General features: G+C 62.1%; 101 protein-coding genes, 1 tRNA gene and 5 pseudogenes (1 of these 107 only partly in view). 54 read left to right on the top strand and 53 right to left on the bottom strand.

Features of this window, described 5'->3' with window-relative positions; all coding sequences use genetic code 11:
• The 3 genes in view from A3AI_RS0131825 to A3AI_RS43760 are tightly spaced (at most 11 nt apart) and all read left to right on the top strand, a layout consistent with a single transcriptional unit that may run on beyond the window.
• On the top strand, positions 1-1,145 hold the 3' portion of the coding sequence (locus tag A3AI_RS0131825; RefSeq protein WP_024519453.1) for an MFS transporter. It extends 259 nt beyond the left edge of the window; 1,145 of the gene's 1,404 nt are visible here — the last part of the coding sequence; its start codon lies beyond the left edge, outside the window; its stop codon occupies positions 1,143-1,145.
• Between the two features lie 9 nt (positions 1,146-1,154).
• Entirely contained in the window at positions 1,155-2,348 is a 1,194-nt protein-coding gene (locus A3AI_RS0131820) for an acyl-CoA dehydrogenase family protein (protein ID WP_084801087.1), read from the top strand.
• A gap of 11 nt (positions 2,349-2,359) precedes the next feature.
• The gene (locus A3AI_RS43760; RefSeq protein ID WP_036050192.1) at positions 2,360-2,761 is read left to right on the top strand and encodes a VOC family protein; all 402 of its coding nucleotides are present in this window, start codon (positions 2,360-2,362) and stop codon (positions 2,759-2,761) included.
• 276 nt (positions 2,762-3,037) lie between these two features.
• Here A3AI_RS43760 and A3AI_RS0131810 read toward each other — a convergent pair whose 3' ends face one another.
• Positions 3,038-3,871, bottom strand: a complete 834-nt coding sequence (locus A3AI_RS0131810; RefSeq protein WP_024519451.1) for a Spy/CpxP family protein refolding chaperone — start codon at positions 3,869-3,871, stop codon at positions 3,038-3,040.
• Between the two features lie 434 nt (positions 3,872-4,305).
• On the opposite strand from A3AI_RS0131810, the gene A3AI_RS0131805 reads away from it, so the two are divergent.
• The 4 genes from A3AI_RS0131805 (at position 4,306) to A3AI_RS0131790 (ending at position 8,733) form a co-directional block, all read left to right on the top strand.
• Positions 4,306-5,646: an ABC transporter substrate-binding protein gene (locus tag A3AI_RS0131805; RefSeq protein WP_024519450.1), complete on the top strand. Its 1,341-nt coding sequence runs from the start codon at positions 4,306-4,308 to the stop codon at positions 5,644-5,646.
• 122 nt (positions 5,647-5,768) lie between these two features.
• Positions 5,769-6,707 carry a carbohydrate ABC transporter permease gene (locus tag A3AI_RS0131800; RefSeq protein ID WP_024519449.1) on the top strand — a complete coding sequence of 313 codons (939 nt, stop codon included), beginning with the start codon at positions 5,769-5,771 and terminating at the stop codon, positions 6,705-6,707.
• Complete coding sequence (locus tag A3AI_RS0131795) at positions 6,707-7,618, top strand: carbohydrate ABC transporter permease (protein ID WP_024519448.1); 912 nt, start codon at positions 6,707-6,709, stop codon at positions 7,616-7,618. Before A3AI_RS0131800 ends, A3AI_RS0131795 begins: the two co-directional genes overlap by 1 nt.
• A gap of 5 nt (positions 7,619-7,623) precedes the next feature.
• On the top strand, positions 7,624-8,733 hold the full coding sequence (locus A3AI_RS0131790; protein ID WP_024519447.1) for an ABC transporter ATP-binding protein: 1,110 nt from the start codon (positions 7,624-7,626) through the stop codon (positions 8,731-8,733).
• A 174-nt stretch (positions 8,734-8,907) separates the two neighbouring features.
• Here A3AI_RS0131790 and A3AI_RS43755 read toward each other — a convergent pair whose 3' ends face one another.
• Both A3AI_RS43755 and A3AI_RS0131780 read right to left on the bottom strand, forming a co-directional pair.
• Complete coding sequence (locus A3AI_RS43755; protein ID WP_084801092.1) at positions 8,908-9,384, bottom strand: Crp/Fnr family transcriptional regulator; 477 nt, start codon at positions 9,382-9,384, stop codon at positions 8,908-8,910.
• Positions 9,385-9,482: 98 nt separating this feature from the next.
• Positions 9,483-10,307 carry an ABC transporter substrate-binding protein gene (locus A3AI_RS0131780; protein WP_198030252.1) on the bottom strand — a complete coding sequence of 275 codons (825 nt, stop codon included), beginning with the start codon at positions 10,305-10,307 and terminating at the stop codon, positions 9,483-9,485.
• Positions 10,308-10,934: 627 nt separating this feature from the next.
• Between A3AI_RS0131780 and A3AI_RS0131775 the strand changes: the two genes are divergently transcribed.
• Together A3AI_RS0131775 and A3AI_RS0131770 are read left to right on the top strand one after the other, a co-directional pair.
• The gene (locus A3AI_RS0131775; RefSeq protein ID WP_024519444.1) at positions 10,935-11,570 is read left to right on the top strand and encodes a DUF1326 domain-containing protein; all 636 of its coding nucleotides are present in this window, start codon (positions 10,935-10,937) and stop codon (positions 11,568-11,570) included.
• Positions 11,571-11,576: 6 nt separating this feature from the next.
• Positions 11,577-12,398, top strand: a complete 822-nt coding sequence (locus A3AI_RS0131770) for a DUF2182 domain-containing protein (protein WP_024519443.1) — start codon at positions 11,577-11,579, stop codon at positions 12,396-12,398.
• A gap of 60 nt (positions 12,399-12,458) precedes the next feature.
• On the opposite strand, the gene A3AI_RS0131765 is transcribed toward A3AI_RS0131770, so the two are convergent.
• Entirely contained in the window at positions 12,459-13,445 is a 987-nt protein-coding gene (locus A3AI_RS0131765) for an ABC transporter substrate-binding protein (RefSeq protein WP_024519442.1), read from the bottom strand.
• A gap of 1,271 nt (positions 13,446-14,716) precedes the next feature.
• On the opposite strand from A3AI_RS0131765, the gene A3AI_RS0131760 reads away from it, so the two are divergent.
• The 12 genes and pseudogenes from A3AI_RS0131760 (at position 14,717) to A3AI_RS43750 (ending at position 25,143) form a co-directional block, all read left to right on the top strand.
• Positions 14,717-15,706: a hydroxyacid dehydrogenase gene (locus A3AI_RS0131760; RefSeq protein ID WP_024519441.1), complete on the top strand. Its 990-nt coding sequence runs from the start codon at positions 14,717-14,719 to the stop codon at positions 15,704-15,706.
• Between the two features lie 66 nt (positions 15,707-15,772).
• Positions 15,773-17,197 carry an amidase gene (locus tag A3AI_RS0131755; RefSeq protein WP_024519440.1) on the top strand — a complete coding sequence of 475 codons (1,425 nt, stop codon included), beginning with the start codon at positions 15,773-15,775 and terminating at the stop codon, positions 17,195-17,197.
• Positions 17,198-17,301: 104 nt separating this feature from the next.
• A complete protein-coding gene (locus A3AI_RS0131750; protein ID WP_024519439.1) occupies positions 17,302-17,697 on the top strand; it encodes a hypothetical protein in 396 nt (131 codons plus the stop codon).
• Positions 17,698-17,792: 95 nt separating this feature from the next.
• Entirely contained in the window at positions 17,793-18,572 is a 780-nt protein-coding gene (locus A3AI_RS0131745) for a transporter substrate-binding domain-containing protein (protein WP_024519438.1), read from the top strand.
• Between the two features lie 184 nt (positions 18,573-18,756).
• Positions 18,757-19,638: a DUF2147 domain-containing protein gene (locus A3AI_RS0131740; RefSeq protein WP_024519437.1), complete on the top strand. Its 882-nt coding sequence runs from the start codon at positions 18,757-18,759 to the stop codon at positions 19,636-19,638.
• A gap of 63 nt (positions 19,639-19,701) precedes the next feature.
• Complete coding sequence (locus tag A3AI_RS0131735; RefSeq protein ID WP_024519436.1) at positions 19,702-20,091, top strand: aminotransferase class I/II-fold pyridoxal phosphate-dependent enzyme; 390 nt, start codon at positions 19,702-19,704, stop codon at positions 20,089-20,091.
• Positions 20,088-21,761 carry a thiamine pyrophosphate-binding protein gene (locus tag A3AI_RS0131730; protein WP_024519435.1) on the top strand — a complete coding sequence of 558 codons (1,674 nt, stop codon included), beginning with the start codon at positions 20,088-20,090 and terminating at the stop codon, positions 21,759-21,761. The genes A3AI_RS0131735 and A3AI_RS0131730 overlap by 4 nt, the downstream gene beginning before the upstream one ends.
• 4 nt (positions 21,762-21,765) lie before the next feature.
• On the top strand, positions 21,766-23,034 hold the full coding sequence (locus tag A3AI_RS0131725; RefSeq protein ID WP_024519434.1) for an NAD(P)/FAD-dependent oxidoreductase: 1,269 nt from the start codon (positions 21,766-21,768) through the stop codon (positions 23,032-23,034).
• 44 nt (positions 23,035-23,078) lie between these two features.
• Positions 23,079-23,218 (top strand): annotated as a pseudogene (locus A3AI_RS49485) (aspartate/glutamate racemase family protein); the annotation flags it as partial.
• Entirely contained in the window at positions 23,214-23,378 is a 165-nt protein-coding gene (locus A3AI_RS48135; RefSeq protein WP_156928028.1) for a hypothetical protein, read from the top strand. The pseudogene A3AI_RS49485 and the gene A3AI_RS48135, both read left to right, overlap by 5 nt.
• 153 nt (positions 23,379-23,531) lie before the next feature.
• Positions 23,532-24,164 carry a DUF1326 domain-containing protein gene (locus tag A3AI_RS0131715; RefSeq protein ID WP_024519433.1) on the top strand — a complete coding sequence of 211 codons (633 nt, stop codon included), beginning with the start codon at positions 23,532-23,534 and terminating at the stop codon, positions 24,162-24,164.
• Between the two features lie 46 nt (positions 24,165-24,210).
• Positions 24,211-25,143: a DUF2182 domain-containing protein gene (locus A3AI_RS43750; RefSeq protein WP_084801086.1), complete on the top strand. Its 933-nt coding sequence runs from the start codon at positions 24,211-24,213 to the stop codon at positions 25,141-25,143.
• A 147-nt stretch (positions 25,144-25,290) separates the two neighbouring features.
• Here the strand turns inward: A3AI_RS43750 and A3AI_RS0131700 are convergent, their stop codons facing one another.
• Together A3AI_RS0131700 and A3AI_RS0131695 are read right to left on the bottom strand one after the other, a co-directional pair.
• Complete coding sequence (locus A3AI_RS0131700; protein WP_024519432.1) at positions 25,291-25,695, bottom strand: (R)-mandelonitrile lyase; 405 nt, start codon at positions 25,693-25,695, stop codon at positions 25,291-25,293.
• 122 nt (positions 25,696-25,817) lie between these two features.
• Positions 25,818-26,516 (bottom strand): ribonuclease activity regulator RraA, encoded by a 699-nt coding sequence (locus A3AI_RS0131695; protein WP_024519431.1) that lies wholly within the window; start codon positions 26,514-26,516, stop codon positions 25,818-25,820.
• 230 nt (positions 26,517-26,746) lie between these two features.
• Here A3AI_RS0131695 and pxpB point away from each other — a divergent pair, with 230 nt between their 5' ends.
• From pxpB to A3AI_RS0131680, 3 genes are read left to right on the top strand one after another with little or no spacing between them, the layout of a single operon-like run.
• The gene (gene pxpB / locus A3AI_RS0131690; protein ID WP_024519430.1) at positions 26,747-27,478 is read left to right on the top strand and encodes a 5-oxoprolinase subunit PxpB; all 732 of its coding nucleotides are present in this window, start codon (positions 26,747-26,749) and stop codon (positions 27,476-27,478) included.
• On the top strand, positions 27,475-28,506 hold the full coding sequence (locus tag A3AI_RS0131685; protein ID WP_024519429.1) for a 5-oxoprolinase subunit C family protein: 1,032 nt from the start codon (positions 27,475-27,477) through the stop codon (positions 28,504-28,506). Before pxpB ends, A3AI_RS0131685 begins: the two co-directional genes overlap by 4 nt.
• Positions 28,507-28,538: 32 nt before the next feature.
• The gene (locus tag A3AI_RS0131680; RefSeq protein ID WP_024519428.1) at positions 28,539-29,309 is read left to right on the top strand and encodes a LamB/YcsF family protein; all 771 of its coding nucleotides are present in this window, start codon (positions 28,539-28,541) and stop codon (positions 29,307-29,309) included.
• Positions 29,310-29,316: 7 nt separating this feature from the next.
• On the opposite strand, the gene A3AI_RS48125 is transcribed toward A3AI_RS0131680, so the two are convergent.
• The 6 genes from A3AI_RS48125 to A3AI_RS0131645 all read right to left on the bottom strand — a co-directional run bounded on the left by A3AI_RS48125 (position 29,317) and on the right by A3AI_RS0131645 (position 36,055).
• Positions 29,317-29,469 carry a hypothetical protein gene (locus A3AI_RS48125; RefSeq protein WP_198030250.1) on the bottom strand — a complete coding sequence of 51 codons (153 nt, stop codon included), beginning with the start codon at positions 29,467-29,469 and terminating at the stop codon, positions 29,317-29,319.
• Between the two features lie 195 nt (positions 29,470-29,664).
• Complete coding sequence (locus A3AI_RS0131670; protein ID WP_024519427.1) at positions 29,665-31,284, bottom strand: sulfite reductase subunit alpha; 1,620 nt, start codon at positions 31,282-31,284, stop codon at positions 29,665-29,667.
• Positions 31,281-33,074 carry a NirA family protein gene (locus A3AI_RS0131665; RefSeq protein ID WP_024519426.1) on the bottom strand — a complete coding sequence of 598 codons (1,794 nt, stop codon included), beginning with the start codon at positions 33,072-33,074 and terminating at the stop codon, positions 31,281-31,283. Before A3AI_RS0131665 ends, A3AI_RS0131670 begins: the two co-directional genes overlap by 4 nt.
• A 13-nt stretch (positions 33,075-33,087) precedes the next feature.
• Positions 33,088-33,921, bottom strand: a complete 834-nt coding sequence (locus A3AI_RS0131660) for a formate/nitrite transporter family protein (protein ID WP_024519425.1) — start codon at positions 33,919-33,921, stop codon at positions 33,088-33,090.
• 365 nt (positions 33,922-34,286) lie between these two features.
• Positions 34,287-35,447 (bottom strand): CmpA/NrtA family ABC transporter substrate-binding protein, encoded by a 1,161-nt coding sequence (locus A3AI_RS0131650; protein WP_024519424.1) that lies wholly within the window; start codon positions 35,445-35,447, stop codon positions 34,287-34,289.
• Positions 35,444-36,055 (bottom strand): ANTAR domain-containing response regulator, encoded by a 612-nt coding sequence (locus tag A3AI_RS0131645; protein WP_024519423.1) that lies wholly within the window; start codon positions 36,053-36,055, stop codon positions 35,444-35,446. The genes A3AI_RS0131650 and A3AI_RS0131645 overlap by 4 nt, the downstream gene beginning before the upstream one ends.
• 113 nt (positions 36,056-36,168) lie before the next feature.
• Between A3AI_RS0131645 and rimO the strand changes: the two genes are divergently transcribed.
• The 3 genes from rimO (at position 36,169) to A3AI_RS0131630 (ending at position 39,182) form a co-directional block, all read left to right on the top strand.
• Positions 36,169-37,494 carry a 30S ribosomal protein S12 methylthiotransferase RimO gene (rimO, locus tag A3AI_RS0131640; protein ID WP_024519422.1) on the top strand — a complete coding sequence of 442 codons (1,326 nt, stop codon included), beginning with the start codon at positions 36,169-36,171 and terminating at the stop codon, positions 37,492-37,494.
• A 24-nt stretch (positions 37,495-37,518) separates the two neighbouring features.
• Complete coding sequence (locus tag A3AI_RS0131635; protein ID WP_024519421.1) at positions 37,519-37,752, top strand: hypothetical protein; 234 nt, start codon at positions 37,519-37,521, stop codon at positions 37,750-37,752.
• Positions 37,753-37,985: 233 nt separating this feature from the next.
• Positions 37,986-39,182 (top strand): acetylornithine transaminase, encoded by a 1,197-nt coding sequence (locus A3AI_RS0131630; protein WP_024519420.1) that lies wholly within the window; start codon positions 37,986-37,988, stop codon positions 39,180-39,182.
• A 38-nt stretch (positions 39,183-39,220) separates the two neighbouring features.
• On the opposite strand, the gene A3AI_RS0131625 is transcribed toward A3AI_RS0131630, so the two are convergent.
• The 3 genes from A3AI_RS0131625 to pcsA form a co-directional block, all read right to left on the bottom strand.
• Positions 39,221-40,195, bottom strand: a complete 975-nt coding sequence (locus A3AI_RS0131625; protein WP_024519419.1) for a quinone oxidoreductase family protein — start codon at positions 40,193-40,195, stop codon at positions 39,221-39,223.
• Positions 40,196-40,279: 84 nt separating this feature from the next.
• On the bottom strand, positions 40,280-41,005 hold the full coding sequence (locus A3AI_RS0131620; protein WP_024519418.1) for a TerC family protein: 726 nt from the start codon (positions 41,003-41,005) through the stop codon (positions 40,280-40,282).
• Complete coding sequence (gene pcsA / locus A3AI_RS0131615; protein WP_024519417.1) at positions 41,002-41,739, bottom strand: phosphatidylcholine synthase; 738 nt, start codon at positions 41,737-41,739, stop codon at positions 41,002-41,004. Before pcsA ends, A3AI_RS0131620 begins: the two co-directional genes overlap by 4 nt.
• A gap of 153 nt (positions 41,740-41,892) precedes the next feature.
• Here pcsA and A3AI_RS0131610 point away from each other — a divergent pair, with 153 nt between their 5' ends.
• Positions 41,893-43,125, top strand: a complete 1,233-nt coding sequence (locus A3AI_RS0131610; RefSeq protein WP_024519416.1) for a UbiH/UbiF family hydroxylase — start codon at positions 41,893-41,895, stop codon at positions 43,123-43,125.
• Here A3AI_RS0131610 and A3AI_RS50340 read toward each other — a convergent pair.
• Together A3AI_RS50340 and A3AI_RS50335 are read right to left on the bottom strand one after the other, a co-directional pair.
• Positions 43,094-43,276 (bottom strand): hypothetical protein, encoded by a 183-nt coding sequence (locus A3AI_RS50340; RefSeq protein WP_036050186.1) that lies wholly within the window; start codon positions 43,274-43,276, stop codon positions 43,094-43,096. The genes A3AI_RS0131610 and A3AI_RS50340 overlap by 32 nt on opposite strands.
• Positions 43,277-43,278: 2 nt before the next feature.
• A pseudogene (locus A3AI_RS50335) lies at positions 43,279-43,526 on the bottom strand (AEC family transporter); the annotation flags it as partial.
• Between the two features lie 112 nt (positions 43,527-43,638).
• Here A3AI_RS50335 and hspQ point away from each other — a divergent pair.
• Complete coding sequence (gene hspQ / locus A3AI_RS0131600; RefSeq protein ID WP_024519415.1) at positions 43,639-43,971, top strand: heat shock protein HspQ; 333 nt, start codon at positions 43,639-43,641, stop codon at positions 43,969-43,971.
• A 115-nt stretch (positions 43,972-44,086) separates the two neighbouring features.
• Here the strand turns inward: hspQ and A3AI_RS0131595 are convergent, their stop codons facing one another.
• A complete protein-coding gene (locus A3AI_RS0131595) occupies positions 44,087-44,926 on the bottom strand; it encodes an invasion associated locus B family protein (protein ID WP_024519414.1) in 840 nt (279 codons plus the stop codon).
• Between the two features lie 304 nt (positions 44,927-45,230).
• Here A3AI_RS0131595 and A3AI_RS0131590 point away from each other — a divergent pair, with 304 nt between their 5' ends.
• The 3 genes from A3AI_RS0131590 (at position 45,231) to A3AI_RS0131580 (ending at position 49,958) form a co-directional block, all read left to right on the top strand.
• Positions 45,231-47,075, top strand: a complete 1,845-nt coding sequence (locus tag A3AI_RS0131590) for an extracellular solute-binding protein (RefSeq protein ID WP_051382552.1) — start codon at positions 45,231-45,233, stop codon at positions 47,073-47,075.
• A gap of 45 nt (positions 47,076-47,120) precedes the next feature.
• Positions 47,121-48,623 carry a class I adenylate-forming enzyme family protein gene (locus A3AI_RS0131585; RefSeq protein WP_024519412.1) on the top strand — a complete coding sequence of 501 codons (1,503 nt, stop codon included), beginning with the start codon at positions 47,121-47,123 and terminating at the stop codon, positions 48,621-48,623.
• Between the two features lie 111 nt (positions 48,624-48,734).
• Positions 48,735-49,958 (top strand): PleD family two-component system response regulator, encoded by a 1,224-nt coding sequence (locus A3AI_RS0131580; RefSeq protein ID WP_024519411.1) that lies wholly within the window; start codon positions 48,735-48,737, stop codon positions 49,956-49,958.
• Between the two features lie 283 nt (positions 49,959-50,241).
• Here A3AI_RS0131580 and A3AI_RS43735 read toward each other — a convergent pair whose 3' ends face one another.
• Positions 50,242-50,469 carry a hypothetical protein gene (locus A3AI_RS43735; protein WP_084801084.1) on the bottom strand — a complete coding sequence of 76 codons (228 nt, stop codon included), beginning with the start codon at positions 50,467-50,469 and terminating at the stop codon, positions 50,242-50,244.
• A 201-nt stretch (positions 50,470-50,670) separates the two neighbouring features.
• Between A3AI_RS43735 and A3AI_RS0131570 the strand changes: the two genes are divergently transcribed.
• Entirely contained in the window at positions 50,671-50,931 is a 261-nt protein-coding gene (locus A3AI_RS0131570; RefSeq protein WP_024519410.1) for a hypothetical protein, read from the top strand.
• 78 nt (positions 50,932-51,009) lie between these two features.
• On the opposite strand, the gene A3AI_RS0131565 is transcribed toward A3AI_RS0131570, so the two are convergent.
• Together A3AI_RS0131565 and A3AI_RS0131555 are read right to left on the bottom strand one after the other, a co-directional pair.
• A complete protein-coding gene (locus tag A3AI_RS0131565) occupies positions 51,010-51,801 on the bottom strand; it encodes an alpha/beta fold hydrolase (protein WP_024519409.1) in 792 nt (263 codons plus the stop codon).
• A 397-nt stretch (positions 51,802-52,198) separates the two neighbouring features.
• Positions 52,199-55,480, bottom strand: a complete 3,282-nt coding sequence (locus tag A3AI_RS0131555; RefSeq protein WP_024519408.1) for an efflux RND transporter permease subunit — start codon at positions 55,478-55,480, stop codon at positions 52,199-52,201.
• Positions 55,481-55,622: 142 nt separating this feature from the next.
• Between A3AI_RS0131555 and A3AI_RS46550 the strand changes: the two genes are divergently transcribed.
• Positions 55,623-56,207: an EF-hand domain-containing protein gene (locus A3AI_RS46550; protein ID WP_198030249.1), complete on the top strand. Its 585-nt coding sequence runs from the start codon at positions 55,623-55,625 to the stop codon at positions 56,205-56,207.
• 29 nt (positions 56,208-56,236) lie between these two features.
• On the opposite strand, the gene mfd is transcribed toward A3AI_RS46550, so the two are convergent.
• On the bottom strand, positions 56,237-59,752 hold the full coding sequence (gene mfd / locus A3AI_RS0131545; protein WP_024519406.1) for a transcription-repair coupling factor: 3,516 nt from the start codon (positions 59,750-59,752) through the stop codon (positions 56,237-56,239).
• Positions 59,749-60,039 carry an FAD assembly factor SdhE gene (locus A3AI_RS0131540; RefSeq protein WP_024519405.1) on the bottom strand — a complete coding sequence of 97 codons (291 nt, stop codon included), beginning with the start codon at positions 60,037-60,039 and terminating at the stop codon, positions 59,749-59,751. The genes mfd and A3AI_RS0131540 overlap by 4 nt, the downstream gene beginning before the upstream one ends.
• Positions 60,040-60,225: 186 nt before the next feature.
• On the opposite strand from A3AI_RS0131540, the gene recG reads away from it, so the two are divergent.
• A complete protein-coding gene (gene recG, locus A3AI_RS0131535) occupies positions 60,226-62,325 on the top strand; it encodes an ATP-dependent DNA helicase RecG (RefSeq protein ID WP_024519404.1) in 2,100 nt (699 codons plus the stop codon).
• A gap of 118 nt (positions 62,326-62,443) precedes the next feature.
• On the opposite strand, the gene A3AI_RS0131530 is transcribed toward recG, so the two are convergent.
• The 3 genes from A3AI_RS0131530 to glmU all read right to left on the bottom strand — a co-directional run bounded on the left by A3AI_RS0131530 (position 62,444) and on the right by glmU (position 66,767).
• Complete coding sequence (locus A3AI_RS0131530; protein WP_024519403.1) at positions 62,444-63,226, bottom strand: DUF502 domain-containing protein; 783 nt, start codon at positions 63,224-63,226, stop codon at positions 62,444-62,446.
• An 89-nt stretch (positions 63,227-63,315) separates the two neighbouring features.
• The gene (gene glmS / locus A3AI_RS0131525) at positions 63,316-65,142 is read right to left on the bottom strand and encodes a glutamine--fructose-6-phosphate transaminase (isomerizing) (protein WP_024519402.1); all 1,827 of its coding nucleotides are present in this window, start codon (positions 65,140-65,142) and stop codon (positions 63,316-63,318) included.
• Positions 65,143-65,411: 269 nt separating this feature from the next.
• The gene (gene glmU / locus A3AI_RS0131520; RefSeq protein ID WP_024519401.1) at positions 65,412-66,767 is read right to left on the bottom strand and encodes a bifunctional UDP-N-acetylglucosamine diphosphorylase/glucosamine-1-phosphate N-acetyltransferase GlmU; all 1,356 of its coding nucleotides are present in this window, start codon (positions 66,765-66,767) and stop codon (positions 65,412-65,414) included.
• Positions 66,768-66,902: 135 nt separating this feature from the next.
• Here glmU and A3AI_RS0131515 point away from each other — a divergent pair, with 135 nt between their 5' ends.
• Positions 66,903-68,381 carry a hypothetical protein gene (locus A3AI_RS0131515; RefSeq protein ID WP_024519400.1) on the top strand — a complete coding sequence of 493 codons (1,479 nt, stop codon included), beginning with the start codon at positions 66,903-66,905 and terminating at the stop codon, positions 68,379-68,381.
• A 127-nt stretch (positions 68,382-68,508) separates the two neighbouring features.
• Positions 68,509-68,889 carry a hypothetical protein gene (locus tag A3AI_RS0131510; protein WP_024519399.1) on the top strand — a complete coding sequence of 127 codons (381 nt, stop codon included), beginning with the start codon at positions 68,509-68,511 and terminating at the stop codon, positions 68,887-68,889.
• Here the strand turns inward: A3AI_RS0131510 and A3AI_RS0131505 are convergent.
• Positions 68,849-70,471, bottom strand: coding sequence for a glycoside hydrolase family 17 protein (locus A3AI_RS0131505; RefSeq protein ID WP_024519398.1), 1,623 nt, complete (start codon positions 70,469-70,471; stop codon positions 68,849-68,851). The two genes, A3AI_RS0131510 and A3AI_RS0131505, sit on opposite strands and share 41 nt — an antisense overlap.
• Positions 70,472-70,794: 323 nt before the next feature.
• Between A3AI_RS0131505 and A3AI_RS49480 the strand changes: the two genes are divergently transcribed.
• The 3 genes from A3AI_RS49480 to A3AI_RS0131490 all read left to right on the top strand — a co-directional run bounded on the left by A3AI_RS49480 (position 70,795) and on the right by A3AI_RS0131490 (position 74,671).
• Positions 70,795-71,376 carry a hypothetical protein gene (locus A3AI_RS49480; RefSeq protein WP_024519397.1) on the top strand — a complete coding sequence of 194 codons (582 nt, stop codon included), beginning with the start codon at positions 70,795-70,797 and terminating at the stop codon, positions 71,374-71,376.
• A 194-nt stretch (positions 71,377-71,570) separates the two neighbouring features.
• On the top strand, positions 71,571-74,375 hold the full coding sequence (locus A3AI_RS0131495; RefSeq protein ID WP_024519396.1) for a glycosyltransferase: 2,805 nt from the start codon (positions 71,571-71,573) through the stop codon (positions 74,373-74,375).
• A 220-nt stretch (positions 74,376-74,595) separates the two neighbouring features.
• Positions 74,596-74,671 (top strand) — tRNA-Lys (locus A3AI_RS0131490).
• 141 nt (positions 74,672-74,812) lie between these two features.
• Here A3AI_RS0131490 and A3AI_RS0131485 read toward each other — a convergent pair.
• The 3 genes from A3AI_RS0131485 to A3AI_RS0131475 are packed head-to-tail and all read right to left on the bottom strand — an operon-like array spanning position 74,813 to position 76,207.
• Positions 74,813-75,085, bottom strand: a complete 273-nt coding sequence (locus tag A3AI_RS0131485; RefSeq protein ID WP_024519395.1) for a hypothetical protein — start codon at positions 75,083-75,085, stop codon at positions 74,813-74,815.
• A 12-nt stretch (positions 75,086-75,097) separates the two neighbouring features.
• Entirely contained in the window at positions 75,098-75,664 is a 567-nt protein-coding gene (locus A3AI_RS0131480; protein ID WP_024519394.1) for a hypothetical protein, read from the bottom strand.
• 9 nt (positions 75,665-75,673) lie between these two features.
• Entirely contained in the window at positions 75,674-76,207 is a 534-nt protein-coding gene (locus A3AI_RS0131475; RefSeq protein WP_024519393.1) for a hypothetical protein, read from the bottom strand.
• Between the two features lie 169 nt (positions 76,208-76,376).
• On the opposite strand from A3AI_RS0131475, the gene A3AI_RS48115 reads away from it, so the two are divergent.
• Complete coding sequence (locus A3AI_RS48115; RefSeq protein WP_156928024.1) at positions 76,377-76,529, top strand: hypothetical protein; 153 nt, start codon at positions 76,377-76,379, stop codon at positions 76,527-76,529.
• 178 nt (positions 76,530-76,707) lie between these two features.
• On the opposite strand, the gene A3AI_RS48110 is transcribed toward A3AI_RS48115, so the two are convergent.
• The 17 genes and pseudogenes from A3AI_RS48110 to A3AI_RS0131380 all read right to left on the bottom strand — a co-directional run bounded on the left by A3AI_RS48110 (position 76,708) and on the right by A3AI_RS0131380 (position 89,925).
• On the bottom strand, positions 76,708-76,869 hold the full coding sequence (locus tag A3AI_RS48110; RefSeq protein ID WP_156928023.1) for a hypothetical protein: 162 nt from the start codon (positions 76,867-76,869) through the stop codon (positions 76,708-76,710).
• Between the two features lie 129 nt (positions 76,870-76,998).
• Entirely contained in the window at positions 76,999-77,697 is a 699-nt protein-coding gene (locus A3AI_RS0131455; protein WP_024519392.1) for a hypothetical protein, read from the bottom strand.
• Positions 77,698-77,812: 115 nt separating this feature from the next.
• The gene (locus A3AI_RS50040) at positions 77,813-77,947 is read right to left on the bottom strand and encodes a hypothetical protein (protein WP_283807294.1); all 135 of its coding nucleotides are present in this window, start codon (positions 77,945-77,947) and stop codon (positions 77,813-77,815) included.
• Positions 77,948-78,192: 245 nt separating this feature from the next.
• Positions 78,193-78,435 (bottom strand): hypothetical protein, encoded by a 243-nt coding sequence (locus tag A3AI_RS0131445; RefSeq protein ID WP_156928022.1) that lies wholly within the window; start codon positions 78,433-78,435, stop codon positions 78,193-78,195.
• 5 nt (positions 78,436-78,440) lie between these two features.
• A complete protein-coding gene (locus A3AI_RS0131440) occupies positions 78,441-79,115 on the bottom strand; it encodes a hypothetical protein (RefSeq protein WP_024519390.1) in 675 nt (224 codons plus the stop codon).
• Positions 79,116-79,118: 3 nt separating this feature from the next.
• Positions 79,119-80,750: a polysaccharide lyase family protein gene (locus A3AI_RS0131435; RefSeq protein ID WP_156928021.1), complete on the bottom strand. Its 1,632-nt coding sequence runs from the start codon at positions 80,748-80,750 to the stop codon at positions 79,119-79,121.
• Between the two features lie 9 nt (positions 80,751-80,759).
• The gene (locus A3AI_RS43725; RefSeq protein WP_036050183.1) at positions 80,760-81,011 is read right to left on the bottom strand and encodes a hypothetical protein; all 252 of its coding nucleotides are present in this window, start codon (positions 81,009-81,011) and stop codon (positions 80,760-80,762) included.
• Positions 81,011-81,712: a hypothetical protein gene (locus A3AI_RS0131425; RefSeq protein WP_024519387.1), complete on the bottom strand. Its 702-nt coding sequence runs from the start codon at positions 81,710-81,712 to the stop codon at positions 81,011-81,013. The genes A3AI_RS43725 and A3AI_RS0131425 overlap by 1 nt, the downstream gene beginning before the upstream one ends.
• 254 nt (positions 81,713-81,966) lie before the next feature.
• A pseudogene (locus A3AI_RS0131420) lies at positions 81,967-83,199 on the bottom strand (DNA-packaging protein); the annotation flags it as partial.
• Entirely contained in the window at positions 83,192-83,863 is a 672-nt protein-coding gene (locus A3AI_RS0131415; RefSeq protein WP_024519385.1) for a hypothetical protein, read from the bottom strand. The pseudogene A3AI_RS0131420 and the gene A3AI_RS0131415, both read right to left, overlap by 8 nt.
• 445 nt (positions 83,864-84,308) lie before the next feature.
• On the bottom strand, positions 84,309-85,079 hold the full coding sequence (locus A3AI_RS0131410) for a hypothetical protein (protein WP_245286994.1): 771 nt from the start codon (positions 85,077-85,079) through the stop codon (positions 84,309-84,311).
• 95 nt (positions 85,080-85,174) lie between these two features.
• Positions 85,175-86,320, bottom strand: a complete 1,146-nt coding sequence (locus A3AI_RS0131405) for an AAA family ATPase (protein WP_024519383.1) — start codon at positions 86,318-86,320, stop codon at positions 85,175-85,177.
• The gene (locus A3AI_RS0131400) at positions 86,317-87,090 is read right to left on the bottom strand and encodes a DUF7146 domain-containing protein (RefSeq protein WP_024519382.1); all 774 of its coding nucleotides are present in this window, start codon (positions 87,088-87,090) and stop codon (positions 86,317-86,319) included. The genes A3AI_RS0131405 and A3AI_RS0131400 overlap by 4 nt, the downstream gene beginning before the upstream one ends.
• A gap of 192 nt (positions 87,091-87,282) precedes the next feature.
• On the bottom strand, positions 87,283-87,666 hold the full coding sequence (locus tag A3AI_RS0131395) for a single-stranded DNA-binding protein (protein ID WP_024519381.1): 384 nt from the start codon (positions 87,664-87,666) through the stop codon (positions 87,283-87,285).
• 151 nt (positions 87,667-87,817) lie between these two features.
• A complete protein-coding gene (locus A3AI_RS0131390) occupies positions 87,818-88,048 on the bottom strand; it encodes a hypothetical protein (protein WP_024519380.1) in 231 nt (76 codons plus the stop codon).
• Positions 88,049-88,162: 114 nt separating this feature from the next.
• Positions 88,163-88,645, bottom strand: coding sequence for a hypothetical protein (locus tag A3AI_RS0131385; RefSeq protein ID WP_024519379.1), 483 nt, complete (start codon positions 88,643-88,645; stop codon positions 88,163-88,165).
• Complete coding sequence (locus tag A3AI_RS0131380; RefSeq protein WP_024519378.1) at positions 88,642-89,925, bottom strand: tyrosine-type recombinase/integrase; 1,284 nt, start codon at positions 89,923-89,925, stop codon at positions 88,642-88,644. Before A3AI_RS0131380 ends, A3AI_RS0131385 begins: the two co-directional genes overlap by 4 nt.
• Before the next feature lie 240 nt (positions 89,926-90,165).
• Here A3AI_RS0131380 and A3AI_RS48105 point away from each other — a divergent pair, with 240 nt between their 5' ends.
• On the top strand, positions 90,166-90,432 hold the full coding sequence (locus A3AI_RS48105) for a hypothetical protein (protein ID WP_156928020.1): 267 nt from the start codon (positions 90,166-90,168) through the stop codon (positions 90,430-90,432).
• A gap of 21 nt (positions 90,433-90,453) precedes the next feature.
• A pseudogene (locus tag A3AI_RS0131375) lies at positions 90,454-90,672 on the top strand (SOS response-associated peptidase); the annotation flags it as partial.
• A gap of 392 nt (positions 90,673-91,064) precedes the next feature.
• Here A3AI_RS0131375 and A3AI_RS0131370 read toward each other — a convergent pair.
• A complete protein-coding gene (locus tag A3AI_RS0131370; protein ID WP_024519376.1) occupies positions 91,065-94,583 on the bottom strand; it encodes a chemotaxis protein CheB in 3,519 nt (1,172 codons plus the stop codon).
• Positions 94,584-94,727: 144 nt separating this feature from the next.
• On the opposite strand from A3AI_RS0131370, the gene A3AI_RS0131365 reads away from it, so the two are divergent.
• The 7 genes from A3AI_RS0131365 to A3AI_RS0131315 all read left to right on the top strand — a co-directional run bounded on the left by A3AI_RS0131365 (position 94,728) and on the right by A3AI_RS0131315 (position 101,697).
• Entirely contained in the window at positions 94,728-95,732 is a 1,005-nt protein-coding gene (locus tag A3AI_RS0131365) for a chemotaxis protein CheB (protein ID WP_024519375.1), read from the top strand.
• Between the two features lie 66 nt (positions 95,733-95,798).
• Positions 95,799-96,605: a Crp/Fnr family transcriptional regulator gene (locus A3AI_RS0131360; protein WP_245286993.1), complete on the top strand. Its 807-nt coding sequence runs from the start codon at positions 95,799-95,801 to the stop codon at positions 96,603-96,605.
• 1 nt (position 96,606) lies between these two features.
• Positions 96,607-97,020: a DUF6894 family protein gene (locus A3AI_RS0131355; protein ID WP_024519373.1), complete on the top strand. Its 414-nt coding sequence runs from the start codon at positions 96,607-96,609 to the stop codon at positions 97,018-97,020.
• 268 nt (positions 97,021-97,288) lie between these two features.
• Entirely contained in the window at positions 97,289-97,570 is a 282-nt protein-coding gene (locus A3AI_RS0131350; RefSeq protein ID WP_156928019.1) for a hypothetical protein, read from the top strand.
• A gap of 333 nt (positions 97,571-97,903) precedes the next feature.
• Complete coding sequence (locus A3AI_RS0131340; protein ID WP_024519370.1) at positions 97,904-98,245, top strand: phasin family protein; 342 nt, start codon at positions 97,904-97,906, stop codon at positions 98,243-98,245.
• A gap of 1,206 nt (positions 98,246-99,451) precedes the next feature.
• On the top strand, positions 99,452-99,652 hold the full coding sequence (locus A3AI_RS0131330; RefSeq protein ID WP_024519369.1) for a hypothetical protein: 201 nt from the start codon (positions 99,452-99,454) through the stop codon (positions 99,650-99,652).
• A 1,682-nt stretch (positions 99,653-101,334) separates the two neighbouring features.
• Positions 101,335-101,697: an IS110 family transposase gene (locus A3AI_RS0131315; RefSeq protein ID WP_024519366.1), complete on the top strand. Its 363-nt coding sequence runs from the start codon at positions 101,335-101,337 to the stop codon at positions 101,695-101,697.
• Positions 101,698-101,926: 229 nt separating this feature from the next.
• Here A3AI_RS0131315 and A3AI_RS0131310 read toward each other — a convergent pair whose 3' ends face one another.
• The 3 genes from A3AI_RS0131310 to A3AI_RS0131300 form a co-directional block, all read right to left on the bottom strand.
• Positions 101,927-103,711, bottom strand: coding sequence for an adenylate/guanylate cyclase domain-containing protein (locus A3AI_RS0131310; RefSeq protein WP_024519365.1), 1,785 nt, complete (start codon positions 103,709-103,711; stop codon positions 101,927-101,929).
• 382 nt (positions 103,712-104,093) lie between these two features.
• Positions 104,094-104,558: a HEAT repeat domain-containing protein gene (locus tag A3AI_RS0131305; protein WP_024519364.1), complete on the bottom strand. Its 465-nt coding sequence runs from the start codon at positions 104,556-104,558 to the stop codon at positions 104,094-104,096.
• Positions 104,555-106,399: a glycoside hydrolase family 15 protein gene (locus A3AI_RS0131300; RefSeq protein WP_024519363.1), complete on the bottom strand. Its 1,845-nt coding sequence runs from the start codon at positions 106,397-106,399 to the stop codon at positions 104,555-104,557. The genes A3AI_RS0131305 and A3AI_RS0131300 overlap by 4 nt, the downstream gene beginning before the upstream one ends.
• 318 nt (positions 106,400-106,717) lie before the next feature.
• Between A3AI_RS0131300 and A3AI_RS0131295 the strand changes: the two genes are divergently transcribed.
• The 3 genes from A3AI_RS0131295 (at position 106,718) to A3AI_RS0131285 (ending at position 110,741) form a co-directional block, all read left to right on the top strand.
• Positions 106,718-107,851: an ABC transporter ATP-binding protein gene (locus tag A3AI_RS0131295; protein WP_024519362.1), complete on the top strand. Its 1,134-nt coding sequence runs from the start codon at positions 106,718-106,720 to the stop codon at positions 107,849-107,851.
• Between the two features lie 240 nt (positions 107,852-108,091).
• Positions 108,092-109,402 carry a solute carrier family 23 protein gene (locus A3AI_RS0131290; protein WP_024519361.1) on the top strand — a complete coding sequence of 437 codons (1,311 nt, stop codon included), beginning with the start codon at positions 108,092-108,094 and terminating at the stop codon, positions 109,400-109,402.
• A 49-nt stretch (positions 109,403-109,451) separates the two neighbouring features.
• Positions 109,452-110,741, top strand: coding sequence for an amidohydrolase family protein (locus A3AI_RS0131285; RefSeq protein ID WP_024519360.1), 1,290 nt, complete (start codon positions 109,452-109,454; stop codon positions 110,739-110,741).
• A 327-nt stretch (positions 110,742-111,068) separates the two neighbouring features.
• On the opposite strand, the gene A3AI_RS48100 is transcribed toward A3AI_RS0131285, so the two are convergent.
• Positions 111,069-111,230 (bottom strand): hypothetical protein, encoded by a 162-nt coding sequence (locus A3AI_RS48100; protein ID WP_156928018.1) that lies wholly within the window; start codon positions 111,228-111,230, stop codon positions 111,069-111,071.
• A gap of 328 nt (positions 111,231-111,558) precedes the next feature.
• Between A3AI_RS48100 and A3AI_RS0131275 the strand changes: the two genes are divergently transcribed.
• On the top strand, positions 111,559-112,470 hold the full coding sequence (locus A3AI_RS0131275) for a GAF domain-containing protein (RefSeq protein WP_024519358.1): 912 nt from the start codon (positions 111,559-111,561) through the stop codon (positions 112,468-112,470).
• A gap of 304 nt (positions 112,471-112,774) precedes the next feature.
• On the opposite strand, the pseudogene A3AI_RS43720 reads toward A3AI_RS0131275, so the two are convergent.
• A pseudogene (locus tag A3AI_RS43720) lies at positions 112,775-113,025 on the bottom strand (IS256 family transposase); the annotation flags it as partial.

Below are 113,025 nucleotides of genomic sequence, written 5' to 3'. Positions count from 1 at the left end.
GGACGGTCTTGAACTTCTCGATTGCGACGGGACTGCTCTATTTCACGCCGGATAATGGCTGGATCTATCTGGCCGTCATGCGCTTCTTCGTCGGCACCGGTGTCGGCGGGCTTTATTGTGTCGACCTGCCGCTGGTGCAGGAGTTCATGCCCTCGTCCAAGCGCGGATGGATTGGCGGGCTTGTTACCTGCGTAATTCCGCTCGGCGTCGGTATCGGCGCCGTGCTCGGGGCCTTCATCGGGACCGACCAATGGCGTCTGCTCTTTGCCATCGGCGTGCTGCCGGCACTGCTCGTGCTGCTGGTCCGCATGTGGGTTCCGGAAAGCCCGCGGTGGCTGTGCCGGCAGGGCCGCTATGAGGAGGCCCGCAAGTCGCTCGCCTGGGCGCTGCAGGTCGACCCCGCCTCGCTGCCGATGCCGACGGCCGCCGACGCCGGCCCCGTGGTCGTCGCGAACTGGCTCGACTTGTTCAAATATCCACGCAGCCTGATCGTTTCCTGGCTCGGCAATGCCGGGGCACAGACCGGGGTCTACGGCATTACCCTGTGGGCTCCGTCGCTGTTCGTGCTGCTGTTGAAGGTCAGCCCGCAGCAGGCCGCCAAGATGATGATCCTGCTCTCGGTGTTCGGCTTCATCGGGCGGGTGTCGTTCTCCTACTTCTCGGAGCTGATGGGACGGCGCAACGCCGGTGGGCTGCTCGGCTTCGGCGCCGGCTTCCTGACCATCCTGGCCGGGTATAATTACGATGCCAGCTTGTTTGGCGTCTCGGCATTCTGGCTGATCCTGGCCGTGGCATTCTTCTTTGCCGACGGCGGCTTTGCCATTGTCGGGCCCTATGCGGCCGAAGTCTGGCCGTCACACCTGCGTACCTCGGGCATGGGCTCGGCCTATGGCTTTGGCGGCATTGGCAAGATCATCGGCCCCGTCGGGCTCGCGCTGATCGTCGGCTCCAACAATTACCTGAAGCCCGACGTGCCGCTGCCTCAGATACCTCTGGCCTTCGTCTATCTCGGCTGCTGGTTCCTGATGGCGGGCGCCGTCTATTACTTCTTGGGGATCGAGACCAAGGGTAAGTCGATCGAGCAGATCGATCAGGAATTGAACGCCGCTGCTGATCTGGCCACGGCGCGGGTCCGGCAAGCCTGAGTTCTTTCAATGCCCGTTGCAATGACAACTGACCTTGCGGGCGATCGAGGCGTGATCGCCCGCGCCGAAGGCGTCCGGGATGCGGTCGCAGCCGCCTCCGACGAGATCGAGCGGGACCGGCGGCTGCCGCCGGCCCTGCTCGACCGGCTGCATGAGGCGGAGCTGTTCCGTCTGCTGTTGCCGCGCTCCTCCAATGGGATCGAGACCGATCCCATCACCTTTTTCCACGTGATGGAGACCATCGCCCAGGCCGACGCCTCGACGGCCTGGTGCCTGAGCCAGGCGGGCGGCTGCGCGATGTCGGCGGCCTATCTCGACCTGCCGGTGGCGCAAGCGATCTTCGGCAATGATCCGCGCGCAGTGCTGGCCTGGGGACCAGGGCCAAGGGCGAAGGCGATCGAGTGCGACGGTGGCTACCGCGTCACCGGCGTGTGGGCCTTTGCCTCCGGCGGCCGCCACGCCACCTGGCTGGGCGCACATTGCCCCATCTTCAAGGACGATGGCTCGCCGAGGTTGGACCCAACCGGTGTGCGGGAGGAGCGCACCATGCTGGTGCGCACCGAGGACGTCGAATGGACCGACATCTGGAACACGGTTGGGCTGCGCGGCACGGCCAGCGACCAGTTCGCGCTCGACGATTTCTTTGTCCGCACGGACCATTCCATCACCCGCGAGTTCGACCGCGAATGCCGCGAAAGCGGCCCGCTTTACCGGATGAGTAATCACACCTGCTACCAGATCGGCTTCGCCGGTGTCGCCTGTGGCATCGCTCGCGGCGCGCTCGACTGTTTCCTCGACATGGCGAAGGGCAAGGTGATTCGCGGCGGCAAGCGGCCGATCGGCGAAAATGCCGTGGTGCAATCGGGCCTCGCCCAAGCCGAGGTCAATCTGCGCGCCGCGCGTGCCTATGTGCTGCAGTCCATGGCCGAGATCTGGCAGGACCTGTGCGCCGGCGCCATGATCACGGTCGCGCAACGCATCATCGTGCGCATGGCAGCCACCAATGCCATCCTCAGGGCGCGCGAGGCGGTCGACTTCGCCTATCACACTGCCGGCGCGACCTCGATCTTCGACAATCATCCGCTGGAGCGGCGCTTCCGCGATATGCATACGGTGACCCAGCAACTGCAGGGGCGGATGAGTCATTTCGAAACCGTCGGTGCCTGGATGCTCGGCGCCGAGACCGACCTCACCTTTGTCTAAGGAGAAGAACAATGCCTCTTGGTACACTCCAGCACTTCACCATCGAGCCGCAGAACCTCGAGCGCAGCCGGGATTTTTATGTCGATGTGCTCGGACTAGAGATCGGCGATCGCCCGCCGCTCGATTTTCCAGGCTACTGGCTTTATTCGGGCGGCGTCGCCACCGTGCACCTGATGGGCACGCGCAAGCCGCGCGAGGGAATCGTTGTCCGCGGCACCGAGAAGACATTCGAGGACACCGGCCGCTTCGACCACATCGCCTTTGCCGCCACCGATGTGGAGAGCGTGCGGCAGCGATTGCAGTCGAAAGGTGTCAAATTCCGGGAGAGCATCGTGCCGCGGACCGGCGACACTCAGTTCTTCCTCTATGATCCCGATGGCGTCGGCGTGGAGCTGAACTTCCCGAAGTCTTGAGTGTTCTCCAAGGCCTGCAAAAGACAGCTTCGCGATATCCTTCGGCCAGCCTTGCGTTGGCCGAATTTATTTATCCACAGCGCATCCACCCAATCGTGACAAGGTCACGCGCCAGCCATCAGTCGGGCCTGAATCGGTCCGCATTTTTTCACCATTGCGTGAGGAATTGTGAACGCCGCGCCGCTGCGGCAGGATAGCCGGGTGCCGGGCCTTTAACCTACCCCAGGGCACGCGCGCCCGGCTATTCGCTGCGGCGCGCTCCCTGTTCCGACGGGTTCAATCCAGCCCGCGCTCGTGGCTCAGGCGGACCATTTCGTCGATGAAGAGCTGCTTCTGCTTGTCGTCGAGGCTTGCATAAAGCGGCTCGGCGGCGTCGGCGACATTGCGCTGGTCGGCGGCCCGATCGACCAGGAACTGCGCCTCATTGCGCATCTGCTCGATGACGTCGTCCGGCGGGTCGCGCTGGGCGCGGGCGATGCGCAGGTTGAGCCGCTCGGCGCCGTTGTGACCGAGATAGTGCATGGCGCTGGCGAACGAGCCCCAGTTCTTCTCCTGGTCGGGCGTCAGGTTGAGCTCCTTCTTGATTCGGTCGACATAGGAGTCGCTGTTGGAGACGATCTGCTCGGCGGTCAATTGCGGCGCGCCGTCCTGGGTCATCACCGCGACTGGCTTGCCGTCCGCCGCCGTTGGCGTCGCCGGCGCGGCGGGAGCCGCGGCCACTGGTATGCCCGGCGGTGCGGCGGGCGCCTTGGCTGTCTTGGTGGCCTTGGGCGATTTGGCGTTGCCCTGCTTCTCTTTTTCGCTGGCCTTGTCGCTAGCTTTATCCTTGTCGCTGGGCGCAGCCGCCTGCTGGTTGTTATTGTTTCCGGTGTTGCCGGTGAAGACGCCGGTCACCCCGGTAACCACCCCGACCACGCCGCCGATCGCTCCGCCCAGCACGCCGCCGACCGGACCCGCGGCCTTGTTGCCCTCGCGCGCCCCGTCCTGAACGCCCTTGACCAGGCCCTGTGCGTCAACCAGTCGCGGGGCGTTGACAAGGACGACGGCGGCGACCCCAAGTGCGATGCACAGCCTCAAGCGCGCACGCAGCTTTGACGTCGGACTGGTCATTGGTTTGGCTCCTTAAATCGATCCGGATGTGAGTTCGTTCTGGGTGATGCGCGGTCGGAATCCTTGGCCGGCGCTTCGATTCTAGCGTTTCCGCATCGCCTAAGTCCACTGCTCAAGGTGATTGCGTACCGATCGACAAGCTACTTGTTCGACACAAGAGGCTTGCTTGAAGGACGGCGCCTGACGGCTGTTATATGCGGCGCAATATGTAAGAGCGATACACCATCAGTGTCCCCGTTAGGATTCGACGCGAGCCTTATCGTACGCAACGTTAGTTCTAGGCTTGCTCACCACCTCATTTCTCGACAGATGCCGTCAATTCTGCTCTGATCGCCAGTAATGAAATCTCCGCGAAGCCTATTCGGGCCGCGAAGCAAAAATAAAAACGCGATTTCGCATTCGGATCCGATTGGCTCACCCGAGGGAGGAACGCTATGTCTGGGAAGAGGATCAGTCGCCGCCAATTCGTCGCCAGCAGCGCCATTGCTTCCGCCGCACTCGTCAGCGCGCCTTACGTGCGCTCCGCGCACGCGGCCGGCAAGGTCTCTATCGGCTTCTGGGACCACTGGGTTCCAGGCGCCAACAAGACTTCAACCGACCTCGTCAATGAATGGGCAGCCAAAGAGAAGGTCGAGGTTTCCATCGACTACATCACGAGCCAGGGCAACAAGAACCTGGTGACCATCGCAGCCGAGGCCCAGGCCAAGTCCGGCCATGACATCCTGTCAATGCCGACCTGGTGGCCGCATGCCAATTCCGAACTGGTCGAGCCCGTCAATGATGTGATGGAACCGCTGATCAAACAGAACGGGGCCGTCAATGGCACGGTCCAATATCTCGGCCAGCTCGACGGCAAGTGGCTCGGTGTTCCGACCTGCCTCGGCAGCCAGATCAAGGGCCCCTGCTCCCGCATCGACCTGATGAAGAAATATGCAAACATCGATGTACAGGAGATGTATCCGGCAGGCAGCCCGCCCAAGGCCGACAACTGGACCATGGAAACCTTCCTAAAAGCGGCGGAAGCCTGCCAGAAGGGCGGCTATCCCTTCGGTATCGGGCTCGGTGAAACCTCCGACTCCGTCGATACCGCCGGCGCCATCTTCCAGTCCTTCGGTGCCGAACTCGTCAATGCCAAGGGCGACCTGACCGTGAAGACCGACAATGTCCGGCAGGCGCTCGAATTCTACAAGAAGCTGATCCCGCTTCTGCCGCCTGATGTCGCGGCCTGGGACGACGCCTCGAACAACAAGTGGCTGATCGCCGGCAAGGGCGCCATGATCATGAACCCGCCGAGCGCCTGGGCCGTCGCCAAGCGCGACGCGCCGGAGATTGCGGCGCAGTGCTGGACCCACGGCTTCCCGTCGGGACCCAAGGGCCGCTTTGCGCCGTTCCTGCCCTACTTCCTGACCCTGTGGAGCTTCTCCAAGAACAAGGAAGCGGCAAAGAGCCTGCTCACGCATCTATCGCAGCCAGACTCGATCGAGCGGCTGGTCAATGCCAGCGGCGGCTATGATCTGCCCGCCTTCGAGAAGCTGACCACCTTGAAGGCCTGGGCCGAGGCAGAGCCGCCGAAAGGCACGCTCTTCCATTATCCCAACCCCTATAAGCACCAGACGCTGTCGATCGCGGCTTCACCCGCACCACCCAAGATCGCGCAGCAGATCTATGCCCAGGCCACGCTGACCAAGATGTGCCTGCGCTTTGCCCAGGGCGAAGCCATGGAGAAGACCCTCGCCTGGGCCGAGGGCGAGTGCGAAGGCTTCATGCGAAGCTAAAGCCAACGGCTTTCGCCGCGGCCGCCCGCCAAACGTGGTCGGCCCGGCGCAAGCCTTCCTCTCGAGCCGATCGTTCGGAACGTCGGCTCCGCGGTGAATGATCCTGCAGGGGAAGATGCATCATGGTCGATGTCGCATTTCAACAGAACCGCGTTCAGGGCGTTCGGCGTGCGGGCAAGCGCATCACCCTGCGCAATGCGCTCAAGCGGAAGTCGACGGCTGCGTTCCTGATGACGCTGCCGCTGATCCTGCTCATCGCGATCCTCGTGATATATCCGGCCTTCTACGCCATCCATCTGGCGACGCTGAACAAGGCGATGACCAAGTTCGTCGGCTTCGGCAATTTCCAGTTCCTGTTCAAGCGCGACACCTTCTGGATGGTGGTGGAGCAGTCCTGCATCTTCGCCATCACGGCGGTGATCTTCAAAGCGCTGATCGGCTTCATTGTCGCGCATTTCGCCCACAACATCCCCTCCAGGAAACAGCGCAAATGGCGCGGCATGCTGCTGGTGCCCTGGGTGATCCCGCCGGCCATGAGCACGCTGGCCTGGCTGTGGCTGTTCGATCCGTCCTACAGCGCCTTCAACTATACGCTCGGCGCTTTCGGCATCGGACCAATCTCATGGCTGGGTGAGGCCGGCTGGGCCCGCTTCTCCGTCATTCTGGTCAATGTCTGGTTCGGCGCGCCGTTCTTCATGATCATGTATCTCGCTGCGCTGAAATCGGTCCCCGACCAGCTCTACGAGGCCGCAGCCATCGACGGCGCCAACTGGTGGCAGCGCATCTGGTACGTGACGCTGCCGATGATGCGCAACATCATCGCCATCACCACGCTGTTCTCGCTGATCGTGACCTTCGCCAATTTCGACATCACGCGCATCCTGACCGCCGGCGGCCCGCTGGATCGCACGCATCTGTTCGCGACCTGGGCCTTCAAGATCGGCATCGAGGGCAGCGACATTCCGCTCGGCGCCAGCGTCTCGCTGTTCATGGCGCCGATCCTTGCGGTCGCCGCTTTCTTCATCCTGCGTGATGTCTCCAAACGCGGGAACGAAGCCTGATGAGCACACTCACGATCGACAAGTCCGGCCCCCGGCGCAAGGTCAAGTATGGCAGCATGAGCCGCGACCGGGTCTGGGCGCTGCGCTGGTCCTATTTCTTCCTCACGCTGTTTGCGATCTTCTCGCTGCTGCCGCCGATCTACATGCTGATCACCTCGCTCAAGAGCAGCGCGGAGATTTCAGCGGCGACCAATCCCTGGTGGGTCTACCATCCCACCTTGTCGAACTACATCGAGCTGCTGACGTCGAACCAGTTCCTGCGCTTCTTCTGGAATTCGGCGATCATCTCGGTCGTCGTGGTCGCCATCACCATGCTGATCAGCGTGCCGGCGGCGTTCGCGCTGGCGCGGATGAAGTTCTGGGGCTCGGCGACGCTCGCGACGGGCGTGTTCCTGACGTACCTCATTCCCGACAGCCTGCTGTTCATTCCGCTGTTCAAGATGTTCGCGCTGGTCGGCGACTGGACCGGCATCCAGCTCATCAACCGCTGGTATGTGCTCTTGTTCATCTATCCGACCCTGACCGTGCCGTTCGCCACCTGGATCATGATCGGCTATTTCGCCTCGATCCCGAAGGAGCTGGATGAAGCCGCCATCATCGATGGCGCGTCGTGGTTTCAGACACTGACCCGCGTCTTCATCCCGGTTGCGCTTCCGGGGTTGATCGCAGCCACCATCTTTGCCTTCACCGTCTCCTGGGCGCAATTCCTCTATCCGCTGGTGTTCACGACCTCGACCGACCAGCTCGTCATGCCGGTCGGCATCATCACGACGCTGATCAAGGGCGACGTCTTCAATTGGGGACAGATCATGACCGGCGCCTTGCTGGGCGCCGCGCCGCCTCTCATCATCTACGCCTTCCTGATGGACTACTACATTGCCGGCCTGACCGCCGGTGCGACGAAGGGTTGAAGCCGATGGCCGAAGTGAACTTGCGTAAGGTCGTGAAACGTTACGACGATGTCGAAGCCGTGCGCGGCATCGATCTCGACATTGCGGACCACGAGTTCATCGTGCTGGTCGGGCCATCGGGTTGCGGCAAGTCCACCACCTTGCGGATGATCGCAGGATTGGAGGACATCACCGACGGTGACATCTCGATCGGTGGCGACGTCGTCAACGACGTGCCGCCGAAAGACCGCGACATCGCCATGGTGTTCCAGAATTATGCGCTCTACCCGCATATGACGGTCGCGGAGAACATGTCGTTCGGTCTGCGGCTGAAGCATTACCCCAAGGCCGAGATCAAGTCGCGGGTGACCGAAGCGGCGCGGCTTCTCGACATCACCGATCTGATCGACCGCAAGCCGAAGCAACTCTCCGGCGGCCAGCGCCAGCGCGTCGCTATGGGCCGGGCCATCGTCCGCAATCCGAAGGTGTTCCTGTTCGACGAGCCGCTCTCCAATCTCGATGCCAAGCTCCGCGTGCAGATGCGGATCGAGATCAAGAAGGTGCACCAGAAGGTGCGCACGACGACGGTTTATGTGACGCACGACCAGGTCGAGGCGATGACGCTTGCCGATCGCGTGGTGGTCATGAACAAGGGCCGGATCGAGCAGATCGGCGCACCGAACGAGCTCTATCACAACCCGGCGACACGGTTCGTGGCCGGCTTCATCGGCTCGCCCGCGATGAATTTCCTGCCGTGCCGCCTCGAAGAGGCCGGCGACAAGCTCAACGTCCGCCTTACCGACCGCCTCGCCTTCCCCGTGCCGCCGCTGCGTGCCGCTCGCTACAAGAATATCCCACGCAACGAGCCGCTGGTGATGGGCATCCGGCCCGAGCACATCACCGAGGCACGGCCGCACGCCGAGCCGGGCGTCGAGCCGTTCGACGCGGTGCTCGATGTCACCGAGCCGATGGGCATGGAGACCCTGGTCTACTTCACGCTTGAAGGCGCGCAGCTTTGCGGGCGCGTCAATCCCAATGCCGCAGCACGCGTGGGTGCCGCGATGCGGTTGGCGGTGGACCTCAACAACGTGCACCTGCTAAACGAAACGAGCGGGGTCGTCCTGGGACGGCCGTAGCGATCTCTGATCGCGGTGCTAAAGCATGATCCGGAAAAGTGTTAGCGGTTTTTCCGAAAAGATCATGCTCAATCGAAGACCCAAAGCGCGATGACGATTCAACCAAATCTCATCGCGCTTCAGTTCAGCCGTCGCGTTCGTGTCTGACGAGTCGACCTTTCCACTGGAAAGGGATCAACCAAGTGTTTTGTTTGTCACCCTCAGCCGTTGTGCGAGGACCCTCATGACTTTGAGGGCAAAATAGGGGGTTTGGCTTACCAGAAAAAGAAACTGCTTTTCCGAGACAGGAACGAGTTCAACGTCGGTGATCGCCAAGGCGGTCGCGCTCCGTGGCTCATCGTCAATCAGCGCCATTTCACCAAAAATCGTGTCGGCCGTAAGGTCGGCCACAACTCTATTGCCGATTTGAATTCGCACGAAACCGCTCTTGATAACGAAAAGCTCGTCGGCATCCTCTCCTTCGCGGAAAATGACACCACCGGCTCTTACTCTGCGCGTCTCGATATCGTTGCCAGTCAAGATGCTAAAGCTTGCATTGGCCGCCATTGCCAACTCCCAAACCTCAAAGTGGTGAATGCTAGCAGCATTGTGAACGTTGCGGTATCCGGTTTGCGGCTCCTTTAGCCGCCCCTTGGCCCTATCTGTGCTCATGAACCGCTCGGGGTTCACGTCAGTTAGCCCCCAAGAGCAGCCCGAGAGCAGACATTCCGGGACCGTCGCTTGTGGGCCAAAAGGCAGCATGCACGGAACTATTCGATCACCTGATCTGCGCTCATCAGAATGTCCGGCGACAGCCGAATTCCAATCGCATCGGCGGTACGGCGGTTGATGACCAATTCGAATTTGGTCGGCTCCTCAATCGGTATCTCGCCCACCGATGTGCCGTTGAGCAGCTTGACCGCAAAGCGCGCGAGTTGGCGATAAATTGCGTCGATGTTAGGCCCGTAAGACATCAGGCCACCGGCATCCACATATTCGCGGGCGTCGAATACGGCGGGTAGCCCGAGCTTACGGCATTGCTCAGCGATCAGTTTAAGATTGGTCACGACCGTCGGATTGCGGAAAGTGATGATGCCGTCGAGATGGTTCGCGCCTGCCTCACTGAGGGCTGCAGCAAGATCGCCGGCTGAGCGGACATTCAAGGCGACAAGTTCAAGTCCTAGTTGCGTGGCTGCCGCCTCCTCGGTCTGCCAGGCACGCTTCGCACTCGGCCAATCGTCGCGCAACAGCACCCCGACGCGAAGCGCCGATGGCACGACCTGCTTGAGCAGAGACAACCGCTTCGGGGTCAATTCCTCGGCGAGACTGTAGACACCGGATATGTTGCCAGCCGGTCGGGCCAGCGACTTGGCCATGCCGTTCTCGACCGGATCGTCGTTAAGGCGTCCAATGATCGGCACCGTCCTGGTCACGCGCGCGGCCGCCACGACCGAGGGTTGACTGGTTGCCAAAATGAACCGGACATTGAGGCCGATAAGCTCCGCCGCGAGATCCGGCAATCGCGCCTCGTTGTCTTCGCCGTAGCGCTCGATCAAAAGGTAATCGCGCCCCTCGATCTGGCCGAGCGCACCCATCCCTTCGCGGAACGCTTTCAGTTGATCCGGGGTGTGGTGGGGGCCTTGAATCTTGAGCCAGCCAATCTTGACTGGCGAGCCGGCGCTCCAAGCTCCTGGCGCGGTGATGGGCCACGCGATCGCGCTTCCGATCCATACAAAAACGTCTCGGCGCCTCATACTCGAACCTCACGCTTGCGGATCGTTGATCGTAGCGATGAGGTGCAATTGTTGGAAGGTGTCGGAAGAATCACGGTCAATGTCGCAGTTGGGTCATGTGTGGACGACGCCCGCAAGAAGCGAACCGGACAGCGGCTCACGCACTATCAAGGGAGCTTCGACGCGAGCCCATTCCTGATGCTGCAGCGGCACGGTCGATTTCGGTGAACACCCCATTCTAATCGGCCTCGACTTGTCAAAGTAGTCGCGCAGCCTGCGAGCGTAAAGCCGAAGCGCAATCTGTCCAGCAGCCGGTCGATAGGAAAGGACGCCTGACATTTTATCGTCACTTTCGATGTCGTCTCAGAACCGCCAGTGAACGACACCGAGGTCGACCTGCTACATTCATTGGGAGCGGCCTTGGGCTATCGTCCCCGGTCTGATAGATTGAGAACTTTACTAAAACTCATTTTCTTCACGGAGACCGATATGGTGGATACCAACTGGACGATCCATGGTCGCGAATTCGTCAATTGCAATTGCTCGTACGGTTGTCCATGCCAGTTTGACGGCACGCCGACCTATGGCCATTGCCAGGCAGTGGCAGGCATGCAGATCGAGAAGGGTTACCACGGCTCGACGAATCTCGATGGTCTGAAGTTTGTTGGAATTTTCCGCTGGCCCGGCCCGATTCACGAAGGCAAGGGCGAAGCGGCCGTCGTCATCGACGAGCGAGCCACTGAAGCACAGCGCGACGCCATGCTTCGCATCCTCAGCGGACAGGACACCAAGCCAGGTGCCACGATCTTCAACGTCTTTGCTTCGACCTTCGAGAAGATGCATCCGCCGATCTTTGCGCCGATCGATTTTGAGTCCAACGTGGCGGCTCGGCGCGGCCGCGTGGTGGTGAAGGGCGTTACCGAAGGACGCGGCGAGCCGATCCTCAATCCAGTGACAAAAGCCGAGCACCGCGCGCGCATCGACATCGTAGACGGGTTCGAGTACACGCTTGCGGAGATCGGACGCGGTTGGACCAAGGTGTCAAACCCCATCCAGTTTGAGCTTGCCGATTCTTACGCGCAATTTGCGGAAATCCATCTGTGCCAGGACGGAATCGTGCGCTGAGATGTCATGAACGACGCGGCACTGGCGGCCGTCCTCAAACGTGATCGAGCCCTCGTGGCGGCATGTCTTGTGATCCTTATCCTGCTTGCCTGGGCATATATCGTCTGGCTTGCGGACGATATGGAAATGGGCGGCATGGATATGACGGGATTTCGGATGATCCCCGCGGGCAGCGGGCTAATGATGCCCGTGGACGCGCCCTGGCATGCCATCGAGTTCGCGTTTGTCTTCGCCATGTGGGCCGTCATGATGGTCGGCATGATGACGCCATCGGTCAGCCCGCTCGTTCTGCTCTATGTGCGAGTCGGCCGCCAGGCCGCGGCGCAGCAGCAACCTTTTGCGGCGAGCGCGTTCCTTGCGGGGGGATACCTGCTGGCATGGACCGCTTTCTCTTTGATCGCGACGCTCGGCCAGTGGGCGATCGAGCGGATGGGCTTACTCACGCCCTCAATGGCAAGTGCAAGCAGTACCTTTGGAGGGCTGATCTTGATCGCTGCGGGGCTGTATCAATGGACCCCCCTCAAGGATGTCTGCCTGAGAGAATGCCAGTTTCCGCTGCAATTCATTCAGCGGCATGGCGGCTTCCGCGCAGATGCGATCGGCTCGCTTGCGCTCGGCGCGCGCCACGGCGTTTATTGTGTGGGCTGTTGCTGGGTGTTAATGGCGCTATTGTTTGTCGGCGGTGTAATGAATGTTTTTTGGATTGCTCTCATCAGTATTTTTGTACTGGCAGAGAAAGTGGTCCTGGTTCGACGGCTCATCTCACGCTCCACCGGGACGCTGTTCTTGGCCGTCGGGGTTTGGCTGATCGCATCGTCCTTGCGTTAGCGTAGCAGCAATGAGACCGCACACAGCGTCCGCCTTGGGTCCAAAAGCTAACCTCACGCCCTATTCGATCACTTCATCGGCGCGCGCGAGCATCGATGTTGGGATATTCAGGCCGATCATCTTGGCGGCCTTGGTGTTCACTACGAGTTCATATTTGGTCGGCGTCTCGGTAGGAATCTCTTCCGGCCTCGTGCCTTTGAGTATCCTGTCAACGTAGCTGGCAGCACGTCGGAACTCGGCCTTTCGGTCCGAACCATAGGCAATCAACCCACCCGCGCGAGCGAAGGCAGCAGCGTAATAAACTGCGGGCAATCTAAATCGTTCGGCCAATGAAACGATTAGATCGCGATGCATCACGGACAGGCCACTTGAGGTCACAATGAGACCTCCGCCGCCCGAAGTCGCAAACGCCGATGTTTCGCGCTCAATAGCGGTTGCATCATGCATGTTCACAGGACGTATTTCCAACCCGGCGGACGTTGTAGCCGACTGAACCGCCTGGAATTGGCCTATTCCCGCTGTGGTCTGCGGATCGCGAAGCACTGCCACTCGCTTTAAGTGCGGTAACACTTCCTTCAGGAGGTCGACCCATTTGCCGCCTATGGTGTACTCGAAGCTGGCAACGCCGGTAGCATTGCCTCCAGGCCTGGCTAAGCTATCAATGAATCCGGCACCGACCGGGTCCGGTACAATTGTGAAAACGACGGGAATGTTGCGGGTTAATTGCAGTAGTGGCCCGGTGGCGGTTGCGCCCGCTGTTACAATGACCTCCGGCGCGAGGGCCGCTAACTCGGCGGCATTCTTCGCGATCCCATCGACGCTGCCACCCGACCACCGGATATCAAGCCGAAGATTGACTCCCTCGGTCCAACCGGCTTGCCGCATTCCGTCGATAAATGCCTTTATTAGCGTGGGATATTCCGCATCCTCTATTTTCGCGGGAAGCAGAATACCGACGCGTCTGATAGACGCGACCTGCTGCGCCACGCTTTTGAGCGGTAACAAGAGCGGGACACCGAGAAGCGCAAAGAAACGCCGTCGGTCCATCACTTCACCTTACCTTCATCAGACAATCCTGCGGCGCTCGACAATAGAACGGTACGTCAAGCGCCCACAATACACTTTTCGGCTCAAACCGAGGCTGTGCCGGCCGGCACTCTCAGAGCAGGCCGACCCTAAAAACGCTGACGGTTCACGGGTGCATCCGGATGAGGAGTGGTGATGGGCCTTGGGGCGGATGTCCGCTTGTCCAGGAGACGTTCGCTGCTCACGGCGGATATGTCGCATTTTTGCGGGAGCGCGCGCGATTATCGCATGCGCCACCCAAGGGAGCCCGACGAATGTCATAAAGTGCCGACCCAGTGATCTCCCGGGCGGGGTTTTTGATTGGCCTTCGCTCACGAGACGCGCTAACGGCTCGGGCCGAGCGCTCGGTCGTTTCAGACGACTATCGTCGCTCCGGGGCCCGGCCTCCTAGGCACGCCGGGCCTCGTTCTCATTTCACGCAAAGAAAGCCCAGCAGCGGCGGGCTGCTGGGCCTTCTAGCGCGGTCCCCCTTAAAGGGATTAAGCGAAGCCCTGAATACTCAACGCTACGCAATACCTGACAGAGCGACGCGGAAATTGGATGTAAGCGAGTGCAAAAAGATGGCCATGGGAAGGTGATTTCAGGGATACGTATTTCTACGGACGCGTCCGAATGTGAGCGCTATGCGAATTAAATTCCGCTCCCGCCGGTCAGACATGGCGCCTAGCTGAGGCGGCAGCCCGCTACGCGCGAAGCGGTTCACTTCGGCTAAATTCAAGTCTAACTGCTCCGGGCCGGGCTCCCATCGTGATCAACCTGCCGCTCGCCGTGCTAGGGCCTGCCGAAAGGCCAATGCAAGGTCGCCATAGTAAAAGGCGAGAATATCGTAGAACTCTCGCTGCGCTCCTTGTGCTCGGTCAGCACACTCTTTGCATTTGGCGGCTTTGTTCTCATAGCTCTCCGCCTTGCTTTGAAGATCAGTCAACGCCCCACCCCACTTACAACCATCGACCAACAAACCTCTGCCATGTGGCAGGGTTCGAAAAGATGGCGCCGGAAGGAGAATTTTAGGGCGGTTGAGCGACGCCGCTTCGGCACGCTCAGCGAGCCTCGGGTAGGCACCGCTGAGAAATGGTTAGCGCGGAGACCGGGAGCGGCGGCCAACGATCGCAGCCGCAGCAATAGCGTGAGGACAACGCATACCTCATCCTCCGTTGCCGTCCGCCCTTGGCCGCGCTAGCCTCGGGTATCGGGGCGGTACGGGAAGTACCCCCTCTCAACAAGGGCAGGAAATGGCAGCAAACAAAAAGAAAATCCTCGTCACGGAATCTCTATCAGCACCGGGACGAGCGCTCCTCAATGCGCGCGACGATATCGACCTCATCGAATTTCCCAACATGATCTCGGCCGAGGACTTCCAGGCCATGCTGCGCGCGCAGGCGCCGGTTCATGGCGTCGCGCTGGGTGCAACAAGGTTCGGCGAGGTCGAGTTGGAAGCCTCCGGCGACATGCGGGTCGTGACCCGCATTGGCGTCGGCTTCGACGCGGTCGACGTTCCCGCGCTGAGCCGCCGCAGGGTCCCGCTGATGGTCGCGGGCACGGCCAATTCGCCTTCGGTTGCCGAATGCGCGCTGTTCATGATGCTGACGCTCGCCAAGCGCGCAGCCGAGATGGACACCATGGTCAAGACCGGCACCTGGCCCGAGCGGCTCGGCAAACTGCCCTATGATCTCTTCGGCAAGACCTTGCTGATCGTGGGCTTCGGCCGCATCGGCACGCGCACCGCCAAGCGTTGCCAGGCGATGGACATGCAGGTCTTGGTCTACGATCCCTACAAACCCGCGGCTGACATCAAGGCGGCCGGCTGCGAGCCGGTCGGCGATCTCAACGCCGAGCTGCCGCGCGCCGATTTCGTCAGCGTCCATTGTCCGAAGACGCCGGAAACCGTCGGCCTGTTCGACGCCGCGCGGCTGAAGCTGATGAAGCCCGGATCCTACCTGATCAACACCGCGCGCGGCGGCATTGTCGACGAGAAGGCGCTTTACGACGTGCTGGCCTCAGGCAAGCTCGCTGGCGCGGGCCTTGACGTGTTCGCGCAGGAGCCACCGCAGGTCGACAATCCGCTGTTCAGCCTGCCCAATGTGATCACCGCCCCGCATGTCGCCGGCGTCACACGCGAAGCCGTCGACCGCATGAGCGAGCAGACCGCGCGCAATATCCTGAGTGCGCTGGACGGCGATCCGATCAGGCAGAACGTCATCAATCAGGATGTACTCGGCTGAACCCGTTGGCGGGCGCTTCGGACGAAGCGTCCGCCGATTTCATCTATTTGCTCAATGAGTTGAAGAATGGCTTTCAAGGAATACGGAAATTACGATGCGGTCGGTCTGGCCGCGCTCGTGCGCAAGAAGGATGTGACCGCACAGGAGCTTCTGGACGAGGCAATCGCCCGGACCGAGAAGGTCAACCCGGAGATCAACGCCGTCGTGGTCAAACACTACGACTATGCGAAACAGCAGATCGAGAAGGGATTGCCCGAGGGCCCGTTCACCGGCGTGCCGTTTCTTCTGAAGGATCTCGACCTGCTCGAGGGCACCCGGACGACATTCGGCGCGAGCCTCTACAAGAACGAGGTCGCCAATCATTCCGGCACGCTGGCGCAGCGCTTTCTCAACGCGGGGCTTGCGATCTTCGGCAAGAGCTCGAGCCCGGAGTTCGGCCTGATGCCGACCACGGAGCCACGACTGCATGGCCCAACCCGCAATCCCTGGAATCCGGCCCATTCCTCCGGCGGCTCGTCCGGCGGCGCGGCGGCAGCGGTCGCGGCGCGCATCCTCCCGGTTGCTCATGCCAGCGATGGCGGCGGCTCGATCCGTATCCCCGCCTCCGCCTGCGGCCTGTTCGGCCTGAAGCCGACGCGGGCACGCAATCCGCTCGGTCCCGATCGCGGCCAGGGCTGGGGCGGCTTCTCCTGCGGCCATGTCGTGAGCATCAGCGTGCGCGACAGTGCGGTGATGCTGGACGCGATTTCAGGACCCGAACTGACCAGCCCCTACCAGGCTCCGCCGCCTGCGCGGCCGTTCGCGGAAGAGGTCAAGCAAGCACCCGGGCGGCTGCGCATTGCCTTTACCGCGGCATCGCCCTTCGGCGAGGCGATTGATCCCGAGATCGCCGCCGCCGTGCGCGACGTTGCATCGCTCCTGGAAAAGCTCGGGCATCATGTCGAGGAACGCGCGCCCGTGCTCCCGACCGATCCTGCGGCGGTCATGACCACCATCGTCGGCGCCAATACCGCGCTGAATGTTCGGCTCGCGGAGCAGCGCTTCGGTCGCGAAATGACGGTCGAGGATTTCGAAATCCTGACCATCGCGATGGCCCACAATGCGAAACAGACAAGTGCGACGGATTATGTCGCGGCCGAGCTTGCGGCATTCCAGATCTCGCGCAGGCTGGCCGAGTTCATGGCCGCCTACGACGTCTTCCTGAGCCCGACGCTCTGTGCTCCGCCCCTGCGTCTCGGCGAGCTCAATTCGATGGCGTCGGACCTGTCCCATATTGGGCCAACGCTGCGGCGCTATATTCCGGGAACGGCAATGTTCAACATGTCCGGCCAGCCGGCGATGTCGGTGCCACTCGCCTGGAATAGCGCAGGCCTGCCGCTCGGCATGATGTTCACAGGCCGCTTTGGCGATGAGGCGACATTGTTGCAGCTCGCGGCCCAGCTCGAGCAGGAGCGGCCGTGGCGGGCGAAACTGCCGCGGATTTGCGCCTAAACTCGGCCTTATTCGGAATCAAGCTTCCGAAATCGGGACGCCGCCAAGGGAATTTCAAGCGAAGAATTGGGGCCGGACGTCCGCAATTTTTCGGAGGATGGACATTGACCCAAAGCGATCCGACCGACGAGGCGCTTGCGACCATCGCAAACATACTTGAGCAGCCGCAAGGCCACCTTGTCCACGAAGCGCCAACGACGGGCTCGCCGCCGATCGCGCCCGTCGAAGCCGATGGCTACACCAAGGTTGGCCCGGGCCCGATGGCAGCCATCCGCTTCAAATGGAGTGTCCGTCGCGACGAGCACGACGCCTATTTCGTCGATGAGACCATCGGCGAAAGCTCTGTTTCGATAACGGTCGGAGGGCCGATGAGCGCGGAAGCCGCGGTGAAGCTGGTCGACGAGCGCGAGAGCGATGCGCATCATCGCTTTGAGCAGATCCGCCGCGAAATGATTGGCCGCGGCTCGGCCACTGTCGCGCCGCACAGCGACGAGGAATAAGTCAAGCGGCGCATCTGCTACGAAGGACGCGTTTGCGAATGCCGGCGACTGCTCTATGCCGGTTGCAGTCACCGGCATTTTCGCTAGAGAGCCCGATGCTTCGTATCCTGACTTGCCTCGCCGCCGCCCTTCTCCTCACGGCAAACGCTGCGCAAGCGCAGCAGCAGACCTCCCGCCTCGACGAGATCATGAAACGCGGCGCGCTGCGCGTCGGCATGACCGGCGACTACGCCCCTTTCAGCCTGTTCGACGGCGCAACCAGCAAGTTCAAGGGCTTTGACGTCGATATGGCCGAAGCCTTGGGCAAGGCGCTCGGCGTCAAGGTCGAATTTGTCAAAACCGCCTGGCCGCAACTGACGAAAGATTTCGAGGCCGACAATTTCGACATCGCGATGGGTGGCGTCTCCATCACGCTCGACCGGCAGAAGAAAGGCTTGTTCTCAACGCCGATCATGCGCGAAGGCAAGACACCGATCGCGCGCTGCGGCGATGCGACGAAGTTCGAGACGCTGGACAAGATCGACCAGCCGGGCGTTCACGTGATCGTCAATCCCGGCGGCACCAATGAGCGCTTTGCGCGCGCGCATTTGAAGAACGCCGAGATCAAAGTGTATAGCGACAATGTCACCATCTTCGATCAGATCGCCAAAGGCGATGCCGACCTGATGATGACGGACGCATCCGAGACGCGCTACCAGCAAAAGCTGCATCCCGGCGTGCTCTGCGCGGTGCATCCCGATCATCCATTCGACTTTGCCGAGAAGGCTTACTGGCTGCAGCGCGACGAGGCCTTGAAGGATTTTGTCGATCAGTGGCTGCACATATCGATGGAGGATGGCAGCTACCGGAAGATCTATGCCGCCTGGTTCGAATGAGACTGGAACCGCGGACAGATGAGACAATTGACCGGCTGGGCGGTCAAATTAGACTGGATACGGCGGAAGCATTGAACCAAAGCGACTAGCCCACGACTTATGTCGTGAAAGTGATCTAGATCACGTTTCGGAAGCGAGCCCCTACATAGGGTCGTGCCGAAATTAAGCTGCTCAGGAGGTCACGATGAAGAGGCTGTTGGCTCTTACCGCATTCCTGTTGGCAAGCAGTGCTGCGCAGGCCCAGTACTCTTTCCAGTATGGCGGCCACACCATCCATATCGATCCGGATCGCGGCACGGTCTCGATCCCGGGGATCTACGACAATACCGGCCGCAAATCGAAACGCACGCGCAACACCGATCAGGACTCAAGCCACAGGCAGCCGCACGCGCCGCAGGAGGCCAAGGTCGAGCCGCAAGCGCCAGCAGCGCCCGCGCCGGCTGAGGCTCCGACGACGCCCGCCCCACAGGCGGCAGTCCCGGCCGTGCAGGCGCCGGGAGCACCCGTTGCGCCAGCGCAACTACCGACCGCGACGACGGCCAACAATGCTCCCGCTGACACGGCGACGTTGGCGCCTCCTCCCGCCCCGCCGGCGCCTGCGCCAGCCGCGCAGCAGGATGCCGCCACGACGCCTCAGGCCCAGCCCGCTCCCAATGTCGTGGTGCTGCCGGCGCCGCAACCGCCCGCCCCACCAGCGCCACCTCCGGCTCCTCCCCAGCAGACAGCGACAGCAGCGCCTGCTCCTGCGCCGGCAGTCCGCGATCCGAACTCACCAGTCGGCGTATGGCTCACGGAGGAGAAGGAGGGTAAGGTTCGCATCGAGCAATGCGGCGCCAATCTCTGCGGCTATTCGGTGGATTCAAAGTCCAACCTCAATGGCGAGCAGGTGCTGATCAACATGAAGCCGGGCCGGGAGCAGAAATGGAGCGGCCGGATCCTCGATCCCAACACCGGCAGCACCTATGACTCGACCATCGCGCTGAAGGGCCCGGATACGCTGCGCGTGCAGGGCTGCGCCTTCGGTGGCATGTTCTGCGGCGGCCAGACCTGGACGCGGGTGAATTGAACGCGCGGCCCGCTATCCCCCACGCTGATGGAAGCGGCTCAGGAATGATCTGAGCCGCTCGCTTTGCCGGTTCCTGATAATGTCGTCGGGCGGGCCGAGATCGGCCATCGCGCCATCATTCATGAAGCCGACACGGGTGGAGACATCGGCGCGAACGCGATCTCGTGGGGTGAACTCAACGCGATCGAGGGCATCGCCTGCCGAAGGCCCGAGGGCGCGTTCTACATTTATGCCGATTGCGCTGACATGATCGGCCGCCGGACCAGAGACGGCCTGACCATCGACAGCGACAGCACGTTCTGCCGCTATCTCCTGAAGCGGCATGATGTAGCCGCAGTCCCCGGCGGCTGTTTCGGCCTTGCGCCATTTTTCCACCTGTCCTACGCCGCTTCCGAACAAGACTTGAGCGAAGCCATCAAGCGCATCGCCAATGCCTGCAAGGAGCTGACATGAGCCAATCGAACGGAGCCAAAAGCAATCTGCGCACCGGCGGCCAGATCCTGATCGACCAGCTGGTCGCGCAGGGTGTGGAGCGGGTGACCTGCGTTCCCGGCGAGAGCTATCTCGCCGCGCTCGATGCCATGCATGGCAGCCCGATCGACGTCATGATCTGCCGCGCAGAAGGCGGTGCTGCCATGATGGCGGAAGCCTATGGCAAGCTGACCGGAAAACCCGGCATCTGCTTCGTCACCCGCGGCCCCGGCGCCACCAATGCCAGCCATGGCGTCCACATTGCCATGCAGGATTCCACCCCGATGATCCTGTTCATCGGCCAAGTCGACACCGGCATGCGCGAGCGCGAGGCCTTCCAGGAGCTCGACTACAAGGCCGTGTTCGGCAGCATGGCGAAATGGGTGGTCGAGATCGACAAGCCCGAGCGGATTCCGGAGCTGGTCGCGCGCGCCTTCCGTGTCGCTCTGCAAGGCCGCCGCGGCCCTGTAGTGGTCGCGCTGCCCGAGAATATGCTGACCGAAACGGCGGCCGTCAGTAACGCACCGCGCGTCGAGCCCGCGATCACCTGGCCCGCGCCCTCCGACATCGACCGCCTCGGCGCGCTGCTTGCGAGTGCAAAGGCGCCAATCGTCATCCTCGGCGGCTCCGGCTGGGACGAGGCCTCCAGCAACAGCATCGCGCAGTTTGCCGAGCGCTTCGACCTGCCGGTTGCGACCTCGTTCCGCCGTGCTTCGCTGTTCGACGCTGATCATCCGAACTATGCCGGCGATCTCGGCATCGGCCCCGATCCGCGCCTGAAGGCGCGCATCACCGGCGCTGATCTGATCGTGTTGATCGGCGGCCGTCTCTCGGAAATGCCGTCGTCCTCCTACACCTTGCTCGACATCCCCTCGCCGACGCAGAAGCTGGTTCACGTGCATCCCGGTGCCGAGGAGCTCGGCCGGGTCTATCAACCGGCGCTTGCGATCCAGGCGAGCCCTGTTGCCTTTGCCAAAGCCGTCGCGGCGTTGAGGCCACAAGCCGCGCCCGCCTGGGAGGGCGAGGCGGCCAAAGCCCATGCAGACTATCTGCAGTGGACCGGCACGCCACGCGTGCTGCCGGGCACCTTCCAATATGGCGAGGTCGTCACTTGGCTGCGCGACCGCCTGCCGAAGGATGCGATCGTCTGCAACGGCGCCGGCAACTACGCCGGCTGGCTGCATCGCCATCTCCGCTTTCATGCGTTCGCCGCCCAGCTCGCGCCGACCTCGGGCTCAATGGGCTACGGCGTCCCCGCCGCCGTGATGGCGAAGCGCCATTACCCGGACCGCGTTGTCATTGCCTTCGCCGGCGACGGCTGCTTCCTGATGAATGGCCAGGAGTTCGCGACGGCCGCGCAATATGGCGCAGCCCTCATCGTTGTTGTCATCGACAACGGCCAATACGGCACCATTCGCATGCATCAGGAGCGCGACTATCCGGGTCGCGTGGTCGGAACGCAGCTCAAGAATCCCGATTTCGCGCTCTATGCCAAGGCCTTTGGCGGCCACGGGGAGCGGGTCGAGCGCACCGAGGATTTCGCGCCGGCGTTCGAGCGCGCGCTCGCCTCCGGCAAGCCGGCGATCCTGCATTGCTTCCTCGATCCGCGCGCGATGTCGGTCGGCAAGGATTTTGTGCCTGAAAAGGCCTGACGCGATGACCAGCAGCGCGCGCCACATCGCCGTTGTCGGAGCCGGCGCGGTCGGCACAATCAGCGCCATCGAGGCGCTGCGCGACGGCCATCGCGTGACCCTGATCGACCCCGGCGAGCCTGGCGGCACGCAGGCGGCAAGCTATGGCAATGCGGGCTGGCTATCGTCGCATTCGGTGATCCCGCCGGCCGAACCCGGCGTCTGGAAGAAGGTGCCGAAATATCTGATGGACCCGCTCGGGCCGCTTGCGATCCGCTGGTCTTATCTGCCGAAGGCGCTGCCCTGGCTGATCCGCTATCTGCGGTCGGGATCGACTGAAGCCAAGATCGAGGTGACGGCGCGCGCGCTGCGCCCGCTTCTGAAGGACGCCCCTTCCCTGCACAAAAGGCTCGCCGAGGAAGCCGGCGTTCCCGAGTTGATCGAGCGCAATGGCGTAATGCACATCTTTCCGTCACGCGCGCCGTTCGATGCCGATCTCGGCTGGCGCATCCGCAAGCGCGTCGGCATCGACTGGCTTGAGCTGTCCGCCGACGAGATGCGCCAGCGCGAGCCCGAGCTTCACCCGCGCTATACGTTCGGCGTGCTGGTCGAGGAGGCCGGGCGCTGCCGCAATCCCGGCAGATATGTCGCGGCCCTCGCCGAGCTCGCCGTCGCGCGCGGCGCACAGCGCGTGACAGCGAAAGCAACCGCGCTCAAGCTTCAGAACGGCAAACTCGTCGGCGTCGTTACCGACCGCGGCGAGATAGCTTGCGACGCTGCTGTCGTCGCGGCCGGCGCACGGTCGCGCGCGCTCGCGGCCTCCATCGGCGACAACCTGCCGCTGGAAACCGAGCGCGGCTATCACGTCATGATCGAAGACCCGGGTGTGGGCCCGCGCATGTCCATGATGGCCTCCGATGCCAAGATGGTGGTGAACTGGACCGACCGGGGCCTGCGCGCCGCCGGCACCGTCGAGATCGCAGGTCTTGATGCGCCGCCGAACTGGAAGCGCGCCGACATCCTTCGCGACAATCTCCAGAGCATGTTTCCGAATCTCGCGAAGGACATTCCAGCGTCCCGCATCAAGTCCTGGTTCGGGCACCGGCCGAGCATGCCCGATGGCCGGCCCTGCATCGGGTATGCCCGCGCGACCGAGGATGTGGTCTATGCCTTCGGCCACGGCCATGTCGGCCTGGTCGGCTCGGCACGGACCGGCCGCCTGGTCGCGCAGCTCCTCAGCCGCCGCGAGCCGGAAATTCCGCTCGCACCCTTCTCACCCGAACGTTTCCTTTGACCAGCGAGACTGCCTCGTGAGCGAGCGAACCATCTTGACCTCCCGTCACCACCAATTGCGGCTTCCTCTCGCTGTTCCAGAAAGAGATCGCGGCCGCCGTTGCGTGCCGGTTGCGACATCGTCGCTGATGCAGGTGCCCTGGGTGCAGGCAACGTTGCCGCCGGGAAAACGCGTCGGCCTTGTTGAACGAAGGCGAGCTCGCCAAGCGGCTCTGCGTCAGCTGCACGCCGCTGCGCTGGGCGCTGGAAAACGCTGATCCGCAGGCCGGACGTTACCCCGGCGGCTATCCACCCTGGCCAGCCGGCGCGCGTCGCCGGGCGATCGTTGGCGTGGCTTCAGAGTAGCTTCACCAGGAGCGGAGACGCTCCTCTGCGGATCAATCGATGGATGTAGCACAGGGGAAGCGGCTTTCGGCACTTTGCCGAACAGTGTACCATCCCCGCCGATATAGCTCATCCGATAGCAACCGGTCGGTTTCGAACCAGCAGGAGAGAGCAATGGCTGACCAGGTCCAATGGCACCTTTCCGGTGATTATTTCGAAAATTGCAACTGCAGCGTCATCTGTCCGTGCCTCGTGTCGGCAGCCGCCCCCCTGACCTCGCGACCAACCGAGGGCTTCTGCAACGTGCCGCTGCTTTTCCACATTGACAGCGGCCGCTATGGCGACGTCGCGCTCGACGACCTCAACGTGGCGGTCATGCTCCACGCGCCTGGGGTGATGGCAGACGGAAATTGGTCGGTGGCCGCCTATATCGATCAGCGCGCCGATGACAAGCAGACCGACGCCCTGGGTGCGATCTTTACCGGCGCCGCCGGCGGACCCATGGCTGCGTTCACTCCGCTGATCAGCACGAACCTGGGGGTGAGCAAGGTCCCGATCACATTCCGGATCGACGGCAAGACGCGCTCCGCGGAAATTCCGGGCATTCTGCACATGTCCGTCGATCCGCTGCCGACCATGCATCCCAGTGGGGAGATCTGGGCGAACATTGGTCATCCAGTCAGCCCCGACAAGATGGCAATGGCCGTCGGAGCCGACGGCAACACCTACAACGATCACGGCATGCGGTGGGATAATTCCGGCAAGAACGGCCTCTACGCGTCCATCCGCTGGTCGAACCAGTCGTGAAGCTTGTCGCGACACGGTCCGGCCGGGCCGGTGAGTTTCGCAGCATATGACCGGCGGCACGCTGGAAACGGTGCTGCGACGGGATCGCCTCATCGTTGCTGGCGCCCTCGGGGCGATCGTTGCGCTTGCGTGGGCCTATGTGCTGTGGCTCGCCGCTGACATGGACATGGGCGGCATGGACATGAGCGAATTCCGCATGATCCCGGCCGGGATCGGAATCATGTTGCCGACCAGCGAGCCATGGCGAGCGATCGAGTTCTCGTTTGTGTTCCTGATGTGGGCGGTGATGATGGTCGGCATGATGGCGCCCTCGGCGGCCCCGATGATCCTCATGTACGCCCGCGTCGGCCGGCAAGGGAGGATCGCGGGCAAGCCGCTCGCCGCGACCGGCTGGTTCGCCGCCGGCTACTTCCTGGCCTGGATGGGCTTTTCCCTGGTGGCGACGCTGGTCCAATGGGGGCTGGAACGCGAGGCTCTGCTCGGACCCCGCATGGCAAGCACCAGCAACTCGCTTGCAGCGGTCGTGCTGATCGCGGCCGGCGTCTACCAGTGGACGCCGCTCAAGGACGTTTGCCTCACCCAATGCCAGACGCCGCTCGGATTCCTGATGCGCCACGGCGGCTTTCGCGGCGATGTGCCAGGATGCCTGGGGCTGGGGCTGCGTCACGGAGCCTATTGCGTCGGCTGCTGCTGGGTCCTGATGGCGCTCCTGTTCGTGGTCGGCGTGATGAACGTGCTTTGGATCGCGCTCCTGGCGCTGCTTGTGCTTCTGGAGAAGCTTACGCCGTGGGGACGGTGGGTCGCGCGGGCCGCCGGGCTTGCCTGTGTCGCCGCAGGGGTCTGGATAGCGTCTTCGGCGCCTGTGACAGCCGTCACAGCCCCTCAAGCCACCCAATGCGATGGCGCCAGCACATCCTTCGGCATCAGCAATGGGCGCGTCGCCTCCTCCGGTGATGACCGCATCCGGCCATGTCGCTGATTCCGGCTCGATCAGCGTGTCGCTGGCCAGCGGCCTCAAGCACGCCACAGGCATCGGCCACCTCTCGGGCACGTCGGGATCAGGCACCTGGCGCGGCGCAATCTGCTCAGGCACCTGGACCGCGCAGCGGATTTGAGTAACGGGCAGCTACCCGACCGCGCCGTTGTATTCGGCGTCGGTGACGTGCTCCATCCAGGTCACGTGATTGCCGTCCAGCGATTCATGCATCGCAACATGGACCATGCCTGTGGTTGGGGTGGCGCCATGCCAGTGCTTCTCGTTCGGCGGAATCCAGACCACGTCGCCGGCCTTGATCTCGCGGATCGGACCGCCCTTGGTCTGCACCCGTCCCACGCCCTGGATCACATAGAGCGTTTGCCCGAGCGGATGGGTGTGCCAGGCGGTACGGGCGCCGGGCTCGAAAGCGACGCGGGCGGAGGCCACGCGTGCCGGCGTCTGCGGGGTGATGATCGGGTCCTGCCAGACCGTGCCCGTGAAGCTGTCGGCGGACGCGCGGCGGGTTGGGCGCGATCCGGCGAGATAGATGTCCATGGTTATTCTCCCTTGATTTCCGTTCTGTCGGATGGGTAGAGCGCAGCAAAACCCACCGCCTTTCATCGCCGCGGGCGGCCTGGCGGGTTTCGCTCGCGCTTGACCCACCTACCTCTTCGCGGTCATTTCTTCGAAGCGGCGTAGCGGGCCTTGGTCTCGGCATTCATCGGATACAGGCCTGGCAAGACGGCGCCATTGTTCACCTCATTGACGATCCAGGCTTCCATCCGTTCCTGTTCGGGGCCCTCGGCCAGAACGTGCTCGAGGAAGGCCTGCGGGATCAGCACCGCGCCATCCTGGTCGGCGACCACGACATCATTGGGAAACACGGCAACGCCGCCGCACCCGATCGGCTCGCCCCAACCGACGAAGGTCAGGCCCGCGACCGACGGCGGCGCGGCGTAGCCATTGCACCAGACCGGCAGGTTCGTACCCATCACGCCCTCGAGATCGCGCACCACGCCGTCAGTGATCAGCGCGGTGACGCCGCGCTTGAACATGCGCGCGCAAAGGATGTCACCGAAGATGCCGGCGTCGGAAATGCCCATCGCATCGACCACGGCGATGCAGCCCTCCGGCATCGCCTCGATCGCGGTGCGGGTGGAGATCGGCGACGACCAGGATTCCGGCGTCGCCAGATCCTCGCGTGCCGGCACGAAGCGCAGCGTGAAGGCGGGACCGACAAGCCGCTTCTGGCCCTGACGCAGCGGCCGCGCGCCACGCATCCAGACGTTTCGCAATCCCTTTTTCAGAAGGACCGTGGTGATGGTCGCGGTGGAAACCTTGGTGAGGGTCGCGATGGCGTCGGGGGTGAGGGACATCGAAGATGAGGCTCCTTGAATGAAAAATCGCGGGCGCATCTTGCGGGGTGCGGACCTTCCGTCAAGGGCGAAGATGCGAGGGCGGAATGGCACCATCGCGATAACACCGGCTTATCGCCAGACATCGCATTAATTTATTGAACTTGCGGGATTTTTTCAAAGGAACAGATTCCGTTCGGACGCAAAACAAGCTACAGCTTTCAACCGTGCGGTTGCGACATTGTGAGGTCATGGAAGCCACGCTCCACCCGCCCCGTCTTCTGCCGAGTGGCGACAGCGCCATCACGGTCGAATTTTCAGGGCATATCGACGATGCCGCCAATCGGCGCGTGCTGGCGCTCGATCGCGCGGTATCAGCAGCCCCGATTGCAGGCGTGACCGAGACCGTGCCCACCTATCGCTCGCTTCTCGTACACTACGATCCCTGCCAGATCGCTTTCGAGACGCTTGGCGAAAAGCTTCTTGCGCTGGCCAAAGTCCCGGCGCCTCCGAATGCAAAGACAAAACATTGGCGCGTGCCGGTGACCTATGGCGGCGAAAACGGCATTGACCTCGAGCATGTCGCCAGGACGCTGAACACCACGCCTGACGAGATCGTTGCACGCCATGTCGCGGGCGACTATCGCGTCGCGATGATCGGCTTCACGCCCGGCTGGTCCTATCTGTCCGGCCTGGAAAAATTCCTGCATATGCCGCGGCGGCAGAACCCGCGCATCCTGACGCCGCCGGGCACGGTGTCGATCGGTGGCGTGCAGACCGGCATCCAGTGTCTCGCCGGCCCCAGCGGCTGGCACCTGATCGGACGCACGCCGATGCGAACCTATCATCTGCATCGCAAGCCGATCTTCCTGCTGGAGCCTGGTGACCGCATCAGCTTCTTTGCCATCGACGAGAAGAGATTTGCCGAGCAGGACAAGGCCGCGGAACACGGCGACCCGGTTGCCGAGTTGATGACGTCATGACCAAGCTCATTATCGTCAGCATTGGACCGGCGAGTTCCGTCCAGGACGGCGGGCGCCACGGTGCACAACGCTATGGACTGACGCCGAGCGGCGCGATGGACCGCCTGGGGCTCGCAGCCGCCAACACCTTGCTCGGCAATGCACCGTTCGCGGCGGCCGTCGAGATCGGCCCGTTCGGCACGGCCTTCAGGGCTCGCGGCGGCGCGGTGCGCGTCGCCCTTGCCGGCGCTACGCGCAACGCTGATATCGCGGGACGGCTAGTGGCCTTCGACACCTCAATGACCATTCCGGACGGCGAGACCTTGACGCTCGGCTTCGCCAAAGGCGGCGCGTTCAGCTACCTCGCCATTGAAGGCGGCATCACGGGCGAGCCGATGTTCGGTAGTCTCGCGGTGAACGCCCGCGCGGGCCTCGGCAGCCCCTATCAGCGCCCGCTCCAGGCCGGCGACGAGCTGCCCGCAATGGCGGCAAGTGGCACTCCGGAGCGGCGCATCGAGTTGCCCCAGACGGCGAGCGGCTCGATCCGAGTGCTGCTCGGGCCGCAGGACGATGAGTTCGCCGATGAGGCCAGGCAGCTGTTCCTTGGCAGCGAGTGGAAGATCTCGCCGACCAGCGACCGCATGGGCTACCGGCTGGAAGGTCCTGTCATCAAACACCTGCATGGCCACAATATCGTCTCCGACGGAACAGTGGACGGCAGCATCCAGGTCCCCGGCAACGGCGCGCCGATCGTGCTGATGCCGGACCGGGGCACCACTGGTGGATATCCCAAGATCGCAACTGTGATCTCCGCCGACCTTGGCCGGCTGGCACAGACCACCGCCGGAACCGGCTTCCGCTTCAAGGCGATCGGCATGGTCGAGGCGCAGGCGGAAGCGAAGAAATTCGTGCAATTGTTGCGCGCCCTGCCCGATTGCCTGCGCGGCATCGAAAGCATGCAACTCAATGTCGAGGCGCTGCATGATGCGAATGTCGCAGGCCACGCCGTCAGCGCTGTTGATGCCGACACCTGGCACACATCAATTTAGGATCAAAGGCTGAAATCAAGAAGGCAAACACCATGAGCAGCATCGATCTCAATTGCGATCTCGGCGAAAGCTTTGGCCCCTGGGTGATGGGCAATGACGAGGCCATGATCGAGCTTGCGACCTCGGTCAACATCGCCTGCGGATTCCATGCGGGCGACGCCGATATCATGCGCAAGACCGTGGAGCTCGCGAAAGCGCGCGGGGTCAGCATCGGCGCGCATCCGGGTTACCGCGATCTGCATGGTTTCGGACGCCGGCCGGTGCCGGGGCTGAAATCGTCGGAGATCGAGAACATGGTCGCCTACCAGATCGGCGCGCTGCAGGCGATTGCGACCGCCGCTGGTCACAAGGTGACGCATGTCAAGGCACATGGGGCGCTCTCCAATGTTGCTTGCGAGGACGATATGACGGCGCAGGCGATCGCCAACGCCATCAAGGCGGTCGATCCGAGCCTGATCTTCGTGGTACTCGCCAATTCACGCCTGGTCACGGCAGGTGAAAAGGCCAACTTGCCGATGGTGCACGAAGTCTTCGCCGATCGCGCCTATGAGGACGACGGCCAGCTCGTGTCACGCCGCAAGCCGGGCGCGGTGCTGCATGACGCCAGGCTGATCACGGAGCGCGTCGTGCGCATGGTGCAGGATGGCGAGGTGATCTCGGTCAACGGCAAGCGCATGAAGATGCGCACGGACACCGTGTGCATTCACGGCGACACGCCCGGCGCCGTCGACATCGCGCAAGTGCTGCGGAAGGGATTGTCCGATGCGGGAATCGCGGTCGCGCCGTTCAAGCGCGCGGCGTGATCATCTGCTAGAACGGATGCACCGAGAGCGTGCCGAATACGACGGCCGCGATCACGGCAAACGCGCTGTAGAGTGCCACTAGATGGAATCCGGTGCGGCTACGGCGAGACAGAGAGCGCGCGTGAAAATGCAGGCGGGCTTCCGCCGAGAGTTCGCGCATGGTGGTTCTCCAACTCCCCATTGCGCACAAATCAAATCGCTTCGCGTCCCCGTCGCAAGGGCGAATAGCAAAATAGTGATGCGTGCGGTCGCATCGTCCCGGTTCCCAGCCGAAAATTCCATGAGAACCGGCACAACGAGAAATTTATTCGCTCAACTCGCGCGAAAATTGAGCTGATCGCTGCTCATTCCGGCGTCAATAGACATCCTGCTGGAATCGTCCCTTCTTCTTCAGCTCATTGACAAAGCTGATGGCTTCATCCGTCGAGCGTGCGCCGAACTGGGCGACGATGTCGACCAAGGCACGCTCTACATCCTTGGCCATGCGCTTGGCGTCGCCGCAGATGTAGAGATGCGCGCCCTCGGCGAGCCACGTCCACACTTCGCGCCCAACCTCGCGCATGCGGTCCTGCACATAGAATTTCTTGGCGCCGTCGCGTGACCAGGCGAGCGAGAGGCGCGTGAGCAGACCCGCCGTCTTCATGGCGTTGAGCTCGTCGGCATAGAAGAAGTCGCAGTCGCTGCGCTGATGGCCGAAGAACAGCCAGTTCTTGCCCGCGGCTCCGGTCGCCCTGCGGTCCTGCAGGAAAGCGCGGAACGGCGCGATGCCGGTACCTGGACCGACCATGATGATCGGCGTCTTCGGATCCTGCGGCAGCGCAAAGCCGTGCGCCTTCTGCACATAGACCTTGAGCTTCCCGCCTTCCTTGATGCGCTCGGCAAGGAAAGTCGAGGCAAGGCCCAGCCGCTTGCGCTTGCCGACCACATAACGCACGCAATCGACCGTCAGCGACAGTTTGCCGGGCGTTGCATTGTGCGAGGATGAGATCGAATAAAGCCGCGGCTGCAGCGGCTCCAACGCCTCGACAAAGGCCTCGGGGTGCGGACGGACGCCGGAGAATTTCTGCAGCGCCGCCATGACGTCGAGCGTGGCCGCATCGCCGTCCGGATCTTCGCCTTGCGCCAGCGCCCGCGCCTTTTCGCGCTGCGCGCCGCCGGTGATGAAAGAGATCAGCTCGAACAAGCTGTCAGGCGCTGGCGATAGCGAGACATCCGTGGTCAGGGCTTCGCGCAGCGTCTTGCCGTTGACCTTGGTGGTATGGGAGGCGCCGAGCAGCGCGATGATCTGATCGACCAGGCCGATATCGTTGTTGGCGAACACGCCGAAGGAATCGCCAACGACGTAATCGAGGCCGGCGTCCGAGAGATCGAAGTCGATGTGATAGGTTTCCTTCTCGGAACCCTTTTTGTTGAGCAGGCGCCGCCCGAGAAAGACCGCGTCCGCCGGATTGTCGCGGGAGCGGCCCGGCTCCACAACCACGACGGACACGGCCGGCGCCGGTGCAACATCGCTAGCCGACGTCGGAGGCGCCGGCTTCGCAGGCGCCTTGTCGATTTCCTCATAGAGCGATTTCAGCATCCGGGCGGTTTCCTTGCCGCCGGGAACGCAGAGATTGAGCCGCGCTTCGCTCTTGTCGGCGATCGCATTGGAATAGTCGCGGCAATTGTAACCGCACTGACCGCAATCCTGTTGCGCCATCGCTGCCATCATCCGACGCTTCAGCGGGCGGCCCTCGGCGAGTTTCATGCGCTCGGCGATCGGCAGCGTCTGGTCATGCCATGGCGAATCGTCGTCATCGTCGTCCGCAGCGGCGCCCGGCAGCAGCGCCGCGCCTTGCTCCGCCGACAGCGGCACGGGCGTGTCGTTTGACAACAGGCCGGCGAAGAAGCCGTTGAGCCAGGAGCGCTGCGCCTCCGAAAACGGCGCGCTGGTCGGAATGATCTCGATCTTCGGGGGTGGCGCGATCTGGTTCATGAGGACACCTCTGCGTCCGCGAGCTTGCGCAATGTTTCGCCGTCATGACGGCGGGCAAAGCTGAGGAAGGTCTCGTCGGGTGAGGCGCGATGGGCCAGATAGGCCTTCAACAGCCGCTCGACGGTCTGTGGCGCATCAGACGCCTTGACGTCGTGATAGACTTCCTGGCCGATTTCGGCGTTCGGACCGAAGCCGCCGCCGGCGAAGAGATGATAGCCCTCGACCACATCATCACCCTCGCCTTCGCCCGTGGGCACCTTGGCCGCGATCAGGCCGATGTCGCTGATATAGTGCTGGGCGCAGGAATGATGGCAGCCGGTCAGATGGATGTTGAGGGGCGTCTCGATATTGACCCGGCCCTCGCACCAGTCGCCGATCGCAGCCGCATGTCCCTTGGTGTCGGAGGCCGCGAACTTGCAGCCCTTGTTGCCGGTGCAGGCGATGAGGCCGGCGCGGATTTGCGAGGCCTGCACCGCTAATCCCAGCTTTTCGATCGCAGCGGTGGCGAGCGCGATGCTCTCGTCGCGCACACCCGGAAGCAGCAGGTTCTGCCAGACAGTGAGACGGATGTCCCCATCGCCGAGATCCTGCGCGATCTTTGACAGCCCCCGCATCTGCTCGCAGGTGAGCTTGCCGAGCGGCAGCGCCACGCCAATCCAGTTCAGGCCGTCCTGCTTCTGCTTGTGCACGCCGATATGGGCCATGCGGTCGAAGGCCGGGCGCGGCGCAATGGCCTCGGCCGGCACGCGCGCGAATTTGCTACCCAGCCTCTCCTCGACCGTCTCCATGAACTTGTCGACGCCGATGGAGTCGAGCACATATTTCAGTCGCGCCTTCAACCGATTGGTCCGATCGCCGGTCTCGATGAAGAGGCGCACGATCGCATCGGCGACAGCGGTTGCCTCTTCCGGCTTGACGATGATGCCGGTCTCCTTGGCGAAATCCTTGTGTCCGGTGATGCCGCCGATCCCGAGCCGGAACCACACACCAGGCTCGATGTCGAAGCCCTCCTTCACCTCGACTGCGGCAAACGAAATGTCGTTGGTGTCTTCCAGCACCGCGATCCGGCCGGCGCCGTCGAAGGCGACGTTGAACTTGCGCGGCAGGCCGTAGAGCGAGCGGTCGTTCAGGATGTGATAGTGCCATTCGCGCGCGTAGGGGCGCGTGTCGATCAGTTCCTGCGGATCGATGCCGGCCGTCGGTGTGCCCGTGACGTTGCGGATATTGTCCGCGCCGGAACCGCGCGAGCACAGGCCGATATCCTGGATGCCCTCGATCAGCGCCACGCTATTCTTCGGAAGAATCTCCCGGATCTGAAGATTGGCGCGGGTGGTGACGTGGCTGTAGCCGCCACCGTAGCTTTCCGCGAGATCGGCCAGGCCAGCGAACTGCCAATGCTTCATGATGCCGTTCGGAATGCGCAGCCGGCACATGTAGGAATCCTGCGCCGGCGCGACATAGAAGATGCCGTAATAGCGCCAGCGGAAATTATCGGCCGGCGATGGCGCCGTGTTGTTTTTCGACTGGTCCTTCAGCCGCTCATAGGCATCGAAGGGATGCTCCTCGCGCTTGAACTTCTCCTGGTCCGCAAGCTTCTTGCCGTTTGCAGTGACCTTGTCCTGCGCCTTGAAGTGGATCGCATCCGGCCCGATCGGCTCGGCATTGCCCTTGGCAGCGGCGCCGCCACCAAGGCCACGGCCGACGCGGCTGATCTGCAACCCCGTCGTGAATCCTTCGAGGTAGCGCTTCTGCTCGTCGGTAAAATCGACCGGGACTGTTTCGAGTTTCATGACGTCCATGTCCCTATTCGGCAGCGGCCTGCGCGGCGACGGGCGCAGCGGAGATGGTCTGTTTCGCGGGCTTGTAGGTGACGTAGAGCGCAAGGCCGGTGAAGACGAAACCGCCGATCACGTTGCCGAGCGTCACCGGGATCTGATTCCACACCCACCAGTCGTAGACGCTGACCTTGGCGCCGAGCAGCATGCCGGTCGGGATCACGAACATATTGACCACGGCGTGCTCGAAGCCGAGCGCGAAGAACAGGAAGATCGGCAGCCATGTCGCTGCGATCTTGCCGACCGTGGAGGTCGAGGTCATCGCCATCACGACGCCGAGGCAGACCAGCCAGTTGCAGAGAATGGCTTTGATAAAGACGCTGACCATGCCGGCGGTGCCAAGTGCCGCATTGCCGACCGTCTTGGCCTCAGCGACCGCGACGATGCGCGCGGCGACGCCGGCGACTTCGACCTTGCCCATGTTGGTGAGCGAGATCGCGATCAGCACGCCAAAGGCGATGCTGCCGAGCAGGTTCGCCAGGAACACCCAGGACCAATTGGCGATCACCGCATTCCAGCTCGCCTTGCCTTCGAGGCGCGCGAGCGGCACCAGCGCAAAACTTCCGGTGACGAGCTCGAGTCCGAGCAGCACGATCATCACGAGGCTGACGGGAAAGATCAGGGCGCCGACCAGCGGCTGGCCGGTGGTCACGGCGCCGGTGAAGGCGAGCGTGGTGGCGGCGCCGAGCAGCGCGCCGGAAATGGCGCCGCGGATCAAGAGATCGCGTGGGGCAAGCGCCAGCTTCTTCAAGCCGGCTTCGATCATCGCGGCAACGACGTCAGAGGGTTTGGCGTAATCCATAGCGAAGCTCCAGCCGCCACGCGCACAGCGTGGTCCCAGCGAGTGAACGGGGTTTGCGTGATCGCTCTGGAGTTCGATGCAACGGCCAAATGCGCAATCGGAACCAACGGAGCGAACCGATCAGCGTCGTTGCTGCGGAAATCCATCTTGGATTTGGGCCAGCGGGCATCTCCGGCTGCTGGCTCAAAATCCCTGATTCAAATTGTGTGCCAACGCAGCATTCACGATAAAATCACGAAAAATCAGATGGTTGTAAATTTCGCAGCGCATCAAATGAATGGCAATCCATGCCTTTTATAAGGGCACAAGCCCAAACGGCGTGCAACGAATCGGGTTGCCTAGTTTTTGATCGGTGCGGTGGGGGATCAGACGGGCCGACGGAAAATCTTGAATGAGGCCAGATAGCCCGCAATGTCCCGGGGGTCGAATTCCGGCCCGTCGAACGCGCCAACCGGGCGGCTTGCCGGACGAGCGGCGACGCCGAGCGCCGCATCATAGAGATCCGGCCTGAACACGGCCATGGCGGCTTTGAGCGCTTCCTCGCTGACCGTGGTCTGCGCCCAGCGTACCATCTGCGAGTAAAGCCACGCGGCCTGGACCGGATCGGGCCGCCCCGCGCCCTCCCGACCGATCAGCAGATAGCGGGCGCTCTCACGGATCGTGCCATCGGGCGAGATCTTAAGCCGCCCATCCAGCGTCCGCTGGATCACCTCGGCTTCGACCCCGATCCGTTCCGGCCGCGCCAGCATGCGCGCGGCCTCGGCGCGATTGCCCGGCTGCTCGATGAACTCGGCGGCGCGGATCGCCGCGCGTGTCAGGCGCACCACCACATCGGGGTTTTTCTCCGCCCAGCCTTGGCGGATCGCAAGAACCTTCTCCGCCGCATGCACCAGGACGTCCGCCGCGAAATGCAGGATGTGGCCGACGCCGCGATCGACGGCGATGGAGTTCCAGGGCGCGCCGACACAGAAGCCGTCGACATGTCCGTTCTCGAGGCTTTCGACCATGAAAGGCGGCGGCAGCACCACGAGCCGCACGTCCTCGTCCGGATCAACGCCGCCCGCCGCCATCCAGAACCGCAGCTGGTAATTGTGGGTGGAGAACGGGAACGTCATGGCGAAGGTCAATGGCTCGGCACCGCTCTCGCGCCTCGCCGCCACGACACGCGCCAGCGCACGCGCCGTCGCCATCGGATCGAAGCGGTCGCCGTCGATTTCGGCCATGATCGCCGCATGCAGCGCCGGCGAGACGGTGATGGCATTGCCATTGATGCCGAGATTGAACGGCGCCACGATCGGCACCTTGACATGGCCGATGCCGAGGCTTGAGGCGATGGCAACCGGTGCCAGAAGATGCGCCGCCTCGAACAGGCCGATATTCAGCTTGTCGCGCACATTGGACCACGACACTTCCCGCACCAGGTTCACGTCAAGACCTTCGGCCTCCGTATATCCCTTGTCGACGGCGATGATCAGGGCCGCGGCATCGACCAGCGGAATGAAGCCGATGTGAAGGGGGGCCGTCATTTCAAGAGCTCCGAAGCGGTCAGGATCGACTGCGCGATCTCGCCGATCTTTTTCTTTTCGCGCATCGCGGTGGAGCGCAGCAAGACGTAGGCTTCCTCCTCGGTCAGCCCCTTCAATTTCATCAGAATTCCCTTGGCGCGATCGATCACCTTGCGCTCTTCCAGCGCCATCTTGGTACGGTCGAGCTCGTCCTGCAGCTTCGCGAAGGCATTGAAGCGGGAGACGCAGAGGTCGAGAATCGACTTGATCCGCTCCTTCTTCAGCCCGTCCACAATATAGGCGGAGACCCCGGCGTCGACGGAGGCCTGGATCGAGGCGGCATCGCTCTGGTCGACGAACATGGCGATCGGCCGGCGCACAGCCCGGCTGACCTGGAACATCTGCTCCAAAATGTCCCGGCTGGGATTTTCGAGGTCGATGACGATGATATCGGGGTCGAGGGCATAGATGCGGGCAAGCAGGCTCTGCATCTCACTGATGCGGACCACACTGCTGTACCCGGCCTCGCGCAGCCCCTCCTCCAGGATGGCGGCGCGGATCGGACTTTCGTCCACAATCACGATTTTGGGCGCCTGCTCGGCTTTGGGCGGCGGCTGTTCGGCGGTCATCGATCACTCGTCTTCCGAACCATCATGCATAGCACGCCAAATTCCACCTTGAAGCCTTGTCTTTGTGCGCTTTTAGGACTAGCTGACGACCAACAATCAGGCAGATTTGGACAATGCAAGAGGCGGCTGCGCCAAGAATAAGCTTTGTTTCGCTTGGATGCCCCAAGGCGCTCGTCGATTCCGAGCGTATCATCACGCGCCTGCGCGCGGAGGGCTATGAGCTTGCCCGCAAGCATGACGGCGCTGACGTCGTGATCGTCAATACCTGCGGGTTCCTCGACAGCGCCAAGCAGGAATCGCTGACCGCCATTGGCGAGGCCATGGCCGAGAACGGCAAGGTCATCGTCACCGGCTGCATGGGTGCCGAACCGGAGCAGATCGAGCAGGCCTATCCCGGTGTGCTGTCGATCACCGGTCCACAACAGTATGAGAGTGTGCTGGAGGCCGTCCATCGCGCGCTGCCGCCTGTCCACAATCCGCATCTCGACCTGGTCCCGCCGCAGGGCATCAAGCTCACGCCGCGGCACTATGCCTATCTGAAGATTTCCGAGGGCTGTAACAACCGCTGCACCTTCTGCATCATCCCGAAGCTGCGCGGTGACCTGGTGTCGCGCCCGGCCAATGACGTGCTGCGCGAGGCGGAGCGGCTGGTCGGCGCCGGCGTCAAGGAGTTGCTCGTCATCTCGCAGGACACCTCTGCCTACGGGGTTGATCTCCGCTATCAGGCGAGCCCCTGGAAGGACCGTGAGGTCCGCGCCAAATTCGTCGACCTCGCAAAGGAGCTCGGCGAGCTCCTTGCCTGGGTCCGGCTGCAATATGTCTATCCCTATCCGCATGTCGACGACGTCATCCCAATGATGACCGAGGGCAAAGTGCTGCCCTATCTCGACATTCCCTTCCAGCATGCCAGTCCCGAGATCCTCAAGGCGATGCGGCGTCCCGCGGCGCAGGACAAGACGTTGGCGCGCATTCAGACCTGGCGCGCGCAATGTCCGGAACTTGCGCTGCGTTCGACCTTCATTGTCGGCTTCCCCGGCGAGACCGAGGCGGACTTCGCCTATCTCATGGATTGGCTAGAGGAGGCCGAGCTCGATCGTGTCGGCTGCTTCAAATATGAGCCGGTCGCGGGCGCGACCTCGAACGCGTTGCCCAATCCAGTGCCAGACGAGGTCAAGCAGGAGCGCTGGAATGCCTTGATGGCGCGCCAGCAGAAGATCTCCGCACGCAGGCTCAAGCGCAAGGTCGGCACACGCCAGCAGGTGATCATCGACGAGGTCGGACCAACTGTCGCAAGAGGACGGTCGAAAGCGGATGCGCCTGAGATCGACGGATCGGTGTACCTCTCGAGCCGCCGCCCCTTGCGCGTCGGGGAGATCGTCACTGCGAAAATCGAACGGTCGGACGAATACGACCTGCACGGCAGCGTTGCGGGGTTCTAATCGGACAAAGAGGAGCTTGGGACAATGCCGAAGCCTCTGAAGGTCAAGATCTTCATGGATGTCAGCGCGAGCGTGGTCGAAGAGCAGGTCAACGCCTGGCTCGCCAAGCTCGATGGCGCAACCATCCTCAAGACGGAAACCGTGGTCACCGCAGTCGCCAGGACGCCGGCCGACGGCGCTTCGCCGTTCATCGTCGTGACCATCTGGTACGAGCTGCCCGCCTCGGATCAGGAGCGGCCCGGCTTCCGAGCTGCTTGACAGCGGCTGCCCTTCGGCTGTATGGCCGACGACATGATTTGTAACCGGACCCCGCGCCGCAACGCCTGCCGTCGTCACCGCCGTGACGATGATCGGTTGCGCCATGTCCGACGCCAGCGCTGAATTAGCTTAATCAGCTCCTAGCTTTCGAGAAGGCCGCAACCGAAAAAGTTGCGGCCTTCTTTGCATTTCTGCCCGCCTCTTCAACCAAGACCTGCAAGGAGAACTCTGCCATGAGCAACGCTGCCTATTGCTTCGACGCATTGATGGACATCACCGCGCGCCCGAAGACGGTGTTCGTGCGCGGCGAAGGCTCCTGGCTGTGGGACGACACCGGCAAGCGCTATCTCGATTTCATCCAGGGCTGGGCGGTGAACTGCCTCGGCCATTCACCGCCCTCGGTGGCGGAGGCGATCGCAACCCAAGCAAAAACGCTGATCACGGCGAGCCCCGCCTATTTCAACGCCGCGAGCCTCGAGCTTGCCACGGCGCTGGTCGAGAACAGCGCGTTCGACCAGGTGTTCTTTGCCAATTCCGGCGCCGAGGCCAATGAGGGCGCGATCAAGCTCGCGCGCAAATATGGCGCGCTCTACAAGAACGGCGCCTTTGAGATCATCACCTTCGAGGGTGGCTTTCATGGTCGGACGCTCGCCACCATGTCCGCCTCGGGCAAGAAGGCCTTCGAGCCGCTGTTCGAGCCCAAGGTCAAGGGTTTCGCCAAAGCGCGCCTCAACGACATCGCCTCCGTGCGCGAATTGATCAGCAAGAACACGGTGGCCGTGATGCTGGAGCCGATCCAGGGCGAGGCCGGCGTGTGGCCCACAACCGATCAATTCCTGCGGGAGTTGCGCGAGCTCACGCAGGCGCACGGCCTGCTTCTGATCTTCGACGAGATCCAGACCGGCATGGGCCGCACGGGAAAGCTCTTCCACTACGAGCATACGGGGATCACGCCCGACATCATGACGCTCGGCAAAGGCATCGGCGGCGGCGCACCGCTGGCGGCACTGCTGGCGACCGAGGAGGCAGCGTGCTTCGAGCATGGCGACCAGGGCGGCACGTTCAACGGCAATTCACTGATGTGTGCGGCGGGGCTCGCGGTGCTTGAGCAGGTGAGCAAGCCGGAGTTTCTGAGGTCGGTTGTCGATAGCGGCCACCTTCTCGAGCGCGAGTTGCAGCGCCTGTCGACACGGCACGGCCTTGGCGAGGTGCGCGGCCGCGGGCTCCTGCTTGCGCTCGACCTGAAACTGCCGATCGGGCCGGCGCTGGTCGCTCAAGCCCTGGACAAGGGCCTCTTGCTCAACTCGCCGCAACCGGATGCGCTGCGCTTCATGCCCGCACTCAATGTCAGTCGCGAGGAGATTGCGCAGATGATCGACCAGATTGATGTGATGCTGACCAAGGCCGGCGCCGCACGGCGGGTGGCGTAGCTCCTCCATCATGGCCGGGCGTGTCCCGGCCATCCAGCCTAGGGCTTCAAAATCGAGGCGCCCGTCGTTGCCCGGCTCTCCAGGTCGACATGCGCCTTCGCGGCATCCTTCAGCGCGTAGGCATGATTGATCGGCACGCGCAGCGTGCCGTTGATGACGGCGGCAAACAGTGTATCGGCGCCCTCCAGCAGTTCCTTGCGGGTGCCGATATAGTCGTTGAGCTTCGGGCGTGTCGCAAACAGCGAACCGTGATTGTTCAATTCGGCAATAGCGAACGGCGGCACCGGGCCCGACGCATTGCCGAAGCTGACGAACAGTCCGCGCGGCTTGAGGCAGGACAGCGAGCCCGGGAAGGTCGCCTTGCCGACCCCGTCATAGACCACGTCGCACAGCTCGTTGCGGCTGATCTGCTTCACGCGCGCGACGAAGTCCTCCTTGTTGTAGAGGATCACATGATCGCAGCCATTGGCGAGCGCGAGCTCGGCCTTCTGCTCGGTACTGACGGTGCCAATCACATGCGCTCCCATCGCGCGGGCCCATTGGCAGGCGAGCAAGCCAACGCCGCCGGCTGCGGCATGAATCAACACGCGATGGTGCGGCTCGACCTTGAAGGCCTTGTGCAGGAGATACCACACCGTCAGCCCCTTGAGCATCAGCACGGCGCCCTGCTCATAGGTGATGTGGTCGGGCAGTTTCACGAGCCGGTCCCAGAGGATGTTGCGCTCGCTCGCATAGGCCCCGAGATTGGCGTAGTAGGCGACGCGATCGCCGGGATGAAAATGCGTTACCCCCGCCCCGACCGCGACCACCTCGCCGGCGGCCTCGTTGCCGGCAATGAACGGCAGGCCAGGTGCCTTGTAGAGTCCGGTACGATAGTAAACGTCGATGAAGTTGAGCCCGACCGCGTGCTGCCGGACGCGCACCTCGCCGGGGGCCGGCGCCGGCACCTCGATGGCCTCATAGACCAGCGCCTCCGGTCCTCCCACCTTGTGCACGCGCACGGCCTTGGTCATTGCCCACCTCCTGACTGATATGCAGGCTCACGAAGCGAAAGCCATCGCGCCCTTAATGTCAACTCGGGGGCTGCGAAAGGCGCCTCACCCACCGGCTTTCCGGTTCTGCCGGGCGAGCACGTTGAAGAACTCAACCGCTGCCGAAAAGGCGATAGCGAAGTAGATGTAGCCGCGCGGGATGTGGAATTTGAAGCCGTCCGCGACCAGCGCGACCCCGATCAGCACCAGGAAGGCTAGCGCCAGCATCTTGGTGGTCGGATGCGCCGCCACAAAGCGCGCCACCGGGCCCGATGAAGCATACATGATGAAACAGGCGATCACGACCGCTGCGATCATAATGGCAAGCTCCTGGGCCATGCCGATGGCGGTGATGATGGAATCGAGCGAGAACACCATGTCGATGACCGTGATCTGCGCGATCGCCAGGAGGAAGGCGCTCGATCCATGATCCTTGCCGTTTGCTCCGGCGGCCAGGCCCTCGACCTCGCCATGGATCTCATGCGTCGCCTTGCCGATCAGAAACAGGCCACCGCCGATCAGGATGATGTCGCGCCAGGAGAAGGCCTGGCCATTAACGGTCAACACTGCCTCGGTCAGGCCAATGAGCCATACCAGGATGCTCAGCAGCACGACGCGAAACACGAGCGCCAGCGCAAGCCCGATCCGGCGCGCACGTGTCGCGTTGGGCTCCGGGATCCGCGAGACGATCACGGAGATGAAAATGACGTTGTCGATACCGAGCACAATTTCGAGCGCGGTCAGCGTCAACAGCGCTGCCCAGGCCTCGGGACTGACGAGCAGCTCGATCATGCCTTGAACGATCTCAGGAGCCGGATTGCGCCGTCGCTCGCCACCACATAGACGGCGATGACGCACATCGCGATCTTGACGCCGACGCCGACGTCGAAATCGCTGAGCAGCGTGTACAAACCGAGCAGGCTCCAGAGCAGGATCAAGCTCAACGTCAGCCGGCGCAGCCGCACTGTGCGCATCGGATGCAGCACATGGAATGGCAGGAAAGTCGCCACGATCAGCATGAACACGCCAAGGGTCGACAGGATCGGTGGCCAATGCAGCATGAACAGATAAAAAGCGGCAAGATTCCACAAGCCGGGGAAGCCACGAAAATGGTTGTCCGCGCCCTTCATGCGGCGGTCGGCGAAATAGAGCGCACCGGTAACCGCGATGCCGGCACCGAGAACCGGCGCGGCCAGTGGCAGCAACAAGCCGCTCGCGGTGATGGCATAGGCCGGCACGAAGACGTAAGTGACGAAATCCACGACGAGGTCGAGCACATCGCCGGACCAGTTCGGCTGCAGCCGCCCGACGTCCAGCCGCCGTGCCATCGGACCGTCCGCCCCATCGATCACAAGGGCGGCGCCGAGCCAGCAGAACATGGCGGCCCAATGCTCGCGCACCGCCTCGAGCAGCGCGAGCAAGGCGACGCCCGCGCCGAGCGCGGTGAACACGTGCACCGAAAATGCTGCAGCGCGCGCACCCGGCGCGGTGTGTGGTGGCTCTGGCTCGCTGATCTGACGCGTCATGGAAGCGGAAGTGCTATCAGGAATCGATGTCATTTGCACATCCACTCTTGCGGCGTTCCGCCGCGTCGCGGGCCGTATTGAGGTGGAACAAGGCCTCGTCTGTCGTCTTTTGCGATCTTGAAAATGTGGCGTGTGAGGTTCAATTGTTCTTTCATGAGTAACGTTTCCTCAAGCTATGATGTCGCTGTGGTCGGCGGCGGCCCGGCCGGCCTTTCCGCGGCCATCGCGCTGGCGCAGGCGGGCAGCCGCACGGTCTTGATCGCGCGCTGCGCTCCTTACGCCGACAACCGCACCACGGCGTTGCTCGGCGGCTCCATCGACTTCCTGGACGAGCTCGCCGTCTGGGCCCCCTGCCGCGACCAGGCCGCGCCGTTGTCCGCAATGCGGCTGGTCGACGATACCGGCCGGCTGATCCGCGCGCCGGAAGTGCGCTTTTCCGCTGATGAAATCGGGCTCGAGGCGTTCGGCTACAATATCCAGAACCGCATTCTTGTCGCAGCGCTCGAGGCGCGGGCGGCAGAAATCCAGAGCCTGACGCGGCTGGACGACGAGGCCGAAACCGTCGTTCCCGGCGATGACGAGGTCACCATCACGACCGCCGGCGGCGCCTCGGTGTCCGCCCGCCTGGTCGTCGGCGCGGACGGTCGGCACTCGCTGTGCCGGGAGGCCGCGGGCATTGCGGTTACGCGGCGCGAGCTGGACCAGGCGGCGTTGACCTTCAACATCGACCATGCCCGGCCGCACCGTAATGTCTCGACCGAGTTTCACACATCGCACGGCCCGTGCGTCTTCGTGCCCCTGCCCGGCAATCGCTGCAGCGTGGTGTGGGTTGCGGCGCCCAAGGAAGCCGAACGGCTGCGCGCGCTCTCCGACGAGGAGTTGTCGGAGGTGGCCGAGAAGCAGTCGCATTTCATCTTCGGCCGCGTCCGGGTCGAGCCGGGACGCTACGTATTTCCGTTGGCAATCGAGCGGCCGCAGCGCTTTGCGGCAAGGCGCGTAGTGCTGGTCGGCGAAGCCGCCCATGTCGTTCCCCCGATCGGTGCGCAAGGCCTCAACCTCGGCCTGCGGGATGCCGACGACATCGCCGAACTCGTGCGCGAGGCGCTCGCAAACGGCGAAGATCCCGGCGGCTCGCGCGTGCTGCAACGCTATGATTTCGCGCGGCGCGCCGATGTGTTGAGCCGCACCTTCGTGATCGACGCCGCCAACCGCTCGCTGCTCAGTGACTTGCTTCCCATGCAGTCGCTGCGCGCGGCCGGCTTGCATCTGATCGGCTCGATCGGGCCGCTGCGGCGGCTTGCGATGCGCGAGGGCCTCGCGCCGTCCTGGCGCGCGCGCTCAAGACCGCATGTGCTTAAGGAAACGTCAGCCGGCCGCTCCGGATGAGCCACATCGCGCTGGCGAGCGTGACGACCGAGGCAAACGCTCCGATCGCCACGGCGACAGAGGCCTGCTCGACCCAGGCCTCGTTCTGACTTGTGATTACGAACACATTCAGCGCCGCCCGTGGCGAGGCCATCGGCACGACGCAGCCCACCAAACGCGCCCAGCCAGGAACGCGAGAACGAAAGCCGCCACGGTTCCGAGCGTGGTTGCGATCGGCAACGACGGGTTGTTGAGCTCGCTCAACGGGGTTTTCGAGGTGATGACGAACAAAGCGCCGGTAACGATACATGGAGAAGGAAAAAGTTCACCCCGGAGAGCCCGGCCTCGGGAAGTCCTTTGGACTTGCCGCAGGCAAAACCAATGAAAATCAGGCAGAAATACAGAACGCCCAGGTTGAGAATTTTACTTGTTTCGGGAGGTTTTTGGCCCGAGGCGACGCCAGCGGGCGCTTCACAAGGTTAATTCGCTGGTCGGGCACTAGCGTCGCCGGCCGTCATGGTCTATCGACAAGAGATGATCAAAGCGCGAACCGCCAAGTTCCAGATCGGCCAGATCGTGCGCCACCGGATATTCTCCTTCCGGGGGGTAATTTTCGACATCGATCCGGAGTTCAACAACACCGAGGAGTGGTGGCTGTCGATCCCCGAAGCGGTGCGGCCGCACAAGGACCAGCCGTTCTATCATCTGCTCGCGGAGAATTCGGACTCCGAATACGTGGCCTATGTGTCCGAGCAGAACCTCTTGCCCGATAATTCCGACGAGCCGATCCGTCATTCGCAGGTCGCTGAAATCTTCATCAAGGACAAGGCGGGCGGCTATCGTCCCCGCAACCCGATGTTGAACTAGCGCCGCCTTTCTACCGCCGTTCTTGAGACAACCTTCCAAACAGTCCAAACTTCCCAACAGCCCAGAGAAAAAGGCGCTCCTTGAAGAGCGCCTTTTTGCTTGTCCTGTTCGGCTGTTACTTCGGTGCCGCAGCGGACGTCGGCGCGCCGCCGCCGGCCTTTTGCGCATCTTCAAGCTTCTTACGCTGCTCCTCGGCGCGCTTCTGCAGCTCTTCCTGCAGCTTCTTCTGGGTCTCCTCGAACACCTTCGGATCGGTCGGCGGACCGTCATAGGCCTTGCCGAACTCGGCAAGCGGCAGCGGCAGCGTCAGCGGCGCTCCGTTGGCGTTGATGGCCTGCACCACCAGGTTCTGGCCCTTCTTCATGCTGTCGATCAGCTGCGGGGTCGCCTCATAGTCGGACATGCAGCCGTTGGCGAAGCAGATCACATAGGGGCTCTGCTGCGGCGGATTGTTGTCGACGATGATACGGGTGCCGTGCACGAGTTGCATGCCGAGCGGGAGCGTCACGCGGAGTATTTTCTTCGGCTCGCCTTCCGGCTCGATGATGACGGCCGCGATCACCGGCTGGCCGGACTCGATGCGTCCGTCCTTGCCCGTGAAGCAAACCTGCTTGGCGTTGGCGTCCTGGCCCTTGAGGCAGAACTTGGTCCACGGCGCATAGATCAGCTGGATCTGCTGGTCGGCCTGCGGCTGCTGGCCGGGCTGCCCTGGGGCCCCCGGCTGCTGCTGAGCCTGGGCGCCGGGCGCCGGCTGGGCAGCAGGGGCCTGAGCGGCAGGCGCCGGGGCCTTGGGGGCAGCCTTCGGGGCAGCCTTGGCCTTGGGGGCGGCGGGCGCCGCCGGCGCGGTTTGAGCCTGAGCACTGGAAGCGAAGGGAACGGAGAGCGCTGTTGCCGCCAACAAGGCGAGAAAGCGCCCGCGCGGTCCGACCGACGCGGCCAAAATGCGGAAATTCATTGCGGAAAACCCTTTCTGAACGGGAGCGCTGAAACCGCCGGAGGCGCTGGCACCTCGCCGTCTCGCGCGGCGTGTCTCCTAGTGAATTGAGGCGGATACGTGACAGCTCAGCAGCCATTCTCAATCGCCCGCCTTCATACAGGGGCGAACAGAAAGATCAATGCCGACAAGCACCCTTGATGGCTGTATTCCGACTGGCGTCGCGCCCCTATGGTAGGGGTGAGCACCGATCATTTGCGAATCAAAAGCGCCTGTTCCCGTGTTACCCTTTGGACCTAAGCGCGTAAGCGCTTTCGTGCTTCCGATCTGCCTTCAGCTTGGGCTTGCCGGCATCGGGCTCGCAAGCAACACACAACCATGTTCGGCGGCGGAGAGCTACGCCATCGCCATGCACGGCGCACCGGCACTGTCGTCCGATTTTGCCAATATGCCTTACGTCAATCCTGACGCGCCCAAGGGCGGGCGGCTGACCTGGGCCCTGCTGGGTACCTTCGACAGCCTTAATCCCCTGATCGTCAAGGGACTCGCCGTCCAGCAGATCAGGGGCTATGTCGTCGAAAGCCTGATGGCGCGCGGCAATGACGAGGCCTTCACGCTCTACGGCCTGCTCGCGAAGACGGTCGAGACCGATGACGCCCGCGACTTCGTCACCTTCCGCATCGATCCAAGGGCGCGCTTCTCCGATGGCAAGCCGGTGACCGCGGACGACGTGCTGTTCTCCTGGGCGCTGCTGCGCGACCACGGCCGCCCCAATCTCCGTCAATATTACAGCAAGGTGACCAAGGCCGAGGCGCCCGATGCGCTCACCGTGCGCTTCGATCTCGCCGGCGCCAACGACCGCGAGCTGCCGCTCATTCTCGGCCTGATGCCGATCCTGCCGCGCCATGCGACCGATGCCGCGACCTTCGAGGAAACCACGCTGAGGGGGCCGGTCGGCTCCGGACCATACCGCGTCGCCGCGGTGAAGCCCGGCGTATCCGTGACACTCGCCCGCGATCCCGATTACTGGGGCCGCGATCTGCCCGTCAATCGCGGGCTCTACAATTTCGACGAGATCAAAATCGACTTCTATCGCGAGTCCAATGGACAGTTCGAAGCCTTCAAGCGCGGCCTCTACGATTTTCGCGTCGAAACCGAGCCGTTGCGCTGGCACGACGGTTACGATTTTCCCGCAGCCAGGAGCGGCGAGCTGATCCGCGACACCATCAGGACCGGCCTGCCCGACCCATCGGAATTCCTGGTGTTCAACACCCGCCGTCCGGTCTTTACGGATGTGCGGGTGCGCCGCGCGCTGACGCTCCTGTTCGATTTCGAATGGATCAACCGCAACTATTTCTTCGGGCTTTATGCGCGCAGCGCCGGCTTCTTTGCCGGCTCGGAGCTGTCGGCCTATGCGCGACCGGCGGATGCCCGCGAGCGGGAGCTCCTGAAGCCCTTCGCTGCCGACATCGCGCCCGACATTCTCGACGGCAGCTACCGCCTGCCCGTCACCGATGGCTCCGGCCGCGACCGCGACAGCCTGCGCACAGCGCTCAAGCTGTTCTCGGAGGCCGGCTTCGAGCTCGACGGCACGGTGCTGCGGCAGCGCACGACCAGGACGCCGCTCAGCTTCGAGATGCTGGTGTCGACCCGCGACCAGGAACGGATTGCGCTCGCCTATGCGGGCAATGTGAAGCGCGCCGGGATCGAGGCAAGGGTGCGCGTGGTCGATCCGGTACAGTTCGACCAGCGCCGGCTCGATTTTGACTTCGACATGATCCAGAACCGCTGGGACCAGTCGCTGTCGCCGGGCAACGAGCAGTCGTTCTACTGGGGCAGCGAGGCGGCCGGCATCAAGGGCACCCGCAACTACATGGGGGCCAGGAGTCCCGCGATCGATGCCATGATCGAGGCGCTGCTCGCCGCCCGCGGACACGATGCCTTCGTCTCGGCGGTGCGGGCGCTCGACCGCGCGCTGATGTCGGGCTTTTACGCAATTCCGGTGCTCAACGCCGCGGAGCAATGGATTGCGCGCTGGAATCGGGTACAACAGCCAGCGGTCACCGCCTTGACCGGCTATCTCCCCGAGACGTGGTGGCAGGCACAAGATTCTCGCGCACGCAGCTATAATCAGGGGGCGAATCAAGGCCCGAACGCGATCGCGAAATGATCGACCCGGCGGGATCATCCAAGAAATTCAAGTGAATCGGATCACGTGAATCAGATCAGCGCTTCCCCTACCCTCGACTCCCTGTTCCAGCGCATCCTGGCGCGCAGACCGGACGCGCTTGCGCTGGTCGATCCGCCCAATAAGCAGCGCATCACCGGCCAGGTTCCACGACAGCTGACTTACGCCGAGGCTGATCGCGCGATCTCGGCTCTCGCGGCGCATTTTACCGAGTCCGGCCTGCCCAGCCATTCGGTGATCGCGCTGCAGCTGCCGAACACCATCGAGTTCATGCTGACGGTGCTCGCCGCGCACCGCGCCGGCCTCGTGGTGGCGGTACTTCCGCAACTCTGGCGCCAGGCGGAGCTTGTGTCCGCACTCAACCGCACCAGCGCGCGCGCAATCGTGACCACGGGCAAGATCGACGGCGTGCTGCATTCGGATCTCGCCATGAATGCCGCCGCGGAGGTGTTCTCGATCCGCCATGTCGCGGGCTTCGGCAGCGATTTGCCCGAAGGCATGGCTTCCCTCGACCAGGCGATGGCCAGAGACGCCCAGCCGACGCGCCACGTCATCCAGGACGGCCGCAAGGCAGCTGTGATTTCCTTCGACGTGACCGCCGATGGCTTCCGCGCCGTGCCGCGTCCGCATCTCAGCCTGATCGCGGGCGGGCTCGCCATCTCGCTCGAAGCCGACATACCGCAGGGCGGGACCATCATGTCCGCGTTTGCGCCGGGCTCCTTTGCGGGCCTATCCGCGTCGCTGGTGATCTGGCTGCTGTCGGGCGGAACCCTGGTGCTGCACCATCCCTTCGACGAGGAACTCCTGGAGCGCGAGGTCGCGAGCCGGCACTGCGATACGCTGATTGCCCCGGCGCAGCTCGCGCTGCGCATGGACGAACTCGATCTAGCCGCACGGTTTCCGGACCTGCGCAACGTCGTCGGCCTGTGGCGCGCCCCGGAGCAGGTGGTCTCCAGCCCCTCCTGGACGGCGCGCCATATCGCGCTGACCGACCTCTATTTGTTCGGCGAGGCCGGTCTGTTCGGTGCGCGCCGTGGCGAGGACGGGGCGCCCGCCGTGGTCAGGCCCGGGCCGCACGGCGCGCGCCGCGAGATGGCGGGCGCGTCGATTTCGGGCGAGATCCTACTGACGCCGAAGGGAACGCTCGGGCTGCGCGGACCCATGGTCTCGGTCGCGGCCTATGCGCCGCCTGTTCCGCCTAGCGACTCCCTGATCCCGCAACCGCCGCGCGACTATGTCGACACCGAATATGCCGCGCGGATCGACCGGCAGACCGGCGCGATCAACGTCACCGCACCGCCCTCAGGGATCATGACGGTCGGCGGCTACCGCTTCCTGGCTCAGGACCTGCAGGAATGGTCGAAGCGGCTCGGGCAAGGCGCGCTACTTACCGCGCTACCCGACCGTCTGAGCGGTCACCGGCTCGCAGGCCGCGCCCAGGATAACGCCCGCGCTCGCGAGGCACTCGCCGAACTCGGCCTCAACCCGTTGATGGTTGAGGCCTTTCGCGATCGGTCGGCCTCGGCCTGAGAGACACCGAGGGATACCGTAGGATCGTGTGCGGCTTCGTTGACACCGCGTTAACGCCGGCGAACTACGCTTTCGCGCACCACAGCGTGCCAGTTCCGAGTTTGCCTGCCGATGTCCCAAGGTCCGATCCTGATCGTATCGAATGCGGGGCGACCGATGTTCGCCCGCGCGCTCGACGAGGCGCGGCTGTTCCCACTGATCGACGCCAGTTTTACCGAGGCCACGGACGCGGTGCGTACGATGCAGCCCGTGGCGGTGCTGGTCGCGGCCACCGGACTGCCGCAGACCGATCTCGCCGCGCTTGCCCGCCAGGTCGAGGCGCGCAAGCCTTACGTTCCCCTGCTTGCGATCGATCCCTCGGGCCCGCCGCCCCCCAACGCGCTGCCGCTCTGGCACTCCGTGGCCAACTCCGATCGCCTCGTCGCGCGCCTGCGCACGGCGTTGCGGGTGCGCGCCTTGCATACGACTGTCTTGCGCCGGCTCGCCAACGACGCCGCGCGGAACATCCTGCCGGAGACCGACCCCGCGAGTGACGCGACGGCGCTCCTGATCGGTCGGGGCGGCAACTACCCGGCACTTTCAGTCGCGCTCGGCGAGCGCATGGGCGTGGTCGGCGCGCTCTCGATCGAGGCGGCCGCCAATCATCTCAACAACCGCGACATCGACGGCATCGTGCTCGGCGAAGGCTTTACGCCGCGCGTGGTCGATGCCTTTCTCACCGTGATGTCGGAGGATGCCCGCTTCCGCACCCTGCCTGTTACGGTGACCTCGGGACGGCAGGCGCGCTCCTACGAGCTGTCCAATCTCGAGACCATCTCAGGTAACCCTGCCGACATCGCCGCATCCGCGCTGCCCCTGATCCGCCAGCGCGCATTCGAAGCACAGCTGAGTCGCGCCCTGCAGGCGCTCGATGCCGGCGGCCTGCTCGACCCGCAGACGGGACTGTTGACCAGCACCGCTTTCGCCCGAGATTTTTCCAAAGCCGTGGAGCAGACGCTCAGCGAAGGCGGCGGCCTGTCGGTGGCACGGTTTGCCTTCGATCGCGGACATCAGCGCGCGCAGCTCGACGGCGCCCGCATTATCAGCCGCCTCAAGCGCCGCACCGATTTCGGCGCGGCGCACCATGACGGTTCGGTGCTCGTCGTCTTCGGCGATACCGACTTGCGTGATGCGCATGCCATCGCACGACGGCTTTCCAGCGTCATGCGCCACACCTCGCACGGTCGCCGTGCCCGTTCGGACGCGGTGGTGACGGTGGCGACGCTGCTGCCGACCGACACGCCGAAGTCGCTGCTGGCGCGGCTCTACGCAGACTCGCAGCGGGCTGTAGGGTAGCGACAAACCTTCCGGAGGTTCGTCTTTGCGAAACGACGAAGCGACCCAAATTTTCGCCGCGACTTCAGTCGAGCAAGAAGAATGCCCGCAGAACGCGACGTCCTGCGGGCAAGTTATGGTCAAAAAGCTCATCGCGCCCTTGCAGACGAAATGAGCAATTCAAGACCTATTCGCGCGACAGCCATTGGGCAACCGGGTTGCTGCGGACATAATGCCGCAACTTGCGTTCCCTGCAGCAGCTTGGCGCGGACGGAGAAACAAGTTCTCCGATAATAGGCGTTGACTAGATATAGGGATGCTTGCGCGACAGCTCCCGGTCGACAAAGCCCCGTTCGTCCAGCCATTGATGCGGGCAAAAATTCCAGGAGCCGGGGTCAACTGCGAGCTTCTCTCGGCGGATGGCCTCGCGTGTTCCCACTCGTCCGGTCCAGATCATGTCGCCGGTTACAGCGTCAAAGCGCATGGCGTCGAAGACTTCGGTGTCGTTGGTGATTTCGATGCTGTCGGTCATCGCAGCTCCGTTGCAAATCACTGCTCTGCAATCAGGTTGCCTCGCAATTCGACGACGGTCCACCCGTGATCACTACGGATACGAAGACACGGATCGAGTGTTGCGTCCGCGACACGCAAAGTTCCAAGCGCGCGTATTAATGTCCGCCTGTCGCACTCATGGAACCATCGTGGGCACAAGCGATATCAAGGGAGATTCGGAATGCGTCGTCGTATCCGCATACTTTCCGCCGTCGCCGGCATCGCCGCAACATCTGGCGTCACCGCGCCGGCGCAAGCCGCCAGCTATTGCGTGATCCGCTGGGAGAACACCGGTATCTGCCAGATATGGAACGAAGACCTGACGCACAAGCCTTTGGAATGGCCGTCGCACTACAAGGTGGTGAGCAAGCCGTTCCCGACATTTTCGGACGCGATGGCCCTGCAGCTCAAGATGCGAGAGCAGCGAAGTTGTACCCTCTAAGCACGATTGCAATTTCGTGCGGGCGGATGCCGTTGCACTCGTCCGCCTGACGGGATGCAAGCGGCGAGATGATGTCGCTCAAGCGAGGTGATTTCGCGTAAGGAAGCCATCGATAACGGCGTTCACCGGCTCCGGGTTTGTCATGTTGACCGAGTGGCCGCCTGGAATCACCGTCATTTCCGCGTTGGGAATCGCCTCCTTCATGGCTTGCGCCCGGGCCAGCGGAATTGCAGCATCGGCATCGCCATGGATGACCAGACTGGGAACGCGGATTGCGGATATCCGGTCGGTGATATCGTCCCTGCGCGCCAGCGCGTTGAAAGCGCTCACGAGATTGGGCGGGGTCATGGCACGCCACTTTTCCCTCCACACTGCTGCGCCCTGCCAGTCCGGACCGAAGAGGATGTGCTCGACCGTCGTGGCTATCCTGTCCGGCATATTGCCTGCGATCCATCCGTCCAGGAGACCGCGATAGCCCGCGAGCGTTGCCGGATCATGTACCCCCGCCTGCGTTGCAATCAACACCAGGGCACGGACGCGTTCCGGATGCAGCAATGCGCATCTCATGCCCGCAAAGGAGCCCTGAGACACCCCCACGAGAATGGCGCTCTCGATCTCGAGCAACGAGAGGAGCGCGGACAAATCGTTTGCGCTGTCGTAATAGGAAAAGTCCTGCGAGGTGTCGGTGGCGGTCTTGCCATGCGCGCGCTGGTCCCAGACGATACAGCGGTACTTGTCCTTGAGCGCGGCGAGTTGGGGGAGGAACATTGTCCGGTCAAGCAGCAAACCATGCGAAAAGACAATCGCCGAACCGGACCCGCCGATGTCCTCGTAGTAAAGCCGTTGGCCGTTAACATGGGCGACGGGCACGTCTCTCTCCTGTCTGCCAGCATCGTCCCCTCACCATGCGGCACCGGTCCGGCTATGACGATCGAAATCGCGTTACAGCGGTAGCAGAGCAACTCAGGTCCCAAGAAAACCCACGCGACGCACTTCCGCGATGGCTTCTGGGAGCCCGCGCCGATGCTCCGCGTCGAGCGCGAACTCGATCATGCCGATGACGGCGCTTCGTGCGCTCAAATTGGACATGCTGGGTTACGGCTGTAACCCGATTTCAATCGCCTTTGGCAGGGCGATGCTGCATACTCCTTCGTGCAGCAGGCGGAGATAGACGTGCTCTAATGCCCCTCAGAGCGGCGAGCGGCTCGGCGACAATGACACCAGCGACACCAGCAGATCGGGCTCGATTATCATGTTTTCGTAGAGCCTATTCGCTCGGCGCGAGGCGGCGCTGCTGTCGCCGTTGGCGCCAGTGTCTGGCACGATCGAGATAGAGATAGACGACCGGCGTCGTGTAGAGCGTCAGGATCTGGCTCACGATCAGCCCGCCAAAGATGGCAATGCCCAGCGGCTGGCGGAACTCGCTACCCTCACCCATTCCGATCATCAGCGGGACCGCGCCGAACAGCGCCGCCATGGTCGTCATCATGATCGGCCGGAAACGCATCAAGCAGGCTTCGGTTATTGCTTCAGTCGACGACAGCCCGTGCTGACGCTCGGCGTCGAGCGCGAAGTCGATCATCATGATGGCATTCTTCTTCACGATGCCGATCAGGAGGATCACCCCGATCATCGCAATGATGTCGAACTCCGTGTGAAACAGCATCAGGGCCAGTACCGCGCCGACGCCGGCCGAAGGCAGTGTGGACAGGATCGTCAGCGGATGAATGTAGCTCTCATAGAGCATCCCGAGCGAGATATAGATGGTGGCGAACGCCGCCAGAACGAGGAACGGCTCGCTAGCCAGCGATTGCTGAAAGATTTTGGCGGCTCCAGCAAAATCGCCATGAATGCTCGGAGGCACGCCGATCCGTCTCATGGTCGTCTCGATTGCCGTAACCGCCGTACTCAGCGAAACACCCGGCGGGAGATTGAAGGAAACAGTGCTGGCGACGAAAAGGTCCTGATGATTGACGACCAGCGGGGTCTCGCCTTGCACGAAGCGGGCGACGCTGGACAGCGGGATCATCGTTTCCGGGCTGGTCGAGACGGCCGTCCCGGTCGAGGACACGCCCTTGCCGGTGGCGCCGATCGAGTTGGTCGCTAGATTGCGTGCCGCACTCGCCGCGACCGAACTGAAGGACGTCATTTGCGTCGGCGAAACCACCGTGCCGGCAACCGCGTTGCTCGCTTGTGAACCGCTCGCGGATCCGCCCGAGGTACTGATATAAACCTCCTTCAATGTCTCCGGGTTCTGCCAATACGGGGGCGCGACCTCCATGATGACGTGATACTGGTTGCGCGCGACATAGATCGTCGAGACCTGTCGCTGACCGAAGGCATCGTAAAGCGTGTTGTCGATCTGGCTGACCGTGAGCCCCAGGCGAGAGGCGGCGTCGCGATCGATGATCAGATTGGACTGCAAGGCCTTGTTCTGCTGATCGCTGGAGACATCGGCCAGATCAGGCACGGCCTGAAGGGCTGCGACGAGCTTGGGCGTCCATTCGTTCAGCTCGTCGAATGTCGAGCCTTGCAGCGTATATTGATACGCCGCATTGCCCGAGCGCCCTCCAGCGCCGAGATCCCCGATCGACTGCAGGAACAGTGTCGCACCCGCGACGACCGCCAGCTCGCTCCTGAGCCGCTCGATCACCTTGTCGGCCGCCAGATTGCGCTCGCCAAGCGGCTTCAGCGATGCGAATACCGTGCCGGTGTTGGTCGACGAGCCCGGACCCGGACCGCTGCCGCCGGTGAAACCAACGACGGTATCGACTGCCGGATCGCCTTTGACGATATCGACGAACTGCGTCAGCTTCTGCCGCATCAGTTGAAACGAGGTATGTTGATCGGCCCGGATCGATCCGATCAGCAGTCCCGTATCCTGTTGCGGGACAAAGCCCTTGGGAACGACGCGATAGAGATGGAAATTGAGGCCGAGGGTCGCAACCAGGATCAGCATCACCGATGCCGGATGACGCAGCGCGAGCTCAAGCGTCCGCCGGTAACCGCTCAGCATGAGATCAAAGATGCGCTCGCTCACCCGATAGATTCGCCCATGTGGCTGCTCCTGATCGCCGCGCAGCAGCACGGCGCACATCATAGGCGTCGTCGTCAGCGAGACCACGAGCGAGATCACGATGGCGATCGTGATGGTCATGGCGAATTCGCGGAATAGGCGACCGACCAGGCCCCCCATCAGGAGGATCGGGACAAAGACCGCGATCAATGACACGCTCATTGACAGAACGGTGAAGCCGACCTCGCGGGCGCCGAGCAGGGTGGCCTCCAGCCGCGACTTTCCGGCGTCCATGTGGCGGGTGATGTTTTCCAGCACGACGATGGCGTCGTCCACCACGAATCCGGTTGCGACCGTCAACGCCATCAGGGAGAAAATGTCGAGGCTGTATCCGAGCAGATACATGACGGCGAATGTCGCAACCAGCGACACCGAGACCGCAACCACCGGCACCAGCGTCGCGCGGGCGTTGCGCAGGAAAGCAAAGACCACGAGGATTACCAGAGCGACCGCGATGACCAGCGTAATCTCGACGTCCCGCAGCGAAGCCCGGATCGTCTTCGAGCGATCGACTGCGAGGGTGATGTCGATGGCCGGCGACACCGAGGCCTTGAGCTGGGGCATCAGCGACTTCACGCGGTCGACCATCTGGATGATGTTGGCGCCGGGCTGCCGGTACACGATCATCACGACCGCCGGCTTGCCGTTGGAGAGACCCAGTGTGCGGATGTTTTCCACGGAATCGGCGACATCGCCGACATCGGTGAGACGCACGGCGGCACCGTTGCGGTAGGCGACGATCAGCGACTTGTAGTCCTGCGCCTTCTGCGCCTGGTCGTTGGAGTAGATCTGGTAGCGCTGGTTCTCGACGTCAATGCCGCCCTTCGGGCTGTGCGCATTGGCGCTGGCGAGCGCGGCGCGGACATCCTCGAGTCCGATGCGGTATTTATAAAGCGCCGGAGGGACCAGTTCGACACGCACGGCCGGTAGCGATCCGCCGCTGACGGCGACCTCACCCACGCCCTCGACCTGCGACAGCTTCTGGGCGAGCACTGTCGAGGCGGCGTCATAGAGCTCAGCAGGCATCAGCGTGGCCGATGTCAAAGTGTAGATCAGGATCGGCGCCGAGGCGGGATTGAACTTGCGGTAGGACGGATTGCTGCGCAGGCTGGTCGGCAGGTCGGCGCGCGCCGCGTTGATCGCGGCCTGCACGTCGCGCGCGGCGCCGTTGATGTCGCGATCGATATTGAACTGCAGATTGATGCGGGCCGAACCGAGCGAGCTCTGTGACGTCATCTCGGTGACGTCGGCAATCTGGCCAAGATGACGCTCGAGTGGGCTTGCAACGGTGGCGGCCACATCCGCCGGACTGGCGCCGGGCAAGGTCGCCTGCACCGAAATGGTGGGAATGTCGACGTCAGGCAGCGGCGAGACCGGCAGCTTGAAGAACGCAATGACGCCGGCCACCACGAGTCCAAGCGACAGCAGCGTGGTGGCGACCGGACGGCGTATGAAGGGGCCTGACAGATTCATAACATGGGTGATCGCGGTCGTTTGCGGATCAGCTTCTATCCGGCTGCGCCCCGATGCAAAAGCTCCACAATGTCACAGAGGCCGCCACATCCCTGCCCCGTTTCTGTCGAAGCGCCTGAGGCCGCCCAGATCAATACTCGCCGTGGCCGCCGCTGTGCCGTTTGCTATTAAAATTCTATGCAGGGACGAGAACGATTTCCTCGTAAAATGCGTCACGCCCTCGCGCAAGCTGGGAACATGGAGAAATAATTTGCGTCTCGGAAAGTCTGCATGCGGGATCGGTCTGACCCTGGGGCTGCTTCTGGCTAGCCAGGTCGCCACGTTGGGGCAAGCACCGCCGCCACCCCATGACGCCATGGTCAAGAACGGCCCGCCGGCCTGGGACGCCAACCATGACGGTGTGTTCACCTGCGACGAATGGAAGAGCTTTGCCGACCGGATATTTACCTCTGCCGATCGCAATCACGACGGTAAGCTCGATCCAGCCGAGTTTGCAACCGTCCAAAAAGCAGACTCTGCGTTGGCGGATGCCGACTTCGGCTATTTCGATGAAAATCAGGACGCCAGGATCACGCGAAAGGAATTTGTAGAAAAGCCCAACGCGTTCATCTTGCGCTTCGACCGGAACAGCGACTGCCACGTCACTCCGGCTGAAATAAAGGCGACCATGGACCAGGAAGCCGGCCCGAAGGGACCCGCCGAGCGGCCGCACGACCGGTTTCACTGAACTCGAGATCGCGGCGCGGGGCTCCTGCCCTACGCCGCCTTCTTGCTCTCCGCCAGATCCGCAAGCTGCCGCAAAATCTCCGTCGTCCCCATGAGCCGCTCCTCCGGCGTCTCCCAATCCTGCAGGAATACGACCTTCATGTCGGGCCGCACCTTGGCGGCCTTGCCGTGCTGCTTGATGAAGTAGACGAGACGGTCGGGCTGGGCGAACGAGTTGTCGCGGAATGAGATGACCGCGCCCTTCGGACCCGCATCGACCTTCTCGACATTGGCGCGGCGGCAATAGCCCTTGATGGCGGCGACCTTGAAGAGATAGCGCACCTCGTCCGGCAGCACGCCGAAGCGGTCGCGCATTTCGGCGGCGAAGGTCTCGATCTCCTCGACGGTCTCGAGATCGGCAAGCCGCCGATACAGTGACAGCCGCACCGGCAAGTCGGCGACATAGTCCTCCGGGATCAGGACCGGCATGCCGATGGTGATCTGCGGTGACCAGCGCTCGGCGACCGGCTCGGTGATGCCGGCCTTGAGATTGACGATCGCCTCTTCCAGCATCTGTTGATAGAGCTCGAAGCCGACCTCCTTGATATGGCCGGACTGCTCCTCGCCCAGCAGATTACCGGCACCGCGGATGTCGAGGTCATGGGAGGCAAGCTGGAAGCCCGCGCCCAGATTTTCCAGCGACTGCAGCACGGTGAGCCTGCGCTCCGCCTGTGGCGTGATCTTCTGCTGCGCTGGCAGCGTGAACAGCGCGTAGGCCCGCAACTTCGAGCGGCCGACGCGGCCGCGCAGCTGGTAGAGCTGGGCGAGGCCGAACATGTCGGCGCGATGCACGATCAGCGTGTTGGCGTTGGGAATATCGAGACCGGACTCCACGATGGTGGTGGAGAGCAGCACGTCGAACTTGCCGTCGTAGAAGGCGGACATGATGTCCTCGATCACGGTCGGCGCCATCTGGCCGTGGGCCACGGCAACCTTCATCTCCGGCACAGTCTTGTCGAGGAAATCCTTCACATCGGCGAGGTCCTCGATGCGCGGCACGACGTAGAAGGCCTGGCCGCCGCGGTAGCGCTCGCGTAAGAGCGCCTCGCGGATCATCAGGGGATCGTGCGGAGCAACGAAGGTGCGCACCGCGAGCCGATCGACCGGGGGCGAGGCGATGATGGAGAGCTCGCGCACACCAGTCAAAGCGAGCTGCAGCGTGCGCGGGATCGGTGTGGCCGAGAGCGTCAGGACATGCACTTCCGCGCGCAATTGCTTCAGCCGCTCCTTGTGGCTGACGCCGAAATGCTGCTCCTCGTCGACGATCAACAGGCCCAGATCGCGGAACTTGATGGCTTTGCCGAGCAGCGCGTGGGTGCCGACGACGATGTCGATCGCGCCGTCGGTCAGCCCCTTTTTGACCTGGTTGAGCTCCTTGGTCGAGACCAGGCGCGACGCCTGCGCGATCTTGACCGGGAAGCCGCGGAAGCGCTCGGTGAACGTCTTGGCGTGCTGGCGCGCAAGCAGCGTGGTCGGGACCACGACCGCGACCTGCTTGCCGTCGAGCGCTACCGCAAAGGCCGCGCGCAGCGCCACCTCGGTCTTACCGAAGCCGACGTCGCCGCAGATCAGCCGGTCCATCGGACGGCCGGCATCGAGGTCCTTCAGCGTCGACTGGATCGCGGTGAGCTGGTCCTCGGTCTCGTCATAGGGGAAGCGCGCGCAGAACTCGTCATAGTGTCCCGCCTGCACCGCCAGTTTCGGCGCCTCGTGCAGCATGCGCTCGGCGGCGATCTTGATCAGCTCGCCCGCGATCTCGCGGATGCGGTTCTTCAATTTTGCCTTGCGCGCCTGCCAGCCGGTTCCCCCTAACCGGTCCAGCTCGACATTCAGACCCTCCGAGCCGTAGCGCGACAACAGCTCGATGTTTTCGACGGGCAGGAACAGCTTGGTTTCGGCGGCATAATGCAGCTCGAGGCAGTCATGCGGGGCGCCGGCGACATCAAGAGTCTGCAGCCCGACGAAGCGGCCGATGCCGTGCTCGACATGGACGACAATGTCGCCGGCGGACAGGCTCGTGATCTCCGCGATGAAATTGTCGGCCTTGCGGCTCGCCCTGCGCGGCCGCACCAGGCGGTCTCCGAGGATGTCCTCCTCGGTGATCAGCGCGACGTCGTCGGTCTCGAAGCCGCTGGTGAGCCCGAGCACCGCCAACATGGTCTCGTTGCGCGGCGTGGCCTGCACCGTGCGCCAGACATTGACGCTGGTGATATTGCTGAGCTTGTGGTCGCGCAGCATGCTCGCCATGCGGTCACGCGAGCCTTCGCTCCACAGCGCGATCACCACTTTCTTGCGCGCGGCCTGCAGCCCCTGGACGTGGGCAACCACCGCCTCGAACACGTTGACCGTGGTGTCGTTGCGCTCGGGCGCGAAGTCGCGGCCCTTGCGCGCGCCGGCGTCATGGACCCCTGCCCCCTCCGGGACCGCAAAGGCACTGACGCGCGCCAGCGCGGTCTCGTCCAGACGCTTGCTCCATTCGTCTTCGGTGAGGTAGAGCCGGTCGGGCGGCAGCGGCTTGTAGACGGCGCCGCCGCCCGGATGCTTCAGCGCCTCGCGGCGCGCGTCGTAGTAATCGGCGATCTGCCTGAAACGCTCGCGGACCGCGTCCTCCGACTGCGGCTCGATCGCAACCGGCGCGTCCCCGAGATAATCGAACAGCGTCTCCATCTTCTCCCAGAACAGCGGCAGCCAGTGCTCCATGCCGGGATGGCGACGGCCTTCGCTGACGGCCTCATAGAGCGGATCATCGCGCTCCGGCGCGCCGAACTCGGCCACATAGCCCATGCGGAAGCGGCGGATGCTCTCGGTGACCAGCTGGAATTCCGAGATTGGCACCAGGTCGAGCGAGCGCATATCGAGCAGTGTGCGCTGCGTCTCGGCATCGAAGGAGCGGATGGATTCCAGGCTGTCGCCGAAGAAGTCGAGCCGTACCGGTTGCTCGAGGCCGGCCGGAAACAGGTCGAGAATGCCGCCGCGCACGGCATATTCGCCGGGCTCGCGCACCGTCGAGGAGCGGGTGTAGCCGTTATGCTCAAGCCAGGCGACGATGGAATCCATCGGCACGACATGGCCGGGCGCGACCGACAGCGCCTGCGCTGCCACTTTGTCCCGCGGCGGAACACGCTGCACGACGGCGTTGACGCTGGTGAGCACGATCAGCGGCTTGTCGCTGCCAGCAAGGCGCGAGAGCCTGGCAAGCGTGGTCATGCGTTGGGCCAGGATGCCGCCATGCGGCGAGACGCGATCATAGGGCTGGCAATCCCAGGCCGGGAACTGCATCACCGGCAAATCGGGTGCGAAAAACTCCAGCGCGCGTGCGAGCTGCTGCATCCGCGGCCCATCGCGGCAGATGACAGCGAGACTGATCGCGGGCTTCTTCGGCCGTCCGCCGACCGCACGCGCGAGATCGGAGATGATCAGGCCCTCGGCGCCTTCGGCGACGTTGGCAATCGTCAGCGCGCGGCCCGCCTGCAACAGGTCGGCCGGCGAGGCAGTGGTCTTCTTCATAGGTCCTGGTCCACCGCGCGGAACGCCTTGAGGCGCTTGAACAGCGCGCCCGCATCAGCAGGCGGCAACTCCTTGTCGCCGATCAACGCTGCATAGAGGTCCGGATCGGGCACCTCGATCAGGCGCTCGAGCTCAGTCAGCTCGCCGTCGGTGAGATTGGCGATCTCCTGGTCGGCAAAGCGGCCGAGAATGAGGTCCATCTCGCGGGTGCCGCGGTGCCAGCAGCGAAACAAAAGCCGCTTGCGGCGGTCGTCAAGGCCGACGCTCGATCGGGTCGTTCCAGTCATCTCATTATCCAGAATAACGCCAAAAGCCCGGACGGGCCGGGCGAGCCTCATATAGCCATCGGGATGACCGATGTCAGCTGTTATCGTTGGATCTCTGCCCTGCCAAAAAACCGTGCTTGCCAAAAAACCGTGGATGCTTGCGATAAAGCCGGGCATGAGGGACAGGATCGGTCCTAGATTCCTGCCATGCGCCCCACTTTGCTCAATCCGCTGTTTGCGCCGGTGACCAGCCTTCCCGGCGTCGGGCCGAAGCAAGAGGGGCTATTGCGCTATCTACTCGGCCGCGACGAGACACCGCGCCTGGTCGACCTCCTGCTGCACCTTCCGTCCAGCGTGATCGACCGCAGGACACGGCCGAAAATCCGCGATGCGGTCCAGGGAACCGTGGTGACGCTGGAAGTGACGGTGGACCGGCACCGCCCGCCGCCGCCGCGCAACGCCCGCGCACCCTATCTGGTCTATGCCAGCGACGACACCGGCGACGTCGTTCTCACCTTTTTCCGCGCCAAGCCCGGCTATGTCGAGAAGCTCTTGCCGATGGGCGCAAAGCGCTACGTCTCCGGCACGCTGCAGATGTATGACGGCACCCCGCAGATCGTGCATCCCGATCGCGTGGTGGATGAAGAGGCCTTTGCAAAGCTCTCCGGCATCGATCCGGTCTATCCGCTGACCGAGGGGCTGGCGCTGGGAGCACTCAAGCGTGCAATCGCGCAGGCGCTGCAAAAGCTCCCAGAACTTCCGGAATGGATCAGCCCGGAGGTGATGCGCCGTTGCCACTTCCCGCCAATCCGCGAAGCGCTGACGCGTGTGCATATCCCGGTCGAAATGACCGATGTGCTGCCCGACGGCCCGTTCTGGTCGCGGCTCGCTTTCGACGAGCTGCTTGCCGGACAATTGGCCCTGGCGCTCGTGCGCGCGCAGTTGCGACGCCCCGCCGGCAACCGCCATGCCGGCGACGGCCATCTGCGCAAAAGGATCATCGATGCCCTGCCCTACGCGCTGACTGCATCACAACGCGGCGCGGCCGCTGCGATTGCCGGGGATTTACAGCAGCCCGTGCGCATGCTGCGGCTGCTGCAGGGCGATGTCGGCTCCGGCAAGACCGTGGTGGCGCTGCTTGCGGCTGCCGCGGTGGCCGAAGCCGGCAAGCAGGCGGCACTGATGGCGCCGACTGAAATTCTGGCGCGGCAGCATGTAAAGACGGTCACGCCGCTCGCCGAGGCAGCCGGCCTCGAGGTCGCGATCCTGACCGGTCGCGAAAAAGGCAAGGAACGGCGCGACATACTGGCGCGGTGTGAGGCGGGCGAGATTGATTTTCTTGTCGGTACCCATGCGCTGATCCAGGACGATGTGATTTTTAGAGCTCTGGCGCTTGCGGTTGTCGACGAGCAGCACCGCTTCGGCGTGCGGGAGCGCCTTGCGCTGACCGAGAAAGGTGAAACGGTCGACGTGCTGGTCCTGAGTGCAACGCCGATCCCGCGCACGCTGGTGCTGACCTATTTCGGCGACATGGACGTCTCGGAATTGCGCGAGAAGCCAGCCGGCCGCCAGCCGATCGATACCCGTGCGGTGCCCGACAGCCGCCTTGAGGAAGTGACCGAGGCTGTCGGGCGCGCGCTCGCTGCAGGCAAGCGCGTCTACTGGATCTGCCCGCTGGTCGAGGAGTCCGAGACCGTCAATCTCACCAACGCCGAGGCGCGCTTCAAAAGCCTGCATCAGCGCTTCGGCGACAAGGTCGGCCTCGTCCATGGCAAGATGCGCGGCACCGAGAAGGACCGCGTGATGGCGCAATTCGCCTCCGGCGACATTGGGCTATTGGTTGCGACAACGGTGGTCGAGGTCGGCGTCGACGTTCCCGCCGCGACCGTCATGGTGATCGAGAATGCCGAGCGCTTTGGCCTCGCACAGTTGCATCAGCTGCGCGGCCGCATCGGTCGTGGCTTGGAAGCCTCGACCTGCCTTCTGCTCTACCGCGAGCCGCTGGGTGAAATGTCCAAAGCGCGGCTGAAGGCGATCCGCGAGACCACCGACGGCTTCAGGATCGCCGAAGAGGATCTGCGGCTGCGCGGCGAAGGCGACGTGCTCGGCGTCCGCCAGAGCGGCCTGCCCGGCTACCGCGTCGCGCGCTCCGACGTGCACGCCCAATTGATCACGCAGGCCCGCGACGAGGCGCTGCGCATCATGAAGGCCAATCCCAAGCTGACGGGCACACAAGGCGAGGCGCTGCGCTGCCTGCTTTATTTGTACGAGCGGGACGAGGCTTTGCCGCTGATGGGGGCGGGATGATTTTGGGCACCGTCATCCCCGACGATGCATCAGCATCGAACCCGCAATCTCGACATTCTCAGGTACGCAATTGCGCACCATAGTTCGCGCCTTGCGCGCCGCGGAATGACAGCGGAAATCAATCCACCTTCGCCGGCTCAGGCTGCAGCGCCGAGGCGCTGCCGGCATTGGCGATGCGCGCGGCATTGGCCATGCCGGTAAGGGCTGCGACCTTCTTCTGCTGGTCGGCGCCGGGCTGCACCACACCTGCGGACATGATCAGCGTCGCAGCCTCCTCGGCGGTCATGTCGACCTCGATGATCTTGCTCTTGGGCACATAGAAGAAGAAGCCGGTTGTCGGGTTTGGCGAGCATGGCAGGAACACCGAGATGTGGTCCTCCTTGCCGGGCAGGCTGCTTGCGACATCCGCGCTCGGCGGCTGCGAGATCAGGACGATCGACCACATGCCGGGCGAGGGAAATTCGACCAGGCCAACGCGGCGAAAGCTCGAGCCCTGCCCCGAGAACAACGTCTCGAACACCTGTTTCATGGCACGGTAGATCGCGCGCACCGCCGGAATCCGTCCGAGAAACCGCTCGCCGATGTCGACCAGCGTGCGCCCGATCAGATTGGCGGTGAGAAAGCCGAGCAACGTCAGCGCAACCACGGCGACAATCAGGCCGGATCCCGGCACGCCGAATGGCAAATAGGTCTCCGGCCGGTACGCGAAGGGAACGAAGGGACGCACCAAGCCGTCCACCCAGGTGACGAACCACCAAGTCAGGTACAGCGTAATCGCGACGGGACCCGCCACGATCAGGCCGGTCAGGAAATAGTTCCGCAACCGGCCCATCACGCCGGTATGGGTCGCCGGCGGCAGGGCCGCAGGCTCGGTGGGGGGCAAATCGTCGCGGGAGGTCATTCGAGTTCCAGATCGGGCCGCCAACTGCTGAGCTATGGTCTTGTAGCAGGTTTTTGAAGACCACAGCCGCCCGACTTTGGCCTACCCGGCTACTCGACGGTGACCGATTTGGCAAGATTACGCGGCTGATCCACGTCCGTCCCCATCACCACGGCGGTGTGATAGGCCAGAAGCTGCACGGGAATGGCGTAGACCATGGGCGAGAAGGTCGCGGCCATGTCGGGCAGCACGATCGTAACGAGGGAATCCACGGTTGCTTCCGCGGCTCCCTTGGCGTCGGTCATCAGGATGATGTTGCCGCCGCGGGCGGCGACCTCCTGCATGTTCGACACCGTTTTCTCGAAGACGCGGTCGTAAGGCGCGATCACCACCACCGGCATGGTCTCGTCGATCAGCGCAATCGGGCCGTGCTTGAGCTCGCCCGCAGCATAGCCCTCGGCATGGATGTAGGAGATTTCCTTGAGCTTCAGGGCGCCCTCCAATGCCAGCGGATAGGAGGTGCCGCGGCCGAGATAGAGCACATCGCGGGATTTCGCGATGTCGCGGGCGAGCTTCTCGATCTGCGGCTCGGTCGCCAGCGCAGCTGAAATCAGCCTGGGTATCTCGATCAACCCCTGCACCAGCGTGGCCTCATCGGTGCCGGACAATTCACCGCGCGCCTTGCCCGCGGCAACCGCAAGCGAGGCCAGCACCATCAGCTGGCACGTGAAGGCCTTGGTCGAGGCGACGCCGATTTCGGGCCCCGCGAGCGTCTGCATGACGATCTTGCTCTCGCGCGCAATCGTCGAGGTCGGCACATTGACGACCGACAGCGTATGCAGCCCCTGCGACTTGGCATAGCGCAGCGCGGCGAGCGTATCGGCGGTCTCACCCGATTGCGAAATGAAGATCGCAAGGTCGTCCTTGCGCAAGGGCGCCTCGCGGTAGCGAAACTCGGAAGCGACATCGAGCTCGACCGGAATGCGTGCCAGACGCTCGAACCAGTATTTGGCGATGAAGCCGGCATAGCTCGCCGTGCCGCAAGCAGTGATCGAGATGCGCTGGATATCGCGGAAATCGAACGGCAGCTCTTGCGGCAGCGCCACGCGCGCGCGCGCCATATCGACATAGCGCGCAAGCGTATGTCCCACCACTTCCGGCTGCTCGTGGATCTCCTTGGCCATGAAGTGGCGGTAGTTCGCCTTGTCGATCAGGAAGGACGAGGCACCGGACTTCAGCACCTCGCGGTGCACTTGCGTGCCTTGCGCGTCATAGATCACGCTTGAATCCCGCGTGAGCACCGCCCAGTCACCGTCCTCGAGATAGGTGATGGTGTCGGTGAAGGGCGCGAGCGCAATCGCATCCGACCCCAGATACATCTCGCCGTCGCCATGACCGACCGCGAGCGGCGATCCCTTGCGGGCGCCGATCATCAGATTGTTGTGGCCTCTGAACAGGAAAGCGAGCGCGAACGCACCACGCAGATGCGGCAGCGATGCCTTCACCGCAGCTTGCGGCGAATCGCCCTTCTTCAGGTAGGACTCGACGAGATGCACCACCACCTCGGTATCCGTCTCTGTCGCGAATTGCGCGCCCTGCTTCTCCAGCCCTTCACGCAGTTCGCGGAAATTCTCGATGATGCCGTTATGGACCACGGCGACATTCTCCGTCGCATGCGGATGCGCGTTGGTCTCGTTCGGCTTGCCATGGGTGGCCCAGCGGGTGTGACCGATGCCGGTGTGGCCATCGAGCGGCTCGCCGCGCAGCCGCTTCTCCAGGTTCTTCAGCTTGCCCTCGGCGCGCCGACGCGCGAGGTGGTCACCCTCCAGCGTCGCGACGCCCGCGGAATCATAGCCGCGATATTCCAGCCGCTTGAGTGAATCGACCAGTTGCTCGGCAACCGGCGCGCGCCCCAAAATGCCTACAATCCCGCACATGCGGATCGATATCCCCTGCTGCAACTGAAAATCATCTTCAAGCCTTAGGGAATCTCTTAACGAAATTCGCTGACACCAAGGTACTCAATAATTATTGCCGATTGCGACAACCTTAAACCGAAACCTTAACGTGGCCCAGGTGGGTTTTCGCCCGCGGTTCTCGCGGCGTCGTGCTTAACCCACCGTCAACGCTTCTGGCGAACGATGGATCAAAAGTGGAGAACCGAGCGTCCGAGTTTTCGGACGTCGAGCAGTAGGCGGCCGTCCGCTCACGCCTTCGGCTTCTTGTTCCTCGTCTTGATCTCGCGATAGCGTGCGGCTCCTCCTTCCCGAATGTTCAGCGGGCTGCGCTCGACGGCCATCGCATCGTCGGGCACATTGCGTGTGATCACCGAGCCCGAGCCGATATAGGCGCCGTTGCCGATTTTCACGGGCGCGACCAGCGAGGAGTTGGTGCCGACGAACGCGGCTTTGCCGATCAGCGTCTTGTGCTTGGAGAAGCCGTCGTAATTGCAGGTGATGGTGCCGGCGCCGATATTGGAGCCGGCGCCGATCTCGGTGTCGCCGATATAAGAGAGATGATTGACCTTGACGCCGGCCTCGAGCCGCGCCGCCTTGGTCTCGACGAAATTGCCGATTTTGGCGCCCTCGCCGAGCGAGGTGCCCGGGCGCAGCCGCGCATAGGGACCGACCGACGCGCGGCTGCCAACCGACGTTTCGACCAGATGCGAGAAAGAATGGATCACCGCGCCGTCTTCGATGGTGACGCCTGGCCCGATCACCACAAACGGCTCGATGGTGACGTCCTTGCCGAATTTGGTGTCGGCAGCGAGAAACACCGTCTCCGGGGCGATCATGGTCACGCCTGCTTCGAGCGCCCGCTTGCGCAGCCGCGCCTGCATGACGGCCTCGGCTTCCGCAAGCTGGGCTTTGGTGTTGATGCCGCGCACTTCGTCCTCGCTGGTTTCGATCACCACGGCCTCCAAGCCCATGTCGTTCACGATCGCAACTGCGTCGGTCAGGTAATATTCGCCCTTGCGGTTGTGGTTGTCGATCCTATCCAGAATTGCCAGCGCCTTGTCGCCCCTAAACGCCATGACGCCGGCATTGCAGAGGTCGATTTTTCGCTCCTCCGCGCTCGCATCGGCATGCTCGCGGATCGCAACCAGGCGGCCGCCAGCCGTCAGAAGCCGACCATAGCCGGTCGCATCAGCGGCCCGAAAGCCGAGGACGGCGAGCGCCGCGCCCGCTTTCAGCGCCGCGCGCAGGCGCTCGAAGGTCGCGGCGGAGATCAGCGGCGTGTCGCCGAAGGCGATCAAAAGATCGTCAGCCCCCCGCGCGATCGCCTCCCGTGCTGCCAGCACCGCGTGTGCCGTCCCTAGCCGCTCGCGCTGGACGAAGATGGCGGCATCGCCGCGCTGGCCCCTCGCCTCATCGGCTACCGCCGTATGGTCCGGGCCGATTACCACGGCAAGCGTTGCGCTTTCACTGGAAGGAGCGGCTCTAAGCACATGCGCCAGCAGGGACTGGCCCGCCACCGGGTGCAGGACCTTAGGCGTGAGGGAGCGCATCCGCGTCCCCTCGCCGGCGGCAAGCACCACGGTCAGGCTGGATCGGGCGGTCATCCGAAGTCCTTTTTCGAGAGCGTTGTCAGCGCGCCGTCATAATGGGTTTTCCCCGCCCCGCAAACGTCCGGGACTCAGGAACGGTGCCCAAATCCTGTTAATGTTTGCCTGTGATTCGTTGAGGTTCCCCTTCGTATGGCAAAGCAAACGGACCGATTGGCGGGCGCCGCTAAGACCGAAAAGGCCGGCAGCCCAATCTCCGGGCTGTTCGCCGAAGAGAATGAATTCGACCGCCGTGCGCTCTGGCGGATCGGCAGCTGGGGTGCGGCCGCCGTCGGTGCTGTGACGCTGGCTGTAATGTCCAATCAATGGTCGCTGGGCTTGCGGCGCGAGCAGGTCGCAGCCGCCGATCTCGCGCGGCAGGCACAGCAAATCCAGTCGCTGGCAAAGGAAAGTCAGAACGAGACGCGGCGGATAGCTTCCGCCATTGAGACGCTGAACAACGATCGCGACCGGCTGTTTTCCCGGGTCACCGTGATCGAGCAGGGACTGGATTCGGTGACCGGCGCGCTGGCCAAGCAGACCGCGCTGGTCCCCACGGCATCGACCGCTCCGCAAGCCTCGGCCGACCCGCAGGCGTCGAACGTGCCTACGGGGACGCCACAGGCGCCGCAGCAAAGTGCTGCAGCCGCCCAGCCCCCGGTTCCTGCCCCGGTCACGACGACAGCCGCCTCATCCGGACCGGACAAGCCCCGCGCGGATGCCGGCAAAACTGACGCTTCCGCATCTGCCGCCGCTGCGGCAAATACCGCGACCGCAACAAACGCCGGCGCCGCAACCACGGCGATGATCTCTTCCACGGCGGGATCGTCGCTGATGGCCAAATCGACCATGGGGCCGCCCGACCCTGCCGCACCCAGGCTGGTTGACGCCTTGAAATCGGCCGACGCCACGCCGACCGATATCAAGGGCGCGGACACCAAGGGTTCCGATATGAAGATGGCTGAAGCCAAGGTGGACGCCAAGGCCGACACCAAGGGGACAGATGCGCCGCTTTCGGCATCCTCCGGAGTCGTCGCGTCCGCCAACGGCGCCGATGAGGCTGACACGCCGGTGGCAAGCGTCGCCGTGAAGCGCACGGACTTCGCCGTCGACCTCGGCAGTGCCAATTCACTCGGGGGCTTGCGCGCGCTCTGGCGCGGCGTGCGGCATTTGAACACGGAACTAGGGACCCTGAGCCCGATCGTCGTCATTCGGGAAGGCCGCACCGGGCTTGGCATGCAGCTCCATCTCGCCGCCGGGCCGCTGAAGGACGCCGCCGCAGCGGCCAAGATCTGCGCAATGCTGACCGAGACCAAGCGCGCTTGCGAAACCACCGTCTATGACGGCCAGCGCCTGGCCATGAAGTCGGATGAGATACAGTCGCCGCCTACGATCAAGGCAGCAGGCCCGGATGCCGGCGCGGAAGCCAAATCCTCCGAGACCAAGTCTTCTGACGCGAAGCTCAACGCCAACGCGGAGGGCAAGGCGGATGCCAAGCCGAGCGCGTCGTCGGGCTCGTCCAAGCGCGGTTGGTACCGGCACGCCAAGAAGGAGGAGCCGCCGCCTCCGCCGGCCAGGCCGCCGGAGCCGGCGTCGACCTCGACCTTATCCGCGCTGTTCGGCCGCAAATAGGGCTGACATCTCCCCTCGTCTTTGCAAGGCCTTGGGTGTAGGTCTTCACCTGCCTTCGGCGTCCTGCGCCGAGGCCATGACCCTACTCCAGTACCCCGCTGCCAAGTACCAAGTACGAAGAGAATCCGTGAAGAAAACCCCGTTTCGGCTCACGCCCTATCAGGTGCAATGGCTCCTGATCGTCGGCTTCCTCACCGTTGGCTATGCGCTTTATCTGCGCTATCTCGCGATCGAGTTCTCGCCGGTGGCACTGGCCTGCGACGGCGGCCTGCAGACCATGGCCTGCAAGGGGCGCGCGCTCGCAACCGTCCTGTTCAAGAACTCGGTGTTCGGCATCGTCGCGCTGGTGATCGCGGCACTCCACGTCATCCGCCCCTCGATCGTGCTGCTCACGGGCGGCCTGATCGCGGCCGGGCTCGGGATCGTGCTCTACAATGTCGCGCTATCGGGGATTGCGATCGGCCTGCTTATTTTGGGATTCGCGCGGCCCGCGCCCGCCACAGCGTGACGGCGAGCAGGACGTAGATCGCGCCGGTCCAGAGCGCCTGCCAATTGTCCCTGCCCTCGTTCAAGCCGGTATAGATCGCCGAGATCATCAAGAGGCTTGCGAACACGGCTTCCGCGAGCGGACGCTGGCCTTCCTGCGGACGATTCAGCGTCAAGGTCGCGAACGGGATGACAGCCATGGTCAGCGCGGCAAAGGGAAAATCGCGGTAGCGCGGATCGAACACGAAGCCGAGCGCCGTCTCGCTGCCGATCAGAACGGCCGTCACCAGCACGATCCCCAACAGGAAGGTCGTGACCGATCTCTGCTTGTCGTCGCGTGGGCCGAGCAGATCCAGGAAAGTTGGCAGGCTCCGTCCCGACACCAGCGCATTAGCGCACAGCAAGGGTGAGGCGATGCCGGCCGCGAGCAGCGCACCCCATTGCACCCAGCCGCCCACGCCGTAACTCTCGTAGAGCATCTTGTCGACTGCAATCCCGAGCAGGATCCCACCCGTGGTCGCGGACAGGCCGACCGCAATCCAGGCCGCCGGGCGCGGCGTCCAGGGCCGGCGGCGCAAGGTCAGCCCCGCCACCGCAAAGGTCAGTATGCTCAGCACCATGCCCGCGCCCATCTGCCACTTCCAAAGCGGGAAATTGCTGATCGGTTCGCCGGCTGGATATTTCAACGCCCGCCGTACTGCGTCGAACAGGCCCCAATAGCCGCCGACCGTGCCCTCGAGCTGCCGCTTCCACGGCTGGTCATAGGCCTCGATCAGATTGACGCGGAAATTCTCCTGCTTGGCGCGTGTCAGGATCTCCGACACGACGCGGGCCTGGTTAGTCCGCGACGGCAGCGCGCCCTCGCGCATCCGCCCGGCGCTCGGCCAGCCGGTCTCACCGATCAGGATTTCCTTGCCCGGAAAAACCGCCGCCATGTCCTTGCGGATGGAATCGACATGGTCGGCAGCAAATTTGGCGCGGATCGGGAGGTCCTCCCAATAGGGCAGGATGTGAATGGTGATGAAATCGACCGCGTCATAAATTTCACGGTTCTTCTTCCAATATTCCCAGACGTCGGCATAGGTCACGGGCACCGTGACCTGCGACTTCACCGAGCGAATGATCGCGGCGAGGTCGTTGGCCGTCATCTCCCCGCGCAGCAGCACCTCGTTTCCGACCACGACGGCGGAGATCGTGTCAGGGTATTCCCGGGTCAGCCTGACCACGATCGAAATCTGGTTCAGGTTCTTGAACCGGTTGCTTGAGAGCCAGATGCCCTGGATCACCTTGAGCCCGGCCTTCTTGGCGATGCCCGCGATGATGTCCTGGCCGTTCTCGATGGAATAGGTACGGATGCAATCGGTGACCTTGGCGAGCTGGCTCAGGTCCTGCTCGACCTGCTCGGCCGTGATTTGGGTCGAGGGATTAAGCGGCGTCTGCCCGTTGCGGAACGGCGCGTAGGACACGCATTGCAGCCTGGCACTTGGGTCGATCGGCGCGCGCGCAAGCGTGATGGGCGTGGCCAGCCACCACCACACGGCAGCAATCGCACCCAGGGATATGAGCAAAAGCGCCAGTGGCGTACGAAAAGAAATCTGTTCCATCCTCCAGCCGGGGGACGCAGGAATTAGCCGGAAGCTGGCCGTCTGCCAAGAGGCCTATGAGGAGCCTGTGTGGGGCCTATTCATCAGTGGCCGACCAGCGCACTGGCCGAAAAGCCCGCCGCTTTGCCGCAGCAACGACCGCCTGGCCGCGACGATTGACTGCCAAAGCGATAAAGTTGTGGCTTTGCTGGACAAAATCTCAAATACAGGTCATGGGATCAGGCAGACGCCTCTGCCGCATTGGAGACCTATTTGGTCGGCATCACCGCCGCATCCGTGGGGCTTGAGGGCAGCGGAAGGTTTTTGAGACATTTGGGGAATCCATGCGTCGACGCGTGCTTGAGCTTCAGAAATCGTTTGTGCGCCGTCTCGCAATTCCCGGGCTTGTTGTCCTCATAAGCGTCGGCAGCGCCGCTCCCTCGTTCGCCCAGAGTGGCGACAACCACGCCCAGGACCAGGGCAAGCAAGCGCCCGCCAATCCGGCCGATGCGTCCAAGGAGAATCAACGCAAGATCGACGAATTTGTTGAAGCGGCTCAGGCCATCAACGGCCCCGCCGGCAATCCCGAATGCGTCTGGCTCGGCCGCCGCGTGGTCCAGCTCATGTTCAGAGACGATCTCGATACCGCATTCCGTCACCTCGATCTCTATGACCGTTTCGGCTGCCCCGGCGGGCATGTCCAGGCGGCGTTCCGCTGCCTCACCCGCTTCTTCGCCCAGATCGATGACAAGGTGCCGAACAGCCTCAGCAACCACGTCCAGGCCTGCTGGATCAACCCCAACGCCCAGCCACAGGCTGCGGCCGCACCTCCGTCGTCTCAGCCGTCCACGACGGCTGGCTCCGCCGCGCCTGCCCCCGCCTCCTCGCCACAACCGACCGCCTCGCCGCAGCCAGCGGCGAAATAGCGCGCCCCACGGTTCACAGCAGGTTCAGGAACGATTGCGCATCATCGGCATTGGAACAACGCCCTTAAACTGCCATGCCGCCATGCCTGTTGTTTAATGGCGTGGCAGCACTATCCTAAAGTCGCCGTCCCGTCGGCCGAACCCTGGGGACAGGTTCGCTTCTCTTACCCCGTGCCCCATCTGGTCTAGTCGCGATGCGCGCCGTCGTTGCCGTTCTGCTGTTTGTCAGCGCTGTTCATGCGGCGCTCTGGGGCATTCTCCAGGACAAGCAGGAAGCCCCCGATTTCAAGGGGCTCCTGCCAAGCGTCTCCTACGCGCCGTTCGAACCGGGCCATACCGTCGACGTCCTCGTCGACCCCGACAGGATTCGCGCCGACTTAAAGAAGCTCTCCACCATCACCCGGGCGGTCCGCCTATACTCCTCGACGGAAGGCAACGAGCTGGTGCCGCCAATCGCCGCCGAGTTCGGCCTGAAGGTGACGGTGGGCGTCTGGATCGATGATCGCAAGGACCGCAACGAGCGCGAGATCGACGCCGCCATCAACCTCGCTCGGCGCAACAGCAATGTCATCGGCGTCGTGGTCGGCAACGAGACCATCTACCGAGGCGAGCAGATCCCGATCGAGAATCTTGGGCTACCTCCCGAATCCGGGGAGACCGAGAGAATCCTGTTCGAAGAAGCCCAGCGGCTTCGCGACGCGGAAGCACAGCCGGAGGCCGAGGACAAGAGAGCTGGCGCATTGAAATGGGCGTTTGCGGAAAACAACGTTCAGCGGCTCGCAAGGCTTATCCAGCGCGTCAAGAAGTCCGTCAACGTTCCCGTCAGCACCGGTGAAATCTGGAATATCTGGCGCGAACATCCATCGCTCGTCTCCAATACTGATTTCATTGCAGCCCACGTGCTGCCCTACTGGGAGCGCTTCTCGTCCACGCAGGCGGTCGACCAGGCGTTCATCATCTATCAGCAGCTGCGGAACCAATATCCGGGCAAGCGGGTGATGCTCGCCGAGTTCGGCTGGCCGAGCGCCGGCTATAATCTGATGGACGCAGATCCCGGCCCGTTCCAGCAGGCCAGGGTGCTGCGCAATTTTGTCGCCCGCGCCGAATCCATCGGCATGGAATACAACATCGTCGAGGGAATCGATCGGCCCTGGAAATATTTTGAAGGCGGCGTCGGTCCCTACTGGGGCATTCTCAACGCCGAGCTCGAGCCCAAATTTTCCTGGGTCGGCCCGATCGTCTATCCCGACTACTGGAAGCTCGCCACCATTGCGCTCCTGGTTGGCATCCTGCTGTCGCTGCCGATCCTGCGGCTGGCCGGGCCTACTCCACTGCAGGCGTTGGTGCTCGCGGCGACCGCCAACGGCGTCGGTGCCTGGGTCGCGACCGTATTTGCCTTTTGGGATGGCCACTATTTCATCTTCGGTTCGGCCTTTGCACTGACCCTTGGCCTGACACTTCTGGTGCCGCTGATCCTGATCGCGATGGCGCGGATCGAGGAGATCGCAGCCGTCGCTTTCGGCCGGCCGCCGCAGCGGCTTCTGGCCAAGGGACAGGCTATGCCAGCGCTGCCGGAAGGCGCGCCCTACCCCAAGGTTTCGATCCATGTGCCGGCCTATTTCGAGCCACCGGAGATGCTCAAGCAGACGCTCGATGCGCTGGCGCGGCTGGATTACCCGAACTACGAATGCGTCATCATCATCAACAACACGCCTGACCCGGCATTCTGGCAGCCGATCCAGGATCACTGCCGCGCGCTCGGCGAGCGCTTCAAGTTCATCAATGCCGAGAAGGTCAAGGGCTTCAAGGCCGGCGCGCTTCGCATCGCCATGGACCGCACCGCGGTGGATGCGGAAATCATCGGCATTATCGATGCCGACTATGTTGTCGATCCCGACTGGCTGAAGGATCTGGTGCCGGCCTTTGCCGATCCGCGTGTCGGCCTCGTGCAAGCGCCACAGGACCATCGCGACGAAGATCTGTCGTTGATGCACTACATCATGAATGGCGAATATGCCGGCTTCTTCGACATCGGCATGGTTCAGCGCAACGAGGAAAACGCCATCATCGTGCATGGCACGATGTGCCTGATCCGCCGCGCGGCGATGGACATGGCTGGCGGCTGGTCCAGCGACACGATCTGCGAAGACACCGACCTCGGCCTTGCGATCCAGGAACTCGGCTGGCTCACGCACTACACCAACCGCCGCTACGGCCAGGGCCTGTTGCCCGACACCTATGAGGCCTTCAAGAAACAGCGCCACCGCTGGGCCTATGGCGGCTTCCAGATCGTCAAGAAGCACTGGCGGCGCTTCCTGCCCGGCCGGAGCCGGCTGACCCCCGACCAGAAGCGCGAGTTCTCCCTCGGCTGGCTAAACTGGCTGGGGGCCGAGAGCCTCGGCGTCGTGGTCGCGATCCTCAACCTGATCTGGGTCCCGATCGTGGCCTTTGCCGACATCGCCATTCCCGACAAGATCCTGACGCTGCCGATCGTTGCGTCCTTCGTGGTCTCGCTGGTGCATTTCCTGGTGCTGTACCGTTTGCGCGTGCCGGTGAAGACCGGGCAGATGCTCGGCGCCATGATCGCGGCCATGAGCGTGCAATGGACTGTCAGCCGCGCGGTGGCGCAGGGCTTGATCACCGAACATCTGGCCTTCGCCCGCACGTCCAAGGGCGGCCTGTCCAGCATGTCGATCGAGTTCCAGGCATTCTGGGAGGCCGTGATCGGGGTCCTCCTGCTGGCCGGGGCCGCCGTGCTGGTTGGAACCAACACCAAGCAGGTTCGGGAAATCTATCTTTTTGCGGGCGTGTTGGTGCTGCAAAGCCTGCCCTTCCTCGCGGCGGTCGCCATCGCGACGCTCGAGCTGTCGCGAGCCAATTCCTTTGCCTTCTGGCGCAACACGGCGGTGCGCACCGCCGAGCTGATCGGCCTGCGTCCCGTGGCGCTACCGGTCGCCCCACCCCAGCGGATCGGCACCGAGGTGCCGCGCGACGGCTGACGGGAGCAGTCGGAGCTGATGTGCATGTCGGCCGCGCAAGCACGCTTCTAACGGTCTGCCCGACCACATAAATCCACAAATCATGGCCTCCGGGCGAGCTGCACCGGGGCCGCGACTATTGACCGACGGAAGATGGGCCCCTACACAGCGCGGGCCGGAGCATGGTCCAAAACGGCGCGATCCGCGTTGTGTCAACCGACCAAGCCGCTTCCTCTGGAGCGAGCGCGTAGCTCAGCCGGTAGAGCACGTGACTTTTAATCACGGGGTCCTGGGTTCGAGCCCCAGCGCGCTCACCAAACTCTCAGATAATACAAAGGCTTACGGGGTATAGCGGGGACTTTTTCGCCATGCCGATTCTCGTGTCCGCGCAGTGTCCGCAAAATGAAGACAAAAGAAAAAGCCCGCCGACCGGGCGGGCTCTTCGGTGGTGGTGTCCTTCAATTTCTTGCTGGGCCGGTTTGCATCACCGTTAACACTTGAGGCGTGATCTCGCGCGCCTCCCCCGACGCCCACGCTTCGCTTGCCAGCGCGTTGATGATCGCCGGAAATGCCTCCAGCGGCAGGATGAGATCGGCCACCACGCGCTGGCCATCGTTTTCGGCGGGTTCGGGCAGCGTAAAGATCAGTCGACGGTTTGGTCCGAGGCGATCGATGCGTGCCAGTTCGCAGGCAAAGACGGCGGGGCCGTCCATGTTGATTAAATACGCCATGGCTCAGCCCTCCTACGCGGAGATGTCGCAGGCGGCGGAGGCCTGCCCGTCATCGTCAGGCATCGGGATGCCAGTCAGCGAGGAAATGATCACGGCCGTTCCCCACTCGTCGCCCGTTTCTTGGCCGAGGTTGATTTCGTCGCACCAGCAATTTTCGACGATTGCAAGCGCGAGTGCGCGGTAGCCCTCCAGCGTCGTCGGCCGTAGCCCGAGCATCTGTTTGTAGACTTCGGTCATCTGGTCAGAGATCAGGTTGCCCGCCAGCTCGGCCGCCGCCAAGCCGGAATGCTCGAGCGCCTCCTTCCGCGAGCACGTCATTTGATTCGAGCGCGTCATTTGATCGTACGCCTCATTGCATCGCATGGATTCGACCTCCGACGCCCTTTCCAGCACGCGCAGGGCGGATATCTGCCTCCCCAGCGCGACCAGCTTCGCATCGTCGCCTGTCGGCATCGCCGCCGCAACAACGGGGACGGCGGATGTGATAGTCTCGGGCTGCTTCTGAAACTTTCGCTGATGGGTGGCCGTGATCAGATCTAGACCCTTCCTGGTTGCGGTCTTCCGCGCAGCTTTTGACATGGCGCCCTCCTAAGCACAGATCGCGCGGAGCGCGGCGACGATGTTGCGATTGGCGAAGTAGTACCAGTTTTGCTCAACCTCCGGGTCGCCCTCGTCATCTACGATATTGTCGCGAAAGCCGACCCCCTCCTCGATCTTGATGGCGTGCTCTAGCAGAGCGAGAATGCCAGCAACGCTCGTCGGCACCACCGATGCGAGCGCACATTCCGCATCGCTCTCAGCATCGCCCACACGGCCCATCTCTCGTTGAAAAGCTATCCATCTGGGGTCATCGCTTTCCACAATCTTGCTGGGGCTCGTCGTTCGTTGACGTTCCTGCGGAATCGCTGCCTCTAGCCCCTCTTGCTGGTCGACAAGCTCGTCGTATGCGGCCATGGCCCGCTTGTGCGTTTCGATCGCTGCGAAGATGGGGTCAGGCTCAGCGGCATGGAGTGCCGACCCGGGGGCCGGGATGGCGGCAACGGCCGCAGCCGATCCCAAGACGGTGAGGATGTTTCGGCGGGTTTGATCGGCGGGTGTGATAGTCTCAATCTTAGTTCTCATGGAAATGATCCTTTCCGTGGGGATTAGCAGTCTGCGGGCGCTGGAACGCTCGCAGGCTGCGCTTACGGTTGCCCAGCTTGAATATGGACAACTGGCACAACTTGTGCCATAAATTGGCACATGTCAACCAACTTGTGCAAAGAGCCCAATGCCCCTAGAAATCGATGTCATGAGCGAAAAGAAAGACCAGCGAATCCCGGTGATGATGTCGACTGACGAGGTCGACGCAATCGATGCGTGGCGGCGCAAGCAGCAGGACCTGCCGAGCCGCTCCGAGGCGATCAGGCGGCTGGTCGAGATCGGGCTGAAGTCGAAGAAATGAGTTGCGCGCGCCCTGAGGTTGCGCGAAGTTCCTACAAGGGGGGATTCAAGTTAGCATGACGATAATGCCGGTCATACCCGACCTTCTCGTCTGGGCGCGGGAGCATCCTTAGCGAGTCCAGAGGATTATAGGCAATTGGGGATTGTACACGTTGCTACAAGGGGTAGTGATTAAATTTTTAGCGGCGTTTTTTCATGGCCAGAATGGCTTCATAGGCTTTTCGGCGGAACCTATCGTGGGCACCCACGAAAAGGCACGAGGCAAGCGCAATCTTCGCTTGCTCATACGTCGCAGGCAGGCGAGCTTTGGCGATGTCGATGTTGGTTGGAAGTGCATTCATAGAGCCACACGCTCGCTTGGCTGTCGATCCAGCTGCCTCTCGGCATGTTCGTGATCACCGACGAACGAAAGACGAGTACGCGAAGAATCCCATACGTCTGTCGCCAGCAAAGTATGAGCGTCAGATGCATTAACGGACCGGAATTCTTCGCAGAGGTCGGCATCCACCCTTAGCACAGGCATTGTGGGTTAAGGCTGCTATCCGCGCCTTCGGCCGCTTCAGTTTCTCGCGCAGGGCCACGTACTCATTCCAAGCCGGCTCCGAGACACACTTCGGTCGCGACATCTTCGTCGTCGGCTTCTGCGGCTTCGGTTTGGGCGCCACGGGCGGCCCGAGAATTTCCAACAGCTTCCGCCGCAGAACACGCGTGAGTTGGTCCTCGATGCCCAGATCGGCCAGCGTCGCCTGCAGTCCGACAAGATCGACGCTGTCGAACGCCTCGATCCATTCCAGGCCCCGGTCGACCCACGAAGGCTTCATGCAGCTTGAAACCGATCGCAGGATCGGCTCGGTCAGCGCGGTGGGGCCATTCGTGCTCTCGGCAATTGTGCGCAATAGCAGCGTGACCTTCTCCTCGCCTTTTTCGGGGAATCGCTTCGCGTCGATTGTCCGAAAAAGGTCGCAGCGTCTAAGCACCATCTGCAAGTGAAGCCGAACGTCCTTCGGGAGATCGCCGATTTCGATCGCGTCGAGGATGACCTGGAGGCGGGATGCGAATTCTGGGCGGTCATGCGGCTCCGGGGGGCTCGGTTCTCGCGGACTACGTGGCCGGCCGACGCGAGGCGGGATGTCGTCGTCATCGTCGTCGTCAGGTCGAGCGCGCGCCACATCTCCACTCCTGTAATTGGCGGGCCCGCCGCGCGTTCATCCGGCGTCGGCGAGCCCGGTTTCTGGCGAGGCAACCCATCCCCGCCAAATCAAAATCAACCCGCGAACGCGCTCATCAGCCCTGGTAGCCGTACACGTTGACGCTATTGTTGGTGTTGCCGGACCCGAGCGACGGGCAGGATACGGTGATGGCCGTGTTGGCCGCGCTTGCGGGAAGCGGAGGATTGAACTGGACATCCAGCGGTGGCATTGAGCGCCGTGGCTCCGGCGACGGCGGCGTGGATGTAGGTCAACGTGCCACCAGCCACACCGGTGACTGTCACCTGAACCACTGCTGCCGCAGTCAGCGCCAGCGCCGCGCACCGAAAACCCGGATATATAGTTGACAACCCCCGGGGTGGCCGCCAGCGATGCCGAGGCAATCGCAGCAGCAACGTTGCCAGATGAACCGGTGACCGCGTTTTTGCCGCCAGCATAGTGACCCATGGTGCCCTCCTACTTGTGCTTGCGCGCGCTAACCGACGCGAGCCGTGCGACTTCCGCCCTCATTGAATCAATTTGCTTGCGCTCGTGCTTCGCTGCGTGCGCTACGTTCTCAATCGCGGCCATTTCGGCAACCTGCTGCAAAGCCGCGGCCCATTGGATGTCGTGATGTTGCCTGGGCGCGAGCCGGCGCGATGGAATCCGGCGTCGATACTCGCGGCGCAATTCCTCGAATCGTTGAGTCGCGAGCGACATCGTGTTCACAACCAGATTTGAGGCATTAGGACATCGGCCTGCATCAGCGCGAACTGGCACGAGGCATATGTCTCGGCAGTCGTAATTGCAGAATTCTCCAAATACGTTCCGGCAGAACTCACGACCGCATCGACCCAATAAATCTCGTCCTCTGCGGCAGCAGACAAGCGTGGAGTCCATGTGACCGGATTCGACCCGGCGACATTGTCCGTCCACGTTTGCGCCGCGCTGCCTTGCGTAACGTAGATTCCGATCAGGACGTCGTTTGCGTTCGTGGTCGTGATGGATGGCAGTGAGAGGGATGTGACCGCCGTGTCATTATGCTGGATGGCGCTGACATCAACGGGGCTGGATGTCGCCACGCCACCATATTCAGCGATGGCCCAGTAGACGTTTGTTGCCGCCGCAAACGTTGCGGTGACAGTTGGCGTGCCAGCCGCGGTGTTGGGGAAGATGTAGACGTTGAGATTGTTAGCCGAAGAATTCCAGAGCGTTTGCCGGACCAGACTATATTGCGTGCTTCCATTGACGCTGTCAGTCAGTCCCGTGAGGCTGGTGTTGCTCGAGCGGATGCCGACCACCAGACACGATCCGGCGGTGACGGGGCTGTTGAAAGTCAGCGACTGGGATGTGTTAGAGGCAGAGAAGGCCGCGTTGCCTTGTATGAAGCCAAATGTCATCTGTTACACCAATGGGGGAGTTGGCAGCGGATTGTTGATTCGAGAGGAGAACGGCTGAGTACCCGAAGCATCGAACTCGACGTTTGCGTACCAAACCGCCATCGGCGGCGCCGTGCCCGAAGTGTCGTCGCCTCTGTACAAACTCATAATCGGCCGGTAGGGCGCGAGCGTCGAATTGCAGAACGCGCCGGTGTAATTTAGGATTTGCACGCCGTCGAACCACGTTTTGCAAAAGCCGTTCGGCGCGTTGTCCGGACGGAACGTTGTTCGGACGTGATGCCACTGGCCCTGTGCGCAATTGGCCGTCGATGTCGGGTTCCAATTGTTAATGTTGGTTCCGGTCTGACTTAGAAAACCCCACGTGAAAAACTTACCGAACACACCGCCGTCTTGCGGAACGGTCAGGGCGTGAATGGGACCGCCGACCACGCCAGCGCCGCTATCATGCACTTCATATAGCGTACAGAAATCATCGGCAGAGCCGATCGCCGAGCCGCTTTCAATCCAGAGCGAAAATGAAATATCGCACGTCGTTTGGAAGGGAAACGTAAAGGACGATGTTAAATGGATTCTGTCGACGCCCTTTGTTGGACTATCGTATGGCGCATAATCTCCGGCATGAATTTCGAAACGCCACAGGTTTAGATAGTTTGGATCGTTGACATTGATCATCGTCCGCGGATACGCGGCGCCGTGTCCCTGGACCTCGCAAAGTCCCATGCCCGGAGGCCCCGGCACGTACAAACTATTTCCTGAGCCGGTTGAAACATGTTTATAGGGAGCAACGTTCGTCGGTCCGGTGCTCAGGCCGAGATAGCCCGCCAGAGGCTTGACACCAACCGCCGCCAAGAACGTATAGAGCGCCTGGCTCAACGCGAGCTGCTGCGGTGCCGTCAGCTTCGACCCATAATGAACGATGGCCGTCTGGCGCGTCGTGTAGGAGCCGCCGGGGCTCTTGAAGATCTGGACCGTGCCGCTGTCCACGCCATGCGTCTGGACCTGGGTGCCCAGCGACGCGCCATCGAGGAACGCCTCCAGCGTGGAAGACGTATCCTCTTGCTGCAGCACCCAATGGCCTACCGTAGAGCCCCACTGGCTGCTCCACGTCCCCGTTGTGGACGTATTGAGGCCGCCGGTCATGTTATTGATGGTGGCACCGGTGGCGGATGCCACCAACGATGTATGACTATTACCGCCAGTCGTTTGGAAAACGCTGATGCCGTCGGTCGAGTCCTCGCTCAGACAGAAGTGCCCAAACTCGGCACTGCCGTCGACAGCCTTGCCGGAGTTGACACCAAACGTCGTCGAGAACCAGCCGGTCGAGCCGTCACTGGCGACATAGGAATAGGGCTGATAGGTCAGGCTGCCATGCGGCGTCAGAAGCCCCACCAGCGGGTTGACCCAATTGTAGTTGCAAGCGTTCTGGCTCGGGGCAGCAAAACAATAGAACAGGTCGAAGGTTGACCACACCCCGGCGCTCTTGAGAGAGCTGATCATGGTGTCGACCGCCTGCAACCACGCCGCCGGGGGACTCGGCGAGATCGTGGCCGCAAGCGTATTGGTCTCCGCGTTCGCGTAGGCCGCCGCGACGGGCGCGGCTGGCGGATGCACGATCGTATACATGGTAATGGGCATGCTGCTAACTCACCCCCTGCGCCAATTCTGCTTGCCACCAACGCTTTGCGGAGCGCGCTGCTCGTGATCTGCGCGATCTTTGCGGGCAACATCCCGGCCTGCGGCGCGGATGATCGCCTTGCCGTCTGGCTGTGCAACTGGCGTAGCCTTGCCGAGAGGCTGCTTGGGATTGCCGCCACCCTGGGCCGGCTCAAGTTTCTTGGACATTGGTGTTTTCCTTGTTTGCGAGAAATCAATTTCGATGATGAAACGCTCTGCCATCACGGTGCGCCGTCCTCCAGCTTCGTCCGGCCCTCGGATACTGCTTTCATCGTGGCCATTGCCGTTTGTGGGTCCATCGCGTCGAGTTGCTCGCGCGTGATCACCGCCGGTGCATTGTCGACGACAGTGCCGGTCTCTTTCGAGATGAGGCCATCGACGAGCGTGAACGCGTCCTCGAGAACGGCCATCTGCCGATCTTCCTCCGCAAACTGCGCATGCTGCGGACCGAACGCCGCTTGCTCGGCAGCCTTCCGAACGGTATCGATCTGAGCATCAGACAAGCCGCTCATGATCGGTAGCGGCGCATTCAAAACCGCGTCCATGGCCTCCCGAGTTGCCATCGCAACGCGTAGACGCTCGCCCAGCGGCTGAGAGCGAATGAAATCGAGGATTTGCCTGCGCTGCTCCTGCCCGTAACGGTCCGTCTTGTCGACCGGCGGCAGTCTCAGGTTCTGCTTCCGGTTCTCGATGTCGGCGTGCAGGTTTTGGGATCGGGCCTTCAATTGCCCCATGTGCTCGCCAAAACCACCCTTCATCAACTCTGCCAAGAGTTCGCTTCTACCAAGATCAGATAACCGTAAATCGCTGCGAATGCCGGCCGCCTTCTCCTGAACACTGGCCAGGATGCCAAATGCGGACTCGATAATCTCGCGCTGCTCCTTAAAGCTCTCGGGAATATGTTGTAAAAAGTTATCCTTCATTGTCTATTCACCACCTTTGCTTTCGCCTCGCGTCTTAATGTCTCGGCCTTGAACCACTGCAAATCATTCCCCGACAAAGCACCGCGCGCATAAGCCTCCTTGGCCATCCTGTAGTTTTCATCCGGGCTCGGCTCGGGCTCGGGCTCGTCCCGACCGCCAAGCCCAATCATCACGAAACAGCCAGTGCCAGGACGATTGATCGCCTCAGCAATCGCGCCAATGCAGTTGGAGCCACCCGCCACGAGACTGAGTCCCCGACGCTCCGGGTCAATCATCAGCTCGTGCAACGCCCACACAAGCGCGTCGACTCGGTCCGGCGATCCGCTGCCGGCGTAGCCGCTGGTCGTCATCGCGGCCATCTGGTCTTCTAACTCAGTGAAAGATCCTACGTGCTTGACCCTGCCCTGCTCATACAGCGCCGCAACCGGCTCGGCGCGCTGCGCCTTACCCCTGCTTGCGACGACCTCTTTGAACGGGACGCTCGGGTCCGCCGTCCGAATGACCGCCTCGACCATCGCACCGCCAAAATTGCGCTCCGCAACTATCCGGTCTGCCGACCAACGGTGATAGGCAGTCACCGCAGCTCTAGCCCATTCGTCAGGGCTGGCCTTCAGCGACTCGTCGGCCAACACATAGCCGCAGTTATCCTCGCCAAGAGCAGCAACGATGATGCCGATCTCGTCCCCGTTGTCGTCATTGCCCCTCGTGCCGCTCGGGTCGATCGCGACCACAACACGTTTCAAAAACGGAAACTTCGCAACCCGGTTCGCATCGATGGTTTCACGGAGCCACAACGCGCCCTGGTAGTCGTCGAGCAGCTCGGCGTACAGCTCTTGCCTGCCTAACCGCGTGCCCTCATATCGCGTCTTGACGGCCTCAATGAACGGCGCAGCCAGGTTCTGCTCGTTGTCGAACGTGCTGCCCCTCGTGACGATGACGTCGGCGCGGGCCATGAGCTCGCGAATGATCTTCACCGGCTTCGGTGTCGTCGTCACCAACCAGCGGGGATGCTTGCCTAGGCGCAAACCGAACGCGGCCATGTCCCACGTCAGTTGCGGCGAATCCCACGCGCCGAGCTCGTCCGCCCAGAGCAGGTCATGCTGAGGGCCTCGCAAGCGGTCGCCCTCCTCAGCGGAAAAGCAGGTCGCCTGCGCGCCATTCGGCCACGTTAAGCGCCTCTTGGACGGCTCATATGACGGCCTCAGCCACGAGTTAGCCGAAATCGACAGAATGCCGCTCTCGCCCTCGACCATAACGTCTCGGACGTCCGCAGCGGTGGGACCAACCAAGGCAATGCGGCCGGCATCGCCGGTCTCGACCATCTCCTTGACCCACTCGGCGCCGGTTCGAGTCTTGCCCCAACCGCGACCGGCAAGGATCATCCACCCGTTCCAGTCGTCACCACTCGGCGGCAGCTGCTCAGGGCGCGCCTGCAAGCGCCAGCCGCCACGGAGAGCATCAGCGAGAGAGCCCGCGAATTTATCCATGATGGGCGTGCTCCAGCAGCGCTGGGACGGCTTTAGACGCCCGCTGAGGGGCCTTCGACTCGAGGGCATCCAATGCAGCGATTACAGCCCGGGTCGCCTCAGGGAATGGCCCTAGGGCTTGCACGATGGTTGCCTGCGCGCGGATAAAATCAGGGTGCTGAGTCAGCACGTTGACGTTGTTCGTGATGTTGACGTTGCGCGCCAGGTCGCCGAGTTCGCCCGATATCTTGGCAATGACCTCGAGCACCGACGTCAATCTGCCGGCGACATAAGCACAGCCCCGGCTATCACTCGCTTCGGCGCAGACCGCCAGCTGGCCCATAAGGACTGTGCGCACGGCATGCAGGTGGTCGAGCACGCTGCCGCCCTGCTCTGCTGCCTTGGCCGCCAGTTCCTGCAGTTGCACCGGGCCGAGCAGGTACGAAGCCTTCATCTCGGCCGACACGTGACGATGCCAATGCCGATCGACGGCGTTCTTGTGGACGCCAAATTTGTCAGCCAGCGAAACCAAACTCGCACCGCCGGCTTTTAATAACTCGATCCTCCACCGATCCGGGTGCTTGCAGACCTGACAGCCGCGCGCGAAAATCTGCCCCGCACGCACGCCTCGCGCGGGAGCGCGTTGGTGGTCGAATTGCTGGTTTTCAATCACTTCATCGGACATGGTACGGACACAACGACACATGAGAAAGCAAAAGTCAACTTTATCAACAAGTTGTCAGACATTGTCCCGTGATAACACATCTCAGGACATTCTATGTCAGCGTGTGTCATGTGGTGAATATGTCACCCGCGACAGTTCGGCGAACGCCGAAGTGTGTCGTTGGCAGCGCAGGCGGTCGGATGGGGTGGGCGCCCACCTCCGTCACGCTCACGAGACGGCCGGAGGGCCGGAGACGTTGGCACCTTTGCCGCCGTTGATGCCCCGGTTTAAGTCTTCCATGAAGGGATTGGTTGGCTTTGTCCGTTGCCCACAACTGCCTATCCCCGAGCGGTGAGGGTGTGTGCACGCGTGCGTGGCGTGCCACCCCTCATAGGGGTAGGCAGGGGTAGGTTAGCCACACGGGTAACACGGGGGTTGCACGCAGGTTGCACGGGAGGTTGCACGCTCATGGTTTGGCCCATCCGGCGACCAGTTTCTCGAGTATCTGGCGCTCGCTCTCCTCGGCGGCCTTCAGCACATCGAATTGATGTTTCGGCAGGTGGTCCTCGATATACATATCGACCAGCAGCCTGAGCATGTTGGGCTGTATGGCGTCCAGTTCGACCGAGATGTCGCCGAAGTTCTTGGACCTCGTGTCCGTCGACTTGGTTGGGCGGGTGGGCAGTTTCCAGATGTCGATTTGAGCGGGAGTAACGGCGATGCGCTGGAAATGCATCTCGGCATCTGGTGCCATCTCCTTCAGGGTGGCCTCGATCTTCTCGCCCGCATTGACGCCGGAGGGGTCATAGTCGCCGAGATGATAGATGTAGCTCGGCACATCCAGTTCATTGATGTATTCGGCTGCGCTATGGAGGAATGACAGGCTGGCGTAGCCACGAGCCACCATAAGGGGCACGTCGTACTTGCTCGTGATGGGAAGGACGACACCGGCTAGGGCGTCCTTCTCGAGCCAGACCTCGACGTAGCAGCCCGCGTCTTTCCAGAGCGATTTCCTGTAAAGGCGCGCGGTATCTTGCAGGGCCTCTTGGATGCCGCCGAAGGTGGTGGGCTTGCGCTGCCACCTGGTGTTGTCCGCAAGCCAGTCATACGGTAACTTGCCAGCCTTCCGCATCAGCACCAGATCGGTCTGCACCTTGGTGTAGCCGGCCTCCGACTTTTCGACGATGCCGCGCACCGTGGCCTGATAGAAGACCTGCCGCACCGTCATCGGCTTCATGTCGTGGACGATCCGCCAGAGCGCGGTTCGCCGAGCCCCGACCTCATCCTTGGTTGCCCTCACTCTTTTTATCGGGCTAGCCTGATAAAGCTCACTCATTGCTTCACCGCTAGCCTTTGGTGTGGCCGGGACGGTCGTCCGTATTCCTGGACATAGATTTTATTGGCCGTGAACAAGCGCGACATGGTCTCCTTGAGCTCGTTCTTGCTGAACCTGTGCTTTTTGGCCTCAGCCTCTCCGGCAAAGACGGCTGGCGCATTGGTTGGTGAAGAAAGGTTGTGGCTGACGTTGCGCCCTTCGCCAGCGAAGCGGCGCAGCAGATCCAGAAATATTTCGTCCGCCTTGACCTCGCGCGCCAGCTTGTCGAGGTTGGTGACACCCGCCTCTGGGAGGAACAGGCCCTGCTGATATCGCAGCACCATGGCTTCGCCGCGCGGGCCGTATTGGTTCTTCTTGAACTCAATCTCGCGAAGGTCGTTATCGGGTTGCTCGCCCTTTTTGGCCGTGACGCCCTTGAGGTACATCCGGAATCGGAATGCGCCGTGCCATGCCGTTGATCCCGAGATGCCGGTGCCCGAGCTGATGCCGGCCAAGCTGGGGTGGCTCAAAACTGTGACGGACCCTCCCGCAACCTTGGCCAGGGCCTGCATGTGCATGGCGAACGCGTACACCTGCACTCGGTCGATTTCGTTACCGGCGAAAGCGCGGCTTAACGTGTCGATCGAGACATTCTTCGGCTTGACGTCGCCCGCGGCCTCAAAGAGTTGCTTATAGAGGCCTGTCACCTCGATCTTGCCGCTCTTGGCGACTGTGCAGAGTGTCGCGTCTTGGCCAAGCAGAGGCAGAACGCGAAGGCCGCCATTCACTAGATCCTTGAATGTCACGCCGTAGTGCTTGGCTATGGCCGCGAGGCGAATATGGATCTCGTCCGCATCGTCCTCGGCACCGAGATAGAATGCGGGGCCGGGTTCGGGCACTGAACCGAGCCAGTCCTTCGATGTGACATGCGCGACGTTGCGCATGAGCTCGATGATGCTCTTGCCGGTGCCTCCTTCGCCTGAAAACAGTCCGGCTTGATTGAGTGGCACTCGATCTCGAATGGCCCACTTGCGTTCCGGTGTTGGCTGGCTGTCCCAATTGGACATGTCGAGCCATTGGAGCGGTTTGGGCGCATCTGGCGCGATCGATGGCGCGTCCACGTCTATATCTTTCGAATCGTCTTCCACAAACATCTCTTTCATTGCGACGCTGCCTTTTTCCGAGTCATCAGCGCGTCGTTAAGATCGCTTCCGACGGTGGAACGGAGAGTTGATGTTTTGCGCGAGGCGATGTGATATCGGCGTCGGCATAGTTTGGTGGATCGTGTGCTCGCAGCGCCCGACTCGATGGCGATCACGAGTTTCTTGACGCCGTCCAACACCGGGAAAAATGAAACGGCGCCGACACTGCCGACCGCCCAGCACGGCAACGTCATTTCCGCCTCGCGCGGAGACATGGCGGTTTCCAGGCCTTCCGCGATCAGCAACTCGTCACCGGCCGGGGCCAGCTTGATGGCGCTGCGATGGACAACGCCGAGCATGCGACGCTCAGTCTTTGGCCATCGTCCCGGCATATCGACCCGGATACGATGCACCGCGGTGACGACGTCGTCGTCGATCGACGTGAAGGCCGCGACAAGGCACGGAATGCGATCGGTATTGCCGGTGTCCTCATTCCGCCAAGGTGTTCTCGGGTGGAAGCGCAGCACAGACCCAGCAATGTCGTCGTACAGTGTGAGGGCACGCGAGTTCAGGTATGCCTCGGCCGCCGTACCGCGTGGGTCCACACATTCATTCCAGAGGCGTTGCGCTCGCTCGATCCGCTCCAGGTCTTCCTCGGTGCGCCTCATTTCGTCTGCCTCCTTGTTGATCGCCGCCAGATCCCACTTGTCGACGAATGCAGGGGCGAGCGCGCGGTGCTGCTCGTTGCCGTCCCCAGGCTCCCATTCGGGAAGCCCGAGCCGCTCGCGCACATGGTCTCGGCATAGGCGCCAGTCGTCGCCGCAGTAGCTGTGACACAAGAAACCATCAGGCGCTGTCGAGCATAGCCGGACGGATAGCGATCGATCCTTGGGTGAATGCCCCGGCCCGGGTGCCAATACTTGGCGCCCGGAGACGTCTCCGCCGAGGGCGTGTGCAATGGTGCGTAAATCCATTGGCGCCCCCTAAAACGGAATTGAGTCGTCGAGATCGAGATCGCGTCGGCCTGTGTACCGTGATGCGACTTGCCGATCCGATTTCGGTTTCTTGTTGCGCCCGATCTGCGACAAGCGCGCATGAAAGCTCATGACCGACAAGCCGTTGCGCTTGCTGCCGTCGGTGCCGGTCCATTCATTGAGCGAAAGTTTGCCCTCGATGTAGACGCGGGCGCCCTTCACCATCTTATCGGCAACACCGATCGCGTCCGGATCGAATGCGAGAACGCTTATCCATTGGCAGGTGTCACCATCGCCAACGCGAACGTTCAACTTGAGGTAGGGCTTGCCAGAGGCGGATGTTTTGCTCTCAGCATCGCGACCGAGCGCGCCAAAGAATGCACATTCAATCATGTTTGGTCTCTCTTGTTGCGGAGACCGGCGACGAGTTACTTGCGCCCTCGGGAAGAAGCGGTTAGATGGATTGCTTGCTGTCGGTGTGGTGTCGACGCAATCAATCTAGACCGCGGCCTGTGCGAAGCTCTCGCGCTGGTCGCGGTTTGCTTTAGGCGGTGCGGCGCCGCTGGTTGGGATGGCGCACCTGGTTCTTGAGCCAGGCAGCAGCCTCGGCGACGGGAATGTAGACTTTCCCGGCGAACTGCACCCAAGGCAGTCCGTCTGCGCGATTGCGATAGCGCGCGACGGTGCGCGTGCTCAGGCGATTAGCTGTGGCAAATTCAGTCTGCTCGGCGTAGCCGGCAAGGATGTCCGCGCCGGTTGGATCTGCGGTGGTCATTGCGCTGTCCTTATTGTTGGCCGTTGGGCCAGTGGAAGACAGCGAACTAATAATCACCGACAACACTTGACTGCAAAACTATAAGCGTCAGCGAAATCCCGATTTGGCTGACGCTTAGGCCCCTGCCCGCCTTGCCCTGATATAGTCGCGGGCGCGCGATCCAAATTTATCATGTGCGCTATAGGCCGTGGGCTTCGATACGTTGAAGTCCTTGGCCGCGATCATGGCGGCGGCATCAATCCCGGCGCCTGAATTAATTTCCTCTTCCATTTTCAGAGCAATTGCCCAATTGCGTGACTGATTTCTCGCCCGACCTCCGGTGGACGTACTCCCCCTGCCGGCGCCGCCGAATCCAAGCGCTGCGCCAATTTCCTTTGCCTCGTCTGGCCCAGCAGCCTTGATGATCTCGTTGATGAGTTTCGCCCTATCCGAGAAGTAGCCAAGCACCCATTCAGGAACATCAACCCCAGCGGTCGTGGCAATTCGAATTGCGTGCCAGGGCAGCCATGCATCCGCGCTTTCTTCGAAATCGATCCGGGCCGACTCGAGCGCGATCTGAGCCACACCCGGAATCTTGATGGCATCATCAAACTTCATGACCGCCCCCGCGTGATGTCGACGACCTCAGCGGACGGTTTGTTGCCGTTGCCGGCATCGATCACGACACCGACTCGATTGGCGGCCTCGCGCAATGGATCCACGAAAAGATGTGCATATCGATTGGTGGTCGCTGGATTGGTGTGACCCAACAGCTTGCCGATGATTTGCAACGAATTGCCGCCACTGGCCAGGATCGAAGCGAAGGAGTGTCGCAGGTCGTGCATCCTAACGTCGCTGATCTTTGCCGCCGTCCTGATCTCCTCCCAGGCGCGTTTGATACTGTCGCGGGGTTGGCCGGCGATACGTCCAGGAAAGACCCAAGGCGAAACCTCTACCTTCTCCTTCGTTGCCTTGGCTTCTGCGGCGCTACGAAGACCATCCAGGAGCAGCAATGCCGGGGCCGAGAGTGGCGTGTGGTGCAATTTTTTCTGCTTGGTGTGATGGCTAAGCTTCGTCCATGTTCCCTCTGGTCCGTGCTCGCCCTCACTGAATTTGAATTGGTCCCACCGTGCCCTCAAAGCCTCGCTCTTGCGGCATCCGGTTAGCATGGCGAGTTTTAGGATATCGACAGCCTGTCTGTCCTCGTGCCCGTCCAGAGCCGTTAAGAGCCTCGCCAGTTCGTCTTTCGGATCAACGTAACGCTCCCGATTGTGCTCCGGATTCCGCTCTGTGCCCTTCGTGGGATTGAACATCGCCCATCCTTTGTCCTTCTTGGACCCGTTCCACACGATCGCTCGATTGAACATATGGCTGACGAGCGCAACCACACGGTTTGCGGCATATTTGCCACCGTCCTTACCGACCTTGCGGTGAAGATTCTGGATGTCCTCAGGCTCGACGTCGACGACTAGGGTGCCGGCTTTGAGGATCGGCAGCACATAGTTGTCGATCTGCCCCTGGTAGCCGCTCGCTGTGCCTTCGCTGTTGGTCTCCCGCGACTCCTCCATGAATTTCTTGCACAGCTCACCCACGGTCTTTTGCGACCGGTCGGCCTCGACCTTCGCAAGAGGATCCTCGCCCAGGTCTATAAGCTTTTTGAGCCGGTCGGCCTCCTTGCGGGCGGCACCGGTGCTCCAGCCTTCCGAGCCCCGAATACCAACGCGCCCGATGGTAAAGCGGCGCTCCCGTCCGGATCGGGTTCTGTAGTTCAGGATAAAGGATCGCGATCCGCCAGCGGTCACCCTGACGCCAAAGCCGCTGACGTCATCATCGTAGGTGATGCGATTTCCGGCTTGTGGAACCGGTAGCTTCTGGACGGTGGTATCGGTGAGCTTCATGGGGCCGTGTCCGCACTATGTCCGTCCGACACAGTGCCGAACGTGGCAGAGAGTGTCAGGCCATGACCGTGATTTGTCAAACGGGGGCAAAATGAATTCAATGACTTAGTTACGGACACGCAATTTTATTAGCAATTTCAATCACTAAGCAATTTGGCCCAAAAAGGACTTTTAATCACGGGGTCCTGGGTTCGAGCCCCAGCGCGCTCACCAAATAAATCAAGCACTTAGGTAGGTTTTTTGAACCGCTCTTGGAGGCGCTTTTTTGCTTGGGGCCACAACCGGGGCCACAACAAAAAACCACAAGAAGGCGGCGGTGAAGAAGCCAGCCCCGACAACGTCATCAATCTGATGGATGCGCTGCGCCAGAGCCTAGCTTCCGACGAGACTGCCAAGCCGGCCAAGCCGCCGCAGGCAGCCAAGTCACCTGCGAAAAAGCGGCCGCGAAGAAGCGCAAGGCGAGCCAAGGGGAGTCCCGGTGATGGAGCGACCATCATTGATTTATAACGTTTGCCGCGTACATCCCCTCCGCATCGGGTCTACGGCTTCCTAACGACCGAGGCGAACGCGGTGGTGACGCCGATCCATCCCAAGGCCATGCCAGTGATCCTGACCATGGACGAGGAGCGCGACATTTGGATGCGAGCGCCGTGGGACGAGGCGAAGGCGCTGCAGCGGCCATTGCCGGATGACGCGCTGAAGATCGTGATGCGTGGGGAGGAAAAGGAGGATAAGGTCGCGGCCTAGATCGGTCGATGTAGGCACGATGCTGGTTGCACGCTGACAATCGACTCGTCGATCATTTGCACGGCGGCATCACGGCTCGGCAATAAGGGTCAACTCGGCTTGCGAAGCAGCGACATGGTCGCTATCCACCCGAAAGCAGACCTCTCGTGCTCGCTTTGAATTTTGTCGTTCATGACCCCTAGCGTAAGTCGCGAGCGTCTATCCTGCTAGGGTTTTCTGAGCTGCCATCGTGGACCTATTTCATTCTTACTCGAACCTACAATTGGCAGCGCGTTCAATTGCGCTTTTGGAAATCAGCGCGCGCCTGTTCGTCATCGAGGTGTGAGACCGAAACACGCCAAAACCGCGGCCGCCGCATCGGGAGCTTGTTCGCCCGTCTGCGGCGCTGGCGGTCATTCTCTCGAACCTTTTGGAAGCGGCAATTCGATCGTGCAAACCAAGCCATCGCGGTCGAATTCACGCCGGACCGTCGCATTCGGTATCGCCTTTTCAATTAACGCGCTTCCGAACCCGCTGGTTTTCGGTGCCGTAACCGTCGGACCACCGCTTTCGCGCCAAACGACCGTGAGGATCGGCTGACTACGCGTGCGCACATTCCAGCGCAGGTCCACCATGCCGGATTTGCGCGAGAATGCGCCATACTTGGCGGCATTGGTCGCCAGCTCGTGGAAGACCAATCCAAACGGCGTTGCCAGATCGGCAGGCAGGAACACGGGTTCGCCCACTATCGTCGTCCGTTCGAGATTGCCGGAGATGTGGGGCGCAAGTTGCACGCGCACCAACGTAGCGAGATCGGCACCCTTCCAGTCCGAATCGACCAGTAGCGAATGAGCTGCAGCCAGGGCGGTCAGACGACCATCCAGGCGGTCGGTGAAGTCCTCATCCGAATTGCTGAAGCGCCGGGTCTGATGCGCGATCGACTGGACAACCGCGAGCGTATTCTTGACGCGGTGGGTGAGTTCGCCAAGCAACAATCTTTGCTGTGCTTCCCAGGCCTTGCGCTCGGTGACGTCCCGGGTGGTTTCCAGGGCGAGCCGTCGGCCGTCGATTGTTTCAAGGATGATGCGGCTCTCGATTGTCAGTTCGCGGCCGTCCTTGGTCTTGTGCTTCAACTCGCCGCTCCAGCTGCCGTCCTCGAGCAGCTTGGCCCGCAATTCGGCGAATGATCCCCCGGGTACGATTGTGCCCAATAACCTTTCTTTCCGCTTTCCCACCGCCTCGTCGTGGCTGTAGCCGTAGAGTTCCTCGCTTCCGCGATTCCATTCGAGGATGGTGCCGTCATAGTCCCATATGAAGATCGGATCGCGCGAGAGGTCGACAAGTTGCTTCTCTTGTCGAAGGCTCCGCTCGCTCAGCCTGAGCGCCTGTTCCGCGTGACGCCGGTCGGTCATATCGACAAAGGTGATAACGACTCCGTCGATCCTGTCATCGACCGTGCGGTATGGGCGCAGACGAACGTCGTACCATCGATTATCGCGGCTGCGGAGTTCGTGCCTGATCGGGGTGAGGTTCACCAGCACCGCGCGCGCGTCGCTGGCGAGATCATCATATTTCAATCGATGCGTGAAATCCGCGATCGGTCGGCCTTCGTCGGCCGGCGTGATGCTGAACAGCTCGGTCACCTGTTGCGTGAAGCGCTTGATACGCAGGCTCGAATCGAGGAACAAGGTCCCGAAATCGGTTGCCGCCATCAGGTTCTGCAGGTCGCTGTGTGCACGGGAGACCGCCTCGAGCTTCAGCTTGAGCTCGCTGTTGACGGTCTGTAACTCTTCATTGATCGATTGCAGCTCTTCCTTGCTGGTCTCCAGCTCTTCGGACGTCGAACGATATTCCTCGTTGATCGACTGCAGCTCTTCATTGGCGGCGCGCAATTCCTCATTCGCGCTCTCCGATTCCTCTCGGGTCGTGCGCAGTCGCGCCTGGGTCAGCTGAAGCTCTTCTCGGAGCCGGGCGACGACCTTGTTAGCATCGTCGTTCTGGGGCAGAGCCCCATCGATCGCATGCTCGACCTCTCCGCCCTCGATGAACAGGACCACCGCGGTGGCGGGCGCACGATCACCGTGATCGTCCGCCGGCTTCACGTGCATCAGCACCCGATGCGGCGCGCCGTTGAAACGGACGGAGATGGGAAGACTGAGCCAGGATTGCGAAGTTTCGAAAACCCGATGCAAGGCCGAACGTAATTCGAACCGCAACTCCGGCCGCACCAGATCGACCAAATTGCCGCTGAGGGGACCGCCGGACGGTTGTATGAAACGCCCGGCGCTATCGGACATGTGCAGGACGCGATGCAATTGATCGACAAGGATACTGGGCGGAGCAAGCTTTTCCAGGGCATTGCGGTGCGCGGCAGCTTCATGAAGCAATGAGCTGGTGCTTGGCGGCCTTATCGTAACTGAAGCCTGCTCGTGCACTGTGCCCACGCTTCCGAGCAGGCGCGGCAGCAGACGCACCTCGCCCGGATTTGCCGACGACTGATAGATACGCGCCTTACGATCGAAAGTGCGAAACAGTCCGACGGGATTGTCGGCGCTCTCCGACGTGCCCACCATGAGAAATCCGTCAGGATGGAGAGCATAATGGAAAGTATTGCACGCCAACTCCTGCAGTTCGCGATCGAGGTAAATCAGGAGATTGCGACAGGCGATGAGATCGAGGCGTGAAAAGGGCGGGTCTTTGAGAACGCTGTGACTAGCGAACAGCACGAGGTCGCGCAGTTCCTGGCGCACACGATAATGATCACCTTCCTTCACGAAAAAACGTCGCAAGCGATCTTCGCTGACATCCGCTTCGATGGCCGCGGGATACTGGCCCTCTCGCGCAATAGCGAGCGCCCTTGGGTCTATGTCCGAGCCGAAGACCTGAATTGTAGGCCTGATGTCCTGTCGCGAGGCATGCTCCAGGAGCAGCATCGAGATCGTATAGGCTTCTTCGCCGGTGGCACAGCCAGGGATCCAGACACGTATTGAACGATCAGGCAGCTTCCCGTGAAACAATTGCGGGATGACCTGCATTTCAAGTGTCCGGAATGCTTCCTTGTCGCGGAAAAACGACGTCACCGAAATCAAGAGATCGCCCAGGAGGGCCTGCGCTTCGTCCGTGTTGTCACGCAGCACATCGTAATAGTCGTTCGGGGTCTCGGTTCTGGTGATCTGCATCCGGCGCGCGATTCTGCGCAGAATGGTCGCCCGCTTGTACTTGGAGAAATCGTGCCCGGTCCGAACCCGGACATGCGCGAGGATGCGCCGCAGCAGGTCCGTGCTAAAATTGCGCATTCCGGTCTCTGGAGCGCCGTTGCTCTTTTCGCGCACCAGTTCGGTCAGGCGTTGGGCCAGTTCGCGTATTGGCAGCACGAAATCTGCGATTCCGGTCGCAATCGCACTACGTGGCATCGAGGGGAATTCGGCCTCGTTGGGGTCCTGCACGAGGATGATGCCGCCGGACTCCTTGACGGCCCTTACTCCAACCGCGCCGTCGGATCCGGCGCCGGTCAGGATGATAGCGCAACCGTCCCCGTGCTGTTCGGCCAGCGAGCGGAAGAACAGATCGATCGGTGCACGTTTCCCACGCGGCTCATCGAACTCCGCAGTGGCTATTTCATCGTTGGTGATGTGCAGACGGCGATCGGGTGGGATGACGTACACGTGGTCCGCCTGCAGCGGGACGGGCTCGCCGACCTGGAGAACGGGCATATGCGTGCGCGCAGCCAGGATGCTTGACATCTCGCTGCGCATATCCGGATCGAGATGGACTACCACGACGAAGGCCGCGCCGGTCTCCTCGGGTAGCGCCTCGAACAGTTGCTGCAACGCGCGAACGCCGCCGGCGGAGGCGCCAATTCCCACTACGACGGGTTTGACGGCGCCCGGTCCAGATATTTCCTCTCGATCCTCGTCGTTGATTTCAGCCATCGCACAGTCTCGTTAACCAATCAGTTCAGGATGGCATTTGGCCAAACCTATCACAAGTTCAGGCCAAGTACTGCCGTTCGCGCTTAATTTCGGAACGAATCACCCGAGACGAGTGTTCCTCTTCGGGCAGCCCTGGAGCGTTGGATGGGTAATCGGGACGTTCTGGCCATAGGGACTTCCGCCGGTGGGTTCGAGGCACTGCGCTTTCTTGCCGGTGAATTCTCGCCCGGTTTCCCGGCCTCGGTTCTCGTCGTGATCCACCTGTCGAGCCAGTTCCGTTCGACGCTTGATGCGATCCTGACCCAGGCAGGGCCGCTCCAGGCGACTTTCGCCGTGGACGGCGAGAAGCTTGAAAGAGGCCATATCTATATTGCACCGCCAGAGCGCCATCTGCTGGTGGAGAGCGAGGAGTTGAGGCTGGGATTGGGCCCCCGCGAGAACAACGCCCGGCCGGCGCTCGATCCGCTATTCCGCTCTGCGGCCCTCTGCTGCGGTGCCAGGACGATCGGCGCCGTCCTTACCGGAACACTGGGGGATGGCGCGGCCGGTCTGCTGGCGCTCAAGCAGTCTGGCGGAATCACCGTGGTGCAGGACCCGAGCGACGCCGCCTTTCCGGAAATGCCCACGACGGCGCTGACGCGCTCACAACCCAATCATGTCGTCGGCCTCGCGGGCATGCCGGCGCTGTTTGAAAAACTGGTGCGGCAGCCTGAAGGTGAGCCGATGCCGGTCACAGGAGCCATTGAATATGAAGTCGAGATCGCTCGCGGCGGACGTGGAAGCATGAGCCAAATGGATCGCATCGGCCGGCGATCGGTGCTCGCGTGCCCCGATTGTCACGGTGTCATGTGGGAAATCGACGAAGGCGAACTGGTCCGCTACCGCTGTCACGTCGGCCATGCCTACTCAGCCGAACTCATGAGCCTCTCCCTTGACGACAATCTGCGGCGAGCTTTTGGCAGCGCATTGCGGGCGCTTGACGAGCGCATTAGTCTCGCCAGGAAGCTGGAAGAACAGGCGAGTGGCAGCGGTCGAACCCAGATCGCCGAATCCTGGGCAGAGAAGGCCCGTGAATTCGAGCAGGAGGCTAAGGTCATCCGCGACTCGATCAGGCGCACCGACGAGATCGCCGCACGTTTCGCGGAATAGAGCGTCAAAATTGGTTCTGGAACAAGGAATCGTCGCGATTTCCGCGCCGAACCTTGGGAATGGCTTTTGGATGACACTCGCCTGAACTTAGATCGTTGGGCGAATATGGTGGACAAAGACGACAAACTATCGATGTCGCACGATCGCTCGGCGCTTTTGAGCAAGCTGACGAAGCGATCAGGGCTGTCGCCGTCCGACGAACAGGCCCTATTGGCCGGCGCCTCAACGCCGCGACACACGGCCAGGGGAGATCGTCTGATCCAAGAGGGTTGCGAGACCACGTCCCTGATCATTCTTTGCGACGGGATGGCCCGCGCTGCCAGGACGTTGGCGGACGGAAGCCAGCAGATTGTCGCCATTTTCGTTGCAGGAGATACATTGAACGCAGGTGAGCTGATGTTTCCTCGCTCACGGATGTCGATCTCGGCTCTCACCCCGACGGTCTGTCTGCCCATTCCCCTTGCGCGACTGGATCGACTCGTCGCGAACCGCCCCGCTATTGCGCGTGCCCTATGGCTGGAGACCGCCGCGCAAGCCGCTATCCAACAGGAGTGGATGGTCTGGCTTGGGCGGCGCAACGCCCAGGCTAGATTGGCGCATTTCTTGTGCGAAGTGTGTTACCGCTTGCAGATTGGCGCTGAAGACCCTGGCGAGGCCTTCGATCTTCCGCTGACGCAGCACGAACTGGCCGATATCCTTGGACTTTCCACCGTGCATGTAAATCGGGTCTTGCAATTCCTGCGAAGTCAGAAGTTGATCGAACTGAGCCGTAACCGGCTGACGATACAAGACAAAAGCGGTCTTCGCGAGATCGCTGAATTCGACGCCCAATACCTAAGAGGGTTGAGGCCGCCAGACGCGGGAGCGTGTTGAAATGCCCAGGTTCTTCTTCAATCTACACTCGCATGGTGGCTTCAGTGCAGACGAGACTGGAACGGAGTTTTCGTCTCTTGATGCCGCCTATCTCGACACCTGTGACGCCATCTTGGACATGGCTATCGAAAAGCTGCGCGCGCACCGGAATCCGGCAAACGATATGTTCGAAATCGCCGACGAGCGGGGAAATGTTTTGATGGAGGTGACATTTTCTGAAATTCTCTCACCCGCAGCCGCGACAAAAAGGCCCATGAATTTGGAAACGGTCCGGATATTCGACAGCTGCCGGCGTCACGCGGCGCGCAGCCTGGGGCTGACAGCCGAAATTCGCGCAGAATTCGAACAAGTAAGGAATACCTTCTGCGACATTCGCGCAAACCTCGCGCGCATTACCGCGCGCTCATCCTGGTAATAGTCGCCAACACTGTTTCGCGGGCCGCCGAAAACTTTGGCCGACTCAATAGGACTAGCAATGTTGCGAACGGCCGACGAGGAACAACTGGCACCAACCAACGTCAGACACAGGTTAGCCGAGGAGTTTCGCCGGCGCCGTAGATGCACCGACGCCGGTCAACCGCGGCCGTCACCTAGGCAACTGGCGATATTGGTTTGTAACTTTCCGAAGGCACCAGTCCGAAGAAGCGGTGTTGCTGGACCTTGAGGGGCGGGAGACAACGCTCATGAACCTTGAAAATCCCGACAGGATTCCCCCGTGTCTTACGCGTATTGCGGATTTACGGAAACGGGCCGATGCTGAAACCAATCCTGTCGCGAAGGCTGAACTTCGCGGTTTGGAGTTAGTTTGGTTGGCGATCCTCGACAGCTATATGCTGGTCCTGGACGAGAAATACTTTCTGAACGGCGCGCACCGGCGGCGCGTCGCTGCCGTGACGGAAAAGTCGGCCAAGGAGGGGATAGCCGTTAGTCGGCTCGGGGAACACGCCCTAACTGACGCGAAGTAGTGTCGACCGCGAGCGCCTGTTGGTGCATGTGGGGCCTCCACGATGAGACGCTGATGCGTCGTGCGAACCTCATCATCCTCGTCGAGCTGACGGCTCCGAATTACTTACACTCTTTGATTGATCCACGGAATGTAGCTCAGCTCGGCGTTGGCCCGCCGGATCGTCGCCACTGGGCATGTGCCGACATCGGGGCGGTGATTGCGATCGACCACGTGCACTGCAACGCTTCCCAAAGGCCCTAACACTCCAGCTGCATTAGCGTTGATCTAAATCAATAAATTGATCTGCATCGCATTCCTACCATGCGGCGGATCAGAACTGAGGAGAGTTCTCATGGCAGACGAAGCGAACCCGTTCGAAGCAGTTCGAACTATGATGCTTGGAAATCTCGAAAAGATGCAAAGCGCAACGCAAACCTACATCGACACGATTGACAAGGCCATGCGAGGATTTCCGGGTGCCAATGAAGAGCAAATCACCAACTTCAAGGCGTACGTTGAGCGGCAAGTTGCAGCAAACCGGGATTTCGTGGAGAGGCTTTTGCGTGCAAAGGATTTCCAAGAGGCCTTCCGCATTCAGGTCGAACACTTTCAGTCTCAACTAAGGGTCGCCGCCGAGGACGCAAGCAAAATCGGGACTAAAATGGCGGCGTCATTCAAGGGCCCAACAAGCTGAGCGCCGGCGCGTTTCGCAGAACTTGCCGCTGTCGGATCGGGCGGCACGCTCTCGCTCGGCGGGCCTAGCCCCATATTCTCCATCGTGCGGCCATGCTTTGGCCAAAACTGTACGCGGAGCTTGGGTTTGTCGACGTAGTCGTAATTCGCAAAAAGTAACACAGGATAACGCACCGAGCCGAGTGGCATGTCATAACCGGCCCAACCTTGGCGGCCGGGGGCGAACACGAAGCCGGGGCGACAAATAATGGATCACGCTGAGTCAGCTGTGCGCACGTGCAACGAGGCCCAAAGAATCAAGCTGATATTTTGTTCGAGATGTGCCGTCGAGCTTGATCGTTTCATCGAGATACTCGATTCTCGCAATGGTAGAACGCTTCGCCTGTTCCGATGTCTGTGCGGAGAAATTGTTTGGGGTGATTGAGGTCGCCTGAGTTGGCGGCGTCGTTTGATTTCACGAACGTCGCCTGTTCGAAGGCTGGATGATAATGGACGCACCCGCACGTCGGCTAAGGGGCCCACAGCCGCCTAAACGAAGGGTCGGCTATTGTGTCACTGTTGGAGGGTTGTCCGGCAGATAGATACGAACAGCGGGTGCTGAGGTGGTTTTATGATTTTGCGATTAGGCCGTCGATCTTGTGTGCCAGCTCGGCAAAGTCGATCGGCTTGTAAAGAACATCGCCCGGGGGATGGCCGTCGAGCGCGATTAGATCAGCGCGTCCGGTAACGAACAGCACTGAAACCGCCGGCTTCTGTGTGACGATCATACGAGCAAGGACAAGCCGTGTGGCTCATTCGGCTGAAGAGCGATGTCCGCGATTACGACATCAATCTTCTCATTGTCTAACTCTCGCAATGCGGCCAAAGAGCCAGACGTCAGAATGACTTCTGTAACCCTTAGTTTTTATTTTAGGTAACGCGAGACAGCGTAGCCAAATGCGTCGTCATCTTCGACGATTAAAATTGTGCCAGAATGGCTTTGGCTCAAGTTAGTCCCCCTTTGCGCGGCGGCCTTATAGCGCGATCCCGCGCACCGCAATTACATAAGTTAATTCCAGTAGACATAGAATGGCCCAACACTAGTTCGGCGTTTCGAACCCTCCCGTTTTTGAGACGTTAATAACTGTCACCGCTCGGCCCGTGGTATCTATCGGTGATGAGAACGCCCTTTGCGCTCCCGCCCTCTCTGGCAAGGGAAAGCGCCACCATGTTGAAGCGGCGTCATTTCAAGCAGACTGTCACCTTGAAAGATCGGTTGATCTCGTTTGCCAAAGAAGCTCGCGAGAAAGCTGGTCAGCTTCAGCCTTGCCCCGAGAAGGACGAGTTGCTCAAGAAAGCGCGGCAGGCTGATACTGCGGTCCATCTAGCCGATTGGGCAAACTCTCCTGGACTACAGCCGCCGACATGAACAATGCCCTATCAAATCAAAATGGGGTCACTCATCATTTTCGCCAAGACGGCGGCCGAAGCGTTGGCGATATTCGAGGCATCCACACGAGGCAAAAGCAGGATCGCTATTCACGATCCAAGCGGTCGGTTAATGGACCCTGAGGTGCTGCGGTCCAATCTTAGGGCAGGCCCCGACGCTCACTGAAAGCCGCCTCGGTTTATGGCCTTTTCATTCATGCCAATGTCGCTATTGACCCCAACTCGGACCTCTCAGCAGGTCCGCGCCAATTGTCCGCTTTCAGGACCATTGCGGGAGCGCGCGCGATTATCGCCCGAGGAGCCCGACGATCGTCATAAAGTCCCCACTCAGTGATCTCCCGGGCGGGGTTTTTGATTGGCCTTCGCTCATGAGACGCGCTACCGGCTCGGACCGAGCGCTCGGTCGTTTCAGAGACCATCGTCGCTCCGGGGCCCGCCGGGCCTCGTTCGATTTTCCAATGCAGAGGCCCCCGTAGGCGAGGGCTGCCCCGGGGCCGTCTCACCGCCCCCCCTGCAAAGGGAATAACGGCGCTCTGCGTACTCCACGCTACGCAACAGACCTGACAGAGCGTGGGGACGTTGGACGCGAGCCAGCGCGAAAAGCTCCATTGTTGGCCGGAGCCTCATCTCCCGGCACTGGGTACTGCTTATCCGTTGGTTGGCTCGTACAGGCCCCCGCCAGCACTGTACGATTGCAATAATGATTGCGTCGCGCCCTTCTGGCTGTCGAGCAAAGGGAGGTTGCAATGTACGCCCACGCGGCCGATTTTAAAAAATCTGATCCCCCTCGCCGCGCCTCGAGCCCTGCGCCCGTCTATGTGCCCAGCCACCGGGTGCTGCCTGAGCCGCCGCGCCCGGTGACCAGCGCGCGGCGCTGGCAGTGGTGAAGAAAATGCGCCACGCGGCAGGAAGCAACGCTGCGAGGCCCTGGCGGTTCCGGGTGCGACATTGCGGCCGGGCGCGACCACCGGCGACATCCCAGCCTTGGAACCTCTCCAGGTCACCGGCGATCGCGTCGCGGGCTTCACCCGCTAGAACCGATTACGCAGCAACGAGCAGGTTCCGCCGTTGATCTATCTCAACGGTCGGTGTCGGACTTTGTGACGCGCGTCGGAGCACGTGCCTGCGCGTCGCGCTAACAGCGGTTACCCGGACGACCTGCGTATCAATTCGGGCGCCGCTTTGCTTCGGCCTCTTTCGCCAACTCGATCCACTGGACCGCAGCTATGACCAGTTCCCCCCTGATAGCGCCATCTGTTCGCTCCGCTATCTTCAGGCAGACCTCAGCTTCGCTACGGTAGTGCTGCGCGAGCGCCTCAAACCGGGCCGGGTCGGTGTTTGTCATGAACCGAATGATGCATGAATCTGGCCGGCTGACATTCACCTATGTTTCGAACCTGTCCGCAGGCGGGTACCGGCCCCGGGCGCCCGGCCGGCAATGTCAGGCTCAGGGGGCGCCCACGGCTCGGCAGCCCCGGCCCAACCCAAGCACCCCCGTTGGGGGGATCATACCCCCAGGGGCGGGGGGTGGGTCGGCTCCTTCTCCGTCGGTTCGACAGGTGGTCCCAGATCGTAGGGTCCAGCCCAATCATGCATGACGTTACACATTCAAGACCTACGGTCACGATGCCGGATCGAACGAGTTGACGGTTGACGCCATCTGTGGACACGCCGCTAGAACGAGGGGAGAGGTCTGATCCAGGAGCCTTCCGATCAGGACGGGATTTTTCGGCCTGGGTTGGGCTCGTGCCGAAGCAGAACTCGAGCGGGGGCAAGGACAAGCTTGGCAATATCAGCAAACAAGGGGATCGCTATTTGCGCAGCCTGTTCACGGCTGGCGCACTCGCCGTGATCCGCTATGCCAAGATCCATGGCACCGATCATCGGCCCTGGCTCACTCGATTATTGGCCCGGCGCCCCACTAAGGTCGCAGCTATTGCGCTTGCCAACAAACTCGCCCGGATGGCCTGGGCGATGATGGCCAGGAACGAGCGTTACAAGGAACCCGCCGCTCTCGCGGCGTGACGAGACGAGATTACACCGGGCAACCGGTGTGACGTAACGGTTGGGAAGACGAACAGCACTTAATGCAGTGCCGGTCGATCCGGCGATCAGGACAACCCACTCGGGCCACAGCATCATCGAATGCGCGCTTTTGACCGGGACCTGATCCGCGGAGGGCATTATGGCCAGCGGTCATGAGTACCGCGCAAGCAGGCCGAACACATGGCTGCTCCGACCAGTCCGTAAGCCCTTACCCTTCCGGCACCCCGGCCAATCGCATCCCCTCAATGGAGCGTTCGCGTCCAGCACGGTAAGTTGGATCGTCGCTGTTTGCAAAAGTAACATCTCGGTAGCGGCGGATCGTGAAACGTGGATCGAGCGCAAGCCCCGCATTCACCGCATTCCGCGCGTCGTTCAATTTTCCGAGCCGCGCGAGCGCAGCCGCAAGATCGAAATGTATTACGGAAAAATTGCGGTTTGCCTCGAGCCCCCGACGCAGCCAAATGACCGCTTCTGCGTCGGCACCGAGCTGCGCCTTGGCAAGGCCGAGAACAACCATCCAGCGATAGGCCAGGGTGTCGCGAGGCGAAAGTCGCAATGCCTCGTTGATGTGAGGTTCGGTTTCTCCGCCCCGACCAAGAAAAAACTTGGCGAGGCCGATAAGGGCGTGCGCGCGGGCCAAATTGCGATCCAGCGCCAAGGCCTGCTCGCATTCAGTGATGCCCTGAGCAGCGCGGTTCGTAAACGTAACCACGGACCCGAGGATCCAGTGAGCTCGCGCGTGGTTTGGTGCGAGAGATAAGACCTTGGTTATGACCGTCTCTGCCGCCATAAACCGCGCCGACCAGTCGTCAGTGGTAACGCTACCCCCAAACACCGCATCGACTTGCGCCAAACCGACCATGGCTTCGATGTTGTTGGGGTCGAGCGCAATGGCCTTCTCAAAGAAGCTGCGCGCTTTTGTTAGATAATCGGGGGTCAGGCCCTTGTTGTACCAACCGGCACCTTGAAAGACCAAGTCTATAGCATCTGGATGCGATAAGCGCTCCGCTCGGCGCGCCTCGGCGGCAATGAGTTCGGCATCGATCGCGTTGGCGAGCCTCGATACGATTTCATCCTGCATGTCAAACAGGTCAACGACGGGTTTATCGAAGCGTTCGGCCCAAAGGTGACTGCCTGTTTCCGCGTCGATCAACTGCACGTTCACCCGCAGACGTTTGCTAGACCGTTGCACCGAGCCCTCCAAGACATAGCGAATGTTCAGCTCTTTTCCGAGCTTCTTCACGTCTACCGCTTTGCCCTTGAACGTGAACGCGGTGTTCCGTGCAATCACGAATGCGCCATTGATACGCGATAGGTCCGTTGTGAGGCTTTCAGTGACCCCATCGACGAAATACTCTTGCTCGGGATCGCCGCCGATGTTTGCGAACGGCAGCACCACAATAGACAGATGCGGAGATGAAACTGTCAGAGGGTTGGTTCGCTGAGCGACATTCGCGTTGAGGCCAACCGCATACGCACGGATCGGCCGTGCAATGTTCTTAAGAACTTGCTCGCCCAGATCAGCGAAATCGGCTCCGACTTTGCCACGGACCTGATCGTAGGCAGAAGACGAAATGCAGATCCCACCAGGCTCCGCGATGCCCTCAAGCCTTGCAGCGATATTGACACCATCACCGAGGATGTCACCGTCCTCCTCAATCAGGATGTCGCCGAGATTAACCCCGATCCTGAAGAGCATCCGACGGTCCTGCGATACTCCTTCGTTCCGCTCAGCCATCACCGCCTGCACCGCCACAGCGCATTCGACCGCGTCGACCACCGAGGGAAACTCAAGGAGCACGCCGTCCCCCGTGGTCTTCACGAGGCGTCCGCCATGCTTCGCCACGAGGGCGTCGGTAACCTTGCGGTGTTCGCGGAGTGTGCGGGCGGTGCCGACCTCGTCGAGGCCCATGAGGCGCGAGTAACCGGCAACGTCAGCCGCAACTATGGCTGCCAACCTGCGTCCGACCCTGCCTGGATGCGCTTTGGCCATGGCACGCGTCCCGTTCGCAGGGAGATTATGCACGAGGGAACCGCAGGTTGCCACAGGGACACGACGGGGGTCGCTCGCTAAAATCGGCGCGAGCCCTTTGGATGACTCAGCGGTTGGTGGCCGAGCCGAGAGAGCCGCGAACGAATCCTGAGTCACCTGCCGCCTGGCACCGCGATGATTGACGGCACGCGGGCGCGATCGGCGGCATCCGGCCGGCGCCCGCTTCGAATGGAGCGCACGCCGTCCTGGTCGCCAACTCCAATGTCCGTTTTGCGGCGACGAAAAGCCTTCGAGTTGGGAGAGAGAAGCCCGGCGACTGACGCCGAGATCGTGTTGCTAGAGGAGCGCGAGCAAATCCGCGCGCGGCGATGTTGCCCAAGGCTCAAGTGGACAAGGACTTCAGCTCCGGCGGCGGGGCGCCCTTCCCCTCGAGCATCCCCAGCGCTAGCGCCGCCTCCACCCGCACGCTCGGATCCTTATCACCCGCTAGCTGTCGGAGGGGGAGGAGCGCTTGTTCGATCCCCGGGAAGGCCGGACCGAGGCGCCCGAGGTGCCAGGCCGCCAGGCTGCGGACGAAGGCAAGCTCGTCGTCCAACTCCGCGATGAGGACGGTGACCGACTCTCCACCCGACGGCGCCACCCGGGCGAGGGCCGCCGCCGCCCAGACGCGCACGAACGCTACCGGGTCCTGGAGGGCCGCGGCGAGGTCGGACACAGCCTCGGTTGCCGCGGGGCCGATCTCGCCCAGGGCATATGCGCCGAGGCGGCGCTGGAGCGGATCGCTGCTCGAAAGCTCCCTCACCCAGTCCGGGACACAAGTCCCTAGGTAAGCGACCTGCGCGCTCATGGCCCGCCCCTACTACTCAAGGCCCCACGCACGCCGAGTCGGCGGTCCAGGTTGAACGCGGCGCTTATCAACCCGATGTGAGTGAATGCCTGCGGGAAGTTGCCCAGCGCTTCGCCACGGGGACCCGTCTCCTCGGCGTACAGACCGAGGTGGTTGGCGTAGGTCAGCATCTTCTCGAAGATGAAGCGGGCCTCCTCGGCGCGGCCCGCCCGGGCCAGCGCTTCCACCAGCCAGAACGTACACATATTGAACGTCCCCTCGCTCCCAGTCAGGCCGTCGCCGGCTCCTCTGCCGATCTCGTAGCGGTACACTAGGCTGTCGGAGACCAGCTCCGCCATGGTCCGATCCAACGTCCCGCGCATGCGGGGGTCGGTCGGCGACAGGAAGAAGACGAGCGGCATGATCAGGTTCGACGCATCCACCGCGTCGGTGGCGAAGTGCTGCACGAAGGTCTGCCGCTCCGTGTCCCAGCCGTGCGTCATGATGGCCTCGTAGATGCGGTCTCGCTCCGCGGCCAGGCGGGTGCGGTCCAGCGGCAGGCTCCGCTTCTGCGCAAGGCGGATCGCTCGGTCTAGCGCCACCCAGCACTGCACCTTGGAGTAGACGAACTGCTGCTGTCCACCGCGCACCTCCCAGATGCCATCGTCGGCTCGCTCCCAGTTGTTCGCCACCCAGTCCAGCATCTTGCGCAGGTGGCACCAGAAGTCATAGGCGGTCGGCGTCCCGTACTTGTCGTACAGGTAGACGGCGTCCATCAGCTCGCCATAGATGTCCAGCTGCAGCTGCTCGGCAGCGGCGTTGCCGACTCGCACCGGACGCGAGCCGCGGTAGCCATCGAGGTGGCCGAGGACCTCCTCGGGCAATTCGTGCCCGCCGTCGATGCGATACATAGTCTGCAACGGGTAGCCCCGGGCGCCCTCGACGGCCCGTTGCTCCAACCAGGCCATGAACTGCTCTGCCTCCGACGTCAGCCCCAGGCGCAGGAAGGCGTAATTGGTGAAGGCGGCGTCGCGCACCCAAGTATAGCGATAGTCCCAGTTGCGCACCCCGCCGATCTCTTCCGGCAGCCCGCAGGTCGGCGCCGCTACGATCGCGCCGGTCGGTGCGAACGTCAGCAGCTTCAACACCAGCGCCGAGCGGTGGACCATCTCGCGCCAGCGACCTGAATAGTTGCACTTCCTCAGCCACTGCCGCCAAAAGGCCAGGGTCTGCGTCAGGGCCTCCGTGCCGACTAGCCGCGCCTCGAGTAAGACCCCGTCATGAACGCTGTCGTGGCCGTTCCCCTCCACCTGGCGGAGGATAAACGTGGTCGTCTCGCCGGGGTTGAGGACGAACTCGGCTGCGACGCCGTCGCCTTGCCGAACAAGCGGGAAGCGGCTGACCAACGAGACTTTCATGCCTTGCGCCTCGAAGATTGCTCCCCGGCCCTCCAGGACGACCTGGTGGGGCCGGCGGGCGAAGTCGAAAGCCGGCCGGCAGTCGAGGCGAAAGCGAACCGACCCACGCACCGCCCGCACTACCCGGACGATCTGGTGGATCTTTCTGATCTCGCGCGTGCCTTGGACCGGCATGAAGTCCACGACCTCACCGACGCCCTGGTCGCTAAGAAAGCGCGTCACCAGGACGTTGCTATCAGGCATGTACATCTGTTTGTGCTGCGCCTCGTAGAGACTGGCGATGCGGAATGAGCCCCCTTTCTGGTCGTCGAGGATCGCTGCAAAGACGCTCGGCGAGTCAAAGTGCGGCAGGCAACACCAGTCGATGGACCCGTCAATGCCAACCAGGGCGACGGTGTGCAGGTCGCCGATGACGCCGTAGGATTCGATCGGCTTGTAGCCCATGATCTCGTCTCCTCCGCTCGCTCGACGCCAATCGAGCCCCACGACGGGCGTATCGTCAATGCCCTGAGGAGGCAAAAAACAGACCGGATATCAAATGCGTTCCAGCCAGCCGCTCCGACCTTACAGCGCGGATCGGTCCGTTGCAGTGCGCCGAACATCGCGCGATCGGTGGGTGGTTCCGGATCCTGCGGCGCATGTTGTCGGGCACCACCCCCGTTTCGAGCCGAACGCAAGTCGCCACCCGACCGCGGGCGATTGGTGCCGATAGTATTCCATGCTACTTGTCGCACGCCTAGCCGGAGCGGCCGAGGAGTGCCCGTGGCACAGATCGATCTGCGCGACGTCTGCAAGACGCTAAGTGAGTCTTCCGGGATTTTTGGTGGCGGGCGGAGGTCGACGGTCGCGATCCGTGACTTGACGCTGCGGGTGCCTGACGGCCAGACGATGGTTGTGCTGGGGCCGAGTGGCTGCGGCAAGACAACCCTGCTGAAGCTCATCGCAGGGCTACTGCAACCTGACTCGGGAGACGTGCTTTTCAATGACGCGGATATGAAGGCCGTAAGCCCAGGGGAGCGCCGGATCGGCATGGTCTTTCAGAACTACGCGCTCTATCCAAACTTGGTCTCCCGAACGAATGTCCGCTCCTACTTCCTCTTCCGCAAGAAGACCGCCGCCCTTGACGCGCTCGCCCGAGCAAAGTTCGAGCGCACCAGCGCGCTGATGGGGGTCGAGCTTGCCTATCTGCTTGACCGCAAACCGACCACGCTATCAGGTGGTGAAAAACAGCGCGTCGCCTTGGGGCGCTGTATTACCCGTGACGCCGCGGTCTTCCTGGTCGATGAGCCGTTCGCCAATCTTGATCAGACGCTACGCGAGAAGTATCGCGTCAATCTGAAACGTCTTCTCAAGCAATTCAAAATCACCACGGTGTACGTCACCCACGACCATCATGAGGCTCTCCTGCTGGCCGACATACTGGCCGTGATGGATCGCGGGCGGATTGAGCAAGTGGGAGCGCCTCGGGAGATCTATGACGCGCCTAAGAACACCTTCGTGGCCGCGTTCCTGAACATCAGCCCCGGGGCGCCGCCGATCAGCCTGATCGATGGTCACAGGATGCCCAACAGGGAGACGCTTGCGCAGATGTGGGTGGGCGTGCGCCCCGAGGACGTGGAGGTGTCACGCGAGCCGCGGGCCGACGGACTGCAGGGAACGATCGCCGAGAGCATAACGCTTCCGCCGCGGGACACGACGTTCCTGACCATCTCCATTGGAGAGCGCGAGGTCCACGCCCAAACCGCGTGCGGCGGCGACCACCGGACCGGCGATCCGGTCTGGCTGACCTTCAAACGATATCACGTGTTCGACAAGACCTCGGGGGTTCGGCTTCGGAGCCACGATGGAGGCGATGATGATTTGGTTGCGCCTGATTCTGACGTCCATCTAGGTTGACGCGGCCGCGGTTTCACGTTCACGCGCGTACTGCTGCTAATTTGCCAATGAACTCGTCGCACTTCAGCCGACGTCTTGTTTGTGACCTCCACGCCGGGTACCGAGGCGATGCTCCAAGCACCACGCACCATTCCCGCCGTTATACCGACCTGCCCGCCGGCCGGCGTTGAGATATACTACCCCCGCGCTCGCCGTCGTCGGACAGCTTGAGCGCGTTGCTCAACAGAGTGGGGTAGGAACATGTCGACCGCTACGATCCCTGAAGCGCAACGAGGCTACTTCCCCACTTGGAAACTGAAAACCACGGGCGTGATCATGCCGGAGGAGCGCCTGCCGTGGGGTCAGACGATCATTTCGGGCTCGCAGCACGCGGTCGCGATGGCCGGCGGGACTATTATCGCGCCGCTCATCATGGGTTTTGACCCCAACCTGGCACTGCTGTTTTCGGGCGTTGGCACCCTCATTTTCTTTGTGGCAGTTGCGGGACGTGTGCCGAGCTACCTGGGTTCGAGCTTCTCCTTCATTTCCGTTGTCATAGCCGCAACCGGCTATTCCGGGCATGGACCAAACCAACACCTGGATGTTGCGCTTGGCGGCATAATTGCCGCCGGTGTGCTGTACGGCGTCATGGCTCTGATTGTCATGCAATCCGGCGTTGGCTGGGTCGAGCGATTGATGCCGCCGGTCGTCACTGGCGCCGTGGTGGCAGCAATCGGGCTCAATCTCGCTCCCGTGGCTGTTAAATCGGTAAGCGGTAGCCAACTCGATACCTGGATCGGGCTGTTTACGGTTATGGTCGTCGGATTGACTAACGTGGCAGCGCCGGGAATTTGGCGCAGGCTGCCGATCATCATCGGAGCCGTTGCCGGCTATCTGCTGTACTTGTTGCTGGCAAATCGCCTGGGATTCGGGAAACCCATCGACTTCACGGCACTGGCCGCCGCGCCGTGGATAGGCATGCCTAAATTCAGAGGCCCGAGTTTCCATACTGACGCGATGTTCTTGATCGCACCCGTCGCGATCATTCTTGTCGCGGAGAACCTTGGCCACATCAAAGCCATCGGTGTCATGACAGGCAGAAGCCTCGACAGCTTCCTGGGCCGCGCGTTTTTGGGAGACAGCTTGGCAACGATCGTGTCCGGCTTCGGCGGAGGCACCGGCGTCACGACTTACGCAGAAAATATTGGTGTGATGGCAGCAACGAAGGTCTATTCGACTCTTCTGTTTGCGACGGCTGCCATCGTGTCTATCTTGCTTGGCTTCTCGCCGAAATTTGGTGCGATCATCCTGTCGATCCCAAGTCCCGTGATCGGCGGCTTATCGATTGTGCTGTTTGGGTTGATAGCCGCCATGGCGGGCCGGATCTGGGTGGAGAACAAGGTCGACTTCTCCAACCCTAGAAATCTGATCACCGTCGCCGCGGCGCTTATAGCTGGCGCCGGCGACCTCACGCTCAAGTTCGGCGCTTTCGCTATGGGAGGAATTGGCACCGCGACATTCGGAGCCATCATCCTCTATCAAATTCTGGCTTGGAACAGGTCGCTGGAATAACGTCCAGGCGCTGGAAGCAATTGGCGCGGGCGATTTCTGAGGAAGGATCATGGTCGACCTCTGCATTCGAAATGCGCGTCTACGGCGGAAGGGCGATGAGCTGTTCGATATCGCCATCACCGACGGGCGCATCGCCGACATCGGCAAGAGGCTAAGTGTTCTGGCGCGGGATGAGATCGATGCCGAAGGCAGCCTCGTCACCGAATCGTTCGCAAACCCGCATCTACACTTATGCAAGGTTTGGACCCTGCCGATGATGAACGAGGCCGCGCTCGCCGCCTATCACGGAGCGGGCATGGGCAAGGCGCTCGCCGCGATCGACCTCGCAAGCTTGGTCAAGGCCAACTACGATGCCTCCTGGATCGTGCGGAATGCCCGCCGCGCGGTAGCGCTGGCCGCGCTGCACGGCAATCTGCACATCCGCGCGTTTGCCGATGTCGATAGCAAGGCGCGCCTCGAAGGCGTGAGGGCCCTGATCGCGGTGCGCGAGGAGTTTCGCGGCATCGTCGAACTGCAGGTCGTTGCCTTCGCCCAGGAGGGCATCATCAAGGACCCCGGCACCGACCGCCTGATGCACGAGGCGATGGCGCTCGGGTCCGACGTGGTGGGCGGCATTCCGTGGATCGAGTTCACGGATGCGGAAGCCCAGAAGCACATCGACTTCTGCTTCGATCTTGCACGGGCGCACAACTCCGACATTTCGATGCTGCTCGACGATGCCGGTGACGCCAGCTTGCGCACGCTGGAGATGATGGCAACGGAGACCATTCGCCGTGGTTGGAACGGGCGGGCGTTGGCTCATCATTGCCGCGCTATGGCGCTGTATGCGGAGCCGTATCTCCAGCGTCTATCCGGCACATTGCGCAGGGCGCAGGTCTCCGTTGTCAGCGATCCCCACACCGGCCCGCTGCATGCCCGGGTAAAGGACCTGCTCACCGAGGGTATCAATGTTTGCCTCGGCCAGGATGACATCTCCGACGCGTACTATCCGTTCGGCCGTAACAACATGCTTGAGGTCGCGTTCCTGACCGCGCACATGCTCTGGATGACCGGTCGCGAGGATATCGAGCGGCTATATGACATGGTGACGGTCGCGGCCGCGAAGGCTATGAACGTTCCAGGCTTTGGTCTCTTGGTCGGCGGCCACGCCAACCTCGTCGTGCTCGGCCAACCGAACATCATCGAGGCGTTGCGTTTTCACGCGCCGCCTCGGCAGGTCGTCAGCCACGGCCAACGCGTCGATCTCCAACGCATGCAGGCGCTGGCGCGCGGCGCAGACGAGCTATCATCGCATAGCTCGGGCTGCGTGATTAACCATTCTAGTGAGCGACCAACATGATCTTTCGACCTCAAGACAACATGTATTTCAACTTCGTTGTCAATTTCCGCTAGCGACCGAGGTGGTGCGGGGTGCAGTATGTCGCGAAGGGTCAACCCAAGAAAAACTCAGCTTGAGCATATCGAGTCCGCGTCCCCCCAAAGAGCAAACATCTAGCGTACATGCCAGGTACGCCAAGACCGGAAGTCGATGGCGTAATGCATCCTTCCGCGACGGTACGAGTTGCGCTTCCACGATCACGGCGAGCGCAATCTCCTCATAACGCTCTCTACCGCTGCCAGTCTGTGAAAGGGCCGCCCAACATTGACCCCGCAGTCGTGAAGTCGATCAGGAGAATGTCGATCGGCGCTGGGATCCCACGCCAAGTGGCACACAGCGTGCAGCCAGGAACGTGTTTTCTTCTTCCACCAAGAGGGCATGAACTTGCTCTTGAGCCGACTCCAGCATCCGAATCAGCTCGCGGATTCTTTCCCTTCTGGATTCGTTCATTTGCCGCTCCTGTTGTGCCCGCGCGCTGCACTTACTCGGCAGCCAATCGCGCAATCTGATCAAGGGGCTGTACGATCGGCGCGCATTGAGTGTGCTCCGAGCCTTGTCCAGTAAGGTATTGATCACGGGGTCCTGGGTTCGAGCCCCAGCGCGCTCACCACCTTGGAATATCAAGACAATTTCCCAAACTTAACGAGCCAAAAATCTCCCAGAGTACGCGTCGGGTAAGCATCAGGTAAGCGGCGTGCGAGCAAATCGATTGCCCGATTTTAAGGTCGCTCGCGCGTCTTACAGCAGAATCGGATAAACTGGTCTCTATGGGGGATCGATGTTCGATCGAAGCTTCTATCGAGAAGTCAGGAAGTGGTTCGTCTCCCTGACTCGCTTGCGCCGATACGTACTTTTTCTCTCCTCCATCGCAACTCCCGCCATCCTTGGCCTGCTAAAAGCTGTGTCCGATCTTTCCCCGGGGGTTCATGCCTTCGCGGTGCCAATGCAGGTTGCGGTATTAATTGGCGGCTTTCTGCTCGGATTGGGCCTTTTTTGGTTTGACGAAACCCCCGCGCTGATCTTTCAAAAATTCGCTCAGGAGGTGCGGCGGACCGAGCAGCTGGAAAGCTCCGCCGCAAAGCAGCGTCTGGAATTTATTCAGCTCTCGGCCCATATCAATTGCCTGAGTATCGCGGCGCGTGCTGTGGAAAGTGCCTTGCTTACACCCTCTACTCGGGACAGGCTTGAGGAGGTGGTGAAACAGCTACTCGATAATGTCGCCGACCAGCGTTCGCCGCTCTTTGGCATTCGAGAAGAAGAGCAATGGAACTTTGCAGTCTACCTCCAGGAAGGCAGCGAACTACATTGTCTTTACTACAGGCGAAATTTTGGTCAGCCAGGAGATGTTCCGCGCGCTTGGGCGATCGGAGCCGGTCATGTAGGATTGGCCTACCAGCGAGACGGAGAGCTTCTAACCGATGACGTCGCATCGCAAGAGGTTTTTCAAGGTGTGGGCGATCAGCAGCGAGAGTATGACAGGGCAACGTATCGGGGCGTCGCTTCAATTTGCGTTCCAGATGTAAACGATGGAAGGCCGATCGGAGTTCTTGTTGCAACGAGTAGCAGAGTGGGTCGCTTCACGCAGGGAAACGTGCAGCCTCTCAGGGATTTGGCTCAGTCGATAGGCGTTATACTGAGCCCAAGGACAGAGCCGAGCGCAGCGGGAGAAATGAATGGCCAAAACGGTTGACCTGAAGCCGGATCGCACAGCCGTACTGGACCGCGAGATACGCGGCGCGTTCCGCGAGATCCTCTCAGGCAAAAGCACGAAGATGGCTGATCAATCTAGGCTGGTTGTGCGTCGCCTTTCCAACGAGAGAGGCGAAATAATCACACGTCGAAACGTCGACGTGGTCCGAAACGTCGACGTCATACGAAAAAAGTAACGCGAGACCGAAGCCCCGCACCCTGACCAGTGTGACCTTCGTCACCGTGCGAATGCACTGCGCGGTCCAAACCTGGAGCTATGGCTGATTCTGGGTGACGCGGCCTGATCAGGCGGCGTGGCTTTCAGTGGTCGGAATGACCTCGATGCCGTCAGTAAACTTTACACCGGCGATGACCTTCGGCAACTGATTTGTTCCTTTCAGTCGGCGCCATGTCTTCGATGCGGCGTCGATCAACTTGAACACCATCAGCTTCGCGGTTTTCGGCGAGAGCGATCCTTTCGTTCGCACCGTCCGGTGCCGCACCGTGGAGAACACGCTCTCGATCGGATTCGAGGTGCGCAGATGAGCCCAATGCT

Origin of the sequence: Bradyrhizobium sp. Tv2a-2 (assembly GCF_000472425.1) — a bacterium.
Taxonomy (GTDB): Bacteria; Pseudomonadota; Alphaproteobacteria; order Rhizobiales; family Xanthobacteraceae; genus Bradyrhizobium.
Note: the sequence above shows the minus strand (reverse complement) of the source record. Positions and strands in the feature narration are given on the sequence as shown.

What these genes read in the sequence shown, in the direction of transcription:
- A3AI_RS0131820 (WP_084801087.1), top strand. Translation starts at nt 1,155, where the DNA reads ATGCCCGTTGCAATGACAACTGACCTTGCGGGCGATCGAGGCGTGATC.
- A3AI_RS43760 (WP_036050192.1), top strand. Translation starts at nt 2,360, where the DNA reads ATGCCTCTTGGTACACTCCAGCACTTCACCATCGAGCCGCAGAACCTC.
- A3AI_RS0131810 (WP_024519451.1), bottom strand. Translation starts at nt 3,871, where the DNA reads ATGACCAGTCCGACGTCAAAGCTGCGTGCGCGCTTGAGGCTGTGCATC.
- A3AI_RS0131805 (WP_024519450.1), top strand. Translation starts at nt 4,306, where the DNA reads ATGTCTGGGAAGAGGATCAGTCGCCGCCAATTCGTCGCCAGCAGCGCC.
- A3AI_RS0131800 (WP_024519449.1), top strand. Translation starts at nt 5,769, where the DNA reads ATGGTCGATGTCGCATTTCAACAGAACCGCGTTCAGGGCGTTCGGCGT.
- A3AI_RS0131795 (WP_024519448.1), top strand. Translation starts at nt 6,707, where the DNA reads ATGAGCACACTCACGATCGACAAGTCCGGCCCCCGGCGCAAGGTCAAG.
- A3AI_RS0131790 (WP_024519447.1), top strand. Translation starts at nt 7,624, where the DNA reads ATGGCCGAAGTGAACTTGCGTAAGGTCGTGAAACGTTACGACGATGTC.
- A3AI_RS43755 (WP_084801092.1), bottom strand. Translation starts at nt 9,384, where the DNA reads ATGAGCACAGATAGGGCCAAGGGGCGGCTAAAGGAGCCGCAAACCGGA.
- A3AI_RS0131780 (WP_198030252.1), bottom strand. Translation starts at nt 10,307, where the DNA reads ATGGGTGCGCTCGGCCAGATCGAGGGGCGCGATTACCTTTTGATCGAG.
- A3AI_RS0131775 (WP_024519444.1), top strand. Translation starts at nt 10,935, where the DNA reads ATGGTGGATACCAACTGGACGATCCATGGTCGCGAATTCGTCAATTGC.
- A3AI_RS0131770 (WP_024519443.1), top strand. Translation starts at nt 11,577, where the DNA reads ATGAACGACGCGGCACTGGCGGCCGTCCTCAAACGTGATCGAGCCCTC.
- A3AI_RS0131765 (WP_024519442.1), bottom strand. Translation starts at nt 13,445, where the DNA reads ATGGACCGACGGCGTTTCTTTGCGCTTCTCGGTGTCCCGCTCTTGTTA.
- A3AI_RS0131760 (WP_024519441.1), top strand. Translation starts at nt 14,717, where the DNA reads ATGGCAGCAAACAAAAAGAAAATCCTCGTCACGGAATCTCTATCAGCA.
- A3AI_RS0131755 (WP_024519440.1), top strand. Translation starts at nt 15,773, where the DNA reads ATGGCTTTCAAGGAATACGGAAATTACGATGCGGTCGGTCTGGCCGCG.
- A3AI_RS0131745 (WP_024519438.1), top strand. Translation starts at nt 17,793, where the DNA reads ATGCTTCGTATCCTGACTTGCCTCGCCGCCGCCCTTCTCCTCACGGCA.
- A3AI_RS0131740 (WP_024519437.1), top strand. Translation starts at nt 18,757, where the DNA reads ATGAAGAGGCTGTTGGCTCTTACCGCATTCCTGTTGGCAAGCAGTGCT.
- A3AI_RS0131730 (WP_024519435.1), top strand. Translation starts at nt 20,088, where the DNA reads ATGAGCCAATCGAACGGAGCCAAAAGCAATCTGCGCACCGGCGGCCAG.
- A3AI_RS0131725 (WP_024519434.1), top strand. Translation starts at nt 21,766, where the DNA reads ATGACCAGCAGCGCGCGCCACATCGCCGTTGTCGGAGCCGGCGCGGTC.
- A3AI_RS0131715 (WP_024519433.1), top strand. Translation starts at nt 23,532, where the DNA reads ATGGCTGACCAGGTCCAATGGCACCTTTCCGGTGATTATTTCGAAAAT.
- A3AI_RS43750 (WP_084801086.1), top strand. Translation starts at nt 24,211, where the DNA reads ATGACCGGCGGCACGCTGGAAACGGTGCTGCGACGGGATCGCCTCATC.
- A3AI_RS0131700 (WP_024519432.1), bottom strand. Translation starts at nt 25,695, where the DNA reads ATGGACATCTATCTCGCCGGATCGCGCCCAACCCGCCGCGCGTCCGCC.
- A3AI_RS0131695 (WP_024519431.1), bottom strand. Translation starts at nt 26,516, where the DNA reads ATGTCCCTCACCCCCGACGCCATCGCGACCCTCACCAAGGTTTCCACC.
- pxpB (WP_024519430.1), top strand. Translation starts at nt 26,747, where the DNA reads ATGGAAGCCACGCTCCACCCGCCCCGTCTTCTGCCGAGTGGCGACAGC.
- A3AI_RS0131685 (WP_024519429.1), top strand. Translation starts at nt 27,475, where the DNA reads ATGACCAAGCTCATTATCGTCAGCATTGGACCGGCGAGTTCCGTCCAG.
- A3AI_RS0131680 (WP_024519428.1), top strand. Translation starts at nt 28,539, where the DNA reads ATGAGCAGCATCGATCTCAATTGCGATCTCGGCGAAAGCTTTGGCCCC.
- A3AI_RS48125 (WP_198030250.1), bottom strand. Translation starts at nt 29,469, where the DNA reads ATGCGCGAACTCTCGGCGGAAGCCCGCCTGCATTTTCACGCGCGCTCT.
- A3AI_RS0131670 (WP_024519427.1), bottom strand. Translation starts at nt 31,284, where the DNA reads ATGAACCAGATCGCGCCACCCCCGAAGATCGAGATCATTCCGACCAGC.
- A3AI_RS0131665 (WP_024519426.1), bottom strand. Translation starts at nt 33,074, where the DNA reads ATGAAACTCGAAACAGTCCCGGTCGATTTTACCGACGAGCAGAAGCGC.
- A3AI_RS0131660 (WP_024519425.1), bottom strand. Translation starts at nt 33,921, where the DNA reads ATGGATTACGCCAAACCCTCTGACGTCGTTGCCGCGATGATCGAAGCC.
- A3AI_RS0131650 (WP_024519424.1), bottom strand. Translation starts at nt 35,447, where the DNA reads ATGACGGCCCCCCTTCACATCGGCTTCATTCCGCTGGTCGATGCCGCG.
- A3AI_RS0131645 (WP_024519423.1), bottom strand. Translation starts at nt 36,055, where the DNA reads ATGACCGCCGAACAGCCGCCGCCCAAAGCCGAGCAGGCGCCCAAAATC.
- rimO (WP_024519422.1), top strand. Translation starts at nt 36,169, where the DNA reads ATGCAAGAGGCGGCTGCGCCAAGAATAAGCTTTGTTTCGCTTGGATGC.
- A3AI_RS0131635 (WP_024519421.1), top strand. Translation starts at nt 37,519, where the DNA reads ATGCCGAAGCCTCTGAAGGTCAAGATCTTCATGGATGTCAGCGCGAGC.
- A3AI_RS0131630 (WP_024519420.1), top strand. Translation starts at nt 37,986, where the DNA reads ATGAGCAACGCTGCCTATTGCTTCGACGCATTGATGGACATCACCGCG.
- A3AI_RS0131625 (WP_024519419.1), bottom strand. Translation starts at nt 40,195, where the DNA reads ATGACCAAGGCCGTGCGCGTGCACAAGGTGGGAGGACCGGAGGCGCTG.
- A3AI_RS0131620 (WP_024519418.1), bottom strand. Translation starts at nt 41,005, where the DNA reads ATGATCGAGCTGCTCGTCAGTCCCGAGGCCTGGGCAGCGCTGTTGACG.
- pcsA (WP_024519417.1), bottom strand. Translation starts at nt 41,739, where the DNA reads ATGACGCGTCAGATCAGCGAGCCAGAGCCACCACACACCGCGCCGGGT.
- A3AI_RS0131610 (WP_024519416.1), top strand. Translation starts at nt 41,893, where the DNA reads ATGAGTAACGTTTCCTCAAGCTATGATGTCGCTGTGGTCGGCGGCGGC.
- hspQ (WP_024519415.1), top strand. Translation starts at nt 43,639, where the DNA reads ATGATCAAAGCGCGAACCGCCAAGTTCCAGATCGGCCAGATCGTGCGC.
- A3AI_RS0131595 (WP_024519414.1), bottom strand. Translation starts at nt 44,926, where the DNA reads ATGAATTTCCGCATTTTGGCCGCGTCGGTCGGACCGCGCGGGCGCTTT.
- A3AI_RS0131580 (WP_024519411.1), top strand. Translation starts at nt 48,735, where the DNA reads ATGTCCCAAGGTCCGATCCTGATCGTATCGAATGCGGGGCGACCGATG.
- A3AI_RS43735 (WP_084801084.1), bottom strand. Translation starts at nt 50,469, where the DNA reads ATGACCGACAGCATCGAAATCACCAACGACACCGAAGTCTTCGACGCC.
- A3AI_RS0131570 (WP_024519410.1), top strand. Translation starts at nt 50,671, where the DNA reads ATGCGTCGTCGTATCCGCATACTTTCCGCCGTCGCCGGCATCGCCGCA.
- A3AI_RS0131555 (WP_024519408.1), bottom strand. Translation starts at nt 55,480, where the DNA reads ATGAATCTGTCAGGCCCCTTCATACGCCGTCCGGTCGCCACCACGCTG.
- mfd (WP_024519406.1), bottom strand. Translation starts at nt 59,752, where the DNA reads ATGAAGAAGACCACTGCCTCGCCGGCCGACCTGTTGCAGGCGGGCCGC.
- A3AI_RS0131540 (WP_024519405.1), bottom strand. Translation starts at nt 60,039, where the DNA reads ATGACTGGAACGACCCGATCGAGCGTCGGCCTTGACGACCGCCGCAAG.
- recG (WP_024519404.1), top strand. Translation starts at nt 60,226, where the DNA reads ATGCGCCCCACTTTGCTCAATCCGCTGTTTGCGCCGGTGACCAGCCTT.
- A3AI_RS0131530 (WP_024519403.1), bottom strand. Translation starts at nt 63,226, where the DNA reads ATGACCTCCCGCGACGATTTGCCCCCCACCGAGCCTGCGGCCCTGCCG.
- glmS (WP_024519402.1), bottom strand. Translation starts at nt 65,142, where the DNA reads ATGTGCGGGATTGTAGGCATTTTGGGGCGCGCGCCGGTTGCCGAGCAA.
- glmU (WP_024519401.1), bottom strand. Translation starts at nt 66,767, where the DNA reads ATGACCGCCCGATCCAGCCTGACCGTGGTGCTTGCCGCCGGCGAGGGG.
- A3AI_RS0131515 (WP_024519400.1), top strand. Translation starts at nt 66,903, where the DNA reads ATGGCAAAGCAAACGGACCGATTGGCGGGCGCCGCTAAGACCGAAAAG.
- A3AI_RS0131505 (WP_024519398.1), bottom strand. Translation starts at nt 70,471, where the DNA reads ATGGAACAGATTTCTTTTCGTACGCCACTGGCGCTTTTGCTCATATCC.
- A3AI_RS49480 (WP_024519397.1), top strand. Translation starts at nt 70,795, where the DNA reads ATGCGTCGACGCGTGCTTGAGCTTCAGAAATCGTTTGTGCGCCGTCTC.
- A3AI_RS0131495 (WP_024519396.1), top strand. Translation starts at nt 71,571, where the DNA reads ATGCGCGCCGTCGTTGCCGTTCTGCTGTTTGTCAGCGCTGTTCATGCG.
- A3AI_RS0131485 (WP_024519395.1), bottom strand. Translation starts at nt 75,085, where the DNA reads ATGGCGTATTTAATCAACATGGACGGCCCCGCCGTCTTTGCCTGCGAA.
- A3AI_RS0131480 (WP_024519394.1), bottom strand. Translation starts at nt 75,664, where the DNA reads ATGTCAAAAGCTGCGCGGAAGACCGCAACCAGGAAGGGTCTAGATCTG.
- A3AI_RS0131475 (WP_024519393.1), bottom strand. Translation starts at nt 76,207, where the DNA reads ATGAGAACTAAGATTGAGACTATCACACCCGCCGATCAAACCCGCCGA.
- A3AI_RS48115 (WP_156928024.1), top strand. Translation starts at nt 76,377, where the DNA reads ATGAGCGAAAAGAAAGACCAGCGAATCCCGGTGATGATGTCGACTGAC.
- A3AI_RS48110 (WP_156928023.1), bottom strand. Translation starts at nt 76,869, where the DNA reads ATGAATGCACTTCCAACCAACATCGACATCGCCAAAGCTCGCCTGCCT.
- A3AI_RS50040 (WP_283807294.1), bottom strand. Translation starts at nt 77,947, where the DNA reads ATGCCACCGCTGGATGTCCAGTTCAATCCTCCGCTTCCCGCAAGCGCG.
- A3AI_RS0131445 (WP_156928022.1), bottom strand. Translation starts at nt 78,435, where the DNA reads ATGTCGCTCGCGACTCAACGATTCGAGGAATTGCGCCGCGAGTATCGA.
- A3AI_RS0131440 (WP_024519390.1), bottom strand. Translation starts at nt 79,115, where the DNA reads ATGACATTTGGCTTCATACAAGGCAACGCGGCCTTCTCTGCCTCTAAC.
- A3AI_RS0131435 (WP_156928021.1), bottom strand. Translation starts at nt 80,750, where the DNA reads ATGCCCATTACCATGTATACGATCGTGCATCCGCCAGCCGCGCCCGTC.
- A3AI_RS43725 (WP_036050183.1), bottom strand. Translation starts at nt 81,011, where the DNA reads ATGGCAGAGCGTTTCATCATCGAAATTGATTTCTCGCAAACAAGGAAA.
- A3AI_RS0131425 (WP_024519387.1), bottom strand. Translation starts at nt 81,712, where the DNA reads ATGAAGGATAACTTTTTACAACATATTCCCGAGAGCTTTAAGGAGCAG.
- A3AI_RS0131415 (WP_024519385.1), bottom strand. Translation starts at nt 83,863, where the DNA reads ATGTCCGATGAAGTGATTGAAAACCAGCAATTCGACCACCAACGCGCT.
- A3AI_RS0131410 (WP_245286994.1), bottom strand. Translation starts at nt 85,079, where the DNA reads ATGAAGCCGATGACGGTGCGGCAGGTCTTCTATCAGGCCACGGTGCGC.
- A3AI_RS0131405 (WP_024519383.1), bottom strand. Translation starts at nt 86,320, where the DNA reads ATGAAAGAGATGTTTGTGGAAGACGATTCGAAAGATATAGACGTGGAC.
- A3AI_RS0131395 (WP_024519381.1), bottom strand. Translation starts at nt 87,666, where the DNA reads ATGATTGAATGTGCATTCTTTGGCGCGCTCGGTCGCGATGCTGAGAGC.
- A3AI_RS0131390 (WP_024519380.1), bottom strand. Translation starts at nt 88,048, where the DNA reads ATGACCACCGCAGATCCAACCGGCGCGGACATCCTTGCCGGCTACGCC.
- A3AI_RS0131385 (WP_024519379.1), bottom strand. Translation starts at nt 88,645, where the DNA reads ATGAAGTTTGATGATGCCATCAAGATTCCGGGTGTGGCTCAGATCGCG.
- A3AI_RS0131380 (WP_024519378.1), bottom strand. Translation starts at nt 89,925, where the DNA reads ATGAAGCTCACCGATACCACCGTCCAGAAGCTACCGGTTCCACAAGCC.
- A3AI_RS0131370 (WP_024519376.1), bottom strand. Translation starts at nt 94,583, where the DNA reads ATGGCTGAAATCAACGACGAGGATCGAGAGGAAATATCTGGACCGGGC.
- A3AI_RS0131365 (WP_024519375.1), top strand. Translation starts at nt 94,728, where the DNA reads ATGGGTAATCGGGACGTTCTGGCCATAGGGACTTCCGCCGGTGGGTTC.
- A3AI_RS0131355 (WP_024519373.1), top strand. Translation starts at nt 96,607, where the DNA reads ATGCCCAGGTTCTTCTTCAATCTACACTCGCATGGTGGCTTCAGTGCA.
- A3AI_RS0131350 (WP_156928019.1), top strand. Translation starts at nt 97,289, where the DNA reads ATGAACCTTGAAAATCCCGACAGGATTCCCCCGTGTCTTACGCGTATT.
- A3AI_RS0131340 (WP_024519370.1), top strand. Translation starts at nt 97,904, where the DNA reads ATGGCAGACGAAGCGAACCCGTTCGAAGCAGTTCGAACTATGATGCTT.
- A3AI_RS0131330 (WP_024519369.1), top strand. Translation starts at nt 99,452, where the DNA reads ATGTTGAAGCGGCGTCATTTCAAGCAGACTGTCACCTTGAAAGATCGG.
- A3AI_RS0131310 (WP_024519365.1), bottom strand. Translation starts at nt 103,711, where the DNA reads ATGGCCAAAGCGCATCCAGGCAGGGTCGGACGCAGGTTGGCAGCCATA.
- A3AI_RS0131305 (WP_024519364.1), bottom strand. Translation starts at nt 104,558, where the DNA reads ATGAGCGCGCAGGTCGCTTACCTAGGGACTTGTGTCCCGGACTGGGTG.
- A3AI_RS0131300 (WP_024519363.1), bottom strand. Translation starts at nt 106,399, where the DNA reads ATGGGCTACAAGCCGATCGAATCCTACGGCGTCATCGGCGACCTGCAC.
- A3AI_RS0131290 (WP_024519361.1), top strand. Translation starts at nt 108,092, where the DNA reads ATGTCGACCGCTACGATCCCTGAAGCGCAACGAGGCTACTTCCCCACT.
- A3AI_RS0131285 (WP_024519360.1), top strand. Translation starts at nt 109,452, where the DNA reads ATGGTCGACCTCTGCATTCGAAATGCGCGTCTACGGCGGAAGGGCGAT.
- A3AI_RS48100 (WP_156928018.1), bottom strand. Translation starts at nt 111,230, where the DNA reads ATGAACGAATCCAGAAGGGAAAGAATCCGCGAGCTGATTCGGATGCTG.
- A3AI_RS0131275 (WP_024519358.1), top strand. Translation starts at nt 111,559, where the DNA reads ATGTTCGATCGAAGCTTCTATCGAGAAGTCAGGAAGTGGTTCGTCTCC.